Origin of the sequence: Advenella sp. RU8, assembly GCF_048381675.1 — a bacterium.
Lineage (GTDB): Bacteria > Pseudomonadota > Gammaproteobacteria > Burkholderiales > Burkholderiaceae_B > Advenella.
In genome coordinates, this window is record NZ_JBLWIS010000002.1 from 285352 (window position 1) to 400694 (window position 115343).

At 46.3% G+C, this 115343-nt stretch carries 109 protein-coding genes (2 of these 109 only partly in view); 43 read left to right on the forward strand and 66 right to left on the reverse strand.

The features are described from left to right. Nucleotides 1-294 carry the beginning of an alpha-ketoglutarate dehydrogenase gene (gene mdeB, locus ACM5Q9_RS03880; protein WP_418143412.1) on the reverse strand. Its footprint begins 2370 nt before the window's first position, so 294 of the gene's 2664 nt are visible here — the first part of the coding sequence; the start codon lies at nt 292-294; its stop codon lies off the left edge, out of view. A gap of 148 nt (nt 295-442) precedes the next feature. Between mdeB and ACM5Q9_RS03885 the strand changes: the two genes are divergently transcribed. Then, nucleotides 443-925: an Lrp/AsnC family transcriptional regulator gene (locus ACM5Q9_RS03885; protein ID WP_418143413.1), complete on the forward strand. Its 483-nt coding sequence runs from the start codon at nt 443-445 to the stop codon at nt 923-925. A gap of 19 nt (nt 926-944) precedes the next feature. Here the strand turns inward: ACM5Q9_RS03885 and ACM5Q9_RS03890 are convergent, their stop codons facing one another. From ACM5Q9_RS03890 to ACM5Q9_RS03900, 3 genes are read right to left on the reverse strand one after another with little or no spacing between them, the layout of a single operon-like run. Then, a complete protein-coding gene (locus ACM5Q9_RS03890; RefSeq protein ID WP_418143414.1) occupies nt 945-2432 on the reverse strand; it encodes a tripartite tricarboxylate transporter permease in 1488 nt (495 codons plus the stop codon). 38 nt (nt 2433-2470) lie between these two features. Continuing rightward, a complete protein-coding gene (locus ACM5Q9_RS03895; protein WP_418143415.1) occupies nt 2471-2986 on the reverse strand; it encodes a tripartite tricarboxylate transporter TctB family protein in 516 nt (171 codons plus the stop codon). Further along, on the reverse strand, nt 2976-3929 hold the full coding sequence (locus ACM5Q9_RS03900) for a Bug family tripartite tricarboxylate transporter substrate binding protein (protein ID WP_418143416.1): 954 nt from the start codon (nt 3927-3929) through the stop codon (nt 2976-2978). Before ACM5Q9_RS03900 ends, ACM5Q9_RS03895 begins: the two co-directional genes overlap by 11 nt. Nucleotides 3930-4096: 167 nt before the next feature. On the opposite strand from ACM5Q9_RS03900, the gene eco reads away from it, so the two are divergent. Beyond that, nucleotides 4097-4576 carry a serine protease inhibitor ecotin gene (eco, locus tag ACM5Q9_RS03905; protein ID WP_418143417.1) on the forward strand — a complete coding sequence of 160 codons (480 nt, stop codon included), beginning with the start codon at nt 4097-4099 and terminating at the stop codon, nt 4574-4576. Between the two features lie 160 nt (nt 4577-4736). On the opposite strand, the gene ACM5Q9_RS03910 is transcribed toward eco, so the two are convergent. Beyond that, on the reverse strand, nt 4737-5852 hold the full coding sequence (locus tag ACM5Q9_RS03910) for an AI-2E family transporter (RefSeq protein WP_418143418.1): 1116 nt from the start codon (nt 5850-5852) through the stop codon (nt 4737-4739). Nucleotides 5853-6057: 205 nt separating this feature from the next. Between ACM5Q9_RS03910 and ACM5Q9_RS03915 the strand changes: the two genes are divergently transcribed. From ACM5Q9_RS03915 to ACM5Q9_RS03930, 4 genes are all read left to right on the forward strand, one after another. Beyond that, nucleotides 6058-6654 (forward strand): hypothetical protein, encoded by a 597-nt coding sequence (locus tag ACM5Q9_RS03915; protein ID WP_418143419.1) that lies wholly within the window; start codon nt 6058-6060, stop codon nt 6652-6654. Nucleotides 6655-6855: 201 nt separating this feature from the next. Continuing rightward, complete coding sequence (locus tag ACM5Q9_RS03920) at nt 6856-7851, forward strand: TAXI family TRAP transporter solute-binding subunit (protein WP_418143420.1); 996 nt, start codon at nt 6856-6858, stop codon at nt 7849-7851. A gap of 90 nt (nt 7852-7941) precedes the next feature. Further along, complete coding sequence (locus ACM5Q9_RS03925; RefSeq protein WP_418143421.1) at nt 7942-10578, forward strand: TRAP transporter permease; 2637 nt, start codon at nt 7942-7944, stop codon at nt 10576-10578. Between the two features lie 187 nt (nt 10579-10765). Continuing rightward, nucleotides 10766-11797, forward strand: a complete 1032-nt coding sequence (locus ACM5Q9_RS03930) for an NADP-dependent oxidoreductase (RefSeq protein WP_418143422.1) — start codon at nt 10766-10768, stop codon at nt 11795-11797. A gap of 100 nt (nt 11798-11897) precedes the next feature. Here ACM5Q9_RS03930 and lexA read toward each other — a convergent pair whose 3' ends face one another. Together lexA and ACM5Q9_RS03940 are read right to left on the reverse strand one after the other, a co-directional pair. Then, nucleotides 11898-12551 carry a transcriptional repressor LexA gene (gene lexA, locus ACM5Q9_RS03935; RefSeq protein ID WP_418143423.1) on the reverse strand — a complete coding sequence of 218 codons (654 nt, stop codon included), beginning with the start codon at nt 12549-12551 and terminating at the stop codon, nt 11898-11900. An 80-nt stretch (nt 12552-12631) separates the two neighbouring features. Then, nucleotides 12632-13831: an amino acid aminotransferase gene (locus tag ACM5Q9_RS03940; RefSeq protein ID WP_418143424.1), complete on the reverse strand. Its 1200-nt coding sequence runs from the start codon at nt 13829-13831 to the stop codon at nt 12632-12634. A gap of 100 nt (nt 13832-13931) precedes the next feature. On the opposite strand from ACM5Q9_RS03940, the gene uvrB reads away from it, so the two are divergent. Further along, nucleotides 13932-15953 (forward strand): excinuclease ABC subunit UvrB, encoded by a 2022-nt coding sequence (gene uvrB / locus ACM5Q9_RS03945; RefSeq protein WP_418143425.1) that lies wholly within the window; start codon nt 13932-13934, stop codon nt 15951-15953. A gap of 84 nt (nt 15954-16037) precedes the next feature. Here uvrB and norR read toward each other — a convergent pair whose 3' ends face one another. Further along, nucleotides 16038-17579: a nitric oxide reductase transcriptional regulator NorR gene (norR, locus tag ACM5Q9_RS03950; RefSeq protein ID WP_418143426.1), complete on the reverse strand. Its 1542-nt coding sequence runs from the start codon at nt 17577-17579 to the stop codon at nt 16038-16040. A 153-nt stretch (nt 17580-17732) separates the two neighbouring features. Between norR and ACM5Q9_RS03955 the strand changes: the two genes are divergently transcribed. The 4 genes from ACM5Q9_RS03955 (at nt 17733) to ACM5Q9_RS03970 (ending at nt 22746) form a co-directional block, all read left to right on the forward strand. Beyond that, nucleotides 17733-18245: a hemerythrin domain-containing protein gene (locus ACM5Q9_RS03955; RefSeq protein WP_418143427.1), complete on the forward strand. Its 513-nt coding sequence runs from the start codon at nt 17733-17735 to the stop codon at nt 18243-18245. Between the two features lie 71 nt (nt 18246-18316). Next, nucleotides 18317-20590: a nitric-oxide reductase large subunit gene (locus tag ACM5Q9_RS03960; protein ID WP_418143429.1), complete on the forward strand. Its 2274-nt coding sequence runs from the start codon at nt 18317-18319 to the stop codon at nt 20588-20590. A gap of 219 nt (nt 20591-20809) precedes the next feature. After that, nucleotides 20810-21997, forward strand: coding sequence for a serine/threonine transporter SstT (sstT, locus tag ACM5Q9_RS03965; RefSeq protein ID WP_418143635.1), 1188 nt, complete (start codon nt 20810-20812; stop codon nt 21995-21997). A 251-nt stretch (nt 21998-22248) separates the two neighbouring features. Then, nucleotides 22249-22746, forward strand: coding sequence for a hypothetical protein (locus tag ACM5Q9_RS03970; RefSeq protein ID WP_418143430.1), 498 nt, complete (start codon nt 22249-22251; stop codon nt 22744-22746). A gap of 2 nt (nt 22747-22748) precedes the next feature. Here the strand turns inward: ACM5Q9_RS03970 and ACM5Q9_RS03975 are convergent, their stop codons facing one another. Continuing rightward, complete coding sequence (locus tag ACM5Q9_RS03975) at nt 22749-23657, reverse strand: recombination-associated protein RdgC (RefSeq protein WP_418143431.1); 909 nt, start codon at nt 23655-23657, stop codon at nt 22749-22751. Between the two features lie 347 nt (nt 23658-24004). Between ACM5Q9_RS03975 and recA the strand changes: the two genes are divergently transcribed. Continuing rightward, nucleotides 24005-25066, forward strand: coding sequence for a recombinase RecA (recA, locus tag ACM5Q9_RS03980; RefSeq protein WP_418143432.1), 1062 nt, complete (start codon nt 24005-24007; stop codon nt 25064-25066). Between the two features lie 30 nt (nt 25067-25096). Beyond that, nucleotides 25097-25714, forward strand: a complete 618-nt coding sequence (gene recX / locus ACM5Q9_RS03985) for a recombination regulator RecX (protein WP_418143433.1) — start codon at nt 25097-25099, stop codon at nt 25712-25714. Between the two features lie 234 nt (nt 25715-25948). Here recX and argH read toward each other — a convergent pair whose 3' ends face one another. Further along, entirely contained in the window at nt 25949-27364 is a 1416-nt protein-coding gene (gene argH, locus ACM5Q9_RS03990) for an argininosuccinate lyase (protein ID WP_418143434.1), read from the reverse strand. Nucleotides 27365-27495: 131 nt separating this feature from the next. Here argH and ACM5Q9_RS03995 point away from each other — a divergent pair, with 131 nt between their 5' ends. Then, a complete protein-coding gene (locus tag ACM5Q9_RS03995) occupies nt 27496-29172 on the forward strand; it encodes an NAD+ synthase (RefSeq protein WP_418143435.1) in 1677 nt (558 codons plus the stop codon). 67 nt (nt 29173-29239) lie between these two features. Continuing rightward, the gene (locus ACM5Q9_RS04000; protein WP_418143436.1) at nt 29240-29578 is read left to right on the forward strand and encodes a P-II family nitrogen regulator; all 339 of its coding nucleotides are present in this window, start codon (nt 29240-29242) and stop codon (nt 29576-29578) included. Between the two features lie 57 nt (nt 29579-29635). On the opposite strand, the gene ACM5Q9_RS04005 is transcribed toward ACM5Q9_RS04000, so the two are convergent. Further along, nucleotides 29636-30196, reverse strand: a complete 561-nt coding sequence (locus tag ACM5Q9_RS04005; protein ID WP_418143437.1) for a chorismate--pyruvate lyase family protein — start codon at nt 30194-30196, stop codon at nt 29636-29638. An 87-nt stretch (nt 30197-30283) separates the two neighbouring features. Here ACM5Q9_RS04005 and ACM5Q9_RS04010 point away from each other — a divergent pair, with 87 nt between their 5' ends. After that, a complete protein-coding gene (locus tag ACM5Q9_RS04010) occupies nt 30284-31009 on the forward strand; it encodes a pseudouridine synthase (RefSeq protein WP_418143438.1) in 726 nt (241 codons plus the stop codon). A 17-nt stretch (nt 31010-31026) separates the two neighbouring features. Beyond that, the gene (locus ACM5Q9_RS04015; protein WP_418143439.1) at nt 31027-31584 is read left to right on the forward strand and encodes a SecDF P1 head subdomain-containing protein; all 558 of its coding nucleotides are present in this window, start codon (nt 31027-31029) and stop codon (nt 31582-31584) included. A gap of 105 nt (nt 31585-31689) precedes the next feature. On the opposite strand, the gene xth is transcribed toward ACM5Q9_RS04015, so the two are convergent. Further along, nucleotides 31690-32463 (reverse strand): exodeoxyribonuclease III, encoded by a 774-nt coding sequence (xth, locus tag ACM5Q9_RS04020; RefSeq protein ID WP_418143440.1) that lies wholly within the window; start codon nt 32461-32463, stop codon nt 31690-31692. Nucleotides 32464-32566: 103 nt separating this feature from the next. Between xth and ACM5Q9_RS04025 the strand changes: the two genes are divergently transcribed. From ACM5Q9_RS04025 to ACM5Q9_RS04070, 10 genes are all read left to right on the forward strand, one after another. Beyond that, nucleotides 32567-33748, forward strand: coding sequence for an acetyl-CoA C-acyltransferase family protein (locus tag ACM5Q9_RS04025; RefSeq protein ID WP_418143441.1), 1182 nt, complete (start codon nt 32567-32569; stop codon nt 33746-33748). After that, entirely contained in the window at nt 33748-34527 is a 780-nt protein-coding gene (locus ACM5Q9_RS04030; protein WP_418143442.1) for a spermidine synthase, read from the forward strand. Before ACM5Q9_RS04025 ends, ACM5Q9_RS04030 begins: the two co-directional genes overlap by 1 nt. Nucleotides 34528-34619: 92 nt before the next feature. Then, nucleotides 34620-35591, forward strand: a complete 972-nt coding sequence (locus ACM5Q9_RS04035) for an ABC transporter substrate-binding protein (RefSeq protein ID WP_418143443.1) — start codon at nt 34620-34622, stop codon at nt 35589-35591. Nucleotides 35592-35707: 116 nt separating this feature from the next. Continuing rightward, the gene (locus ACM5Q9_RS04040; protein ID WP_418143444.1) at nt 35708-36595 is read left to right on the forward strand and encodes an ABC transporter permease; all 888 of its coding nucleotides are present in this window, start codon (nt 35708-35710) and stop codon (nt 36593-36595) included. Between the two features lie 4 nt (nt 36596-36599). Then, the gene (locus tag ACM5Q9_RS04045) at nt 36600-37394 is read left to right on the forward strand and encodes an ABC transporter ATP-binding protein (protein ID WP_418143445.1); all 795 of its coding nucleotides are present in this window, start codon (nt 36600-36602) and stop codon (nt 37392-37394) included. Between the two features lie 295 nt (nt 37395-37689). Beyond that, nucleotides 37690-38892 carry an efflux RND transporter periplasmic adaptor subunit gene (locus ACM5Q9_RS04050; RefSeq protein WP_418143446.1) on the forward strand — a complete coding sequence of 401 codons (1203 nt, stop codon included), beginning with the start codon at nt 37690-37692 and terminating at the stop codon, nt 38890-38892. Between the two features lie 8 nt (nt 38893-38900). After that, on the forward strand, nt 38901-42158 hold the full coding sequence (locus ACM5Q9_RS04055) for a multidrug efflux RND transporter permease subunit (protein ID WP_418143447.1): 3258 nt from the start codon (nt 38901-38903) through the stop codon (nt 42156-42158). Further along, nucleotides 42155-43603, forward strand: coding sequence for an efflux transporter outer membrane subunit (locus ACM5Q9_RS04060; RefSeq protein ID WP_418143448.1), 1449 nt, complete (start codon nt 42155-42157; stop codon nt 43601-43603). Before ACM5Q9_RS04055 ends, ACM5Q9_RS04060 begins: the two co-directional genes overlap by 4 nt. Nucleotides 43604-43623: 20 nt before the next feature. Continuing rightward, on the forward strand, nt 43624-44334 hold the full coding sequence (locus tag ACM5Q9_RS04065; RefSeq protein WP_418143449.1) for a pyridoxine 5'-phosphate synthase: 711 nt from the start codon (nt 43624-43626) through the stop codon (nt 44332-44334). A 31-nt stretch (nt 44335-44365) separates the two neighbouring features. After that, nucleotides 44366-44953, forward strand: a complete 588-nt coding sequence (locus ACM5Q9_RS04070) for a nitroreductase (RefSeq protein ID WP_418143450.1) — start codon at nt 44366-44368, stop codon at nt 44951-44953. A gap of 119 nt (nt 44954-45072) precedes the next feature. Here the strand turns inward: ACM5Q9_RS04070 and ACM5Q9_RS04075 are convergent, their stop codons facing one another. The 8 genes from ACM5Q9_RS04075 to ACM5Q9_RS04110 form a co-directional block, all read right to left on the reverse strand. After that, nucleotides 45073-47451: a DUF3772 domain-containing protein gene (locus ACM5Q9_RS04075; RefSeq protein WP_418143451.1), complete on the reverse strand. Its 2379-nt coding sequence runs from the start codon at nt 47449-47451 to the stop codon at nt 45073-45075. Between the two features lie 18 nt (nt 47452-47469). After that, complete coding sequence (gene mnhG, locus ACM5Q9_RS04080) at nt 47470-47784, reverse strand: monovalent cation/H(+) antiporter subunit G (protein ID WP_418143452.1); 315 nt, start codon at nt 47782-47784, stop codon at nt 47470-47472. Beyond that, complete coding sequence (locus ACM5Q9_RS04085; protein ID WP_418143453.1) at nt 47781-48062, reverse strand: K+/H+ antiporter subunit F; 282 nt, start codon at nt 48060-48062, stop codon at nt 47781-47783. Before ACM5Q9_RS04085 ends, mnhG begins: the two co-directional genes overlap by 4 nt. Further along, nucleotides 48059-48547: a Na+/H+ antiporter subunit E gene (locus tag ACM5Q9_RS04090; protein ID WP_418143454.1), complete on the reverse strand. Its 489-nt coding sequence runs from the start codon at nt 48545-48547 to the stop codon at nt 48059-48061. Before ACM5Q9_RS04090 ends, ACM5Q9_RS04085 begins: the two co-directional genes overlap by 4 nt. Next, nucleotides 48544-50184 carry a monovalent cation/H+ antiporter subunit D gene (locus tag ACM5Q9_RS04095; RefSeq protein WP_418143455.1) on the reverse strand — a complete coding sequence of 547 codons (1641 nt, stop codon included), beginning with the start codon at nt 50182-50184 and terminating at the stop codon, nt 48544-48546. Before ACM5Q9_RS04095 ends, ACM5Q9_RS04090 begins: the two co-directional genes overlap by 4 nt. Then, nucleotides 50181-50525 carry a Na+/H+ antiporter subunit C gene (locus ACM5Q9_RS04100; RefSeq protein WP_418143456.1) on the reverse strand — a complete coding sequence of 115 codons (345 nt, stop codon included), beginning with the start codon at nt 50523-50525 and terminating at the stop codon, nt 50181-50183. The genes ACM5Q9_RS04095 and ACM5Q9_RS04100 overlap by 4 nt, the downstream gene beginning before the upstream one ends. After that, a complete protein-coding gene (locus ACM5Q9_RS04105; RefSeq protein WP_418143457.1) occupies nt 50526-53453 on the reverse strand; it encodes a monovalent cation/H+ antiporter subunit A in 2928 nt (975 codons plus the stop codon). It lies immediately after the preceding gene. Nucleotides 53454-53668: 215 nt separating this feature from the next. Continuing rightward, entirely contained in the window at nt 53669-54985 is a 1317-nt protein-coding gene (locus tag ACM5Q9_RS04110; RefSeq protein ID WP_418143458.1) for an anti-sigma factor domain-containing protein, read from the reverse strand. A gap of 76 nt (nt 54986-55061) precedes the next feature. Here ACM5Q9_RS04110 and ACM5Q9_RS04115 point away from each other — a divergent pair, with 76 nt between their 5' ends. Next, nucleotides 55062-55853 carry an SDR family oxidoreductase gene (locus ACM5Q9_RS04115; RefSeq protein WP_418143459.1) on the forward strand — a complete coding sequence of 264 codons (792 nt, stop codon included), beginning with the start codon at nt 55062-55064 and terminating at the stop codon, nt 55851-55853. Here the strand turns inward: ACM5Q9_RS04115 and ACM5Q9_RS04120 are convergent. Genes ACM5Q9_RS04120 through ACM5Q9_RS04130 form a run of 3 tightly spaced genes read right to left on the reverse strand, consistent with a single transcriptional unit; the run spans nt 55839 to nt 57620 of the window. Continuing rightward, complete coding sequence (locus tag ACM5Q9_RS04120; protein WP_418143460.1) at nt 55839-56843, reverse strand: Bug family tripartite tricarboxylate transporter substrate binding protein; 1005 nt, start codon at nt 56841-56843, stop codon at nt 55839-55841. The two genes, ACM5Q9_RS04115 and ACM5Q9_RS04120, sit on opposite strands and share 15 nt — an antisense overlap. Nucleotides 56844-56877: 34 nt before the next feature. Beyond that, nucleotides 56878-57210: a hypothetical protein gene (locus ACM5Q9_RS04125; protein ID WP_418143461.1), complete on the reverse strand. Its 333-nt coding sequence runs from the start codon at nt 57208-57210 to the stop codon at nt 56878-56880. Then, nucleotides 57207-57620, reverse strand: coding sequence for a hypothetical protein (locus ACM5Q9_RS04130; protein WP_418143462.1), 414 nt, complete (start codon nt 57618-57620; stop codon nt 57207-57209). The genes ACM5Q9_RS04125 and ACM5Q9_RS04130 overlap by 4 nt, the downstream gene beginning before the upstream one ends. 134 nt (nt 57621-57754) lie before the next feature. On the opposite strand from ACM5Q9_RS04130, the gene ACM5Q9_RS04135 reads away from it, so the two are divergent. Continuing rightward, complete coding sequence (locus tag ACM5Q9_RS04135; RefSeq protein ID WP_418143463.1) at nt 57755-58387, forward strand: M23 family metallopeptidase; 633 nt, start codon at nt 57755-57757, stop codon at nt 58385-58387. Between the two features lie 10 nt (nt 58388-58397). Here the strand turns inward: ACM5Q9_RS04135 and ACM5Q9_RS04140 are convergent, their stop codons facing one another. The 3 genes from ACM5Q9_RS04140 to ACM5Q9_RS04150 all read right to left on the reverse strand — a co-directional run bounded on the left by ACM5Q9_RS04140 (nt 58398) and on the right by ACM5Q9_RS04150 (nt 60241). Next, on the reverse strand, nt 58398-58595 hold the full coding sequence (locus ACM5Q9_RS04140) for a DUF2892 domain-containing protein (protein ID WP_418143464.1): 198 nt from the start codon (nt 58593-58595) through the stop codon (nt 58398-58400). An 82-nt stretch (nt 58596-58677) separates the two neighbouring features. Continuing rightward, a complete protein-coding gene (locus tag ACM5Q9_RS04145; RefSeq protein WP_418143465.1) occupies nt 58678-59007 on the reverse strand; it encodes a metalloregulator ArsR/SmtB family transcription factor in 330 nt (109 codons plus the stop codon). A gap of 145 nt (nt 59008-59152) precedes the next feature. Further along, complete coding sequence (locus tag ACM5Q9_RS04150; protein ID WP_418143466.1) at nt 59153-60241, reverse strand: site-specific integrase; 1089 nt, start codon at nt 60239-60241, stop codon at nt 59153-59155. A 143-nt stretch (nt 60242-60384) separates the two neighbouring features. Here ACM5Q9_RS04150 and ACM5Q9_RS04155 point away from each other — a divergent pair, with 143 nt between their 5' ends. From ACM5Q9_RS04155 to ACM5Q9_RS04165, 3 genes are all read left to right on the forward strand, one after another. Then, entirely contained in the window at nt 60385-61467 is a 1083-nt protein-coding gene (locus ACM5Q9_RS04155; RefSeq protein WP_418143467.1) for a DNA-binding protein, read from the forward strand. Between the two features lie 52 nt (nt 61468-61519). Continuing rightward, complete coding sequence (locus ACM5Q9_RS04160; RefSeq protein WP_418143468.1) at nt 61520-62923, forward strand: MBL fold metallo-hydrolase RNA specificity domain-containing protein; 1404 nt, start codon at nt 61520-61522, stop codon at nt 62921-62923. Nucleotides 62924-63094: 171 nt separating this feature from the next. Continuing rightward, the gene (locus ACM5Q9_RS04165) at nt 63095-63943 is read left to right on the forward strand and encodes an LOG family protein (protein ID WP_418143469.1); all 849 of its coding nucleotides are present in this window, start codon (nt 63095-63097) and stop codon (nt 63941-63943) included. A gap of 98 nt (nt 63944-64041) precedes the next feature. Here ACM5Q9_RS04165 and ACM5Q9_RS04170 read toward each other — a convergent pair whose 3' ends face one another. Both ACM5Q9_RS04170 and ACM5Q9_RS04175 read right to left on the reverse strand, forming a co-directional pair. Then, on the reverse strand, nt 64042-64470 hold the full coding sequence (locus ACM5Q9_RS04170; protein ID WP_418143470.1) for a hypothetical protein: 429 nt from the start codon (nt 64468-64470) through the stop codon (nt 64042-64044). 427 nt (nt 64471-64897) lie between these two features. Continuing rightward, nucleotides 64898-65317 carry a DUF411 domain-containing protein gene (locus tag ACM5Q9_RS04175; RefSeq protein WP_418143471.1) on the reverse strand — a complete coding sequence of 140 codons (420 nt, stop codon included), beginning with the start codon at nt 65315-65317 and terminating at the stop codon, nt 64898-64900. 347 nt (nt 65318-65664) lie between these two features. Between ACM5Q9_RS04175 and ACM5Q9_RS04180 the strand changes: the two genes are divergently transcribed. The 4 genes from ACM5Q9_RS04180 to ACM5Q9_RS04195 all read left to right on the forward strand — a co-directional run bounded on the left by ACM5Q9_RS04180 (nt 65665) and on the right by ACM5Q9_RS04195 (nt 69007). Further along, the gene (locus ACM5Q9_RS04180; protein WP_418143472.1) at nt 65665-66645 is read left to right on the forward strand and encodes a tripartite tricarboxylate transporter substrate binding protein BugE; all 981 of its coding nucleotides are present in this window, start codon (nt 65665-65667) and stop codon (nt 66643-66645) included. A 294-nt stretch (nt 66646-66939) separates the two neighbouring features. Continuing rightward, nucleotides 66940-67833, forward strand: a complete 894-nt coding sequence (locus ACM5Q9_RS04185) for an EamA family transporter (protein ID WP_418143473.1) — start codon at nt 66940-66942, stop codon at nt 67831-67833. After that, nucleotides 67830-68312, forward strand: coding sequence for a glutathione peroxidase (locus ACM5Q9_RS04190; protein WP_418143474.1), 483 nt, complete (start codon nt 67830-67832; stop codon nt 68310-68312). Before ACM5Q9_RS04185 ends, ACM5Q9_RS04190 begins: the two co-directional genes overlap by 4 nt. Continuing rightward, nucleotides 68309-69007 (forward strand): glutathione S-transferase N-terminal domain-containing protein, encoded by a 699-nt coding sequence (locus tag ACM5Q9_RS04195; protein WP_418143475.1) that lies wholly within the window; start codon nt 68309-68311, stop codon nt 69005-69007. The genes ACM5Q9_RS04190 and ACM5Q9_RS04195 overlap by 4 nt, the downstream gene beginning before the upstream one ends. Nucleotides 69008-69107: 100 nt before the next feature. Here the strand turns inward: ACM5Q9_RS04195 and ACM5Q9_RS04200 are convergent, their stop codons facing one another. The 7 genes from ACM5Q9_RS04200 to mltG form a co-directional block, all read right to left on the reverse strand. Continuing rightward, nucleotides 69108-70403 (reverse strand): Glu/Leu/Phe/Val family dehydrogenase, encoded by a 1296-nt coding sequence (locus ACM5Q9_RS04200; RefSeq protein ID WP_418143476.1) that lies wholly within the window; start codon nt 70401-70403, stop codon nt 69108-69110. A gap of 125 nt (nt 70404-70528) precedes the next feature. Continuing rightward, nucleotides 70529-71308: a hypothetical protein gene (locus tag ACM5Q9_RS04205; protein ID WP_418143477.1), complete on the reverse strand. Its 780-nt coding sequence runs from the start codon at nt 71306-71308 to the stop codon at nt 70529-70531. Between the two features lie 12 nt (nt 71309-71320). Beyond that, entirely contained in the window at nt 71321-71950 is a 630-nt protein-coding gene (locus tag ACM5Q9_RS04210; RefSeq protein WP_418143478.1) for an ankyrin repeat domain-containing protein, read from the reverse strand. A gap of 103 nt (nt 71951-72053) precedes the next feature. Continuing rightward, nucleotides 72054-72824, reverse strand: coding sequence for a TatD family hydrolase (locus ACM5Q9_RS04215; RefSeq protein ID WP_418143479.1), 771 nt, complete (start codon nt 72822-72824; stop codon nt 72054-72056). A 24-nt stretch (nt 72825-72848) separates the two neighbouring features. Beyond that, nucleotides 72849-73892: a DNA polymerase III subunit delta' gene (gene holB / locus ACM5Q9_RS04220; RefSeq protein WP_418143480.1), complete on the reverse strand. Its 1044-nt coding sequence runs from the start codon at nt 73890-73892 to the stop codon at nt 72849-72851. Continuing rightward, on the reverse strand, nt 73879-74514 hold the full coding sequence (tmk, locus tag ACM5Q9_RS04225) for a dTMP kinase (protein ID WP_418143481.1): 636 nt from the start codon (nt 74512-74514) through the stop codon (nt 73879-73881). Before tmk ends, holB begins: the two co-directional genes overlap by 14 nt. Further along, complete coding sequence (gene mltG / locus ACM5Q9_RS04230) at nt 74514-75524, reverse strand: endolytic transglycosylase MltG (protein ID WP_418143482.1); 1011 nt, start codon at nt 75522-75524, stop codon at nt 74514-74516. Before mltG ends, tmk begins: the two co-directional genes overlap by 1 nt. 223 nt (nt 75525-75747) lie before the next feature. Here mltG and ACM5Q9_RS04235 point away from each other — a divergent pair, with 223 nt between their 5' ends. After that, the gene (locus ACM5Q9_RS04235; RefSeq protein ID WP_418143483.1) at nt 75748-76746 is read left to right on the forward strand and encodes a YgfZ/GcvT domain-containing protein; all 999 of its coding nucleotides are present in this window, start codon (nt 75748-75750) and stop codon (nt 76744-76746) included. Nucleotides 76747-76773: 27 nt separating this feature from the next. On the opposite strand, the gene ACM5Q9_RS04240 is transcribed toward ACM5Q9_RS04235, so the two are convergent. The 3 genes from ACM5Q9_RS04240 to ACM5Q9_RS04250 are packed head-to-tail and all read right to left on the reverse strand — an operon-like array spanning nt 76774 to nt 78727. Then, nucleotides 76774-77907 (reverse strand): enoyl-CoA hydratase/isomerase family protein, encoded by a 1134-nt coding sequence (locus ACM5Q9_RS04240; RefSeq protein ID WP_418143484.1) that lies wholly within the window; start codon nt 77905-77907, stop codon nt 76774-76776. Between the two features lie 27 nt (nt 77908-77934). Beyond that, complete coding sequence (locus ACM5Q9_RS04245) at nt 77935-78303, reverse strand: RnfH family protein (RefSeq protein WP_418143485.1); 369 nt, start codon at nt 78301-78303, stop codon at nt 77935-77937. Beyond that, nucleotides 78290-78727 carry a type II toxin-antitoxin system RatA family toxin gene (locus ACM5Q9_RS04250; RefSeq protein ID WP_418143486.1) on the reverse strand — a complete coding sequence of 146 codons (438 nt, stop codon included), beginning with the start codon at nt 78725-78727 and terminating at the stop codon, nt 78290-78292. The genes ACM5Q9_RS04245 and ACM5Q9_RS04250 overlap by 14 nt, the downstream gene beginning before the upstream one ends. A gap of 187 nt (nt 78728-78914) precedes the next feature. Between ACM5Q9_RS04250 and smpB the strand changes: the two genes are divergently transcribed. Continuing rightward, nucleotides 78915-79370: an SsrA-binding protein SmpB gene (smpB, locus tag ACM5Q9_RS04255; protein WP_418143487.1), complete on the forward strand. Its 456-nt coding sequence runs from the start codon at nt 78915-78917 to the stop codon at nt 79368-79370. A gap of 125 nt (nt 79371-79495) precedes the next feature. Here the strand turns inward: smpB and ACM5Q9_RS04260 are convergent, their stop codons facing one another. The 4 genes from ACM5Q9_RS04260 to ppsA all read right to left on the reverse strand — a co-directional run bounded on the left by ACM5Q9_RS04260 (nt 79496) and on the right by ppsA (nt 83827). Then, entirely contained in the window at nt 79496-80440 is a 945-nt protein-coding gene (locus tag ACM5Q9_RS04260; RefSeq protein WP_418143488.1) for an SPFH domain-containing protein, read from the reverse strand. A gap of 28 nt (nt 80441-80468) precedes the next feature. After that, nucleotides 80469-80909, reverse strand: coding sequence for an NfeD family protein (locus ACM5Q9_RS04265; protein WP_418143489.1), 441 nt, complete (start codon nt 80907-80909; stop codon nt 80469-80471). Between the two features lie 32 nt (nt 80910-80941). Continuing rightward, nucleotides 80942-81271 (reverse strand): FKBP-type peptidyl-prolyl cis-trans isomerase, encoded by a 330-nt coding sequence (locus tag ACM5Q9_RS04270; RefSeq protein ID WP_418143490.1) that lies wholly within the window; start codon nt 81269-81271, stop codon nt 80942-80944. A gap of 183 nt (nt 81272-81454) precedes the next feature. Further along, complete coding sequence (ppsA, locus tag ACM5Q9_RS04275; RefSeq protein WP_418143491.1) at nt 81455-83827, reverse strand: phosphoenolpyruvate synthase; 2373 nt, start codon at nt 83825-83827, stop codon at nt 81455-81457. 166 nt (nt 83828-83993) lie between these two features. Here ppsA and ACM5Q9_RS04280 point away from each other — a divergent pair, with 166 nt between their 5' ends. Then, nucleotides 83994-84824 (forward strand): pyruvate, water dikinase regulatory protein, encoded by an 831-nt coding sequence (locus ACM5Q9_RS04280; RefSeq protein WP_418143492.1) that lies wholly within the window; start codon nt 83994-83996, stop codon nt 84822-84824. A gap of 95 nt (nt 84825-84919) precedes the next feature. Here the strand turns inward: ACM5Q9_RS04280 and ACM5Q9_RS04285 are convergent, their stop codons facing one another. From ACM5Q9_RS04285 to rpsB, 17 genes are all read right to left on the reverse strand, one after another. Beyond that, a complete protein-coding gene (locus ACM5Q9_RS04285; protein WP_418143493.1) occupies nt 84920-85786 on the reverse strand; it encodes a TrmH family RNA methyltransferase in 867 nt (288 codons plus the stop codon). Between the two features lie 65 nt (nt 85787-85851). Continuing rightward, complete coding sequence (locus ACM5Q9_RS04290; protein ID WP_418143494.1) at nt 85852-86925, reverse strand: fatty acid desaturase; 1074 nt, start codon at nt 86923-86925, stop codon at nt 85852-85854. Between the two features lie 137 nt (nt 86926-87062). After that, entirely contained in the window at nt 87063-87668 is a 606-nt protein-coding gene (gene rnhB / locus ACM5Q9_RS04295; protein ID WP_418143495.1) for a ribonuclease HII, read from the reverse strand. A 4-nt stretch (nt 87669-87672) separates the two neighbouring features. Further along, the gene (gene lpxB / locus ACM5Q9_RS04300) at nt 87673-88848 is read right to left on the reverse strand and encodes a lipid-A-disaccharide synthase (protein WP_418143496.1); all 1176 of its coding nucleotides are present in this window, start codon (nt 88846-88848) and stop codon (nt 87673-87675) included. Continuing rightward, nucleotides 88848-89639 (reverse strand): acyl-ACP--UDP-N-acetylglucosamine O-acyltransferase, encoded by a 792-nt coding sequence (lpxA, locus tag ACM5Q9_RS04305; RefSeq protein ID WP_418143497.1) that lies wholly within the window; start codon nt 89637-89639, stop codon nt 88848-88850. The genes lpxB and lpxA overlap by 1 nt, the downstream gene beginning before the upstream one ends. 2 nt (nt 89640-89641) lie before the next feature. Next, entirely contained in the window at nt 89642-90091 is a 450-nt protein-coding gene (fabZ, locus tag ACM5Q9_RS04310; protein WP_189383867.1) for a 3-hydroxyacyl-ACP dehydratase FabZ, read from the reverse strand. Between the two features lie 79 nt (nt 90092-90170). Then, nucleotides 90171-91256, reverse strand: a complete 1086-nt coding sequence (gene lpxD / locus ACM5Q9_RS04315; RefSeq protein WP_418143498.1) for a UDP-3-O-(3-hydroxymyristoyl)glucosamine N-acyltransferase — start codon at nt 91254-91256, stop codon at nt 90171-90173. 2 nt (nt 91257-91258) lie between these two features. Then, complete coding sequence (locus ACM5Q9_RS04320; RefSeq protein ID WP_418143499.1) at nt 91259-91864, reverse strand: OmpH family outer membrane protein; 606 nt, start codon at nt 91862-91864, stop codon at nt 91259-91261. 105 nt (nt 91865-91969) lie between these two features. Beyond that, on the reverse strand, nt 91970-94339 hold the full coding sequence (gene bamA, locus ACM5Q9_RS04325) for an outer membrane protein assembly factor BamA (RefSeq protein WP_418143500.1): 2370 nt from the start codon (nt 94337-94339) through the stop codon (nt 91970-91972). Between the two features lie 104 nt (nt 94340-94443). Next, nucleotides 94444-95775 (reverse strand): RIP metalloprotease RseP, encoded by a 1332-nt coding sequence (rseP, locus tag ACM5Q9_RS04330; RefSeq protein WP_418143501.1) that lies wholly within the window; start codon nt 95773-95775, stop codon nt 94444-94446. A gap of 16 nt (nt 95776-95791) precedes the next feature. Further along, nucleotides 95792-96967: a 1-deoxy-D-xylulose-5-phosphate reductoisomerase gene (locus ACM5Q9_RS04335; RefSeq protein WP_418143502.1), complete on the reverse strand. Its 1176-nt coding sequence runs from the start codon at nt 96965-96967 to the stop codon at nt 95792-95794. Between the two features lie 6 nt (nt 96968-96973). Next, the gene (locus tag ACM5Q9_RS04340) at nt 96974-97846 is read right to left on the reverse strand and encodes a phosphatidate cytidylyltransferase (RefSeq protein WP_418143503.1); all 873 of its coding nucleotides are present in this window, start codon (nt 97844-97846) and stop codon (nt 96974-96976) included. Nucleotides 97847-97862: 16 nt separating this feature from the next. Then, a complete protein-coding gene (uppS, locus tag ACM5Q9_RS04345; RefSeq protein WP_418143504.1) occupies nt 97863-98618 on the reverse strand; it encodes a polyprenyl diphosphate synthase in 756 nt (251 codons plus the stop codon). Between the two features lie 39 nt (nt 98619-98657). Continuing rightward, nucleotides 98658-99218 (reverse strand): ribosome recycling factor, encoded by a 561-nt coding sequence (gene frr, locus ACM5Q9_RS04350; protein WP_418143505.1) that lies wholly within the window; start codon nt 99216-99218, stop codon nt 98658-98660. Between the two features lie 10 nt (nt 99219-99228). Continuing rightward, the gene (gene pyrH, locus ACM5Q9_RS04355; protein ID WP_169294417.1) at nt 99229-99945 is read right to left on the reverse strand and encodes a UMP kinase; all 717 of its coding nucleotides are present in this window, start codon (nt 99943-99945) and stop codon (nt 99229-99231) included. A gap of 120 nt (nt 99946-100065) precedes the next feature. Then, a complete protein-coding gene (tsf, locus tag ACM5Q9_RS04360) occupies nt 100066-100938 on the reverse strand; it encodes a translation elongation factor Ts (RefSeq protein ID WP_418143506.1) in 873 nt (290 codons plus the stop codon). A 140-nt stretch (nt 100939-101078) separates the two neighbouring features. Continuing rightward, entirely contained in the window at nt 101079-101834 is a 756-nt protein-coding gene (gene rpsB / locus ACM5Q9_RS04365; protein ID WP_418143507.1) for a 30S ribosomal protein S2, read from the reverse strand. A gap of 211 nt (nt 101835-102045) precedes the next feature. On the opposite strand from rpsB, the gene map reads away from it, so the two are divergent. Genes map through ACM5Q9_RS04385 form a run of 4 tightly spaced genes read left to right on the forward strand, consistent with a single transcriptional unit; the run spans nt 102046 to nt 106663 of the window. Beyond that, nucleotides 102046-102846 (forward strand): type I methionyl aminopeptidase, encoded by an 801-nt coding sequence (map, locus tag ACM5Q9_RS04370; protein WP_418143508.1) that lies wholly within the window; start codon nt 102046-102048, stop codon nt 102844-102846. 4 nt (nt 102847-102850) lie between these two features. Continuing rightward, nucleotides 102851-105472 carry a [protein-PII] uridylyltransferase gene (locus ACM5Q9_RS04375; protein ID WP_418143509.1) on the forward strand — a complete coding sequence of 874 codons (2622 nt, stop codon included), beginning with the start codon at nt 102851-102853 and terminating at the stop codon, nt 105470-105472. After that, nucleotides 105469-106167: a MarC family protein gene (locus ACM5Q9_RS04380; protein WP_418143510.1), complete on the forward strand. Its 699-nt coding sequence runs from the start codon at nt 105469-105471 to the stop codon at nt 106165-106167. The genes ACM5Q9_RS04375 and ACM5Q9_RS04380 overlap by 4 nt, the downstream gene beginning before the upstream one ends. Before the next feature lie 13 nt (nt 106168-106180). Further along, nucleotides 106181-106663: a disulfide bond formation protein B gene (locus ACM5Q9_RS04385; RefSeq protein WP_418143511.1), complete on the forward strand. Its 483-nt coding sequence runs from the start codon at nt 106181-106183 to the stop codon at nt 106661-106663. 7 nt (nt 106664-106670) lie between these two features. Here the strand turns inward: ACM5Q9_RS04385 and purF are convergent, their stop codons facing one another. From purF to aceE, 7 genes are all read right to left on the reverse strand, one after another. Continuing rightward, nucleotides 106671-108203, reverse strand: coding sequence for an amidophosphoribosyltransferase (gene purF, locus ACM5Q9_RS04390; protein WP_418143512.1), 1533 nt, complete (start codon nt 108201-108203; stop codon nt 106671-106673). 30 nt (nt 108204-108233) lie between these two features. Further along, nucleotides 108234-108725: a CvpA family protein gene (locus ACM5Q9_RS04395; protein WP_418143513.1), complete on the reverse strand. Its 492-nt coding sequence runs from the start codon at nt 108723-108725 to the stop codon at nt 108234-108236. Between the two features lie 6 nt (nt 108726-108731). Further along, entirely contained in the window at nt 108732-109595 is an 864-nt protein-coding gene (locus tag ACM5Q9_RS04400) for an SPOR domain-containing protein (protein WP_418143514.1), read from the reverse strand. Nucleotides 109596-109687: 92 nt separating this feature from the next. Then, a complete protein-coding gene (gene folC / locus ACM5Q9_RS04405; RefSeq protein ID WP_418143515.1) occupies nt 109688-110983 on the reverse strand; it encodes a bifunctional tetrahydrofolate synthase/dihydrofolate synthase in 1296 nt (431 codons plus the stop codon). A 121-nt stretch (nt 110984-111104) separates the two neighbouring features. Next, a complete protein-coding gene (gene lpdA / locus ACM5Q9_RS04410; RefSeq protein WP_418143517.1) occupies nt 111105-112859 on the reverse strand; it encodes a dihydrolipoyl dehydrogenase in 1755 nt (584 codons plus the stop codon). Between the two features lie 15 nt (nt 112860-112874). Beyond that, nucleotides 112875-114560 carry a dihydrolipoyllysine-residue acetyltransferase gene (gene aceF, locus ACM5Q9_RS04415; RefSeq protein WP_418143518.1) on the reverse strand — a complete coding sequence of 562 codons (1686 nt, stop codon included), beginning with the start codon at nt 114558-114560 and terminating at the stop codon, nt 112875-112877. A gap of 11 nt (nt 114561-114571) precedes the next feature. Continuing rightward, nucleotides 114572-115343 carry the 3' end of a pyruvate dehydrogenase (acetyl-transferring), homodimeric type gene (gene aceE, locus ACM5Q9_RS04420; protein ID WP_418143519.1) on the reverse strand. Its footprint extends 1937 nt past the window's final position, so 772 of the gene's 2709 nt are visible here — the last part of the coding sequence; the start codon falls outside the window, past its right edge; its stop codon occupies nt 114572-114574.

Here is a 115343-nt window from a genome sequence, read left to right on the forward strand (position 1 = left end):
TGCAGCAATCTTTTCTTCTATCTTGATATTGCCAGGATAGGCAGGCTGCTCTTCAACTGAAATTGTGTTTATATATGCGTAATGGTTGGATGGTGCTTGCTGCTTCCAGCTGATTTTCAGCTTTTGGGCCAAAACAGACAGTTCATCTAAAATAAATGCAGCCCGCTCATGCCCATGAGTGGCAACCAATGAATGAAGCGAATCTTTCCATTCTTCGGTTTCTTCAGGATCAATATCAGTATGCAAAACACGATTCATCATTGTCTCAATATTTTTGGGTAATGGGGCATTCATACGATTCCCTCCTTTTTTGTAGGTCATTTATTTGGAATATCTGTCGTCATATTCTAAATAAAAAGCCCAAAAATGAGATGCTGAATTTCTTGAAAAATTAATGATATTCAGCATAAAATATTGAAAATATTAATTTTTACGGAATTTTATGAAACTGGACCTGGTTGACCTGAGAATTCTGGATGAACTGCAAAAAGACAGTTCCTTAAGTAATGTAGCGTTGTCAAAGCGTGTGCATCTGTCGCCTTCTCCTTGCCTGTCGCGCGTCAAGGCGCTGGAAGAAAATGGGATTATTTCGCGCTATGTCGCCTTGGCCAATCCTTCTGCGCTGGGACTGGATTTGAATGTCTTTATCTCTATCAGTCTTAAGTCACAAGACAAGCAGGCACTGGCCGATTTTGAGCAACGGATATCCGAGCACGATGAAGTTATGGAGTGTTATTTAATGACCGGAGACTCTGATTACCTGATCAGGGTGGCGGTTGCCAATATTGGGGCACTGGAAAGGTTTATCCTTGAACAGTTAACCCCGATACCGGGTATTGACAAGATTCGGTCCAGTTTTGCGCTAAAGCAGGTTCTATACAAAACAGCCTTGCCGCTCACCCGAATACAAAATAAAGCCGCTTGAGTCGGGGAGCGGGTTATGCTTAGGCAACGGCGCGCAACCGTCTGATCAGGAATGGGACAAACAGGAATAGAAAGGAAATGGTCAGGAAAATGATCGACATCGGGCTTTCCACTAAAACGGCCGGATTTCCCTGTCCAGCGGCCAATGCGGTGCGAAGCTGGTTTTCAGCCATGGGGCCAAGAATCAAGCCAATCAGCAAGGGTGGAATAGGGAAGTCATAGACCCGCATCACATATCCCATTAAACCAATCAAGGCCATGCATGCCAGGTCAAAAACAGAACCTGATACACCCCAGATACCTATCATGGCAAAAACCAGAATACCGGCATATAACTGTGGTTTTGGAATCAGTAAAAGCTTAACCCAAATCCCGATAAGGGGCAGGTTAAGAACCAATAGCATGGCGTTGCCTATATATAAAGAGGCAATCAGGCCCCAGACAAGTTCTGGGTTGCTGGTAAAAAGAAATGGCCCGGGTTGCAAGCCGAAATTCTGAAAAGCGGCCAGCAATATGGCCGCCGTTGCTGAAGTGGGCAATCCCAGCGTTAACAAAGGAACCAGAATGCCCGCAGCCGCTGCGTTATTGGCTGCTTCGGGGCCCGCCACCCCTTCAATGGCGCCTTTGCCAAACTCTTCTTTGTGTTTGCTCAGGTTTTTTTCAAGCGTATAAGAAAGCATGGTCGGGATTTCAGAACCACCACCAGGCAGGGCACCCATTGGAAAACCAATCGCAGTACCACGAATCCATGGCATGAAAGATCGCTTCCAGTCTGATTTGCTCATCAGGATTCCGCCTTTGACCGAAACAATTTCATCTTTCTGGTTTCTATAACGGCTGGCTACATAAATTATCTCACCCACTGCAAATAGTGAAACCAGTACAACGGTTAGCTCCATGCCATCAAGCAAATCTGCGAACCCGAAAGTCATGCGGGGTTGTCCGGTCATGGTATCAATACCCATGACGCCAAAGGCCAGACCAATAAACAAGGCAATAAAACCACGGACCCGCGAGCTTCCCATAACCACGGCAACCGAGGTAAAGGCAAGGATGGTGAGGGCAAAATAATCAGCTGGTTTGAAATAAAACGCCAGTTCAGCAATATAAGGCGCAGCAAATGTGAGCGCCAAGGTTGCCAGGGTACCTGCTACGAAAGAGCCAATCGCTGCAGTTGCCAAGGCGGCCGCACCACGACCGGCACGGGCCATTTTATTGCCCTCAAGGGCAGTCATCATGGAACCCGCTTCGCCGGGGGTGTTGATTAAAATAGAGGTGGTGGAGCCGCCATACATGGCGCCATACAATACACCTGCAAACATGATGAAGGCGGAAACGGGGCCTACTGAAACCGTAACGGGTAAAAGCAGGGCAATGGTCAGGGCTGGCCCGATACCAGGCAAAATACCAATGGCGGTACCTAGCGTAGAGCCAACCAGTGCCCAAAAAAGATTGGTAGGAGTAAGGGCAACCTCAAACCCTTGTAGCAGCAAACCCAGTGTTTCCATATTTATTTTGAGTTATTTATATTTATCTAAAGCGACAATCAAAATCCCAGCAAGGGAATAAATTCGCCCAATTGAAGCCCAAGCAAGCCAAACAAATACCAACTGGTAGAGCCAAGAATGAACCCAATAATCAGGTTCATGACAATGTTTTTTGAACCGAAGGCCAACGTAATCAGGGTAAATGCCACCATTGCTGTAATTGGAAGACCCAGGGAATTAATAATAAGCACCGGCACAAAAGCCGCTGCCAGGGCGATGAAAAATGCCCGTTTATCCATGGGGGTATCACCCGCGGCATTCTCGGTATCCTGGGGTTGGAATTTTTCACCACGAGCAATTTGGATGAGCAATAACAAGCCCAATATAACCAGTCCGATGCCTGTTGCAGTAACAAACAGGCCGGGACCAATGGCAGAATACCTGGCGGTATTGGCCAATTCATTGGCTGAATACAGGCATATCGCACCCATCAGCACAACTACAACACCCAGCCACCAGGGTTTGGTGGCTGGCTTGGATTCCGTGTTGGTATAGGTAGTCACTTTATTGGGCAAGGCCAGCATCCTTCAGGATAGTATTAATACGCTCGCTTTCCTTTTCCATGAAAGTGCCAAATTCAGGTCCGGCCAGGAAGAATTGGTCCCAACCCTGGGTTTCAAGGACTTGTTTCCACTCTTTGCTGTTATTAAGTTGGGTGAAGCGATCTACCCAGAGCTTGTAATTGTCTTCGGGCATTTCAGGTGCGCCCAGAATGCCACGCCAGTTAGCAATTTCAACATCAAAACCGGCTTCTTTAAAGGTAGGGGCATCCAGTCCTTCCATGCGTTGTGCCGAAGTAATGCCCAGGATTTTTACCCGATTGGATTTGGCAAATTGCTGGAATTCTGAAATGCCGGAAATACCCGCCTTGAGGGTACCATTGACAATACCGGTTACGGTATCGGCGCCACCCGCCTGGGGAATGTAGTTCAGGTCTTTAACCGGTACGTTACCAGCCTGGGCCAACAAAGCCAGGGCGATGTGGTCAACCCCACCGGCAGAACCGCCACCAACCGGTGTGCCTCCTGGGTTTTCTTTTAAGGCTTTTACAAAATCACCCAGATTTTGATAGGGTGAGTCAGGGCGTACGGCAATAACCAGGTATTCGGCGGTTAAGCGGGCCACGGGTTTGAATTTGCTTAAATCTATAGGAGATTTATTTAGCGTGATGGCTCCAACGGTAATGGCGCCAAAAACAGCCAAGGCATTTGGTTTACCAGTTTGTGTATTCTGGAACTCTGCCAGGCCAATTGTGCCACCTGCACCGCCTTTATTGGTGAAATTGACCGGACCAGTGTAAATGCCTGCCTTGTTCATGGCATTGAATGCCTGGCGACCGGTTCCATCCCATCCGCCACCGGGGTTGGCTGGCAACATTACACTTACCTGTGCATAGGCGGCGCTACTGAACATGATTGCAGCGGCAAATAGGGAACGCAAAAAATTGTTTCGTTTCATGTCTACTCCAGTAATTGTGAATTATTGTTTGTTACGCTTTTCGGGCTAGAATAGGTTGAAGCGGTTTTTTTGTCAATAAGGGTAAGGCAGCTTGCCCTGATGATTGTATTTTTAAGACATCCATTTATTTTGTGATTGAATTATTTACTAACAAGCGAATCTATAGTATGCGTAAACTTAAACTGTTTAATTTGTTATTTTGTATGGGTGCAGTGGCCTTTAATGTGAATGCGGCCAGCCTAGATCCCAAAGTGCCATATCCGGCTGCCAAGCCAGACCAGGCACGGCAAGTCATTCATTTGCCAGAAGTTCCCCAGGAAGAAAACCTGAAAGTGCAATTAATGGTAGGAAAGACCATGAAGGTTGATTGCAACAAGCATGCGTTCGGAGGAGAGCTGGTGGAACACAATCTTGAAGGCTGGGGATATCCTTATTACAGCATTGAAAAATTAAATGGCCCCATGGCAACGTTAATGGCTTGCCCGAATCAGGAACAGACAGAAGAGTTTGTTCAATTAAGGGGGCCGGATTTCTTTCTGGACTACAACAGCCGCTTGCCTATCGTGGTTTATACACCAGCTGATGCTGAAGTGAAATACCGTATATGGCAAGCCGGTTATAGAGTAGAGGATGCGGTTAAAGAATAATTGGCCAGCCACTTTTTCTTTTTGATTGAATCGAGGGCAGGTCTTAATAATCTGTCATAACAAAACCCGCTTGAACAAGTGCCTGATACAGGGCGTATTTGTTCAACCGGTTTTTTTTGTTTTACTTTGTTTGCATGGTGCAAACAGTTAATGTGACTATTTATTCATTTTGTTGTTTTGATGTTGTTTCACTGTCTGATTCATAGGGTTCTTCTGGAAGCTGGAGTGAGGAAGGGAACAAATCCCAGCAGGAGATAAACAGGGCGGAAAGCAGGGGGCCAATCACGAAACCATTAGGGCCGAAAACCGTCAGGCCTCCGATAGTGGAAATCAGGATGACATAATCGGGTAGTTTTGTATCTTTGCCAACCAGTAAAGGCCTGAGAACATTATCGGTAAGGCCGATAACCAGGACACCGAACATGATCAGGACTACACCGTGCCAAAATGCGCCCGTGACAAGAAAATAAATGGCAACAGGAAGCCAGATGATTGCTGCGCCAATCGCTGGCAATAAGGACAGGAAACCCATAATGGTTCCCCATAACAAAGGACCTTGAATGCCCAACACACTGAAAATTAGGCCCCCTAGTGCTCCTTGGGTAGCGGCAACCAGGATATTGCCCTTGACTGTAGCCTTGACAACAGTTGCAAATTTACTAAGCAAGTGCTGTTTTTGTTCATAGTCAAGGGGGATCATCGATTTGATTTTATGGACCAGATAACCGCCATCCCTGAGCAGGAAAAACAGCAGATAAAGCATGATGCCAAAAGTGATCAGGAACTGAAAGGTGTCCTGGCCAATACTCAGTGCCTGATTTGCCAGGAATTTACTGGCCTGGGATGCTGCTTCGGTTAATTTTTCACGCAGGCCGAAAAGGCTATGTATTTCATAACGATCAAGGATGTCTTTAAAAAAGGGCGGAAGGTTCTGGATGATCTGTTCAAAGTAGAGTCCAAGATTCAGCTCCCCGCTTTGAACCCTTTGATATAGCAAAGAAATTTCTTTAATTATGGATGTCGTAATGGCGATGAGCGGAATAATGACCAATAACAATGCAATAATAAGCGTTACCAAGGCTGCGGTATTAGGCGCTTTGGGCATTTTCTTAAGAAACCATAAATTTAGTGGCCTGAATAGTACACTGAAAATAACTGCCCAGAAAATAGCACTGTAATAAGGTAATAGCAGCCAGATGAAGCCAATTGAAACGGCAGTCAGCAAAACAAGAAAAAAGTGGTATTGGGTGCTGTTTTTATTTTGATTTGGCAACATTGTGTTTCCGTACGTTAACGGGTTGATAAGTATTCAAAGCGACAAGCATTGTTCAAAATCTGGAAAAATATCAGTATAGTTGATTTTTTAGTGAGCTGGTAAGCCTGCTAATACTGGTTATAAACCGGTAATGAACATGGCCAGCATAGATCTATTGTTTTACAATAATCATAATTTATGCATATTAGTTGCGTCACAGGAAAATATGGATACCACAAGGTGCTTAACAAAAACCGGCATATCGTTATTGTTTATATTGCTGACATCGGCATGCAGTACCACACCGCCAGCCAACCCTGAAAACATCTGTGAAATTTTCCAGGAAAAACCTTCATGGCACGAAGCGGCGCTTGAGGCAAAAGAAAAGTGGGGAGTACCTGTTCATGTACCCATGGCCATGATGTACCAGGAATCCACTTTCCGTCACGATGCCAAGCCTCCCAAGAATTATCTGCTTGGGATTATCCCATGGGGCAGGAAAAGCTCGGCGTTTGGCTATGCTCAGGCAAAAGACGAAGTATGGAGCGATTATCGAGAAGAAAGCAACCGTTGGAGCCCTGATCGTGACGATTTTTCAGACGCGCTTGATTTTATGGGCTGGTATATGAGCAAGGCCCAAAAGATAAACGGCGTTTCCAAGTGGGATGCCTATGCCCAATACCTTAATTATCATGAGGGTTGGACGGGTTACCGCAATGGTACATACCAAAATAAAAGATGGCTAATTAATACGGCACAAAAAGTCAAGGATAGGGCATCCAGATATAGCGCCCAATATGCATCGTGCTCAAATAATTTATAAGTTCAATTACTTTTCTTTGCTCATTGCTTAAATAGTTTGAATTTGATTAAATTGGTCTTTTTCACCTAAATATATATTATTTTGTAAGATCTACAAGGATTTATTAGTGTTTCCCTGAGTGTTTATGGATGCATATTCGTGTACTATCAGGCAAATGGTTAATATTTGGCCATTGTATTTTATGTATAGCAGGGAGAATTCATGAGTAAACTGTTGAAAAAATCACTAGCCAAACGTTTTGCCTTGTCAGCAAGTGCACTAACTTTATTTTCCGTCATTGCCGCACCGGGTGCTGCAGTTGCCCAACAAAAATTTGTCAGTATCGGTACGGGCGGTGTTACCGGTGTGTACTACGCCGCAGGCGGTGCTATTTGCCGTTTGGTCAATAAAGACCGTGCAGACCATGGCTTGCGTTGTTCGGTTGAATCAACCGGTGGTTCCGTCTTTAACGCAAACACCATTAAAGCCGGTGAACTGGATCTTGGGGTAGTGCAGTCTGACGTTGGTTATAACGCTTATAAAGGTGAAGGCCAGTTCAAGGAACCTTTCGAAAAACTGCGTTCAGTATTTTCCATTCATCCAGAACCGTTTACCATTCTTGCCCGCAAGGAAGCCAACATTAAGTCGTTTGATGACCTTAAGGGTAAACGCTTCAACGTCGGCAATCCGGGTTCAGGTACACGTGCCTCCATGGAGCAGTTGTTGAAGGCCAAAGGCCTGGATATGACGTTCTTTTCGCTTGCTTCAGAGTTGCGTCCGGATGAGCATGGCTCAGCACTGTGTGATGGCAAAATCGACGGTTTCCTTTATGGCGTAGGCCACCCTTCAGCCAACATCCAGGATCCCACCACTACTTGCGGTGCAAAACTGGTACCTATTACCGGACCTGAAGTGGATAAACTGGTTGAAGAAAACCCGTACTATGCAAAAGTATCCATCCCGGGTGGCCTTTATCAAAACAATCCTGACCCGACTGAAACCTACGGTGTGTTAGCCACTTTCGTAACCTCTTCGGATGTTCCGGAAGCGTCTGTTTATAACGTCGTCAAAGCTGTATTTGATAACTTTGAAGATTTCAAAAAACTGCATCCTGCATTAGCGCATCTGAAAAAAGAAGATATGGTTAAAAACGGTTTGTCTGCCCCATTGCATCCAGGTGCTGAAAAATACTTTAAGGAAAAAGGTTTAATCAAGTAATAATATTGTTTTTGAAGGTCACTGGTCTGGAATTCGCCTTTTGAATGTTCCAACGGTGACCTTTTTGTTGTAAATCCAGGAAGGAAAATTATGAGTACGGATCTAGACGCAAATAAAAATGCTGCGCTCGAACAGATGGTTGCCGATGTTGACAGGGGAGGGCGACATGTTGGCGGGGTTGCAGGCGCTGTTTTGGCCATTGGCGCACTAATCTGGACATTTTTTCAGTTATGGTACTCTTCGCCATTGCCGTTCACGTTTAATTTTGGCATTTTCAACGATACCGAAGCGCGTTCAATCCACTTGGGTATTGCTATCTTCCTGGGTTATTTGGCCTACCCATTCAGTAAAAAAGCCTCCAATTATATGCCTTGGTATGACTGGATTTTTGCCATCATGGGCGGCTTTTGTGGTGCTTATCTTTATTTATTCTACAACCAGTTGGCTTTACGTCCCGGTTTGCCAACCACGGTTGATGTCGTATCGGCCAGTATCGGCCTTATATTATTGCTGGAAGTTACGCGTCGTGCATTAGGCGCGCCCATGACCATACTTGGTGCGGTATTCCTGCTGTATGTTTTTTTAGGCCCATACCTGCCTGATGTCTTGGCCCACAGGGGCGCATCGGTAGAGCGCTTGATGTCTCATATGTGGCTAACCACCGAGGGTGTTTTTGGTGTGGCGCTGGGGGTTTCGGTTTCTTATATCTTTATTTTCGTGTTGCTGGGTTCCTTGCTGGATCGATGTGGCGCGGGTAACTATATGATGCAGGTGTCTTTTGCCTTGCTGGGACATTTACGTGGTGGCCCGGCAAAGGTGGCGGTGGTTTCTTCCGCAGTAAACGGCATCGTATCCGCTTCATCGGTTGCCAATGTGGTAACCGGGGGGATTTTTACCATTCCACTCATGAAAAAGTCTGGCTATGGTGGAATCCGGGCAGGAGCCATTGAAACCGCCTCTTCCGTTAACGGGCAAATTATGCCGCCAGTAATGGGGGCCGCTGCTTTCCTGATGATTGAATATGTTGGTATTCCTTATACCGATATCATCAAACATGCGCTTTTACCAGCCAGTATATCCTACATTGCCCTGTTTTATATCGTTCACCTTGAAGCCCTGAAACTGGGCATTGAACCGATGATGAGTGCGGGCAAGCCTAAAACCGTCACGCAAAAACTGGCAGGATGGGGTTTTGGCATTTCGGGTACCTTGATCGTAATGGGTCTGGTGTATTGGATAGGCGTGGGCGTTCAACAAGTTGCCGGTGATGCGGCCATCTGGATTTTGCTTGGTCTATTGGTTGTACTGTATGTGTGGTTATTGCGTATTACGGCAGCCCATCCCGATTTGCCAACAGAGATTGATATTACCAATCCGGTCAGGCCGGAAGCCTGGCCAACTGTACGGGCCGGCTTGTATTTTCTTATTCCTATCGGTATCCTGGTTTGGTGTCTTGGTGTAGAACAGCTTTCTGCGGGCCTGTCCGCTTTTTACGCAAGTATGTCAATGATTTTCCAGATGTTGACACAGCGTCCGTTGATTGCTTATTTCCGCAAGCAACACATGGCTTCCGCCGCCAAACAAGGCGTTTCTGAAACCCTGACCGGTCTTGAGGAAGGTGCCCGCAACATGATTAGTATTGCGATTGCCTGTGGTACGGCGGGGCTTATCGTGGGGGCAATTACTTTAACCGGCCTGGGCCTGCGGATGACGGCTTTTGTAGAGCTGGTTTCCATGGGTAACGTGCTGGTTATGCTGTTCTTTACCGCAGCGGTTTGCCTCGTATTGGGATTGGGCATGCCAACCACTGCCAACTATATCTTGATGGCAACCCTGATGGCACCGGTTGTGGTAGAGCTGGGAGCACAAAATGGCATTATCATCCCGTTAATTGCCGTCCATATGTTTGTTTTTTATTTCGGCATCATGGCAGATATTACGCCGCCGGTTGGTTTGGCAACATTTGCCGCAGCGGCAATTTCAGGGGAAGATCCTCTTAAAACCGGCATCATGGGGGTAACCTATGCAATGCGAACTGTTATTTTGCCATTTATCTTCATTTTCAATCCATTGATCCTGCTGATTGGCATTGGAAGCACGTGGGAGCTGATCTTGGTGGTCTTTGGTGCCACGTTGGCATCCCTTACTTTTGCGGCAGCAACCATGGCCTGGTTCAGGATTAAATGCAACTGGATCGAAGTGATCCTGCTGTTGCTGGTCACCTTCTTGCTTTTCAGGCCAGACTGGTTCATGAATAAGCTGGCTGACAAGTATGTATCACGACCCGTGACAGAAATTTATACGGTAGCTGCAGACTTGCCTGAGTCAACCCGTTTTGTTGCTGTGCTGCAGGGGTTTAATATTGAGGGTGATGAAATTGTCAAAACTGTTGCGGTAAATCTGCCAGTTCTGACCGAAAGTGAGGATTTGTCTAATAAAGAAACAATGGGCAGAAAACGCCTGAGTGCCGCAGGGCTTAATTTTATGGCTTTGGGAGATCAGGTTCAGTTAGCTAGCGTTCGTTTTGGTAGTAGCGCCCAAAAATCGGGATGGGAAGCAGGGTGGGACGTCCTTGAGGTTAAGGTTCCAAACCCTGATCGTCCTTCAGAGTTGTGGTTCTTTGTACCTGCGCTTGTATTACTTGTCCTGATTTGGCTTGCGCAGGGCAAAAGGATGAAAAATATGCCTGGCCATGGTAATAGCAGGGCACGAGCCAGTCTGGGCTAGACGTTAATCAACCGTTATAAAGTACTAGATAAAACACCATATTCTGTTATTCATAATCAGGGTATGGTGTTTTTAATTTCCTTCATGCTTTAAGCCTGACTGGAAAGCAGGTATCATGCCGGACAGGCAAGCAATAATCATTCCCATGGGGAATGGCTTTATAACTCATTGAATAAAGGAAGTAACTATGTCCGGATTTCCCTATATGAACAAGCAGTATCTGTTTGATCAATATCCAAGTGCAGTGGTAACCACTGATTGCTTCAGGTTGCATGATGAAGTTATTAACCAAATTGATGAGGGTGAAGTCCTGGTTCGTAATCATTATTTGTCCCTTGATCCGTATATGCGGGGAAGAATGAGTAAAGCCAAAAACTATGCCGCGGCGCAAGAACTGAATACGGTTATGCAGGGCGGAACCGTTGGCGAAGTGGTGGAGTCTCGGCATGCCGATTTTAAAGTAGGTGATACGGTACTGTGTACGGGCGGTTGGCAATTGTATTTCCTTGCCAATCCATCTAATGACGGCAATCATATACGTAAAATTGATGTTTCAAGTATTCCCATGAGCGTTTACCTGGGTGCTGCAGGCATGCCTGGCATTACGGCGTGGTATGGGCTTAATAAAGTCCTCAAGCCAAAGGCAGGTGAAACCCTTGTGGTTAGTGCGGCATCAGGCGCGGTAGGTAGCGTGGTAGGACAGTTGGCCAAGCAAAAAGGTTGTCGTGTTATTGGTATTGCCGGTGGACCAGAAAAATGTGATTATGTGGTTGAAATCCTTGGGTTTGATGATTGCATTGATTACAAAGCCTACCCCGATACTGAAACACTGTCACATGAACTTAGGCAACTGGCGCCTAATGGTGTGGATGCCTATTACGAAAATGTGGGTGGCTACATTATGGATGCCGTACTTGAAAACCTTAACCCGTTTGCAAGGGTGGCGATCTGTGGCTTGATTGCCGGCTATGATGGACGCTCTATTCCCATTAGCAATCCACGGGCAATTTTGGTTTCGCGGGCTAGCGTTACCGGTTTTATTATTTCAGACCATCTTGATATTTGGCCACAAGCATTGGCTGAATTGGCTGAAGCTGTCGCTGATGGTGTGCTTATTTTCAAGGAATCGATAAGCAATGGCCTGGAAACTGCACCTGAGGCATTTTTAGGATTGCTGCAGGGTCATAATTTTGGCAAGCAATTGGTTAAGCTGGTTTGATCAATAATTATTATTCCAATTGACTTTAGATTAAATACAAAAATGGCATTGTTCTTTAAATTTCAAGAACAATGCCAAGATGATTTTCTTAAGCGTTAAATTAACTCAGGTTCTGGGTTCTGATCAGGCCTACGGCTATACCTTCTATGCTGAATTCCTGATTGGATCGTACGATTATTGGCGCAAAATCAGGATTTTCGGGTAATAGTTCTATGTGTGAGGCTCTCTTGATGAATCGCTTTACCGTCACTTCATTTTCTATCCGAGCCACAATTACCTGACCGTTTCGGGCTTCTGGGTATTTTTTTACCGCTAGCAAATCGCCATCAAGGATACCGATATCTTTCATGCTTTGGCCTTTTACCTTAAGCAGGAAATCGGGCTGTTGCGTGAAGAGGGAAGGGTCTACGTTAATTTCACGATCAATGTGTTCTGCTGCAAGAATGGGGTTGCCGGCTGCCACATGCCCTACTACAGGCAATAGCACTTGTGAAACTTTATCAAGGAAAGATTCTTCTTGGTGGCTTGGGCCAGGATTGCTTGTTGCCAGGCGGATGCCGCGGGAAGCACCTGCGGTTAAAACAATAGCCCCTTTTTTGGCTAATGCCTTAAGATGGTCTTCGGCAGCGTTAGGTGATTTAAAGCCTAGTGTTTTGGCGATTTCAGCACGCGTAGGTGGGAAACCTGTTTTTATAATATTTTGCTGGATTAAATCCAGAACCTGCTGCTGTCTTGCGGTTAGTTTAATAGTCATGCTGTAAATGCCATAAAATCGGACTGTATATTCATACAGCCCGATTTTGCTTCATTTACAGCTAAAATGCAAGTACTTGTTTACAATACTTGTGCAATTGCCTTGGCTACGTAATCAATATTACGGCTGTTCAGGGCGGCAACGCAAATGCGGCCACTTGAAACCGCATAAACACCGTGTTCGTTACGCAGGCGATCCACCTGTTCAGCAGTTAGGCCTGAATAAGAAAACATGCCGCGCTGTGCCAGCACAAAATCAAAGTTTTGTGTAACGCCGTGCTCTTTAAGCTTGGCAACCAGTTGCTGGCGCATGTCACGAATACGATTGCGCATGCCTGCCAGTTCTTCTTCCCACAAGGCAAACAGTTCTGGAGAGTTCAGGACACTGCTTACGATGGTGCCGCCATGGGTTGGCGGGTTGGAGTAATTGGTGCGAATAACACGCTTGACTTGGCTTAAAACGCGGGTGGATTCATCTGCACTGCTAGTGATCAGGGTTAATGCACCAACACGCTCGCCATACAGGGAGAATGATTTGGAGAAAGAAGAGCTGATGAACATGGAAATGCCTTCATCCGCAAACAGGCGAACCACTTGAGCGTCTTCTTCAAGACCATCACCAAAGCCTTGGTAAGCAATGTCCAAGAAAGGAATAAGGTCTTTTTCCTGAATAACCTGAACGATTTGTTTCCACTGGTCAAGGGTAGGGTCTACACCGGTTGGGTTATGGCAGCATGCATGCAGGACCACGATAGACTTGGCTGGCATGTTTTTGAAAGAGGCCAGCATGCCTTCGAAATTGAGTCCGTGGGTTTGTGCATCGTAGTAGGTGTAGGTATCTACGGTGAAACCGGCACGCTCAAAAAGGGCGCGGTGGTTTTCCCAGCTTGGGTTGCTGATGAATACTTTTGAATCTGGGGTGATTTGCTTGAGGAAGTCTGCACCGATTTTAAGGGCACCTGTTCCACCCAGGGCCTGGAATGTCAGGGTGCGTCCTTCATTGGCCAATGGGGAATTTTTGCCCAGTAGCAGTTCTTGTGCGCCTTTGTTATAGTTCTTGATGCCTTCGATAGGAAGATAACCACGCGCAGCCGCTGCTTCAATGCGATCCACCTCTGCTTTCTGTACGGCTTTCAAAAGTGGAATTCGTCCTTCATCGTCATAATAAACGCCTACGCCCAAATTCACTTTGGAGGAACGGGTGTCAGCGTTGTATTGTTCATTCAGGCCAAGAATAGGGTCGCGAGGAGCCAGCTCGACAGATTCAAAAAGTGTGGTCATCTTCATGATATGTGGCAGATTTGCCGAAGTTGTTAAATAAAGAGGATAATGTATGATTGCGTGTTTATATTCAATCAGATCATTAAAGTAAAAGTCTAGCATGAGTGAACCAGGTTTCGTAGAATATCCGGGCAGTCCTTTTAAGCTGTATCAGCCATATCCACCCGCTGGGGATCAGCCCAAGGCTATAGCGTCCTTGACGGAGGGAATACGTGACGGCCTGATGTTTCAAACTTTGCTGGGCGTAACTGGTTCGGGTAAAACTTACACAATGGCCAATACGATTGCTCAACTTGGCAGACCGGCATTGGTCCTGGCGCCCAATAAAACTCTTGCAGCACAATTATACGCTGAAATGCGTGAATTTTTTCCGCATAATGCAGTGGAATATTTTGTTTCTTATTACGATTATTACCAGCCCGAGGCTTATGTCCCTACGCGCGATCTGTTCATAGAAAAAGATTCTTCAATTAACGAACATATCGAGCAGATGCGTCTTTCCGCTACAAAAAGCCTGCTCGAAAGGCGGGATACCGTTATTGTTGGAACGGTATCGTGTATTTACGGTATTGGTAATCCTGCCGATTACCATGCCATGGTGCTTATTTTGCGTGCCGGAGACCGGATTCCCCGGCAAGAGCTTTTAGGCAGGCTGGTTGCGATGCAATACGAGCGCAATGATGTTGATTTTGATCGGGGTGCGTTCAGGGTTCGTGGTGAGGTCATTGATATTTTCCCTGCGGAAAGTGCCGAGCTGGCGTTAAGGCTCACGCTTTTTGATGATGAAATTGAAACCCTTGAGCTTTTTGATCCGCTTACCGGTAAGGTCAGGCAAAAAGTACCACGCTTTACGGTATATCCCAGTTCGCACTATGTAACACCACGCGACACGGTGTTACGGGCCATTGAAACCATCAAGTCAGAATTACGCGATCGGGTTCAGTTTTTTATCAATAACAATCAATTGGTTGAGGCGCAAAGAATAGAGCAACGTACCCGCTTCGATATTGAGATGCTGCAGGAGTTAGGTTTTTGCAAAGGCATCGAGAACTACTCGCGACATTTGTCCGGTGCGGCACCGGGGGACCCTCCGCCTACCCTGATTGACTACCTGCCCGAAGATGCGCTCATGTTTTTCGATGAAAGTCACGTCATGATGGGGCAATTGCGGGCCATGTACCGGGGCGACCGGTCACGTAAGGAAACGTTGGTGCAATTTGGTTTCAGGCTTCCTTCTGCGCTAGATAACCGGCCCCTCAAGATGGAGGAGTTCGAGCAGCGCATGCGGCAAAGTGTGTTTGTGTCTGCGACACCCGCCGATTATGAAAAAGAGCATTCAGACAATATTGTAGAGCAGGTGGTGCGTCCTACCGGCCTTATCGATCCTGTGGTTGAAGTTCGTCCTGCAGCTACGCAAGTTGATGACTTGCTGGGAGAGGCAAAATTGCGTATTGCCCAGGGTGAGCGGGTCTTGGTAACGACCCTAACCAAGCGCATGGCTGAAGACTTGACTGATTACCTGACCGAAAACGGGCTTAAAGTACGTTATTTGCATTCGGATATTGATACGGTTGAACGGGTTGAAATCATTCGCGACCTGAGGTTGGGTCATTTTGATGTGCTGGTGGGGATTAACTTGTTGCGTGAAGGGCTGGATATTCCCGAGGTGTCTTTGGTGGCTATTCTGGATGCGGATAAAGAAGGATTTTTACGTTCAGAGCGTAGTTTGATTCAAACCATTGGACGGGCGGCGCGTAACTTGAATGGTAGAGCTGTTTTGTACGCAGACCGTATCACTGATTCGATGCATAAAGCGATTAGTGAAACGGAGCGGCGCCGTACCAAGCAGATGAAGCACAATGAAGAGCATGGCATTACGCCCAAAGGCGTTCGCAAAGCCGTCAAGGAAATGATTGATGGCGTGATTTCCAATGCCGCGCAAGAAAGCCTGAATCATGAAATGGAATTCATGGATGTTATTGGCGATGAAAAATCACTGTCACGTGAAATCAAGCGGCTGGAAAAACAAATGCATGAACATGCCCGCAACCTTGAGTTTGAGCAAGCCGCTGCCGTACGGGATACCTTGACCCGCCTTAAGCAAAAAGCGCTTTTGAGTTAAGCGGGCAACCAGTGCAGGCCCGAATTTGCATAACTAAAAAGGGTGACATGACTGCTCTACAGCTTGATTCATAAAGCTGTTGGATTATTTAAGGCCCAGTCGTTTGGCCAGTTTATGAAGGTTACTGGCATCCATTTCCAGTAGTCGTGCGGCATTGGCCCAATTTTGCCCGCTTTGTTCAAGGGCGGCCGCGATAAGGTCGTGTTGGAATGTCTTGAGTGCTTCATTCATCGGCTGTATGGCTGGCTTTATGGGTTCGTGTGCCAGCGATGGGGTGTCCGTCTGTGTTTCGTCCTGACTGTAAATGGCCGGATGATTGTTGAGGATGTCCAGATACCGGGGTTCTATACTTAATATATTATTGCGTGATGCGCCACCGCTTAGCATTTTAATGGCAGCCCTGCTGATAATGTGCTCAAGTTCCCTGACGTTACCTGGCCAGTCATAAGCCATTAAAGCCTGTTCAGCTTCTTTGGTAAGGCGTATGCCACGCAAGCCAAGCCGGGCCCGGTTGAATTCCAGAAAATAACCGGCAAGCATCAGTATGTCTTTGCCGCGTTCACGCAATGGCGGAATATGAATGGGATAAACCGAGAGCCGGTGATACAGGTCTATCCTGAAACTGCCGTCCAGGGTGCTGGCCTTAAGATCACGGTTGGTGGCGGCAATAATCCTTACATCCACTTTTTTGGATTTATCGGCGCCCAGGCGTTGTATCTCGCCATTTTGTAAGGTACGCAGCAGCTTTGCCTGAATGTTAAGCGACAACTCACCCACTTCATCCAGGAAAATCGTACCCCCATTTGCAGCCTCAAAGCGACCGGGACGCTCTGTTTCCGCACCCGAAAAAGCCCCTTTTATATGACCAAACAACTCGCTTTCCGCCAGGTTTTCAGGCAGGGCGGCGCAGTTAACATGAATCATGGGTTTATGGCTGCGTTTTGAGTGGCGGTGAATATGTTGGGCAAACAGGTCCTTGCCTACACCGGTTTCACCCAATAGCAAAACGGGCAGGTTAGCATCGGCAATCACGTCCAGCTCTCGCATCAACTTCCTGATGGGTTCACTTTGCCCGATAATTTCCTGCTCTGTTTTGATGGCGGTACTCTGGCCGGAAGCAATACTGAGCTGTCGCAGGCTTTTATTATCCTTTTCCAGTTGCGTTATTCTGATGCAGGTCTGGATTAGCAAGGCATAGCGGGCAAGAATATCAATGGACTCTTCGGTAAAGGTATCTTCAATGGCATCCAGGGTAATGGCTCCCCATAGTTTGCCTTCTATATACAGGCTCATGCCCAGGCAGTCATGTACCAGCAGAGGCTCACCGGCCCTGCCATCAAGCAGGCCATCGTAAGGATCTGGCAGGGGAGTACGTGGTTCGAACAGAACGGGTTCTCGACTAGCCAGTATGGCGGCAAAGCGAGGATGCTCTTTGATCTTGAAGCGGCGTCCGAGGGATTCATGAACCAGTCCTTTGGCGGAAACCAGTTTGAGGGCATCATCATCTATGGCCAATAGACCAACCGCACCACAGTTGAATTGGGTTTGAATGGTTTGAACCAGCCGTTGCAATCTTAATGCACCCGGTAGTTCATCGTTCATATCGGCAAGAATGCTGTATAGCATGGTATTTTTTACCCTTTTTATGGTTAATTTTACCCTCATTGATTAGGGTATTATATACCATTAAAAATATAAGTCATTGATAATTAGATTAAAAAAATATTGGCACGAACATTGCTTATTGTTCTCTGAGTATTAACTACAGGAGTTCGCACAATGAGCGTTCTATTAAATAAGCAAATGGAATCGGATCAAGTGCCTTCTATTATTCAGAAATTGAATCTTGGCAGTGAAAAGCCGGATGTACTCATACCGTACATTCAGGTGAATTTTCACGATAAGCACCGGGCACAATTACCGGCCCTGATTGAGCTGTCAAGAAAGATAGAAATGGTACATGAAGATGATCCTGATTGCCCGGCTGGATTGGCCGATGTTCTGACGAATATTTGGCAGGAATTGGACAGCCACATGATGAAAGAGGAAAAAGTGTTGTTTCCGATGCTTCTCAACGGCATGAGAGAGATGGCACGAACACCGATTTCGGTCATGTTGCTTGAGCACGAACAGCATGAAGAGGGAGTTGACAGTCTGCTGAAGGTAACCAGAAACCTGTTTTTGCCTGATAGCGCCTGTGGTTCATGGGAAAAATTATATTCTGGAATAGGGGAGTTTGTTGAAGATCTGCGATTACATCTAGAACTTGAAAATGAAGTCTTGTTTAAATAAAAGTAAATTTCTGGCTGATGCTGGTTATTAATGAAACATAACGCCAACACAGTTAAATTAAGGAATTCAAAATGGGTAGTTATAAAAAATTATGGTGGACGCTAATCGCGATTCTTGCGGTCACGTTTAGTATTCTGGGGTATTTCGGGGTTGAGGTCTATCGCAACGCACCGCCTATTCCCGGTAAGATTGTTACGGCTTCCGGTGACGTTTTATTCACTAAGGAAGATATTCTTGATGGTCAAAATGCATGGCAAAATGCCGGTGGCATGCAGGTTGGTTCCATTTTTGGCCACGGTGCTTTGCAAGCACCGGACTGGACTTCAGACTGGCTGCATCGTGAATTAATTGCGTGGCTGAATCTGGCTTCCCAGGACGAGTTCGGTATTCCTTACGAGCAAACTTCAGAAGAGCAAAAAGCCGTTCTGAAAGTGAAGCTGAAAGAAGAGTATCGCACCAACACTTATGATCTTGAAAAAGATGAAGTGCTGGTATCTGATCGTCGTCTTGCTGCAATGAAAGATACCGCCAACTATTATGTTGCCCTGTTTGGTGATGATCCTGCCTTGAATGGTTCTCGTGAAAGCTTTGCGATGAAAACCAATACGCTTCCTGATGAGCAAGACCGTTTTGATATGGCCAAGTTCTTCTTCTGGACAGCCTGGACCGCATCAACAGAGCGTCCTGATTACAATAACGCCACTTATACTAACAACTGGCCACATGAGCCCTTGATCGATAACGTTCCTACACCTGAGAACATTATGTGGTCAATTATTAGTGTGGTTGTGCTGATTGCAGGTGTTGGTTTTCTGGTATGGGGCTGGGCTTTCCTGCGCAAGGAAGATCATGAAGAGGTTAAGGTTCCTGCCCGTGATCCGATTACAACATTCGTGTTGACTCCTTCACAAAAAGCACTGGGCAAGTACTGTGTTTTGGTAGTGGCGCTGTTCGTTTTCCAGGTATTCATGGGTGGTGCCGTAGCGCACTATACGGTAGAGGGCCAAACTTTTTACGGCATTGAGCTGTCAAAATGGTTTCCATATTCATTGCTAAGAACCTGGCACTTGCAAAGCGCGCTATTCTGGATTGCAACTGGATTCCTGGCTGCCGGTCTTTTCCTTGCGCCAATCATCAACGGTGGCAAAGATCCGAAATTCCAGAAACTGGGTGTTAACATTCTTTTCTGGGCTCTGGTTGTTTTGGTCGTGGGCTCTTATATTGGTAACTATTTGGCTATTGCCAACATCATGCCTCGTGAACTGAACTTCTGGTTTGGTCACCAGGGATATGAATATCTTGAGTTGGGCCGTTTCTGGCAAATTATCAAATTTGTTGGCGTTGCCTTCTGGCTGGTGCTAATGATGAATGGTGTGGTTAGTGCCCTTAGACAAAAAGGCGACAAACATCTATTGATCCTGTTTACGGCTTCATGTATTTGTATTGGCCTGTTCTACGGTGCCGGCCTGTTCTATGGTGAGCGTTCCCACCTTACTGTAATGGAATACTGGCGCTGGTGGGTGGTTCACCTGTGGGTTGAAGGCTTCTTCGAAGTATTCGCCACAACAGCCCTTGCATTTATTTTCTCTTCAATGGGCCTTGTTTCAAAACGCATGGCAACCGCAGCCAGCCTGGCATCTGCTTCCTTGTTTATGCTTGGTGGCGTTCCAGGTACATTCCACCATATGTACTTTGCGGGTACCACCACACCTGTCATGGCAGTTGGCGCTTCTTTCAGTGCGCTTGAAGTTGTACCTCTGGTTGTGCTGGGTTATGAAGCCTGGGAAAACTGGAGACTAAAAACCCTGGCCCCATGGATGGAAAACCTTCATTGGCCCCTGGTGTTCTTCATTGCCGTAGCCTTCTGGAACATGTTGGGTGCCGGTGTATTTGGTTTCATGGTTAATCCTCCTGTTGCCCTGTACTACATCCAAGGCCTGAATACAACTGCTGTTCACTCTCATGCAGCCCTGTTTGGTGTGTACGGCTTCCTGGCCCTTGGTTTCGTGCTGTTGGTCTTGCGTTACATCCGTCCAAATATGGTATTTAGTGCCGGACTGATGAAAACCGCTTTCTGGTGCCTGAACCTGGGTGTTGTTGGCATGATCGTAACCAGTTTGCTGCCAATCGGTCTTATCCAGTTCCATGCAAGTCTTAGCGAAGGTATGTGGTACGCACGTAGTGAAGCTTTCTTGCAGCAAGATATTCTGGAAACTTTACGCTGGGTTCGTACCATCAGTGATGTTGTCTTTATCATCGGTGCCCTGGCCATAGCATGGCAGGTATTTATCGGTGTAACCGGTAAAGCCGAACAAGCTGAAGGCAAAAAAGCTTACGCAGCTTAAGTCAATGTTTAACTTGGTTTGATGAATGGCCCGATCCTTACCGATTGGGCCATTTTGTTGGACAATCACAGATGGGTTTTCCAAAAAGGCATGAAAATATGGTAGATTTACGCACTTTTACGATTGTTTTATTTTGAATGCAGTCGTTTATATTATTAATTTAATTTTTGTGGGTACTGAATCATGGACCTTACGGGTCAGCCAACGGGTAATCCCGTGATGAATTTTATTAAAAACGGTAGTCTGGTGCTTCAAATCGCTATTGGCCTGGTTGCCGGTGTCCTGTTGGCCATTATCTGGCCTTCGGCCGTTCCTTCAATAAGCATATTGGGAACCCTGTTTATCAATGCACTGAAGTCTATTGCTCCCGTGCTGGTTTTTATCCTGGTCATGGCCGCCATTTCCGGTCATCAGAGAGGCAATCAAACCCAAATTAAACCGGTGCTGCTGTTATATCTGGCAGGCACTTTTTTTTCAGCAATGGTTGCCGTTATTGCCAGCCTGATGTTTCCATCCGAGCTGAACCTGCAAATCGAGTCGGCTCAATTAAACCCGCCCGGTAATGTGGTGGAAGTGCTCAGGAATTTGGTGCTTAGCATTACTACCAATCCTGTGCGGGCTTTGCTGGAAGCAAACTATATAGGCATTTTGGCTTGGTCTATTGCATTTGGGATTGTGTTGCGTAATGCGAATGACAGCACTAAAATTTTTATCTCCGATTTTTCGGTTGCGGTAACCGCTATAGTCAGGATCATTATTCGCCTGGCGCCACTGGGTATTTTTGGTATTGTTGCAACCACGATTGTTGAATCTGGGGCAGGTGAATTGCTGCGTTACATACATTTGTTAGCGGTTCTACTCGGTTCTATGCTGTTTGTTGCCCTGGTTGTTAATCCCCTGATCGTTTTTCTGAAGCTCAAGCGTAATCCTTACCCGCTGGTGTTCCAGTGCCTGCGTGAAAGTGGCCTTACTGCTTTCTTTACTCGCAGTTCTGCCGCTAATATTCCGGTTAACCTGGCTTTGTGCGAAAAACTGGGTCTGGACAAGGAAACTTATTCGGTTTCCATTCCTTTAGGGGCAACTATCAATATGGCCGGAGCAGCCATTACCATTACCGTGCTAACACTTGCGGCTGTTAATACCTTGAACATTAATGTTGATTTTGCGACTATTGTATTGCTTAGCATCATATCCACCATTGCCGCTTGTGGTGCCTCTGGTGTGGCAGGCGGTTCCCTGTTACTGATCCCCATGGCTTGCAGCCTGTTTGGTATTTCCAATGATATTGCGATTCAGGTAGTGGGTGTGGGTTTTGTGATTGGCGTATTGCAAGACTCGGCAGAAACGGCCTTGAACTCTTCAACTGACGTACTTTTTACAGCCGCCGCCTCGTTGCCTAAAGCCTAGTTTTTTGCTGGTTTTTAAATGAAATTGACTGGTTTTTGGAGTGAAGTTGTCTGTCAGTGGCGGGCAACCTAAAAGAACCAGTCGATTTTTTTATCTATGACCGGAAGAGGCTGCCTGGCAACAGCGATAACAGAGGGATAAAGATGATTTTCAATCTGCAGAACTGTTCAGATACGATATATTGATGTAGACTTTTGCCCTTGCCACCCAAAAAGTGGCGCATTCCGTTTGTACACTTCAAAAGCACTGATATGCATTTTTCACAGGCCTCTAAAGTTCTCGTTGGTATTATTCTTGTTTTTACGGTTGCTTCGGTTGTTATCGTAGGCAAGCTGGAAACGCACTACGCTTCAGAAGCGGTAAGAATCAAGCAGGATACCGAAAAACACAACGAGGCCATCATCAATTCCTTGACCAATATGACCCAGAATGTCAGTTTTTCGCCAGAAGAACCTGCCATGATTTATACCGGTTACATTATGGGAGCAGGGTATTCGGCTTATCAATTTCGTGCCACGCAAGACCAGGTCTTAAGGGTCAACCTGAAAGGGGATGATTTCCTGGATATGGTTTTATTCGGACCCGAAACCAAAATCCTCGAGCGGGATACTGATTTCATTATTCCGGTAGATGGCCTTTATGAACTTCGGGTCATGTTCAAGGAAAACATGGAAGTACAGCAGGAAAAGGCTGCGCTTGACAATGCAGCGCAGGCTATTCCTTATACCATTACCTTAAATTTGAAATAACATTATTGCGGGCCGGTTTTCTTTTCGCCACCCAGTGCGCCAACCAGATCATCCAGCAAATTGGCTAGTTCGGCGCACATCAGGGTCATATCTGCATCAAAGCGTTCGGTGTCATCCATATTTGAAAAATCACTGCCTTCAGTAAGGATATCCAGAGGAGCAATCCGTTTGATATCCAGTGATTCATTCAGGATAAACGAAACCCTGTCAGCCCAGGTTAGTGCCAGTCGAGTGCATTGTTTTCCTGCCTCAATATGTTTGGTCACATCTTCTTTTTCGGGTGTTTGACGTACATACCGGACAGTTGCGCGGTTTTCGGCACTGGAGCGCAACTCGACATCCTGGTCAATGCTAAAGTTTCCTGGAGCCTCATCCTGAAGCAGCCACTCGGTCATGGCGGCAGAGGGAGATTGTTCGGTAAACAGGCTTTGGACCGGTAAAGGGTCAAGCACCTTTGCCAGCATGCCAATGACTTCATCGGATTTGGCTGCAGCGGCGGCATCGATAATCAACCAGTGGTTTTTGGTGTCAATCCACACTTGGGTGTCACGAAAAATACTAAACGCTTTGGGTAATAATTCTTCGGTAACCTGTTCCTTGATTTCTTTTAGTTGCTTGCGGCCCGGCCTGTAGCCTTGCTGCTCTTCAATTTCCAGTGCTTTTGCCTTGGTAAACTGGTTAATGACGGTGGCGGGCAGCAGTTTTTTTTCAACACGCAGTGCCAGCAGATATTGGCCATTTAGTGCATGAACCAAAGCACCATTATTGCAAGGGGAGACCCAGCCCATGTTTTGCATATCAGACCGGTTGCCGGGCTGAAAAAGCTGTTTCTCAAGCTTGGCCTCGAGATCCTGGACAGAAAGTTGCCAAGTGGGCGATAGACGAAAGACTTTCAGGTTTTTAAACCACATATTTTTCTGCCAAAAGTATCGATTTTAACGTATGGAGATAAAAAAAACCTGCCAGGGTTGCTGGCAGGTAAATACGGGGTACGCATGCAACGCAAAAGTTGCGGGGCGTTGCATAGCGATGAGAAACAACAATCGCCAATATGAAAATTGGCAGGACAATTTGTTCCCATTCAGTAACTATAGGGATAACATCTGACAATGTCCTGAATTGGGAAGACAAACAGGTTATTATTTATTGTTTTGTGGAATTATGAAAATAATATCACTACTGTCTATATGTACAGTATAATTTAATGCGATAATATCGAATTGAGTTTATTTTGAAGTCACCCAATTAAGGACCCTCCATGGACGACAAACAATCCAAAACAGCATCAGCAGAACGCGCAAAGGCCTTGGCGGCCGCCTTGTCTCAAATAGAAAAACAGTTTGGCAAAGGCTCTGTCATGCGCTATGGCGATAACGAAGTAGCGCACGATATACAGGTCGTTTCCACTGGCTCCCTGGGGCTCGACATTGCACTGGGCGTTGGTGGTTTGCCACGCGGTAGGGTTATCGAGATTTATGGCCCCGAATCTTCAGGTAAAACAACACTTACCTTGCAAGTCATTGCCGAAATGCAAAAAATTGGTGGTACCTGCGCGTTTGTCGATGCCGAGCATGCCCTGGATGTCCAGTATGCCGCCAAATTGGGGGTCAATTTAAGCGATTTGCTTATCTCCCAGCCAGATACCGGCGAACAAGCCCTTGAAATCACCGATGCACTGGTTCGTTCCGGTTCGGTAGATCTAATCGTTATCGACTCGGTCGCTGCCCTCACACCCCGTGCCGAAATTGAAGGTGATATGGGCGATAGCCTACCGGGCCTGCAAGCCCGTTTAATGAGCCAGGCCTTACGAAAATTAACCGCCTCTATCAAGCGCACTAACTGCATGGTTATTTTCATTAACCAGATCCGCATGAAAATCGGTGTTATGTTTGGTAGCCCTGAAACCACAACTGGTGGTAATGCGCTTAAGTTTTATGCATCAGTCCGCCTTGATATCCGTCGTATCGGCTCCATCAAGAAAGGGGACGAAATCATTGGCAATGAAACCCGGGTTAAAGTGGTTAAAAACAAGGTTTCTCCGCCCTTCAAGCAAGCTGAGTTCGACATCATGTATGGTGCCGGTATTTCCCGTCAGGGCGAAATCATCGATCTCGGCGTTCAGGCAGGCATTGTAGACAAAGCCGGTGCCTGGTATAGCTACAATGGCAACAAGATAGGTCAGGGCAAAGACAATGTACGTGAATATCTTAAAGATAATCCCGATATTGCCTTTGAAATTGAAAACAAGATCCGTGACAACATGGGTATCATTGCCCAGGCACAATCCGTGGCGCCGACTGCGGACGATGTCGAGGAATGATGGTAAGTTTCTAAGCCATCATTTAAAGTGATGAGTCGTTTCGATTCTGGTAACCGTTTCGATGATGACGATGGTTTTGAAACAGTACGGGTTTCAAAACCATCGCAAAACCTTGCGCAAAAAGAAAGCAAAGAAGCGTTTAGCCGCACCTCTGAACTTAAAAAGCCAATAGAAAAACAAGCGCAAACGGGTAAAAAGCCAACCATTTCCTTGCTGGCAAGAGCGGTTAACCTGCTTTCCCGTCGTGAACACTCCGAGCTTGAGCTAAGCCGAAAACTGCTGCCTCATGCTGAGTCACCCGAAGAAGTCGAGCAGGTGCTGGCGCGCCTGAAAAAAGAGAACTGGCAATCCAACCAGCGTTTCACGCATGCTTTTGCGCAACAAAAATCCTCGAAATGGGGGACGGCTAAAATTCTGCAGGAATTAAAACAGCATAAGCTAAATGCAGAAGATATTTCCGACCTTAAAGAACAGCTTGAGCAATCTGAGTTTGAAAGGGCTTACGAGGTCTGGCATAAAAAATTCCGTGGTGTGGCCTATTCAACGCCACAGGAATACGCAAAGCAAACCCGCTTTTTATTGTCACGCGGATTTAATGCGGATGTCGTCAGAAAGATTATTGGCGGCCAATATCCGGATGATTTTTGAATTATTTGGCAGGCTGTTCATCCACCTTCAGTGCCATTAACAAGCATTAAACTCAAAAAAGCGTCTCTTGGTTTCTTATTAAGTTGGCTTGATCTTTTGGTTGTTGCAAATTTGGCTATTCTGAAAAAAATAAACTCCCTGCTCAAAAAACAGGGAGTTTATTTGCATTCTGAAGCCTTATTTGAAATAAGGCCTTTTTCATAAACACTTCTGGTGTAAACGGGACTGCGAGAATCAGCCCTTGGTTTCTTCAAGAATGCGCAAGGCTTCTTCTTTCACGCGAGCCGGTGCTGTACCACCAATGTGATTGCGGGAAGAAACCGATCCTTCGAGCGTTAGTACCGCAAAGACGTCTTCCTGAATGCCTGGATTGAATTCCTGTAGCTGTTCCAGCGTGAGGTCAGCCAGGTCGCAGCCGCTTTCTTCGCACTTCCTGACAGCAAGCGCAACCGTTTCATGGGCATCCCTGAAAGGCAGGCCTTTTTTAACCAGATAATCGGCCAGGTCAGTAGCGGTTGAAAAGCCTTGTAGGGCAGCTGCACGCATGTTTTCGGGTTTAACCTTGATGCCACCAACCATATCAGCAAAAATGGTCAGGGTGTCACGCAATGTGTCTGCTGAGTCAAACAGGCCTTCCTTGTCTTCCTGATTGTCTTTGTTGTAAGCCAGTGGCTGGCCTTTCATTAGAGTGAGCAAGGCAATCAGGTTGCCATTTACCCTGCCTGTTTTGCCTCGGGCCAGTTCAGGTACGTCAGGGTTTTTCTTTTGCGGCATGATAGAGCTACCAGTGCAAAAACGATCAGCTAGCTCAATAAAGCCAATTCGTGGACTCATCCACAGGATCAATTCTTCTGACAAACGTGAAATATGCGTCATCACCAAAGAAACAGCGGCACAGAACTCGATGGCAAAATCACGGTCTGATACTGCATCTAGTGAGTTGCGGCAAACACCGTCAAACTGCAGGGTTTTTGCCACTCGTTCGCGATCAATCGGGTATGAGGTACCCGCCAGCGCTGCAGCGCCCAGGGGTAATTGGTTTACGCGTTTACGGCAGTCTTGCAGGCGTTGGGCATCACGAGCAAACATCTCGGCGTAGGCCAGCAAATGATGGCCAAAAGTAACGGGCTGGGCAACCTGCAAATGGGTAAATCCTGGCATGATGGTGTCGTGGTGATCAAGTGCTACGGTTGCCAGTGCCTGGCGCAACTGAATCAGCAATTGGCTGGAGACATCAATTTCTTCACGTAGCCACAGGCGGATGTCGGTAGCCACCTGGTCGTTGCGTGAGCGACCCGTGTGCAGGCGTTTGCCGGCATCTCCGATAAGCTCTACCAGGCGTTTTTCAATATTCAGGTGTACGTCTTCAAGATCCAGCAGCCATTCAAACTGGCCTTGCTCTATTTCAGCCAGGATTTGCTGCATGCCTTTTTGAATGTCGGCAAGGTCTTGTGCAGAAATTACCCCAACATGAGCCAGCATATCAGCGTGAGCCAAAGAACCTTGAATATCAAAGCGGGCCAGCCGTTTGTCAAAATCAACCGAAGCGGTATAGCGCTTGACCAGATCTGAAACCGGTTCGCTGAAACGGGCAGACCAGGCCTGTGCCTTATTGTTAAATTGATTTTGCGAAGATGTATTGTTGGTCATAATTATGCAGGAGTATGATAAAAAGTAAAAAATTGGGATTGGAAATTTATACTAATTATAAGTATTTTATTCGTTGATAAAGCGCAACTGTGTTTTAATTGAAAGTTTAATGGATATTTGATTTTTCTATCATGGAAGCACCTATTTTAATCGGTTTGGCGCAAATTAATGCAACGGTAGGTCGTTTTACCGACAATGCGGCGCTTATCTTGCAGGCGGCACAAAAGGCCCACGAGCAGGGTGTGGATATTCTGGTCTTACCTGAACTTGCACTGGTTGGCTACCAACCTGAAGATTTGGTGTTGCGGCCCGAGTTTATTAAGCAACAGGCTTCCGAGTTTGAAAAATTATGTGCCAGTTTGGCAACGTTAACCGATTTGCATGTGTTAATCGGCCATATTGTCAAAACTGCCGCCGGCATTCACAATTGCGCCTCATTGGTGGTAAATGGGAGGGTTGAAGGGGTTTATTTCAAGCAGGAATTGCCCAATTATTCCGTCTTCGATGAAAAGCGTTATTTTACGCCAGGCAATGAGCCCTTTGTTTTTAACCTGAAAGGCCATTGTTTTGGTGTTGCGGTTTGTGAAGATACCTGGCTGCCACGCGTGCCAGAACAAGCTGCCCAAGCTGGGGCGCAAACATTGCTTGTGCTAAATGCCTCGCCTTACACCATGAATAAAGACGACCAACGTATCAAGGTGATGCAGGAAAACATTTGCAAACAAGAGATGGCTGTTGTTTATTGCAATATGGTGGGTGGCCAGGATGAACTGGTTTTTGATGGCAATTCTTTTGTGCTTAACCGGCAAGGTCAGCTGGTTCAGGAACTGAATACTTTTGTTCAGGCCCTGGGAATTGTGCAAGTGCAAGGGCATGCCGTCACAGCAAGACAGGCCTTGCCCCTGATGCCGGCACGCACAACTAATGCATTGCCTTATAATGAGTTGCATAAAAACAATGACGAGCCGTTAGAGTCTGAAATCTGGCGTGCCCTGGTATTGGCCACGCAAGACTACCTTGGCAAGAACTTTTTCAAAAAAGCCTTATTAGGCTTGTCAGGTGGCATAGATTCTGCGGTGGTTCTTGTTGTAGCGGTCGATGCCATTGGTGCTGAAAATGTACAGGCGGTCATGATGCCATCAGAGTACACTGCGGATATTTCGGTAACCGACTCACAGGATATGGCTCAGCGATTAGGCATCAGTTACCATGAGGTGGCCATCGCCAACATGTTTGAGGCTTATCTGGGTGCTTTGTCACCCATTTTCCAGGATTTGCCGGTTGATACGACTGAAGAAAACCTGCAGGCTCGTATCCGTGGCACTTTATTAATGGCTATGTCCAACAAGTTTGGTGCGGTTGTATTAACAACCGGCAACAAGTCCGAACTGGCAACCGGTTACTGTACCTTGTATGGGGACATGGTAGGTGGATTTGCCATGCTCAAGGATCTGCCAAAGACCTGGGTTTACCGGCTTGCCCGATGGCGCAACAGCATTACCCCGGTTATTCCGGAAAGAATAATCACCCGTCCTCCTTCAGCTGAACTAAGGCCCGATCAAACCGATCAGGACAGTTTGCCGGAATATGATATTCTGGACGGGATTATCGAGCGCATGATGGAACAGGATCAATCATCAGCAGAAATCATGGCTGCCGGCTATAGTCGTCATGACGTTGAGAAAGTGGCTCGCCTGTTGAAAATCAATGAATACAAACGCCGTCAGGGAGCACCTGGTCCCAAGTTGACACGCAGGGCGTTTGGCCGAGATTGGCGCTACCCAATTACCAATGGATATCATTTCTAGCCTTATTAAATGGCAAGTGCAGGTTAAAATCCCAAACAATGAACAGAATAAATGAAGGACAGGCAAGGTGAAATTAGTAACTGCAATTATTAAACCTTTCAAACTTGATGAGGTCCGCGAGGCGCTAGCAGAACTTGGTGTCAGTGGTTTGACGGTTACCGAAGTCAAGGGTTTTGGCCGCCAAAAAGGGCATACCGAACTTTACCGGGGTGCTGAATATGTCGTGGATTTCTTGCCGAAGGTAAGAATCGAGTTGGCCATACCCGATAACCAGGTAGATTCCGCGCTTGAGGCGATTGTAAAAGCGGCACGGACAGGAAAAATTGGTGATGGCAAAATCTTTGTAACGCATATCGAAAAAGCGGTTCGAATCCGTACGGGTGAGCAAGATGACCAGGCACTCTAGAAAATAATGCCATATGGCATGCAAGTGCCTGTATTTTTATGCTACATTCTTTTAGTTTTAACTTGCAGCAGGAATAATTTCATTCCAGAATGCAGGTAAAAAACACTCGGTTACCAATAGGGGTTGCCCGTCTTTCCAGAATGTTGAGCGTCTGGCAAGCGTTGGCCTGTACGGAACAGGATGTAAGACCTGGGCTAGCGTGTTGTAAATAGGCATGGTTCTTTTAACAAGTCCACATTCAAAGTTGGAACGTGTAATGGCACGATCATTATAAAGAATATCGGCCAAAGGACGGGTTCTTAGTTTTCTGATGCCTTGCCATACGCCATGTGATGCTTTTAATGGGGTCAGGCTACGTGCGGCAACCGCCGGTGTGCCATTGATAGACATTAAAATCTCACGGACCCAGACGGGACTGGATGTATATTGCCTGCAAGTGTATGCCTCATCAAGAGGCAGGCTTTGTTTGCATTCTTTCAATATCTTTATTTCAACCATGCCCAGTTGTCGCAAACCACTTGTTAGTGCGCCAGGACGAAATAACCACTGCTTTTGTAAGCCTTCAAGTTTTGGAGGGGGTGCAAGCAGCCAGTTTGGATTATCTGTATAAGTGTTCATTACAACAAATGTTCATTTTTTTATAGATTGAATATATCAATAATTCACTCAGTATTGAGTTGAAACGCTAAAAAACTTGAGAAATAAATGGAAAAAGCAAGAATTTCTAAACTCATGTCCGAAAAAGGGATGTGTTCACGCCGTGAGGCGGATGCCTACATTGAACGTGGGTGGGTAAAAGTTGATGGAAGGGTGGTTGGCTTGGGTGACAAGGCCTATCCCAACCAGACGATCACACTTGATAAGATGGCGCAGGCAAGGCAAACGGCCCGAGTAACCATTATCCTGAATAAACCCGTCGGATATGTCTCCGGACAGGCGGAAAGCGGATATCGTCCGGCAGCCAGCCTAATTACCCCCGAACGTCAGTTTGACAAGGGTCGACAGCGCTTTGAGGCGGGGCATTTACGTGGCCTTGCGCCGGCCGGAAGACTGGATATTGATTCACAAGGCCTGTTGGTGCTTACCCAGGACGGTCGCATTGCCAAACAACTCATTGGAGAAGACTCTGAAGTTGAAAAAGAATATCTGGTGAGGGTAGAGGGTAGAATCATCGGTAATGGTCTAAGCCTGCTTAACCACGGCCTGACACTCGACGGGCAGGCTTTGCGGCCGGCAGAAGTTTCATGGTTGAATGATGATCAGTTAAAATTCATACTGCACGAGGGTAAAAAACGACAAATCCGTCGCATGTGTGAATTGGTGGGCCTTAAAGTGGTTGGACTTAAGCGGGTTCGCATGGGTAATGTTACATTAGCAGACTTGCCAGTGGGGCAATGGCGCTATTTAAAAGGTCATGAGCGCTTCCTTTAATATTGATTGGGAATAGTATGAGTATAAAAAAATTTGTAAATTTCACTATACTTGGGGCAACTTTTTTTCTTGCCGGTTGTGAGACCGTAGAGTTATTTCCCGATGGTCGTAAAGGGGGGACTTTGCTAAGCGATGTCCCTGTCTTGCCCGTTGAGCCGGTTATTAACACTCAGCCTACTATGCCTCAACAACCAGCGGGAGTCGCTTCTTCCCTGGTCATTTATGTTTCTTCAATGACACCGGTGCCAGGATATATTCCGGTACAGCAAAGTGGACAGCTGGTTTACGTGGATCCAAGCCAAACGCTAACCCGCAATGATTTGCAAAATGCGGTTGCCAAGCAAGACAGTTCTGGCAATGTTTTTGTAGATCTGCATTTTTCCAGCCAGGGAAGCGCAAAACTGGCCGGCTTCACTAGTCGTAATATCGGTAAAAACCTAACGGTGACAATGAATAATAAGCTGGTCTCAATTCTCGCCATCGGTGAGGGCATTAATACGGGCCATTTGTTCGTTCCCATGAGTACAGCTGCCCAAGCCAGTGATCTTGAGCAGCGAATCCAGGACGGTGAATAAGTATTACCGGTTTTATGTGCAGGTTCAATTTACGGCATAAACCGGTTTTGGAATGAAGAAAAAGGCCTGCTTTGGGTATTGCACCCGAAGCAGGCCTTTTAATTATTAAATCTCAAGTGTCGCAACCACCGGCGTATGATCTGACGGCTGTTCATTCCTGCGTGGTTGTTTGTCTATTACACATCCGGTGCATAGATCACGCAACGGTTTTGAAAGAAGAATGTGATCAATTCGCAAACCTGCGTTGCGCCTGAAACCCATCATGCGGTAATCCCACCAGCTGAATGATTTTTCTTCCTGTTCAAACAGGCGGAATGCGTCGCTTAATCCTAAATTAATCAAGCGTTGAAAAGCTTCGCGCTCAGAAGGGGAGACCAGAATGTCACCACTGTATTTATCGTGGGCATCACGGTCTTCAGGGGCCACATTGTAGTCGCCTAAAATAGCCAGATTGGGATATTTTTCAAGCTGTTGTTGCAGATACTGGTGCAAAGCCTTAAACCATTCAAGCTTGTAAGCATATTTATCACTGTCCAGTGAACTGCCGTTAGGGCAATAAGCACAAATAAGACGAATATCTCCCAAGGATGAAGGGACGGTAATGCTGACCAACCTTTGTTGCTCATCAGTGAAAAACGGATTATTCAGTGTAATATCAACGGGTTCTTGCCTGGAAATAATGGCCACGCCGTTATATGTTTTCTGTCCGGTCCAGGCACAGTGGTAGCCCATTTCCTTGAAGGCATCAAGCGGAAATTTATCGGTTTCCTGTTTAAGTTCCTGAAGGCACAGGGCATCAACGGGGTTTTCCTGTAGCCAGGCAATCACTTGCGGCAATCTGACCTTTAGTGAGTTGACGTTCCAGGTTGCTATTTTCATGTATTAATAAATCCTTTGAGATAGAAGGCGATCTAGGTTAAATTTAAAGTCTATTTTAGTTCAAAATAATATTTACGGTTTTTATACCAAAAGGAGTTAAGAGATGGGCGAGATTTACGTGGTTTCAGGTGTCAGGACAGCTATTGGCGATTTTGGTGCTTCCCTCAAAGACATCCCTCCGTGTGAGTTAGGTAGTACGGTAATCAAAGAGGCACTTTCCCGTGCCAGCCTTGATGGGGCCGATGTGGGGCATGTTGTCGTAGGTCATGTGGCCAATACCGAACCTCGTGACATGTATGTTTCCCGCGTTGCCTCCGTTAATGCCGGTGTTTCCATTGAAACGCCAGCGTTTAATGTGAACCGCCTTTGTGGTTCTGGCTTACAGGCGATTGTATCGGCCGCCCAATCCATCATGCTTGGAGATGCTTCGGTTGCCGTGGCCGCTGGCGTTGAAAACATGAGCCGGGCTCCTTATATATTGCCCGCCCATCGTTTTGGGGCCCGCATGGGTGATAGCGTTGCCATGGATATGATGACTGGTGCACTGTCCGATCCTTTTGAAAAAATACATATGGGCGTCACCGCCGAAAATGTCGCCAAAAAATTCAATATCAGTCGCCAAGAGCAGGATGAACTGGCTATCGAATCGCATCGTCGGGCTATTCATGCGATTGAAAATGGCTACTTTAAGGAGCAAATTGTTCCAATCGTACAAAAAACCCGTAAAGGTGATGTAATATTCGATACCGATGAGCACGCCCGCCGTGATATAACCCTTGAAAGCCTGTCAATGCTAAAACCGGTTTTTGTTCGTGAAAACGGTACGGTAACTGCCGGAAATGCCTCGGGCATTAACGATGGTGCGGCTGCCGTAGTATTGATGAATGGCAAGGAAGTCACGCAGCGTGGCCTTAAGCCGATGGCTCGCCTGGTTGCTTATGCGCATGCAGGTGTCGAGCCTGGACTCATGGGCATTGGACCTGTGCCTGCAACGCAGAAGGCATTGGCCAAGGCCGGCCTTACCATTAATGATATTGATGTTATTGAGGCGAACGAGGCCTTTGCGGCACAGGCTTGCGCCGTTAGCAAAGCGCTTGGTTTTGACCCGGCAAAGGTCAATCCTAATGGCAGTGGCATCAGCCTGGGGCATCCTATTGGTGCAACGGGTACGATTATTACAGTAAAAGCTTTGTACGAGCTGCAACGTATTCAAGGCAAATATGCACTGGTGACCATGTGTATTGGTGGTGGCCAGGGTATTGCAGCAATTTTTGAGCAAGTTTAATGGCAAGCAGAAAGTTGGAACCCCATCCTGAGCATGACGCACCCGCAATGTCGGAGCAGGATGGCATAAGATATTTACATTTCGACAGTATTTGGATGCAAGGTGCAATGCAGGTTTCCAAGCCCTCACATCTTGTTTTTGAGTATACCGAGCAAATGATGGCCTGGCTGTTATTCCTGTCCCCCCCTAAAGATAAAAACATAGGTATTTTGGGGTTGGGAGCAGGTGCCTTGACACGGTTTTGCCTCAGGCATACACAAAGCCAAATTGTTACCGTAGAGTGGAACCCAATGGTAACGGCAATATGCCGGTCTTATTTTCGTCTGGGTGATCACAAAAGACATTGCATGATCCATGATGATGCCCATGAGTGGGTCACAGATCCAGTCAATCATGACAGCTGTTCTGTGCTTATGGTTGATTTATACGACTATACGGCTCAAGGGCCTGTGTGTAATTCCTTGGTGTTTTATCAGGGGTGTCGACGTGTATTGGGCGATCTGGGCATCGCCGTGATCAATTTGTTTGGACATCATCCCAGTTTTCATTCCAATATCAGGAATATCAACAAGGCCTTTGCAAATCGTGTCATCATGTTTCCTGAAACCGAAGACGGCAACCGAATCGTTCTGGCTTTTACCGGACCGTCCCTTGAAATTGAAAAAGAAGTTTTGGCGGCTCGGGCTGCCGATGTTGAGCGCCGGTATGGCTTGCCTGCCACAAAGTGGTTAAAGGCCCTGTCTGCTGAGGATAAAATGAATGACTTGTTGAAGTTTTAACAAGGTTGACGTTGCACATGCTGGTTTTTACCAGTATTGCTGGTAAAGGGCATGTGTGAGAATTCAGAATTATTGTTTAGTCTGGAGTTGTAATGTTGGCAAATAAATTTAAATTAGGCCTGGGAGCTGCTTTATTGGCAGCAACGTTGGCGTCTAATATGGCTTTTGCAGAAGAAAAATTCGTGGCGATTACCGCCATTGTTGAACATCCTGCGCTAGATTCGGTTCGTGATGGTGTCATAGAGGCACTTGAAAAAAACGGCTACACCGATGGTAAAAACCTGGAGCTTAAATATCAAAGCGCCCAAGGTAATACGGGTACCGCAGCACAAATCGCACGTCAGTTTATTGGTGACAAACCCGATGCCATCGTTGCTATAGCCACACCTTCAGCTCAGGCTGTAGTTGCCGCTACCAAACAGATTCCGGTTGTATATTCTGCGGTTACCGACCCGGTTGCCGCGCAACTGGTTTCAACCGTAGAGGCTGCTGGTGGCAATGTTACCGGTGTGTCCGACGTGCTTGAACTTGAAAAGCAGGTAGACCTGATCAAACGCGTCGTGCCAAATGCCAAGAAAGTGGGAATGGTATATAACCCCGGTGAGGCCAATTCTGCGGTTGTCGTCAAACGGTTGCAAGAATTGCTGCCCAAGGAAGGCATGGAACTGATAGAAGCCTCTGCGCCACGTTCTGTGGATGTAGGCGCAGCCGCCAGAAGCTTGATTGGCAAGGTTGATGTGATTTATACCAATACCGACAATAATGTGGTTTCAGCCTACGAGGCACTCGTCAAGGTGGGCAATGAGGCAGACATTCCCCTGATTGCCTCTGATACAGACAGCGTCAAGCGGGGTGCGATTGCTGCCTTGGGTATCAATTACAAAGACCTGGGCATCCAGACAGGTGAGATTGTTGTCCGTATCCTGAAAGGTGAAAATCCTGGCACTATTCCATCACAAACCAGCTCTAAACTTGAGCTGTATGTGAACCCGGCCGCAGCAAAAAACCAAGGTATCGAGTTACCCGAAGATCTCTTGAAGTCAGCAGCTGTAATAGTAGAATAAACGCTGTATTATCACAAATCCTGTATTATAAGGATTTGTGATTCATCAGGAAACATGACGGCATATAATTGTGCATGTATGTCCTTGCCTTATCCGATCAATAAATACCAATTAACATGTCTTTATTTTCATCTCTTGGTGCGCTAGAACTGGGTTTTATCTACAGTCTTGTTGCGCTTGGTGTCTTCATTTCCTTTCGGATCCTGCGATTTCCAGACCTGACTGTTGATGGTACATTTGCCACAGGTGGTGCTATTGCCGCCCTTGTCATCAGCATGGGTGGAAGCCCTTTCCTGGCAACGGCTTTAGCCATGCTGGTTTGTGCATTTGCCGGTATGATAACCGGTTGGCTTAACGTAAAATTGGGCATTATGGATTTACTGGCCAGTATTCTCATGATGACCGCCCTGTATTCCATCAATCTCAGAATCATGGATGGGCCCAACATCCCTCTAATTACCAACGATACGGTATTTTCAGTCCTGCAACCAGCATTCATTGATGACTATATCTGGCGTCCCGTACTGTTACTCTTGGTTGTGATAATAGCCAAATTTTTGCTAGACCGCTACTTTGCCACGCAATCAGGACTGGCAATGCGTTCAACCGGTTCAAATTTAAGAATGGCCAGGGCCCAAGGCATCTCTACCGATCGAATGGTAATGCTGGGCATGGCTATTTCAAACGCCTTGGTAGGTCTTGGTGGCGCAATGTTTGCCCAGTCACAAGGTGGCTCAGACATCTCAATGGGAATAGGCACCATTGTGATTGGCCTGGCGGCGGTTATTGTGGGTCAAAGCATTATTCCTGCCCGCAAATTTGTTTATGTAACCCTGGCTGTTATTATTGGTGCCGTCATTTACCGCTTTTTTATTGCTTTGGCTTTAAACAGCGATTTTATCGGCCTTGAAGCACAAGATCTTAACCTGGTTACGGCCTTGTTAGTTACTTTTGCCCTTATTCTACCCAAACTTAACAAAATGCTGAAAGCGAGAAAAGGTTAACGCTATGCTGAAAGCAGAGAATTTACGTATTACTTTCAATCCGGGCACGCCCATTGAAACCCGTGCCCTGCAGGGCATGTCATTAACTATCCCGGAAGGGCAGTTTGTTACAGTTATCGGTTCGAATGGTGCTGGAAAGTCAACTTTTTTAAATGCCATTGCTGGCGAAATCATGGTGGATTCAGGTCGCATTCTGCTGAATGATGCTGATGTTACCCGTATGCCGGGCTGGCAACGTGCCAATAATGTGGCACGTGTATTCCAGGATCCAATGGCAGGTACCTGTGAAGACCTGACGATTGAGGAAAATTTGTCTCTGGCCTATAACCGTGGACATCCAAGAGGATTAAGGCCGGCTATTAAGCCGTTTATGAAAGAGCTCTTCAGGGAACGCTTGGCCATTCTTGGACTGGGGCTTGAAAACCGTCTTGCTGACCGCATAGGTTTGCTTTCAGGCGGGCAGCGTCAGGCAGTTAGTTTGCTCATGGCTGCGTTGCAGCCAAGCAAGATTTTATTGCTTGATGAACACACTGCGGCGCTAGATCCAAGGACTGCGAATTTTGTCCTTGAGTTAACGCAAAAGCTGGTGGCCGAGCAAAAATTAACCACCATGATGGTTACGCACAGCATGAAGCAGGCACTTGAAATCGGTGAAAGAACGGTCATGCTGCATCAAGGGCAGGTTGTACTTGATGTTAGTGGTGAAAAACGCAAGGGAATGCGTGTTTCCGATCTGCTTGAGCAGTTTGAAAAAGTCAGGGGTGAGCAGGTTTCTGATGATGCGCTATTATTAGGTTAGTCAAAATTATTTCATTATATCTGCCTAAATATAGGTGATTATTGTGTAATTAAAACGTTTCTTGTTACTGTGATAGTGCTATTTTGCCAGTAGCTGCAATGTATATATTTTTATATTTAAATATTACCCAAGAAATCGTTATGTGATTCAAATGTTGCTTAGGCAAGTATTTTGTCCTCACAGGATTAAATGTTGCTTAGGCAAGTATTTTTCCACTATAATTTAGAGCATCTTTTAATTGAATCAACATTTTCAATAAAAATATCCTTAATGGGTATTTTCGGGTCACAGTCAAATGAGAATAAAATCAACCTTTGCCAGTCAAAAAATTGCGGCATTGCTTGCATGTTCAGTACTTGTATTAAGCGGTTGCGGAAAAGAAGATGCGGCAAATCCTGCCGCAGCCGGAGGACCTCCTGTATTTCCTGTTTCTACAATTAAAGTAGAGCCTGCTGAAGCTCGTATCTACACGACTTTGTCAGGCCGGGTGGCGGCAATTAAAGATGCCGAGGTCCGCGCTCGTGTTACCGGGATTATCCAAAGCGTAGCATTCGAACAGGGCAGTGTCGTAAAAGAAGGGCAGTTACTGTTTAAAATAGACCCGGCCACTTATCAGGCTGCTGTCAATCAGGCAGAGGCTGCGCTGGAACAGGCTGAGGCAAATGCCCAAAGTGCCCGCTTATTGGCAAAAAGATACTCAACCTTGGTCAAATCGGCAGCAGTAAGTCGCCAGGAATATGATAACGCCGTAGCGCAGGCAGCCCAGGCAGAAGCGGCCATCAGCCAGGCCAAGGCAGCGCTTGATGCGGCCCGTATCAATCTTGGATATACCGATGTGGTTTCGCCCATCGATGGCATTATTGGCGAAGCCTTCGTGACAGAGGGTGCGCTAGTCAGTGCTGCCAGTGCGACACACCTGGCTACTGTACAACAGATTGACCAGGTTTATGTGGACTTCTCACAAACAACCGGTGAACTAAGCGATTTGCGTAAGGCACTGGCAGATGGACTGCTTCAACAAACGGAAACCGGTGCAGCTGCCGTCCAGCTTGAAATGCCTGATGGCTCCTTGTATGCAGAAATTGGTAAGCTGCTTTTTACTGGCGTTAGTGTAAATCCAACAACAGGTCAGGTTACCTTGCGTTCCATTTTCCCTAACCCTCAGCATATATTGTTGCCTGGCATGTTTGCCCAAGTGAGGCTAGAGCAGGGTATAAACCCACAAGCATTAATGGTACCCAACCAGGCTTTGCAGCGTACTCCCGACGGTTTGGTAAAATTGTTGCTGGTTAAAGATGATAAGGTGGTTTCAGTGGCCGTGGATGCGGGTAATTCCGTAGATGGCAACACTATTATCAATAAGGGCTTGAATCCCAATGACGAAGTCATTGTTGAAGGATTCCAGAAAGCTCAACCAGGCGGCATGGTCAAACCAATTCCTTGGAAAAAAACTTCAGCGCAAGAAAATGCCGGTTCCAATAAACCCGCGGAAAACTGAGAAGATATATGTCAAACTTCTTTATTAATCGCCCGATTTTCGCCTGGGTTATTGCCATCATCGTTTTCTTTGCGGGTGTAATTGCAATCCCGTTCATGCCGGTGGCGCAATACCCGGAAGTAGCACCACCAACCATTAACATCAGCGCCACTTACCCTGGTGCTACTGCTGAAGATGTGGCCCAGCAAGTTACCAGTGTCATAGAAAATGAACTTAACGGGGCGGAAAACCTTCTTTATTACTCATCAACCAGTGATGCTTATGGCCGCTCGGATATTGACGTCATTTTCAAACCTGGTACTGATCCAAATATGGCGCAGGTTGAGGTTCAGAACAAAGTGGCCAACATATCGTCCAAATTGCCCCAGGCAGTTATGGATCAAGGCCTCAGGTTTAGCAAGAGTTCGGCCGGCTTCTTATTGATTGTTGCACTCAGTTCAACCGACGGCTCCACTTCGGCAGCCGAATTGGGTGACTATATTACCCGGAATATTCAGAACTCGATTTCACGTATTGAAGGGGTGGGTACGTTTCAGTTGTTTGCCGCACCTCGGGCCATGCGTATCTGGACTGACCCTGCCAAGCTAACCAGCTATGGTATGACAATGACTGATGTCAGTGCCGCACTGGCTGCGCAAAACCGGGCAATCTCAGCCGGTACGCTGGGTTCTCCTCCTACACCAGCTGACCAGGCAACCAGTGCGATTGTTTCCACAAACGGCCAACTGGAAACGGAAGAAGAATTTGCCAATATCGTTTTGCGTGCAAATCCTGATGGCTCCGTGGTACGGGTCAAGGATGTAGCCAGAGTTGAAATCGGCTCAGATTCTTATCAGTTTAGCTCTCGCCTGAATGGTTCTCCATCCGCTTCTTTCGCCATTTCACTGGCCCCTAATGCCAATGCGCTGTCAACAGCAAATTTGATCAGGGATGAAATGGAAAATCTTTCTCGTTATTTTCCCGAGAACGTGACCTACAGTATTCCTTATGATACGTCACCTTACGTTGAGGCCTCCATTACGCAAGTGATAAATACGCTGGTGGAAGCGATGATCCTGGTGTTTATCGTGATGTTCGTATTCCTTCAAAATATCAGGTATACGGTCATTCCAGCCGTCGTAGTGCCTATTGCGTTAATGGGTACGGTGGTTACCTTGCTGTTTATGGGTTACTCCATTAACACGCTGACCATGTTTGCCATGGTTCTGGCGATTGGTATTCTGGTGGATGATGCGATTGTTGTGGTTGAAAACGTTGAGCGTATCATGTCCGAAGAAGGACTCTCACCCAAGGATGCTACGCTTAAGGCCATGCCCCAGATTGGGGGTGCCATTGTAGGTATTACCCTGGTCCTGATGACTGTGTTTCTTCCCTTGGTATTCATGAGCGGTTCTGCGGGTGTAATTTATCGCCAGTTTGCCGTATCCATGATTGTCTCAATCGGCTTTTCGGCTTTCTTTGCCTTAACCTTTACGCCTGCTCTGTGTGCAACTATTTTAAAACCCGTTGCAAAGGGGCACCATGAAGACAAAAAAGGTTTTTTTGGCTGGTTTAACCGTTTCTTCAATAAAATAACTGCCGGCTACTCAGGTTGGGTTGGTGCTTTTATCAGAAAAGGTGGACGCATGATGCTGATCTATCTGATTCTATCAGTGGGTATGGCGTATATGTTTTTACGCTTGCCTAGTTCGTTCCTGCCCGATGAAGACCAGGGCTTCATGATTGCCAATATTGAATTGCCATCCGGTGTTTCTGCTAACCGTACCCTTGAAGTCATTGACGAGGTAGAAAGTTATTTTTCCAAACTGCCTGAAATGAAAAACATCATAACGGTCCAGGGCTTTAGCTTCAGTGGTACAGGGCTTAACTCTGCAATTGCCTTCGTGCCTTTAAAGGATTTTACGGAACGGCAGGGGCCAGGGCAATCCGCCCAGGCTCTTTCAGCCAAAGCAACCGGCAGCTTGCTGTTTGGAATACCCGACGCCATGGTTTTTGCGGTTATTCCACCTGCCATTCCCTCTTTGGGAACAGCAACCGGTTTTGACTTAAGGCTGCAAGACCGTGGTTCACTGGGTCAAATGGCGTTACGTAATGCGGCTAACCAATTGTTAGGATTGGCTCAAACAAGCGAAATCCTGACCCAAGTCCGTATCTCGGGCCTTGGTCCCGGACCACAACTTAACGTCAACATTGATCGCGAGAAAGCAGCTATTCTCGGCGTCAACATGACTGAAGTTGCCAATGTACTGGGTAGCGCCATCGGTTCGGGTTATTTGGGTAAATTCCCCAATACCGGATGGATGCAAAACGTTTGGGTTCAGTCAGACGCCCAGTACCGCATGACACCCGAAGATATTCTTAAGCTCAAGGTTCATAATGCTTCCGGTGAACTGGTGGATATGTCATCTTTCGTCAAGCTTGATTGGACCCAAGGCCCAACCCAGGTCAGCCGCTTTAACAGCTTTGACTCCATTTCCATTAGCGGACAAGCTAAACCCGGTTTTTCCAACGGTGAAGCTATGGCAGAAATAGAGCGATTGATCGGCCAATTGCCCACAGGTATCGGTTATGAGTGGGCAGGCCTGTCATTCCAGGAAATCCAGGCAGGAAATCAGGCACCCATTACCATGGCGCTATCCCTGATCGTGGTTTTCCTGGTACTCGCTGCCTTGTATGAAAGCTGGACAATACCAGTATCAGCCATGTTGATCGTTCCGCTTGGTATGCTGGGTACGATTGGCTTGGTTACCTTTTCAGGGATGTCCAATGATATTTACTTCCAGGTAGGTATGATTACCGTGATTGGCTTGTCTGCCAAAAATGCCATTCTGATTGTGGAGTTTGCCAAAGATGCCTATGCATCGGGTAGGGATTTGATCGAGTCCACCATGGAAGCTGCACGCTTGCGTTTCAGGCCCATTGTCATGACATCTTTCGCTTTTATTCTTGGTGTGCTACCTTTGGTAATGGCTGACGGTGCTGGTGCCGCCGGTCAACGTGCAGTGGGGGTTGCGGTGCTTGGTGGCATGCTGGCTGCCACTCCTTTCTCTGTACTCTTTGTTCCCGTGTTTTTTGTTGTCGTCATGAAGATTTTCAAAACCCGGCCACGTTTGTTGGGTGAACAGGCCGAGTTTTTTGAAACTCAAAAAGAAGAGTATGCTTACCGGCACGAAATCTATAAAGATGTTGCCGAAATAGAAGCGCTTGATCAGTCAAATGCAGGCAGCAGTAAAACTCAACCAAATGAGAGTAAACCTGAAAAATGAATATTGTAAAAAAATTCTCTCCAAAGCTGTCTGTCATTTTGTTGTCTACCGTGTTGGCTGGGTGTTCCTTAAGTCCGAAATACGAACGCCCAGGTATGCCCGTACCCGATCAGTTCCCTGGGCAAGAAGGGACATCGGCTTCTGCTGATGCCGTCCAGCATACGGCTGACCTGGGTTGGGAAACTTTTTTCAAGGATGAACGGCTGAAAGCCCTTATTCCCATTGCCCTTGAAAATAACCGTGACATGCGGATAGCGATCCAGCGGGTCGAAGAAGCTCGTGCCCTGTATGGTATACAACGCAGTGATCGCTTCCCGCAAATTGGCGTAAATGCACAGCAAACTGCACAACGCATGCCGGAAGACATGCGGGCGGGTGGGGCATTATCACCCTCTGTTTCCCGCAGTAATATTGCCGGCATTGGCATGACCAATTTTGAGCTTGATTTTTTTGGTCGCCAAAAAAGCCTGTCTGAAGCAGCCTTTGAGCAATTTCTGGCAACACAGCAAGCACGCACGACGGTTCAAATTAACCTGATCGGCCAACTTGCTTCCACTTATTTTACCCTCAGGAATCTTGAGGCTCAAAAAGAGCTCATAAACAAAACCATCAAGTCACGTCAAGGAACCCTTAATCTGGTTCAAAGTCGCTATAGCGGTGGTGTGGCCTCAATACTGGATGTCAATCAGGCAAAAACCACCCTTGAAGCAGCTAAAGCCTCCCTGTCAGAAATCACTCGTAGTGAAATGCGAGCCAGGAATGCTTTGCAATTAATTCTTGGTCAGCCAATTCCAACTAATCTACCACCAGCAGCACCGTTTGGCAGTGATGTGGTAATGGCAAAATTGCCCACCGGATTGCCCTCTGACTTGTTAACCCGCCGGCCTGATATTCTTGCCGCCGAAAATAGCTTGAAAGCGGCTAATGCCAACATTGGAGCTGCCCGTGCGGCATTCTTCCCGTCCATTTCTTTAACGGGATTATTAGGATTTGCCAGCCCCGACCTGGGCTCCCTGTTTGGGGGAGGTAATGGCATGTGGTCATTCAATCCTGTCATTAATATCCCGATATTCACTGCAGGTAAATTAAGAAACAACCTTAACCTGGCTGAAGTACGTAGCGATATTGCCGTCGCTGAATATGAAAAATCCATACAGAGTGCATTCAGCGAAGTCGCTGATGCTTTGGCAGGTGAATCCACTTACCAGTCACAGCTGGATGCATTGCGGGCGCAACAGGCTGCCGCTTATGAAACACTTAAAATTGCCAATCTACGTTATTCAAACGGTATAGACAGTTTCCTGCAGGTACAATCTGCAGAAGTTGCTTTATTTGCAGTGCAGCAAGGCTTTTTGCAAACCGGATTCGATTCAATCCAGAATCGCATCGAACTTTATAAAGCCCTGGGTGGTGGTTGGACACAAACCTCCGTTATTTCAAAATAATTTTTTGCATTCGGTATTTTATGATTGATTTAGGTGTAAATATTGATCACGTAGCCACTATCCGCCAACAGCGCCATAGTGTCTATCCCGACCCTATCAAAGCTGCCTTGTTGGCGGAGCAGGCTGGTGCCGATGTCATCACCTTGCATCTGCGAGAAGATCGCCGGCATATTCAGGACAAAGATGTTTATGACATTCTTCCCCTGCTTACCACCCGCATGAATCTTGAATGTGCAATTACCAATGAAATGCTGGATATTGCCTGTAATGTCAAGCCACATGATATCTGTCTGGTGCCTGAACGTCGTCAGGAATTAACCACGGAAGGCGGACTTAATGTCATTGATTCATTTGAACAGGTTAAATCGGCAGTCTCCAGGTTGCACGATGCCGGTTCAAGGGTTTCTTTATTTATAGACCCCAATATTGATCAAATTCATGCGGCCGCCGAGGCAGGTGCTACGGTTATCGAATTGCATACAGGTGCTTATTCAGAGGCACCTGCAGATACAATTGAGTCAGAATTGGCGCGCTTGCGCTTAGCCATTGCCGAAGGGCTCAGGGCTGGCCTGAAAGTGCATGCTGGTCATGGCCTGCATTACCAGAATGTCCAGGCCATTGTTGCATTGGGTGGAATTTCAGAGCTTAATATTGGTCATGCTATCGTTGCACAGGCAATTTTCGATGGTTGGGAAAAAGCAGTCCGGGACATGAAAGCGCTGCTGCGTTAATCTTTCGACTAATATTTATACAGGTATTGCCATGAATGAAGCAATTAACTATCTTCTGAATCGTAATTCCATGAAAATGGTTACTTCTCCAGCTCCTTCAGATGAAGAGTTGGCTCTTATATTGCAGACGGCCATCTCGGCTCCCGATCATGGAGCATTACGACCATGGCGCTTCAAAATTATTCGTGGCGAAGCAATCAAAAAATTTGCCGATATTTCTATTGGTTTAAGGCAAGCCAGTGCTGAACCTTTTAATCCCGACAAGGAAGCGGCAACCCGCCAATGGCTTTCTGAAGTTCCGTTGATTATTGCGGTTGCGTGCTATATTGATTATAGCAATACAAAAATCAGTGAATCCGAGCGTATGCTGGCAACAGGAGCTGCGGTGACTAATATACTGAATGCCACACACATGCTAGGTTATGGTGCATTCTGGAGCACCGGTATTGCTACTTATATAGACGAGTTTCAAACCGCTTTAGGGTTTGATGCCCTGGATTATCGCTTCATGGGCTTTTTGGCGATTGGTACCCCCAAAATGCCCATCCCTCAGAAAGAGCGTTTAAGCTACGAGTTGTTCACCGATGAGTGGACGGGCCCGGCTGTTAATAAAGGCTGATGAAGTGGCAACACCAGATTTTTAAATATATCTTGTGTTGTTTTGTTTGGGCAGTTGCACAAAAAGTCATGAGCCATACGTAAGCGCAGACAATGTTATAGTCTGCGCTTACGCGTTAATTAATTATTGCTGGACACAGAGTTTATTTGTTCAATTTGCAAAGGCATGCTGAGCAGGATATTTTCCTGGTGAAGTCTATTGATTATTTCAAATAACAGTTCGCTTTTAATACGTCCTGCCAGGCGGGGGCTAATCACGAAGCACGTTGCTATCATGATCAGGTTGCCTCCATCAATTCCATCTAGGCGAATATAGGGTTCCAAGCCCTGATCGTCAAGAACATCTTCATTATTATCAAAAATTGACAAGATAATATCCCTGACATGAGCAGGATTGACCGAGAGCGGGAGGGGAAGACGGATTTGCACACGACCTTCAGTTTTACTAAGTGTCATGTTCCGTACTGATTTGGTAATGAATTCGGAATTTGGAACAATCAAGGTAGAGCGGTCGCCAAGCTGGATTTCTGTAGCCCTGACGTTAATACGCCGTATATCGCCTTCTTGTGTACCAATTACAACCCAGTCACCAACCTTGACGGGTCTTTCAACCAACATGATCAAGCCAGAGATAAAGTTCTGAACAATTGCCTGAAGACCAAAACCGATACCAACAGAAAGAGCACTGGCAATCCAGGTCAGTTTTTCAAGGCTGATTCCAAAGGTAGATAGCGCGAGACTTACAGTGATAATGGCAACCAGATAGCCCACTACGGTTACTATGCTTGTGCGTACGCCAGAATCAATATTGGTATTGGGAAAATATTTGCTAACAAGCCAGTTTTTAAGCAGGCGGCCAATAACCACACCGCCAAGAATAATCATGATTGCACTTATCAGCATGCCTGGCGTGATAAAGTTTTGCCAGGTTTTTAAAAACTCATCCAACTTTCCATCCCGGTTGAACAAACCGGTTAGTCTGGTGCCAAAAGGTACCAGCAAGATCATAACCAACAAATAAAACAGCATCAGCTTTGTAAGCGCTGATAAAATGGTTGACAGCTGATTCAGGAAATTGGGTGTGATTTCATATTGTTCTACCAGACGTTTTCCAATAAAACCTTGTGATGCAATACTGGCCTGAAACAAGTCCTCACTTAATTTGAATAATATGTAAAAGGTTGCCAGGATAATCACTATCCAGAGTAACTGGGTAATAAGAAAGGAACCGAGGGCAACAAATCCAATCAGTGTGAAAACCAGTGTTCCAGTTACAATGATCCAGCACAGGATTCGAAGCACGACTGGCCATACCGTTGCAGGTACCTGACTATTAACATCTTGATCATTTAGTGGAGTGACACGGTAATAGCGGGAAATTTTACCTAGAATCAAAAAGCCCAATACCACCATGGTGAGGTTTGAAATTACCCTAAGTCCAACCTCTGTGCCCAAGGTAATGCCAACCTTGGAACTGCTAATGATGATTGATTGGTGTACCACAATTAGTGTGGCAATCAAGCATGGATAAGGCTTGAGAGCCTTCACCAGGGAGTCGCTGAGTGGCGGCAAACGCCAGGATTCGTGACGGACCGAGAATAATGCATTACCTAGGCCTGTAATTAGTGAAGCAAAAGTAATCGTATAAATCAGTGAAGTCAGATACTCCTGTAGATCAGGGCTGACAATATTGTTCCAGTTTAATCCAGCATATAAAAAGTAGGCGGATAAACCAGTAATGATTACATTGTTAAGGATAATGCCAACTGCCACCAGGGAACGACGGGCCCGTCCTGTTGGAATCTTTTCTACTGCAACCAGTCGTATCAGATTTTGCAAAAGCCGGTTAAGCACAAAGATGGTAAATAATGCAAGAAAAATACCGGTATAAAAGAAATTTTTGTTTTCAGGTTCTAGCGCTTGTTTGAAAACGGATAAAACAGACTCGGTAAATTGCTGTACTCTGGGGAAATCAGAAGACCATGAACGTGATAAATCTTGCCAGAAAGATGGCTTGAGCGGAGAGCGTACCCTTTCAAATAATTCGGCTTGGAACTGTGCCCGGCTCTCTGCCATCATCTTCAGGCTACGCTGGTCTCCTTCACTAATCAATAACTTGGCTAATTTGATATTGGCATCAAGGCGTTCCCGTTCTTTCTGCAAAGCGGTGCGTTGCGCTTCTATGTCTCGTGCCTCAGGCGTGACAGGACCTTGCTTTTCATCAGGCTTTGGAGCGTCAATCAGGTTACTTAACTTTGCATCAATATCGGCCAACTCCTGGGTTTTGACACTAATGATTTGCTGTGCAGCGTCCTGGATCGTTTTTAACTTATCCAGAATTTTTTGTATATCGTTATTGTTTTCTATTGTTTTAGGCAGTTCATCAATACTGGCCTGAATATCTTCAAGAAGTGGCAGTTTTTGCCCGTTTTCCGCGTAAACATTTGTGCTGAATGTCAGGAAAATAATAATGATAGACAGGATAAATCTAGGCAGCATAACGTTTGAATATAAGAGTTATTTTCCGATACGCTCAAGCCGCAAAATATAAGAGCGCATTAACAACATGGTAGTGACTGGCGAAGTAAGAAATAAAAAAACCATAATAATTATTTCATGGAAGAATACGCGGTCGGACAAATGAAAGGACAACAGTATAGACGCCAACAAGGTAAACATGGTACCGAATGTGTTACCCAATGTTGGCGCATGAATGCGGCTTTTGAAGTCTTCAAACCGGATTAATCCAACAGATCCAATGAGCGTAACAAGCCCGCCGGCCACCAGAAAAATGGCCGCAGGAATAGCAATCCAGGCAGGAATGTCATTCATGGTTCGATTACCTCGCCACGTAGCAGAAATTTAGAGAGCGCAGAAGAAGAAACAAAGCCCAACAGACTGATTAATAAGGCAATATCAAAGTACCAGGAAGTTCTGTAAAGCATGCCCAGCACTATAATTAATAACATGCCATTGATATACATGATGTCAAGACCCAAAACCCTGTCTTGAGGGGTTGGGCCATTGACCAGCCTGATAAAGGCACAAAAAAGGGCTAGTGAAAAGCAGCAAATGGCAAAATAACATGCCCAGGTAAGGATCAGGTTCATTCGAATATCTCCATCAAATTTGCTTCATAACGATCCTTGATGGTGTGAATCCATTCAGATTCTTCTTTCAGGTTAAGAACATGAAGACGCAGAATAAAATCATCTTCAGTAAGACCGGACCATACAGTACCTGGTGTGTAAGTAATAATGCACGATAAGATGGCCAGTCCATGAGGGTCGCGTATATCAAGGGGGATATTGATGAAGCCTGGAGTACGATGAGCACTTTTACCTTGTAAGATTAATATCCCTACAATCCAGTTGGAATAGGCAATATCAGCAATAACCATGAAAAATAATTTCAGGATGGTTAAGGTTTTTTTGGGGTGGCCAAGCAAAGGACGCAAGCGCTGCGAACCTAAAACAAGGCCTAATGACAATATTGATCCTAGTATAAACTGGCCGATGCTAAGCGCATTGGCCAGCAACATCCAGATAAGTAAAAGAAAGACGGTCATGGGGAACCAGAAAAAAAGTTTTCTCATTGTAGTCCCCCTGAAACGGGTTTATTGGATGCTTGCGTAATGACAGCATTAATATATTGATTCGGGTCATCCAGTGAACTTGCGGTCTCGGCCAGAAAGTCCATGACAGGGCCGGCAAAAATTGAAAGTACAATACAGCTAAGCAATAAAACACTGACCGGTATGGCTTCACGAATACTAAGCTTGGGTGTTTGCAAGGTATCCGAATTCCAAAATAGCCGTACGCCTGATCGTCCCAAGGCAATGACAGTTGCAAGGCCGGAAGTCAGCATGGCTATCACGAGCAACCAAGCGCTAATGGAAGGCCCGGTTAAATTGTTGTCGGTTAGCTCAAGGGCTGAAGATAGCAAGGCAAATTTTGCCACGAAACCGGAAAAAGGTGGCATGCAGGCAATCAGAATGGCGCAGGTAAAGAAGGAAAGGCCAAGAAAAGCCAGCGCTGCTGGAATAGCGACACCAACGACGTCACCGGAATAATCGGATGTTTTGTCTTCATCAAGACCAAACGCTTCAAAACTGACAGAAAGCACATTGGAGCCGAAAGATTCCGTACGTTTGATTAACTCTACCAGCATGAAGAAAGCCCCTGTAGTGAGCACGGAGCTGATGAGGTAGAAAAGGGAAGGGCCCGTTAAGGTAACACCCGGCATACCCAGTGCTGTAAGCAGGGTTCCAGAAGACAGAATAATGCTGTAGCCAACCAATCGCCCTGTATTTTTTTCTGCCAGAATACCAAATGTGCCAAATAAAAGGGTGCCAAGGCCAATGGCGTACATCCATTCACCACCAAAGGCGGCAGGTGCGCCAGTGGGTAAAAGCAGGGATCCCATTCTGACCAAAGCATAAATTCCCACCTTGGTCATGATGGCAAACAGGGCAGCAACCGGAGCACAAGCGGCCGCATACGCGTTGGGTAACCAGAAATTAAGTGGCCAGGCGGCTGCCTTGACTAAAAAGGCAATACCCAAAATGGCGCAGGCAGTCTCAAACAGTTTGCGGTTTTCTGCATCCAACATGCCTGCTTTGATACCAAGATCGGCCATGTTCAGCGTACCGGTAACCCCATAAATAAGAGAGATACTGATAAGCAGTAATGATGCACCGATCAGATTGACGGTAATGTAATGCAAGCCTGAAGAAACTCTTCGTGACCCAGAGCCATGCAGAAGTAAACCATATGATGCAGCCAGGAAAATCTCGAAGAAGACAAAGAGATTGAATAAATCACCGGTTAAAAACGCACCATTTAGACCCATTAGAATGAACTGGAAAAGGGGGTGAAAATGAATGCCGACCCGATCCCAGAAAGCAGTTGAATAGATAAGCGCAGAAATACCCAGTACAATGGTAAGAACCAGCATGACCGCTGAAAGCTTGTCGACGACGAAGACAATGCCAAAGGGTGCTATCCAGTTACCCAGCAAATACACACCAATCTGATTGTTCCAGTCATTGGATATAATACCAGCCGTCATTAAAAGCAAGGTCACGGCAACAACAAGCTGTATGGTGACAGACACAAAAGCCAGCCCGGTCAGGGCTTTACGCCGTGAGTCTTTCAGAAGTAGCATGAGGGCGCCTGCCATCATGGGCACAGCAACAGGCAAAATGGGTAAATGATCCAGCCAACCCATCATGAATTGTACTCCGTGCCATCTACGTGATCAGTATTCGACAAGCCACGCAAGGCCAGTAACACCACCAGATAGAGGGCGGTTGTCGCAAAGCCGATAACAATGGCTGTTAGTACCAGTGCCTGAGGAACGGGGTCAGCATAAGTGGAAACATCAACAACTGTACCTGCCTCGATAATTGGAGGGGCGCCAACAGAGAGTCGACCCATGCCAAAAATAAACAGGTTCACGGCGTATGAAACCAGCGTAAGTCCCATAATAACCTGAAAGGTTCGTGGCCTTAGTAAAAGCCATATACCCGATCCGGCCAATACTCCTATGGCTAATGAATAGATGATTTCCATTTAATTGACTCGATCTGAAAAATTGAATTTAGCACTGGTTCCTGTATCGCTTTCGATTTCAGCGGGTGGTGTTTTACGATAGAAGCGCAGGGATTGGTGGGCAAGGGCAACCAACATGAAAGTAGTTGCACCCACGACCAGCGCGTAAACGCCAATATCAAAAAGGATGACACTGGAAAGATGCAATTTGCCAATGACAGGCAAATAAACATCCCAGCTAATGGCTGACAGGAAAGGTTGGCCTACCCACCATGCAAGCATGGATGAACCGCCTGCAATTAACAAACCAATGGAAATCCAGTATTGCGGCCTGACTCTTGAGCGGCTTTCCACCCAGTGAATGCCGCTAAGCATATACTGAAGAATAATCCCCGTGGCAAAGATAAGCCCACCAACAAACCCGCCACCAGGCAGATTATGACCACGTAATAAGAAATAAAAGGAAACAAGGGTGATCACCGGCAGCATTAATCTTCCGAGCACATTCGGGACCAGCAAAATGCCTTTGGGCAAGCTGTGCTCATTGGTTAGTCCATCGGCATCGATGGTTTGAATTTCATGGCGGTTTTCAAGCGCATGAATGCTTTCTTGTGGCGGACGGAACCGGCGCAACAGAGCATAAACGGTTATGGCCACAATACCCAAAACACTAATTTCACCATAAGTATCAAAACCACGGAAATCAACCAGAATAACGTTAACCACGTTATTACCGCCGCCTTCGGGCAAGGCTTTTTCCAGGAAGAAGGAAGACAGGCCATCAGGTTTGTCCCGGGTAAGCATGATATACACTAGCGCGGACAAGCCTAAGCCGCAGCTTATGGCAATCGCCAAATCCCGAAACCTGCGAATAAACGCCTGCAAAGGAGTCACCTGGGATTCTTCTATGACACGACGAGGCAGCCAGCGCAACCCCAGCAGAATGAGAACCACAGTAACGGTTTCAACCACCAGTTGTGTCAGTGCAAGGTCGGGGGCCGATAACCATGCAAAAGTTATGCAGGTTATAAGGCCGGCTCCCCCTGAAAGCGCCAGGGCACGGAAACGGTTGTACTTGGCTAGATAAGCCGCACCGATGGCACAGGCGCCGCCGACAACCCAAAGAAGGGCAAAGGCCGGATCAAAAGAAAAGGGTTGCTTAAAATGTAACCAGTCACCGCCCAGCAGTGGCAACATGCCTACCACCAGGGTAATAATTACAATCCACATAATCTGTGGCTGTAGGCGTTTGCTGGAAAACCATTCAAGCAAGATATAGGCAATGTTATCAATCCCGTTCATGACTGCATCAAACGATTTTCTGCCATCAAAACGGTATAACACCGGTGTTTGTCCCGGATAAGAACGGAATAGGGGTTTAAGCACGTACAGTAATGAAATACCACCGATCAAGGCAAGAATACTCATTGTTAGCGGTAGGTTGAAACCGTGCCAAATTGCCAGGCTATAAGCGGGTAGTTGATCGCCCAGGATAGCTGTTGCAGCTACCTTGAGGATCGAGCCGATAACCTGTGCAGGGAAAATACCGATGAGTATGCAAAGCAAAACCAGGACAGCACTGGGAAAAAGCATCCAGTGTGGGGGGTCATGTGGCTTGCGGGGTAAATTGGTAGCCGGTTTGCCAAAAAACACCTGGGTAATGAAGCGCAGGGAATAAGCAACGCTGAAAGCACTGGCCAAAACAGCCAGGCTTGGCAGCAGGTAACTTGAGTAAGATGTCTGGTTCACGAACAGCGTTTCGGAAAAGAACATCTCTTTGGACAAGAAACCATTAAGCAAAGGAACGCCTGCCATGGCAGCAGCAGCAACAATAGCCAGAGTAGCCGTGATAGGCATGGCCTTTCGCAGGCCTGATAAAATCCCCATGTCACGCGTCCCGGTTTCATGGTCTACAATGCCGGTAGCCATAAATAGGGATGCCTTAAAAGTGGCATGGTTGATCATATGAAAAATGGCTGCAATAAGCGCGAGTTCGCTGTTCAAGCCCAAAAGCAGGGTGATGAGGCCCAGATGGCTGATCGTGGAGTAGGCAAGTACGCCTTTCATGTCCTGCTGGAAAGTGGCGGCAAAAGCACCAATCAGCAACGAACACATTCCAGCACCGCCAATAATCCAGAACCATTGGTCGGTACTGGCAAGTATGGGCCAGAAACGGGCCAGGATAAAAACACCCGCCTTGACCATGGTAGCCGAGTGCAAATAGGCGGATACCGGTGTAGGCGCCGCCATGGCATTGGGCAGCCAGAAATGGAATGGGAACTGGGCGCTTTTGGTTAGTGCACCCAAAGAAACCAATACCAGGATGGGGATATACCAGGGATGGTTTCGGATCATATTGCCCGAAGCAAGAATTTCACTCAGTTCGTAACTGCCTACGATATGGCCGATCATCAGCATGCCGGCAAGCAGGCAAAATCCACCTGCAGCAGTGATGGTAAGTGCCATGCGTGCACCACGGCGGGCATCCTGGCGGTGATGCCAATACGCAATTAGCATGAAGGAGGAAAGGCTGGTAAGTTCCCAGAAAATAACCAGCTGAATAACGTTGCCAGATAGAACCACACCTAGCATGGACCCCATGAATGCCAGGAAAAATGAGAAAAACCTAGGTACCGGATCGGCCGGATCCATGTAGTAACGGGCATATAAAACAACCAATGCCCCCATGACGGTAACCAGAACTGCGAATAGCCAGGCAAAACCATCCATTCTGAACGTCATGTTGACGCCCAGTGAAGGAAGCCAGTCTATATTATGTACCAGTACCTCTCCGTTGAAGATGGCAGGTGCCGTAGAAATAACCAGTCCTGCACACACAACCGCAATAATGCCAGCCAGCCAGGATTCCTGGTTTCGGGCATTAGGGGGCAAAATGGCAGCTAAAATACTGCCAAGGAAAGGGAGTACGACAATTAAAACAAGGGGCATTTGACAGGGGATCAAAAATTGAATTGTTACAACCTTGATAATACGATATTTTTATATGTTACTTGTCTCAGATTTGCCCATAATTCAAAATATTTTTCGCATAAATCACTTTTCCGGTTTAGATGCAGATATTTATAGAGATTTTCACGTTATTTAGTGAAGATTGTGATGATTTCATGAATGTCTAATTAATCTTCATATTTTGATGCAATGAATCAATTGCTTAAATCAATTAAACTGCCCTGATATAAAATCGAACCGGTTGGTTTGTTGGCATTGGATCCACCTACCGGCTCCAGGCTAATCTGGAAAAGTTGCCCTGCAGTAACCTGCCCCAGTATTTCAGGGCTAATGGTGAAAGGATTGCTTGACTTAAAGGTTCCAAGGGAACGGTAATCATTGCTTGATGCCGCTGATTGCGTCCAGATTTCCATTTCAAGATTTTCATCAATATTTTGCTGAACCAATGGCTTGAGCCGGGCAGTACCGTCTTCAGTTACCTTAAGTACCCATGCGGCCTGATGGTTCTGACCGAGTGACGACAAAACAGCAATCATTTTGGCCATATTCGACGATGATGGGAAAATGCTGATAAGCAAAACTGAAACAATCGCCAGTACCAGACTTGTTATTTGCCATAACTTCAGATTATTGCTAAGCTTTTTGCCTGTTTCGCGAATGCGTGCCAGCAAACCGGACAATCCTGGCTTACCCGGTTCCTGAATAGTGTCCAGGATACCGCTGACCTCTTCGGTATTTTGCATGTTGTGCTTGATGCTGCTCCATAAACGCGGGTGCAACGGCTGTTCGGGCAGTTGATCCAGGTAATGGGTGAAATGCTCTTCCCATATCAGCGCTATGCTGGCTGCTGTGCTGTCCTGGTTGAAAAGCCGTAGGACATGACGCTCTTCTTCGCCACTCAATCCTCCTAATACATATTCACCGATTTTTTCATTCTCGGCGTGATAAGGAAAATTATCCAGTTTTTTAGATAGATGACGCAGGCCCAATAAAATATTTTCCTTGAAACGGCCCAATGGCATATTCAGCAAGGTAGCCGTTCCTGCCTGCTCACCCGAGCTGAAATACATATTGATCAGGCAGCTTTGGGGCTCAAGGGGAAGCTCTTCTAAAAAGGCATGAAATCCGGTATGTGGCGCATGACTTGCGTGTATTCCAGCCTGCAAATGACCAAGGGGTTCTACAAGTGCTGAATCCCGGTTTTGCTGGGCGGACTGCAGATCGTCGTAGTGCTGTTTATACACGACACCAATATGGTAGCGAAGGATGCTGTAAATCCATCCTTTTGCCGGACCAGCTTCTTCGTTATAGGTATGGGCATTTTTCCAGATGGTAACAAACGCACGCTGAACCGCCTGTTCCGCATAACTCAAATTGCCAAAAATGCGAAATGCCAGGGCCAGCATCTGAGGGGCATCGTGTTTATATAAACTCTGTATAGCGCTTTTTTGGCCTTTTCCGCAGGCTTTTAGCGTCTTTTCATATTGAAAAGAAGTAGACTTGTTAAACATTTTCTTTTCCCAGTCTTTATATTTACATTACCAAAATATTTTTTTTCGAGTTTAACCTTAAAAACAATTTTATTGTATGTCTTTCAATACTGATACCCATTCATATCTAAAACAATTCAATCTGGATGACAGGGTTGCATTCCTGACCGGATCGACAAGAGGCTTGGGTTTGGAAATTGCCAAAGCTATGGCGCAAAGTGGTGCCACCGTAATTATCAACGGCAGGACGCAGGAAAATTTGGACCAATGCATAAAGAATCTTGGCGATGAAGGCATAACCGTCCACGGGATTTGCGCAGACACTTCAGAATTTTCGCAAATAGATGCCGTCTTTGAAAAAATCAAACAGGAATTCGGACGTTGCGATATCCTGGTCAACAATATGGGCATACGTATCCGCAAATCACTGGCTGAAAGCACTTTGCATGATATTCAGACCCTGATTCAGGCTAATCTTACAGCGGCTGTATATACCTCAAAGAAGGCGGCAGAGCTTATGGTTGCAAACGGCTTTGGGCGGATTATTTCCATGACCTCAATTGCCGGTGAGTTGGCGCGTTTTGGTGATGCCGTGTATCCGGTAACGAAGATGGGATTAACTGGCATGATGAGGGCCTTGGCGGTTGAGTATGCCAGGCATGGGATTACCAGCAATGCTATTGCACCCGGTCCTTTTGCAACTGAAACCAACAAAACGCTGTCGGAAGACAAGGAAAAAGGGCCGGCCTTTGTGGCCCGGGTGCCCATGCAGCGCTGGGGCAAGCCTGAGGAAATTGCCGGTGCGGCAGTATTCCTGGCTTCCGGGCTTGCTTCTTACATCAATGGCCAGGTTATTACCATTGATGGCGGTATGTCAGTTAATTTTTAAATCCAGTTTTTCAATCAGGGGTTGCCAGCGAGCTTTTTCCTGTTGCATGTACTTCCCGAATTGTTCTGGTGTGCCAGGAATAGGGTCCATGTACTGGGTTTGCAGTTTCTCTTTTACTGCCGGATGGTTCAGGGCCTCAACTAAGGCTTTGGCCAGCTTGTCCTGAATGGCCGGTTCTACTTTGGACGAAATAACAAAACCTGACCACGCCGACCCTTCAATGCCGGGGACACCGGCTTCAGAAACCGTGGGGATGTCGGGCAGGGCACTTACGCGTTCAGCGGTGGTTTGTGCGAGGGCTGTTAAGCGGCCATCTTTCACTAAAGGCAGAATAGCAATGGGCGCCAGGGCAGTAAACTGAGTATCACCGGCCAGTAGCGAATTCATCGCATTAGGTGAGGATGCATACGGAACAGCGGTTGCGATACCATTAGCGGCTTGCAACATTAGCTCCATGGATAAATGAGAACCTGTACCCGTTCCTGCTGTCGCATAATTGAATTTATCCGGATTTTCTTTGATTTTGTTAATCAATTCTTGCAAAGTTTTAATGCCGGAGTCGCTTCTTACCGCAATAATATTAGGTTGCGTAACGGCCATGGTAAGTGGAGCTAGATCTTTTTCCGGATCATAGCTTAAATTATTATAAATAAACTGGTTATTTACCAAGGGCCCTGTAATGGAAATCCCAAACGTGTAGCCATCGGGTTTGGCATGCGCGACAGCCGCGGTTCCAATGTTGCCACCTGCACCAGGTTTGTTATCAATAACGATTACCTGGCCCAGGCTGCTTGATGCCTGTTCTGCCACAATCCTTGCTATTTGGTCCGGCGTTGATCCGGCACCAAAAGGGACAATAAGCTTTAGTTCGTGCTCTGGCCAGTTGCCTGCATTGGCAAGGGCGGCTGTAGGGCTGGAAAATGCTATTGCGGATAAGGCAAGCAGTTGCGCACTTTTCTTAATCGACTGAACAAAACCGTGGTTTAACAATGTAAATCTCCTTGTGACTACAATTAGGGGTAGATTATTGGTTGCCCATGAGGATGCTGTAATATTTTTCCAGCAATTCGGCACTTTGCTTATCCTTGTAAAGCATGTAACCTTTATCGCGTACCGCTTTATAGGTATTGTAGGGAATAGTGGCCTGCAACTTGGCAAAACGTGATTCACACTTGGGGAACAAGTCTTCTTCAGCAGGTTCTTCCTGATGTTGCAATACGTATTCACGCGTCATGCAGAAAATAATGGCTTTTTCCTTTTCATACTGGGGATAGGCTTTTTCTTGTGCGTGACTGGCTGTTACTATGGAACAAACGCCAAGAAGCACATACGCAAATTGCTGTTTAAACGTTCTCATTGTTCCGGTTCTCCGGTTTCCAGCCCAAGCATGATCTTGGATGTCAGGGCAAAAGTTTCCTTATCTTTGGGAGACAGACTATTGTAAACATCCTCAAGAACGTATTTCTGGCGATAGGCGCGTTGAAAGCTTTCATAAAGATGGGTTTGCTGCGCTAAATAGTCGGCAAGCGGAACTTTCTTGATAAACTCTGCATACCGGAATTCGCATAATTTCAGGGATTCAGAGGCATCAAGTGCTTTTTCTTCTCCGGTTCGCACGTTGGTTTGCCCTGACAATATGCCTTCCATGCACAGGGAAATCAGGTCAGTCCTGACTTCTGGCGGGTAAGGTTCGGCACTGCATCCTGATAACACTGCAGTACCAAAGAGCAGGGCAATAAAAGGCTTTACGGTTTTTATCAATTTCACGGTTGGCTTTACCCGAAATGTCTACTAATATAAGTTAATGACTGCGATTATATAGCGAGTAACTGTGATGCAAAGTTCATTTTTACTTATCCCGGCTTTATTGTTTCTTTAATCATCCTGCCCGAACCTTTCCCTTGAATAAATATCTGCTGTTTTTCTTGCTGTGCCTGCCACTTTCCGCATCCGCCCAAAACAATATCGACATTGATCTGAGTGATATACCTGAACTGGATAGCGATGTTATTGTTATGGGGAAGTGTGAAGAGTGCGGCAATACTGTAACATTGCAGGACCTGATGATTGTGCCTTTACCGGGTGCGCGATTCTCATCCGCATACGGTTGGCGCATGCATCCGGTTTTTCAGGAAATGAGATTGCATACCGGTGCCGATTTTGCTGCAGCAGCGGGTACACCAGTTAAAGCCACGCAAGCGGCCAAAGTTGTTTACATCGCCAATCGTGGCGGATATGGCAAAACAGTCGTGTTAAAGCACGATAATACTTACAGCACACTTTATGCGCATCTTGAGGGTTTCGCCTCTGGGCTTAAATACGGTGACTATGTTAAAAAAGGGGATTTGCTTGGCTTTGTAGGATCAACCGGAAACTCGACGGGTCCACACTTGCATTATGAAATCAGGAAAAATGGTCAGCCTGTAAACCCGGTAAGCGGAAAAGTGATGCAGTTGCCTGCGGTAATAAAAGTAAAAGGACCGGGCATAAGCGTTAAGCAGAAAAATGCCCGTATCCGAACCATACTGAAATAAGCAGGTTTAATTATTTTTTATCAAGAGGGCAAGCTGTTTTGACCCCGATAATTGCGTAAAGCGGGCAAAAGTTTAACAAACCGGTTGCCAGGGGAATGATACCCAGGTAACCCCACCAGCCGATAGTTCCTGTAATGGCCAGCACAATCAACACAACACCCAGGATAATACGAAGAAGTTTATCGATACCGCCAACATTTTTATTCATGAGAAAGCCCTTTTAAGTGGATAAAAAAACAACTGCCAAGTTTGAATTTATGTTGAACACATGGATTGATACTAAATGTGCGCTAGCAAGAAGCCGTATCACTGCAGTATAAACGATGCAAGGTTTCGAGCATAGCCATGGCTTTAGGGTCGGCCAGTGAATAGTAAACATTCCTGCCTTCCTTGCGTGTCTGGACAACGCCATTTTTTCTAAGTACCGTCAAGTGCTGGGAAAGATTCGGCTGATGGATGTCCAGCAATTCTTCGATCTCTCCAACCGTTTTTTCACCTTCGAGCAAATGGCATATCATCATCAAACGGTCTTCATTAACCATTACCTTAAGCAACTTTATGGCTTCAGTAGCGCCTTGCCGCATAGCGATAGATAAATCTGTAGTAAGTGTCGTGTTCATAATTTCAATCTAGGATAGCTTTTATTATATATGCAAATATTATATAAATAAATATAATATTTGCATATATTATTTGATTTTTCTCAATTAATTTGAGAGTAAACAGTGCGTTTCTTTCGTATCAGATGCTGCCATTCCTGAAACTTTATTCGGTAAAGTTATCCAGCAATTTGGCAGCCTTACTTTCCAAAACATTTGCCTCACGATAATACCCCATTAAGGTATTAATGTTTTGATGGCCGGTCATTAACATGGTTTCTGCAATCGGAATGTTTTGCTTTGCCGCTTCGGTTACAAAGCCGGAACGTAAAGAGTGCGCCGTAAATTCATCACTTAATCCGGCCAGTTTGCAACGGGATTTGATAATATTATTTACTGAAACCGGACTTAGTTTTTCACCAATAACCCCGCCTTTATTGATTTGCCTGAAAATATAGCCACTGTTCAGCTGGCTGGCAGCAATCCAGTCGGCCAGTGCCTGCGCAGCCAGTCCTGATATGGGCTTATAGGCGCTGGCCGAAGCCTGTCCGGTTTGATTGGTTTTTGAGTATAGAAGCAAATACAAGTATTCCCCCATGTCTGGCTTATGAATAAGCCTGTCAAAGTGTGCGTCTGACACTTCGGAGCGCCGTCTGCCGCCACTGGCCCATGCAAATAATATTAATGCCTTATCACGCAAGCCTTTCAGGGATTGATCGCAGGTATTAATGATCTGAACCAGTGGCTCTTTGGTCAGTGCGGGCCGCTTAATGGCATACATGCCTTTTTTTGCATAGGCTTTTTGGGTTTTGCCAATCAGTTCTTGGACGCGGGGGTCTTTGCAGGGGTTTGGATTTGCAAATGCAACCTTATGTGCCTTGGACAACACGGCCAGGCGATGCAAAAGGGTGGCTATTGAAAAATGACCTTTTTTGGCCTTGAACTTGTTTTCAACCAGAAAGATGTCCAGCTCAGCTGGCAGGCCAATTGTTTCACCGGAAGCGGTATAGCGCAAGGCATGATCCACAATAAATTGCAGTACCACCGGCGCTTGCAAAGGCAAGGCAAAGTCCTGGTTGTAACGCATCCTGTACCAGACTGCCCAATATTTCATGGCGCTTTTATAGCTGTTACGCGTGTTTCGGGATTCCCCTTCAGAGACGATCTCGGCGATCGCCTTTTGGGTGGATTCATGCAGGGATGCGGGATCCAGCATGGGCAAGTGATTAAGCAATTTAAGGCTTTGTGCGGTCATTCAGGCTGGTTTTTATTAAAAAAAGTTGTATGAATCTATTCTTGTAATATATAATATGTATTACGTATGATATATTACAAAAAAACAGAATAGCTTATGGTAATTTTTACTTATCGAAACCTATATTCTAAAGCGTATTCAAAATGATGCAATTAAAAAGTTCAGGGCGCGGTATTCAGCAGGAAGATGTTTGGCAAGCAGCAGATGAATTGCTGCTGGAAGGGCAGCGGCCGACCATAGAACGCATCCGCCTGAAAATAGGGCGGGGCTCCCCCAATACAATTAGCCCCATGCTGGAAAACTGGTTTGCCGTGCTGGGCCAGCGCATTAACGGTACCGCTATCAAGCAAGAAGCCGCAGTAGCTGCCCCAGAGCCCGTAGAGCAAGCCATTCGCCATGCTTGGGAACTGGCGCTTGAACAGGCTTCAATTATTGCCAGGCAGGCTATCAAGAACCAGCAAGAAGAAAATGAACGCATCAGTAAGGCACTGGATGCTGAAAAACAAGAATTTGAACAAGCTAAACGCCTGCACCAGGCGGCCTTATTAGAGCAGGAAAAGTTGCTGGCCAACGTGACGGCGCAACTCAATGATGTAAGGGGTCTTCTGGCACAAAGAAATAACGAATTTGAAAACCTTCATAGGGAAGCAGGGCAGTTAAAAATACAAATTGCGGATTTGCTTACCGAGAAAAAAGCCCTGCAAGTGGCCAACCAGCAAGCCCTGGACAATCTAAATCGGCAACACGCCAAAGAAAGGGAAGGGCTTGAAGCCCGCTTCCGCTCATTAGAGTTGCGTTCGGTTAGTGAAATTGATCGCGCTCGCCAGGAAACCAAGCAGCTTCAAAAGAAACACGAACAAGCCAGCAAGCTTCATGAAGACAAGGAAAAATCACTTAAAGCCCAGCTTGATGAGGCGTATGAAAAACACCAGCAACAAAAACAACAGCTGGAAACAGACCGCATAAACCTGCAGGCGTTAGAGGAGGACAACCGCTTGCTTTCCTTGCAGCTTAAACAGCGAGAATCACAAAGCGAGCGGGTTCAAGAACAGCATCAACAACAAATCCTGCAATTGAAAAAAGAAAATGAAACACTTTCTGCCGCACTTGAACGGCAACAACAAAATGAGGCGCTACAACAGGAAATGGCGCAGCTCCTTGAAAAACTCAGGGCCATTTCTTTAACCAACGTTGCCAATTCAGAAAAAAGCAGCTTGAATAAGTAAACTTGCAAGACTATGATCGATAACTTGGCATTTATACAAAAAGGTTTAAGGTATGAAAATTAAGTTCCTGGGTGCTGCCGGAGAGGTAACCGGCTCGTGTTTTCTGGTGCAAACCGGAAACATTCAGTTTTTGGTTGACTGTGGTATGTTGCAAGGCGGGCGCGAAGCCCCAATCCGTAACCGTCAACCTTTTGACTTTGAGCCTGCGGAATTGGATTTTGTCCTGCTCACCCACGCACATATCGATCATAGTGGCATGCTTCCCAAACTGGTCAAGGCCGGATATTCAGGCTATATATATGCCACCAAGGCAACTGCAGATTTGCTGGATGTGCTGTTACCCGATAGCGCACATATTCAAGAAATTGATGCAGAGCGAGCAAGCCACAAACCACGCTCACAACAAGGCAGACATTATGGGCTTACAACGCCGGTATACTACATGGCGGATGCACTACAAACGCTTAAGCATATAAAAGAAGTGCAATACGAACACATGATAGAACTGGCACCAGGCATCAAGTGCCGTTATCAGGATGCCGGTCATATCCTTGGATCCGCCATAATCGAAATTTGGATTACCGAAGGTGAAACTACCCGTAAAATTGTTTTTAGCGGTGATCTTGGCCAGCCCGGTAGACCTATTTTGCGAGATCCGACTTTAATAGACGAAGCCGACATTCTTATAATGGAATCCACTTATGGTGACAGGCCGCACCGCACGAGCAACTCGACGGAAGAGGAGATTGTTGATATTTTTAACCGGACCTTGCCCAAAGGAAACATTATTATTCCCGCTTTTGCGGTAGGGCGCACACAAGAAGTCATTTACGGTTTATTGCACTTGGCTCGGCATGACAAAATAAATAACAATCTTAAGGTTTTTGTCGATTCCCCCATGGCCACTAAAGCAACGGCCATTACCATGCAACACATTGAGCTGTTTGATGAAGAAGCCAAAAAAATGCTTAGCTGGAAGAAAATAGGTACAGAGCTACCTAATTTATATTTCACCGAAAGCGTTGAGGAATCACAAATGCTGAATAAAATCCGTTCCGGAGCCATTATTATATCGGCAAGCGGCATGTGTGATGCAGGTCGTATCAAGCACCATTTGCGTCATAATCTGGGCAGGGAAGAGTGCGCCATCATGATAACCGGCTTTCAGGCCATGGGATCATTAGGGCGCCGTCTGGTCGATGGCGTCAAAAAAGTGCGTATTTTTGGAGAAGAAATCAATGTCCGGGCCTCTATTCATACGATTGGTGGTTTGTCAGCGCACGCAGACCAACCCGCGCTGATAAACTGGGCAAAAGGCTTCAAAAAACCACCAAAACATACTTATCTGGTTCATGGTGAGGCCAATCCATCCGAGGTTCTGGCCAGCAGGCTTGAAAATGAGCTGAACTGGAATGTCTATATACCCAAAAGGCACGAAAGCATTAATTTTAATTAAGATTATAATCAACGATCATGTTCAAGATAGGGTAGGCATTAGCTGCAATAGTTGTCATGTTTCATCTTGCACTGAATGCTACCCACATAACCTGTATGTGGAGGTGCTTGGCATGCACCTGGCATAAACCCATATTAGACAATTACTCATCACAAGAGACGTTAAGTAACAATGATTGATTATGAAAAGCGCAAGACGCTTCAAAAAAACATAAAAGAAGGCGCCACTTACCGGCTGGCACAAGAAGATACTGACTTTCTAGGTAGTGACAGCTTGCGTGCCCAGCGTCTTATGCTTGAATACCTCAAGACAGATAAAATCCTGCATGAAAAATGTATCCAGTCTACTGTTGTGGTGTTTGGCAGTGCACGCATCCTCTCACCAGAAGAAGCGAACAGCAAAATGGAGCAGATTCAGAAGATGCTGGATGCCTCTCCCGATGATGAGGTAATGCAAAAAGCTTACAAAAGGGCAGAGCGCAATCTAAGGAACTCGCATTATTATGCGCAGGCTATCGAGTTTTCAAAAATGATTTCAGAGCACTATCAGAAAGAGGGCGTGTGTGATTATGTCATTATGACCGGTGGTGGCCCAGGTATTATGGAAGCGGCCAATCTGGGGGCTTTTGAAATCAACACACAGACAATAGGCTTGAATATAACCCTGCCTTATGAGCAAACACCCAATGCCTTCATTAGCCCTGATTTAGCCTTTCGGTTCCATTATTTTGCTATCAGGAAAATGCATTTTCTGGTTAGGGCAAAAGCGCTGGTTGTTTTTCCAGGTGGATACGGTACGATGGATGAGTTGTTTGAAGTACTCACTTTAGTTCAAACAAAAAAAATGAATCCGATTCCTATCATTCTTTTCGGTTCCGAATTCTGGAAACGTGCCATTGATTTTGATTTCTTGGTAGAAGAGGGCATGATTAACGACAACGACCTTAAGTTATTCAGGATTGTTGATTCAATTGATGAAGCCTTTACCATGCTGCAGCGGTTTCACGCCGAGCACCTGTAATTGTTTACAACCATCTAATAAAAAGCAGCCAAATGCTCACTGATTTTGGCTGCTTTTTATTAAGCTTCACGGTTGACTTGATATTGGCTTTATATTCTTCAGGATTTGCATTCTATATCGCCATCAACCCGATTATTGCCGCCTTTCAGGCGACTGCCATTTCCACAGACAATATTCCCATCAACTAATGTATTGTTAACCGACAATGAGGTCGTATAAGTTTTGGCTTCAATATTTCCATCAACGCGGCTATCACTGATTTGAATTTTTCGGGCGCTTTTTGAAATCACGTTGCCGTCAACCTTGGCATTTTTAAGTACCAGAGTCGCATTACCAAATACTTCAATATTCCCGTCAATACGGGTGCCATTCAGTGTACATTTTGCACCATTGGGTACTTTAATATTATTATTTATTTTTTTATTCCCTATAGACCCCTGGCAAGAGAAATCATCGGCCAAGGCAGGTTGCACATAAGCCGTCAAAGCGGCACAGGACATCAAGATCACTTTCAAGTGTGAGGTCATGGGTACTCCTATAAATTGTTTGGATTAGTCGTGATTAAATGCTTTTTTTTCTTAAGCCATTAGCGATAAACAGGCGCTTAAAGCAATCACAAGCATTATAAGAAAGAAAACCCACGATATGATGAAGTGGAACGCATTGAAATTGAATCTGCCCATTTCAGTAACCCTGGCAATCCATATGAGCAGGGAGGCAACTTTTAGCCCATGTTTGCAATAGCATATATACCCATATTATTTACTTTACATAATATACATTATGCGAATAATGATATAGTGCGTGTTAGAGCAAAAATAACAAGCCTAATCCGTCCCTCCATCAATCCTTTTATTGCCTATTCATGCACTGCAAGACTGTAGACCGGCCCTGGAAGCAAAATAATCACTCAAGTATGAGTAAATCATTTTCAGGTACCGGTTTTATTAAAGATTAATCTTTCGAAAACGGTTGCCCGTTAAAATCAACCGTAATCAGGTTGCCATCCATCTGACCCATGCCCGGTGAATTTGCAGGCATGCCAGGAGCCGCCACGCCTTTGATGGATGCATTTGTCAGCATTTTATGTACCGCAGTTGATGGTACGTGCCCTTCTATAATCTGCCCGGTGCCTTCAACAATAGCTGTATGACAGGAAGCAAGGTTTAACGGTACACCCAGTTTTTCTTTGACGGCAGTCATATTGCTGGTTTTAATGGATTTAACCTTGAAACCGGCATCACGCATGTGCTGGTTCCAGCCATCACAGCAGCCACAATTGGGGTCCTGGAAAACGGTGATTTCGTTATTGCTTGCATAAGCAAAAGATGATATGACCAATACAGCAGCAGCAGATAATAACCATTTTTTCATTATTAAAAACCTTTTTAAAAAGAATAAATAGATTATCAGCCCATTCTAGCATTTACCGCTGTTGTGATAATGTAATTTGTTTTTGCATTTTCAATACATTGGCCGGCCAACTGCTTTTAATGTAAGCCAAAGTCGCAATAACTTCATCATTGGTCAAAATACAGGTATAAGCGGGCATGTCACATAATTAATTAAAGTCCTTTGGTAATAAAAAGAAAAAGAACGTAAGTGCCACTTGATCATGGGAAAGTCCAATGCCGCATAATACCCCTATTAAATATAGTGTTAATACCCATATGGGAGTTTTTTGTTTTTATCTACACTATGGCCTGAATTAGGAGGATTTAATGAAATTAAAACAAGCATTTATATTGGCAACTACCCTTGGCAGTATAACATTCAGCGGCATTACCCATGCCGCAACCAATTATCCGACACAGCCAATCAGGGTTATCGTACCCTTTGCCCCCGGCGGTTCAACCGATATTGTCGCCCGAATCGTGGTACAGGAAATGTCCAAAATCCTGGGGCAATCAATGGTTATAGAAAACAAAGCCGGTGCTGGTGGCGCCATTGGTGCGGCAGAAGCCGCACGGGCCAAACCCGATGGCTATACCCTGTCTCTTGCCACGGTTTCCACTATGGCAGTTAACCCGGCATGCCGCCCTAATGATTTGCCCTATGATGCTCAAAAAGATTTTGCACCCGTAAGCAATTTTGTTAATACGCCTAACGTTATTGTTGTCAATCCCGCTGTTCCAGCCAATAATTTCAAGGAATTTGTCCAGGTCGTTAAAGACAACCCGGGAAAATATACTTATGCCTCTCCTGGTATTTGCAGTATTGGCAACCTCAATGGCGAGGCCTTCAAGCAAGCCACTGGTGTAGATCTGGTGCATGTCCCTTATAAAGGCTCTGGCCCCGCCGTCGCCGATACACTGGGTGGCCAGGTTAATAGCCTCTTTGACAACCTTCCCTCCTCCATGCCCCATATTCAATCTGGCAAGCTTAAAGCCATGGCCATTGCCTGGCCTGAGCGCATGAAAGATATTCCTGATGTTCCTACCTATGCGGAAATGGGTTACCCGCAATTAAACAATGGTGTTTTCTACGGTTTGCTGGCTCCAGCAGGAACCCCTGCCGATATTATTGAAAAACTTAACAAGGCAACCCAAGAGGCGCTTAAAGAACCCAGGATTATTGCAGCCCTTGAGAAACAAGGCGCTTTTCCGGCCGGCAATACACCCGAAGAGTTTGCCAAGCAAATTAAAGACAATTATGATCTGGCAAAATCAGTGGTTGAAAAAAGCCAATTAGAAATGAAATAAAAAAATCTATTTCAGTGACACTGATTACCCTAGCGTTATTCCATGCCTTTTTAGCAATGCTGAAAAGGCATTTTTAATTTAAGGGGTACTTATATGAATGTGCCGGTTTTGATCATTAGCCTACCCGGAGAATAATCCATACCCTTAAATTCAAGCCATTCAAAAACAGGTATTCAGATGAAAAGCAACAGTTAACGCCCCGGAACCCTTAATAGCCAATACCAGTCAACAATTAAATTTTCAATCCGATAGAATGGGTTATTTACTTCCTATTACACGCAATATTACCTATTCATGTCAACGCCCTCCTCACCTACCTATTCCCAAACATTAGGGGTTATTGCATTAATTGGCTCCATGGCTTCATTATGTATTGGCACTTCATTTGCCAAGTCCCTGTTTTCTGAAGTAGGAGCGCAAGGCACAACCACTTACCGACTGGCTTTTTCTGCCTTGATATTATGCTGTATCTGGCGGCCCTGGCGTTTTAAACTGAATCGCAAGGATGCCTTAAGCATACTCTTGTATGGCTTATCTTTGGCCTCTATCAATTTCCTGTTTTACATGTCGCTTCGCACCATTCCCTTGGGAATTGCGATTGCCATCGAATTCATAGGTCCTCTTTCACTGGCCATTTATTCTTCACGCAAAAAAATTGATTTCCTTTGGATAGCCATGGTAGCGGCGGGATTATACATGCTTATTCCTGAACAGGATTCATTGACAGCCCTTGACCCCGTGGGTGTCGCTTATGCAGCGATTGCCGGTGTAGGCTGGGCCCTGTATATTATCTTTGGTCAAAGAACGCGTAATATTCACCCCGGACAAGCATCCTCATTGGGGATTACGGTTTCTGCGCTGGTAGTTTTACCCTTTGGTATCGGCCATGCAGGAACAGACCTGTTAAATCCGTCCCTGATGCTGCTAGGAATTGGCGTGGCCATTTTATCCAGCGCCATACCCTACTCGCTAGAAATGATTTCCTTGCGTGCCCTGCCTCGCAAAACCATGAGTATTCTACTTAGCCTTGAGCCTGCCATGGGGGCTGTGGCGGGTGTGATTCTTTTGCATGAATTCCTTAGCTTTGCGCAATGGCTGGCCATTGCCTTTATTGTTAGCGCATCCATTGGTTGCGCAATGACTTCGCGCAGTCCGATGCGTGATGAAATGGAGAAAAATCCTGCATGAATAACCTGTATTCTTTTTCGCCCACTAAGGCAGATGGATCCAAACTTGATCTTTCCAGCTTTAAAGACAAGGTGGTGCTTATTGTAAACGTAGCATCCAATTGTGGTTTTACCCCCCAGTATAATGGTCTTGAAAAGCTCTATCGTGCTTACAAAAACCGCGGATTCGAGATTATCGCTTTTCCATGCAACCAGTTTGGCCATCAAGAACCTGGTACCAATGAAGAGATCATGTCTTTTTGCCAATTAAATTACGATGTAAGCTTTACCCTCATGAGCAAGATAGATGTCAATGGTAGCAACGAGGATGCATTGTATACTTGGTTAAAAAAGGAAAAACGCGGTATTTTGGGTAGCCAGAATATCAAATGGAATTTTACCAAGTTTTTGATTAACCGCCAGGGTCAGGTTATCAAGCGTTACGCCCCGGTAACCAAACCCGAACAACTAGAAACTGATATCGAGGAAGCCTTATCATGATTGATCTTTATTACTGGACAACCCCTAACGGTCATAAAATTACCATGTTTCTGGAAGAGACAGGCCTTGAATATAAAATTATTCCTATTAATATTTCCAAGGGCGAGCAATTCTCCCCTGAGTTCCTGAAAATAGCCCCCAATAATCGCATACCCGCTATCGTTGATCACGACCCAATTGATAAGGGTGAGCCCATTTCCATTTTTGAATCCGGGGCAATTTTGCAATATTTGGCTAACAAAACCGGAAAATTCCTGTCTTCTGATTTACGCCTCAGGACAGAAACACTGCAATGGCTATATTGGCAAATGGCAGGCCTGGGTCCCATGGCAGGTCAAAACCACCATTTTTCACAATATGCGACTGAAAAAATACCTTATGCCATTGAACGCTATCGGAATGAAACCAATCGCTTGTATGGTGTTTTGAATAAACATCTGGAAGACAGGGTTTTTATTGCCGGTCATTATTCAATTGCCGACATGGCTTGTTATCCATGGATTGTTTCCCATGAAAAACAAGGCCAAAACCTTGCGGACTTTCCGCACCTGCAACGCTGGTATGAATTGATAAAAGCACGACCGGCAACGATACGTGCTTATGAGATTGCCCGTGAAATCAATCCTTCACCCGCCGTACATGATGAAGAATCCAGGAAGGTACTGTTTGGGCAAACAGCAAAATCCCTGAAATAAAACTGACATTTGCAGCAAAAAAAAACCCCGGTTTTAACGGATTCCTCTGGTGGACCCGTTAAAACCAGGGTTTAACACCGCAAACTTTTACAAATAAACTTTAAGGATAAAGGCCGCGTACTTCCCGTGCCTCGAGAATACGGGTACAGGCTACAATAAATGCAGCGGTACGCAAACTGACGCCATGATGTTTTGCTACATCTGAGACGGCGCGGTAGGCATCGCGCATGAGACGCTCTAGGCGCTGATTGATTTCATCTTCACTCCAGAAGAAACTGGAGAAATCCTGTACCCATTCAAAATAACTAACCGTTACCCCACCCGCGTTTGAAATAACATCAGGAACGATATATACCCCTTTTTGGGTAAGAATATCGTCTGCTTCAGGAGTGGTTGGCCCATTGGCACCCTCTACGAGGATTTTCGTCTTGATCTGGTCAGCATTTTTAATTGTGATTTGGTTCTCAAGGGCCGCAGGAATAAGGAAGTCGGTTGAAACACCCCAGAAGTCCTCATTTGAAATTGCTGTTGCCTCTGAAAAACCCATGACACCCGCATGATTTTCTACATGATTTAACAAATCGAGGATATTGATACCGTTTTCATTGAAAATAGTCCCGGTATGATCTTGAATGGCGATAACTTTGGCGCCCGCTTCGTGAAACAGGCGGGCTGCAGTGCCCCCCACATTTCCAAAACCCTGCACCACCACTTTGGATCCGGAAACACCAAGCCCCAAATCTTTTGCCGCTTCACAGGCCGCAACAAATACGCCCCGCCCGGTAGCCTCTATGCGTCCAAGACTACCGCCAAGCGCAATAGGCTTGCCAGTAACCACGCCAGTTGCGGTGGACCCCTCGTTCATGGAATAAGTATCCATCATCCAGGCCATGGTTTGCGAATTGGTGTTTACATCAGGCGCAGGAATATCTTTGGTTGGGCCGATGATAATGCCGATTTCGCTGGTATAACGGCGCGTAACCCGTTCAAGTTCTTTTTTGGAATACTTGCGTGCATCAATCCGAATTCCACCTTTGGCACCGCCAAAAGGCAAATTTACGGCAGCATTCTTGATAGACATCCAGGCTGCCAGTGCCATTACTTCTGAAAGGCAAACATCCTGGTGAAAACGTACGCCACCCTTGCCCGGACCACGTGATGTGTTGTGTTGTACACGGTAACCCTCAAAGTGGGCGATGGTACCGTTATCCAGTTCAACGGGAACGTCAACAATCAACGAGCGCTTTGGTCTTTTCAGTGTTTCTACCCAACGGCCAAGGGAACCCAAATAAGGGGTCACCCGATCAATTTGTTGAAGGTAGATGCCCCATGCGCCCAGGTCATTTGGATTCAAATATGAAGGGACCGTGTGCGAAGGTGCAATTTCTGAAGTCATTAAAGCTCTCCCGTGAAATAAACTGTCTTATTCACTTTTGGAGATTGTACTTGTTCTATTTCTAATTATTAATACGTCCCCATTAAATTAAGAATTTTTTTAAATAGGGACGGATTGGATGTTGTTTAATTGATATTTGTTACTGCGACGGTATAAGTCGAATTGCCGCTTTTTATATCCATCTTCATGGTCAGGCCCTTTGCGGGGCAATACCACTCGGTAACTGTTATTGGTTTATTACGTGCAGACTTGCCAGAGGAAATAAGGCTTGATTGAATTTGGCCACTGGAAATGGTGCCGTCATAGGTAATTGGCTGGCAGCTCATGAGGCCCATATGGGTATGAAGCTGCTGTGCTTTACCGATCTTTCGTTGGGTGGACTGCAAAAAGGCATTTTCGACATTGACCTGGCTAATGGGTACCGAGGAAGGTAAAGACATTGAAGCCTGGGCATCCGCCCGGTAGGTTTGGGCAGGCAAAGAACCCGTTTGCTCATTGATGATATTGGCCGGCTTTAGAAAATAACCATTAACCCGGCTGGTAATGACCGACCGCATTACGGTGCCCAACATGCCCGCCGAGTCAAATGAGCCACTCAATACTGAACCTCCACTGTTAACCATGAGACGAAAATTGCCTGAACCGTTGATCTGCTGCCCGGCAATCGGGGCATTCGCCTGGATATGCAAATCGGCATGACAATCATTGCCAGCCGCTTTGCTGACCTGTTTTATCCTGATTGTAAAATGTCCCTTTCCGCCATTGATATTGCCTTCAATTTTACCGTTCGGCTTTAGCCAGGGACTTTGGCAATAAACCTGTTCGGCGTGAGCATTGGTTCCGGCACCCAACAAAAGCAGGAAACACAGGACATTAAGACGAGTAATGGGGGAATAGGCTTTCATGGTGAGGTCCGTTTATCTAAGCATGATTTCAACAAGAGCGGGCAATTTCAACTCTTTGGCCAGGTCTATGGCACTTTTACCCAACTGGTTTACTGCTTTAGGATCAGCGCCTGCAGCCATCAAGGCCTTGACTACCTCGGAGTTTTTTGAGGTTACCGCCATATAAATGGGTGAACTTCCTTCTGCCGCCGGCGCATTCGGAAATGCGCCATTGGCCAGCAGCATCTTGACCATGTCAACATGGCCCATTGAAGCCGCATAATGCAGGGGCGACCAGCCCAAGCGGTTAACTTCGGCCCCCTTGAAGATCAGTCCTTCAGCACGGCGCACATCACCAATAATTGCCAAGTACATTAAAGGTGTTTCACCATTAATGTTTTCAATATTCAGATTAACATTGGGGTCTCTGGCCAGGACATCAAACACACCCATGGATTTGTCACGAATAGCCTGCATGATGGGCGGTTGCCCTCCCTGGTTAAGCGCATTAACGTCTTGACCTTTTTGGATGGCCTTCTGGACCGAAGACGCCCGATTATTCTTAATATCATTCCACCAGGCACCCGATGTATTAGCGAGTGCCGACACGGAAAAAACCATCGCACCCACCAACAAAGCAGACTTGAGTTTAATATTGCGCATTACAGACCTTTTCAATTAATTGGATCATTTTAAGCATAGAAACATTTAGTATACAAAATGTTAATACACCCAAGGCAAATAAAACCAGCATCTTTACCCTGATTTACGGTTTTGCTTTTTGGAATAACCGGAAAAAATTGTCTGTACTGGCTTGCTCGATCTCCTTTAATGTCACTCCCCTGAGATCGGCAATTTTCTCGGCAACATGAATGACTTTGGAAGGATCATTTAATTTCCCCCTGAATGGGACCGGCGCCAGATAAGGAGAATCGGTTTCAATCAGCAGACGTTCCAACGGTAATTTTTGCGCAACCTCATGCAATTGGTGCGCATTCTTGAATGTAACAATACCGGACAGCGAAATATAAAAGTCCTGCTCAAGGGCTGCCTGGGCCACTTCCCAAGTTTCAGTAAAACAATGCATGACACCGCCACATCGGTTCGCACCCTCTTCTTTCATGATTTGAATCGTGTCTTCGGCTGAAGATCGGGTATGAATGATCAGGGGCAATCCACTTTGAACCGCTGCCTTGATATGCACCCGAAAACGTGCTCTTTGCCAGTCAAGCGGCTCACTAAGACGATAATAATCAAGTCCGGTTTCGCCAATCGCCACTATTTTGGGGTGGCGCGCGTGCTCACACAACATATCAACGGTTGGTTCTGGCGTATCCTCATAGTCAGGATGAACACCAACCGAACCAAGCAGATGGGGGTATTTTTCGATCAGCCCAATGATCCTGGGCCAATCGGGCAAATTGACACTGACACACAAGGCGCGTCCAACATTATTCTGTTTCATTTTATCCAGAATATTATCCAGGTCCTGGCTTAATTCAGGAAAATCCAAATGACAGTGTGAATCAACAAACATGATTTATTACTTATGAAAAATTAATTACGATTTAGAAATACAATTCAAGGCCACACGCTGTAATGTAGACATAATAAACAAGCGGGCATTTAGCGGATGATCGGCAATACGCTGCTGTTCTGTCAGCCATTTAAGCAACTGGACAATTTTATCCGCCGCCATGTTACCAGCAATGATTGACGCATTTTTGCCCAGGGTCGGAAAGTAACGTGATGCCTGTCCGTAACGGTTAAGGCTTACATCAAAAACAAATCGCTGAAGACTGTCCAACCACTGTTTAGCGGGAATTTTTTCCAATAATTCCGCCAGTTTATCAAGATTGGGCATTTCTCGATGTGCCAGTTTGTCACCAAACGCCGACAGCCAGTATTTGACAGGCTCATAATCAGATTGGCTAAAAGCAAGAGCACTGAGCGGTGCCCCACCGGTAGACGCCAACCACACCAGGCCATCCTCAAGCCCGTTTTTCTGTAGCCAGGATAACGCCATTGCCGTTTCAGGAACCGGCAGCGCCAAACGGCGGCAACGCGATAGCAAGGTAGGCAATAAACGCTGGATTGAATGTGTGACCAAAAGAAAAATGGTATTTTCCGGTGGCTCTTCGAGTACTTTAAGCAAAGCATTCGAAGAAGCGGCATTCAGGCTTTCTGCCGGATACAGCACAACGACACGGTAACCGCCCCGATGAGTGGAAACCGTAAACAATTTTTCAAGCTGGCGAACCTGTTCTATCCTGATATCCTGGGACAGGTTTTTTTTGGCGCCACTTTCTTCATCTGCTTCAGGTGCCGTAACAAACCCTTCTTTAACCGCAATGGCATCGGGCAATACCATTCTTAAATCAGGGTGATTTCCTGATTTGATCCAACCACAAGATTCACAGTGCCCGCAGGCTATCCCGTTATGGGATGACTCGCACAATAAACCGGCAGCGGCCGCATGGGCAAATCTGAGCTTGCCTATACCTGGGATACCGTGAATGATCCAGGCATGTGAAAATCGCTCTTTATTGCCCAACCATTGACTGGCAATATCCGTTTGCCATGGCAGAAACTCAGGTATGTGCATTGATTCTCTGCCTGATAAACTTCAGCAAGCCAGCTTCTACAAATTCCTTGACCTGGTCAAAAGGCTGGGTGGAATCGACTACCATGAAGCGCGCTGGGTCGTTGGCTGCACGCTGCAGATAAGCATTGCGAACAGCCTCGAAAAACGTATCGTTTTCCTGCTCAAACCGGTCAAGGCTAGCACCGTGTCGGCCCAAACGCTCACGTGAAACGGCAAGGGGCACATCAAACAGCAGCGTCAAGTCAGGATTCAGCCCCGCTTGTACCCAGTTTTCCAGTGCAGCAATCTTGCCAGTATCAAAATGACGACCACCTCCCTGATAGGCATAGGTGCTGTCGGTAAAACGGTCACAAAGTAACAGCTTGCCTGCCGCCAGTGCTGGCTTGATCACGCGGTTAAGGTTTTCCTGACGCGAGGCAAACATCAACAAGGCCTCGGTTTCCTGACTCATGGATTCATGCAACAGGATTTCACGCAACTTCTCACCTACCGGTGTGCCACCTGGCTCCCGGGTCATCACCACTTCCAACCCCTGCTGCGCGAAAAAATCAGGCAACCATTGCATATGGCTGCTCTTGCCGGCGCCATCAACGCCTTCCAGTGTAATAAAAAGCCCAGACATTACTGATCCCTTTTCAAGATATATTTTTGTACGTTTTGATTATGTTTTCTTAGGTTTTCGGCAAACTCACTGGTTCCGTCACCACGGGCAACAAAATAATAATACCCATGCTTTTCAGGATGCAGGGCTGCCTGGATGGACAATGCGCCTGGAATAGCGATGGGCGTAGGCGGCAATCCCTGTCGGGTATAGGTATTCCAGGGCGTATCGGTTTGCAAATCTTTCTTTGTAATTTTGCCTTTGTAATTGTCACCCATGCCATATATTACCGTGGGGTCGGTTTGCAAAAGCATATTTGCCTTGAGTCGATTGGCAAAAACCCCAGCCACACGATCACGGTCCTCTCCATGGCCTGTTTCTTTCTCTACAATCGAAGCTAAAATCAAGGCCTCGTAGGGGGTTTTCAATGGACTGTCGGGGTCACGGTTTTCCCAGGCCTGCAATAATCGTTTCTGCCCTTCATCATAGGCACGTTTTAAAATCTGGAAATCAGAGTCTCCCGGCACAAACACATAGGTTTCGGGAAAAAAAAGGCCCTCAGGGTGCGTATGGACTGCGCCCAGTTTTTTTAACAATTCCTCGTCAGTAACATCATCCAGTGTTTGCTTGATATCCTTATTGGCCTTCAATGCCTGACGAATTTGTTTGTAAGTCCAGCCCTCGATCAGGGCAATTTGCCGCTTGATCATGTCGCCACTGGAAAGCTTGTTCAGAACGTCTACGGGTGTCATTCCTTGGGTAACTTCATAAGCACCTGCCTTCAACTGGACATCCTGCCCGGTATAGCGTGCATATAGAATAAAAAGTTGCGGCTCGATATCCAATCCGGCTTTGGCTAGGGTTTCTGCCACCGTGCGTATGTTACTGCCTTTGGGAACATTGAATTCCACTGCCGGGGAAGACATGGGAATGGGGCTGGTAGACCAGTGCCAGACTTTACCGCCCAAGCCGATTGCCAGCAACAGGGTGCAAATAACAAAAGCCAGGACAAGGGACTTGAATAGTTTCATGCGTACAAGCGTAGTGGAGTAATTTAACAAGGCTCAATTGTATCAGGCAACAAGGCAATAACCATGCATTCAAAGGCGCCAGCCAAAAGGCCGGCATGGCTGCGTTAAAACGGCATGCCATTTACAATTAACCTTCACCGGGATCGGGAAATATGGCTGATCCGGCTAATATGGCGTACTATTAAAACATTCAAGTTTGTATTAGTAAGACAGGATAATATCCATGATTTCAGCCCCTCAAGAACCTATCGCAGATACTTTATTTCAAAGTGACCTTCCTCATTTTACCGTTTTCTCTGTCACCGGAGCCGATGCAAGCAATTTTCTGCAGGGACAGTTAACCCAGGATATGACACTGGCCTCTGAAAATCACGCCGTGCTTTCCGCCTATTGTTCACCCAAAGGACGTGTACTGGGCAGTTTCCTGATCTGGAAAACCGCAACAACCGATAACGAACCGGCTTTCAAATTCCTGGTTCGCACTGACATTGCCGAAATGCTGATCAAGCGCTTGCGCATGTATGTCATGCGATCAAAAGTAGTCTTTACCCCTGAAACCCTTGTCATCAAGGGCATATGGTCACCCTCAATCAATGAATTGGGTAAGCGGCTTGAGCTGGATCTGGAAAAAACACCGGCATGGAATGTGGTAACCAAGAACGAATGCACCTGGATTGCCCTGCCTGATGTAGCCGGCAATAAACGCTTCTTCTGCATGTATGACCCTCAGGCCGGTAGTCAAGCGTGCTTCTGTTCCTTGTTAAACCATAAGGACACCGCGCAATGGGATGCCATGGAAATATTAAGTGGTACGCCGTGGATCGAAAAGAACAACCAGGAACTGTTCATCGCACAAAGCATCAATTTTGATGTAATTCATGGCATTAGTTTTACCAAGGGATGCTACCCGGGCCAAGAGGTGGTTGCCCGCAGTCACTACCGCGGCACCTTAAAGCGTCGTATGGCCATTGGCATTGTCAGTAATGCCACCGACCCCGAAACCTGGATGCCTGGCAAAGACGTATTCGATGCCCAGGATACCAATGAGCCGTGTGGCCAAATCGTCAACAGTACCGCTTGCGATGGCAAGGTATATCTTCTGTTTGAAACCAAATTGACCGCGCTTGAACATAAGCAGCTCCACCTTGGCAACCCCGAGGGGCCCCAAGTGGAATTGGTTGAAATCCCCTATTCGCTTGAAAAGCCTGAGATCCGGAAATAATTCAATCGAACCATTTCCGGTTCGCCCTTAAGCCAGATCAGACAAGGGATGCTTGTCTGATGCTGGCCAGGGAGCTGCAAGATAAGACGCCAGCAATGCTTCACTGACATCATCAATACCAGAAGGTGTCCATTGGGGATTCTTGTCCTTGTCCACCAGCAGGGCACGTATTCCTTCCTGCAACTGGCCATCGGCACAACAATGCAGCGCCACAATATATTCCATACGAAAAACATCAGCCAATGACAGGTGCAAAGCCTTACGTTGCAAGACTATGCCCAAGGCCATGGATAAGGGGGCACCTTTTAACATCGTGGCAGCGGCACGGGATAGCCAGGCATCTTCACTGTCTTTCAGCAAGGCGATATTGCGATAAATGGCCTTGATATCAGCCGGTGCGCAAATTTCATTGATCAAGCCATAGTGCTGCTGCAATGGCCCAGCTTCAGCCGGTTTTCCTTTGTGGGCAGATAAAACGGCATGGACAATATCATCATTAAATGTACGATGCTGCGGTGCTTGCCAGTCTGAAGCCTGCAGCGCATTAACGACAGACGTCCAGCTTGCATGATCTACCTGATAATTGGCAAGTCCGGAAAAAAGGGCATCAGATGTATTCAGAATGGCACCGGTACTGGCCAGGAACGCACCTGTTTTACCAGGCAGGTGATTGAGTACCCAGCTACCGCCCACATCGGGAAAAAGACCAATACTGACTTCTGGCATGGCCAGTCGCGAGCTTTCGCTTACCACCCGGTGACTGGCACCAATCATCAGGCCAATGCCGCCACCCATTACAATGCCATGACCCCAGCAAATAATCGGTTTGACACTGGTATGTATTTGATAGTCCAGTTTATATTCAACCTCAAAGAATTCGCGTGAATATGTATTTGCCCACGCGTCCTGCCCCTGATGGATTTGCATGCTTTGGTACAAGCCGTGCAAATCACCACCGGCACAAAATGCCTTATCACCGGCCCCTTGCATGATAACCAACACCACGTCAGGATCAGCCTCCCACTGGGCAAGCCGTTCACTTAGCAGGCGGCACATTTCAAGCGAAAGCCCGTTCAGTACCTTTGGCTGGTTAAGCGTGGCAACACCAATACGGTAGCCATTATGGGTGTTAAGTTCAGTAAATAAAACAGGTGACGACATTGTTCCTCCTTGAGTCGCATGAATTTATTATGTGTTATCCCGATGTTCGGTATAGTTGTTGATACGTGATTTTTTTTGCCTGAGATGCTTCTTGGTTAATATGCCGGCCTTGCGGTGTTCTGCCCGGCGTCTTCTGGACTCTTTGGGGTCAAACACAAGCTTGCGATACAGTTCAATCCGGTCACCATCTTGCACCATTTGCCGTGATGAGCATTTGATTCCATAAATACCTTTGCCAAGACTGACAAGATCCAGTGACGGAAAAGCATCCGCAACACCGCTTAGGGCAATGGCATCCGCAACCGTACTTCCGGCGGGCACACAAAATATTTTGTGCCAGATATGGCTGGCCGTAGCCGGAAAACTAAGGGAAACATGAAGATCAGCGGTCGCCATAAATCACCTGCGCCCGTTTGGTAAAGGAATCGATAAAACTGTTGGCGATGCGATTGAAGACCGGACCCACCAGCATTTCAAGCGTTTTACTGTTGAAAGCATAATCAAGGGTGAAAACTACCTTACAGGCTTCCTCATCAAGTTCAATGAACTCCCAAGTGCCATTTAATGCCGAAAACGGACCATCCACCAGTTCGAGCTCTATTTTGCCAGGGTAAGCATGTTTGTTGCGGGTAGTAAATGTTTGCCTGATTTTAGCAAGACTGATAGTAACCGATGCAACCACACCATCTTCGAGCTGTTCCTTGATGGCTGAACCGCCGCACCAAGGCATGAATTCGGGGTATTTTTCAACATCGGAAACCAGGTCAAACATCTGGCTGGCCTTATAAGGAAGAAGTACGGATCTTTGGACAGTATGCATTAAATATCTTTTACAGGGTTAAATCAATTAGCCAATGGCAAATGTAGACGTTTAAAGGCAATCTTGCCATAAATTTCATTTTCATGTGGTGTATTCATTTACAATAACGACTTAAGCCGACAATCATAAAAATACAGTTCATAAAAGGTCCTATTTTAACGGCTGTAGCATTTTTATAATATAAATCATGAGCATTGTAGAAAATCGAAAAGCCCGCCACGACTATTTTATTGAAGAGAACTTTGAAGCAGGCATCGTGCTTGAGGGCTGGGAAGTCAAAGCCATACGGGCTGGCAGGGTTCAATTAGGTGAAAGCTACGTTATTGTACGTGATGGCGAACTCTGGTTGCTGAACATGCACGTTAGTCCGCTAGCCACCGCTTCCACCCACATACATCCAAATGCAACACGCACACGCAAGTTGCTAATGAATAAAAATGAAATCAACAAGTTAATTGGCAAGGTTGAAATCCGGGGCTATACCTTGGTACCCCTTAACCTGCATTTTAAAAATGGTCGGATCAAGCTTGACTTTGGCCTGGGCAAAGGCAAGAAGCTTCATGATAAACGTGACACCGCCCGCGACAAAGACTGGCAGCGTGAAAAGGAACGGATCATGAAGCACGACACACGTCGCCAGTAAATGACGTAACTGTCATTAATAAATTAATTTGGCCGCTTATCAGATAAATTTCTGCAAGCGACCATAAAAAAAGGAGACGCTAGGTCTCCTTTTTTATTGATATCAGAAAGTACTACCCGGCATTTTCACGATGCCTCTTTGGGTTTTTCAGTGGTGTTTTTAATAATGGTCATGGCCGAAGCTACCAGGCCACCCATATCAGACAAATTGCCAGGCAGAATAAGGGTATTGCCCTGCTTGGCCAGATTGCCGAATGCTGCCACATAGTTTTCTGCCACTTGCAAATTAACCGCCTCAAGACCACCAGGCTGCTGAATGGCATGTGCAACCATACCGATGGCCTCAGCGGTTGCCGAAGCAATCGTGGTAACCGCCTTGGCCTCACCTTCAGCGTTATTGATTTGCGCTTGTTTTTCACCTTCGGAGCGGGCAATGGCAGCCTCACGCTCACCGGTTGCAATATTGATCTGTTCCTGGCGACGACCTTCGGAGGCGGCAATCAAGGCCCGTTTTTCACGTTCTGCGGTGATCTGTGCCTGCATGGCGCGTAAAATTTCACTGGGCGGGGTAAGGTCTTTGATTTCATACCGCAATACTTTTACACCCCAGTTTGTGGCAGCCTCATCAAGAGAAGACACGATCGTACTGTTGATGGCATCCCGCTCTTCAAAAGTCCGGTCCAGTTCCATTCGACCAATCACTGAACGCAAAGTGGTTTGTGCAAGCTGCGTGATGGCAACAATATAGTTTGAAGAACCGTATGAGGCCCGCATTGGATCGGTAACCTGAAAGAAAATAACCCCATCAACCTGTAATTGGGTGTTGTCCCGGGTAATACAAACCTGACTGGGAACATCAAGGGGTATTTCTTTTAAAGAATGCTTGTAGGCAATTTTTTCAATGAAGGGAATGACAAACTTTGCCCCCGGTGACAGTGTCCTGTCAAATTTACCAAGCCGCTCTACCACCCAGGCATGTTGCTGTGGAACAATGGCAATAGTCTTGATGAAGATAATCAGGGCTAATACAAAGACAATTAACCAAAAAATAATTGAAGTATCAAATTCCACAGTAATGCTCCTATGGTTTGGCTGGAAATCAGGACGATTTAAGTACCGGTTTTAAAATAAGGGTAACGCTTTGGATATCGACAATGACATATTGTCCGGGCGAAGGTGTTTCTGAAACCGATGGATCAAGTTTTACCTGCCACTGGGCTCCTCTGTAATAAACAGTCGCCGTACGTTGGCCTGTCCATGATTTCACTTCCACCAGCTGTCCAATATCAAGATTGACATTGCTATCACTGGTTGCCTTGAGATGTCCTTTTTTTAAAAGCACCCCTGTTTTTTTAAGAATTAGCAAGCCGGCAATACCAATGATGCTGCAAGTAGCCACCTGTACTGCCAGACTAAAACCAAAATAGGCAACAATACCCGAAGCGGCTAGTCCAAGCGCTACAAGCAGCATGTAAAATGTGCCTGAAAGCAGTTCGGCAATCAGGGCCACAACCGCAAGACCAAACCAGACCCATCCCATATTGTCACCTATTAAAAAACATTAACCGTATATTAAGACAGCTCTAGCAACTCAACCTCAAATACCAGGGTTGCATTAGGTGGAATCACGCCACCGGCACCCCTGCTGCCATAACCCAAAGAGGCTGGAATGGTTAATTTGCGTTTTCCGCCAATTTTCATGCCTGCCACGCCCTGATCCCATCCTTTAATAACATGACCAGCACCCAGCGGGAAAGAAAATGGTTGGTTGCGATCTTTGCTGGAATCAAATTTCTTGCCATTATCCAGCAACCAGCCAGTATAGTGAACGGTTACATGCTGACCGCTTTTTGCTTCCTCGCCAGTCCCTGCTTCAATATCTTCAATAATCAATTCACTCATTATCATATCCTTAAATTCAAATGTTTGTTGAGTAAGTGTAACTTAATTCATCCGGCGTTTTAGTAAAAAAACAAGATGTTCATCGTTATAAAAAATAAAGCATGAGTCATTTGCATTTTTTCACTGAAGCCGGATAAAAAAACAGGCCCTTTGAAGAGCCTGTTTTAATTACAGCATTACCAGTTACTGGGCTGCAGCCAGTTTTTGCCATGTATCAACCACAGTATCGGGGTTAAGAGACATTGACAAAATACCCTGCTCTTTCAGCCAAACTGCCAGATCTGGGTGGTCGCTAGGGCCTTGGCCGCAAATGCCAACATACTTGCCTGCTTTAAGGCAAGCCTGGATTGCACGTGAAAGCATGAATTGAACAGCCTCATCACGCTCATCGAAATCAGCAGCCAAAAGTTCCATGCCAGAGTCACGGTCAAGACCCAGGGTTAACTGAGTCATGTCATTTGAGCCGATAGAGAAACCATCAAAATGCTCAAGGAATTTTTCCGCAAGAATGGCGTTGGAAGGCACTTCACACATCATGACCACACGAAGACCATTCTCACCACGCTTCAGGCCGTTTTCAGCCAGCAAGCCAATAACGCGCTCGGCCTGATTGAGGGTACGCACGAATGGAATCATGATTTCAACGTTAGTCAGACCCATTTCTTCACGTACAAAGCGCAATGCCTCGCATTCCATGCGAAAACATTCTGCGAAGTCGTCAGCAATATAACGTGCTGCACCACGGAAGCCCAACATTGGGTTCTCTTCCTCGGGCTCATAGCGGGAGCCACCAACCAGCTTACGGTATTCGTTGGACTTAAAGTCTGACATACGAACGATAACGGGTTTTGGATAGAACGCAGCTGCAATAGTAGCAACACCTTCAGCCAGCTTTTCAACAAAGAAAGCACGTGGGCTTGCATAGCCACGGGCAGCGGACTCTACCGCTTTTTTCAGGCCAGCATCAACATTCGGATAATCAAGTACTGCTTTAGGGTGAATGTTGATATTGTTGTTGATAATGAACTCAAGACGCGCCAGACCAACACCACCGTTGGGGATTTGTGAGAAATCAAAAGCCAATTGGGGATTACCAACGTTCATCATGATCTTCACATCAATTTCAGGCATTTCACCGCGACGGATTTCTTCAATTTCGGTTTCCAGCAGGCCTTCATAAATACGGCCTTCATCACCTTCCGCGCAAGAAACGGTTACTTCCGTGCCGTCGGTCAATACTTCAGTGGCTTCACCACATCCAACAACAGCAGGAATACCCAGTTCACGGGCAATAATCGCGGCGTGGCAAGTCCTTCCACCACGATTGGTCACAATGGCCGATGCACGCTTCATGACGGGTTCCCAGTTAGGGTCGGTCATGTCGGTTACCAAAATATCACCGGTTTCAACCTGATCCATTTGGGCAATATCGTTAATGATGCGAACTTTACCTGAACCAATTTTTTGACCGATAGCACGGCCGGTAATCAGGACTTGTCCAGTTGCCTTCAATTTGTAGCGTTGCTGTACGTCGTGTGCACCTTGCTGTGACTTGACAGTTTCAGGGCGGGCTTGCAGGATATACAACTTGCCATCGATACCGTCACGACCCCATTCGATATCCATGGGGCGCTGATAGTGTTTTTCGATAATAACTGCGTAACGAGCCAGCTCGATAACTTCATCATCGGTCAGGGAGTAACGGTTTCGTTCTGAAACAGGAACATCCAGCGTCAGTACGGCGTTCTCGCCGGGACGACGTTCTGGGTTAAATTCCATTTTGATCAGTTTGGAACCAATACGACGGCTAACAATGGGGTATTTGCCAGACGCCAGTGTAGGCTTGAATACATAGAATTCGTCAGGGTTAACAGCACCCTGCACAACGGTCTCACCCAGGCCGTATGAAGAGGTGATGAATACGACATCATCAAAACCGGATTCGGTATCCAGGGTGAACATGACACCGGCACTGCCTTTGTCTGAACGAACCATGCGCTGAATACCGGCAGACAAGGCCACTTCAGCGTGGGCATAGCCTTTATGGACGCGGTAGGAAATGGCGCGGTCATTGTACAAAGAAGCAAAAACGTGACGGATTTTATCAAGCACGTCATCAATGCCAGCTACGTTCAGGAAAGTTTCCTGTTGACCAGCAAATGATGCATCGGGCAAGTCTTCTGCGGTTGCTGAAGAACGGACGGCAAAAGAACCATTGCCATCGGCATCCAGTTTTGCATAAGCTTGGCGGATCTCATTTTCAAACTCGGCAGAAAATGGCTCGTCAATAATCCATTGACGGATTTCGGCACCGGCCTCGGCCAAGGCGCGAACATCCTCAGGATTCAGTGTGCTAAGGCGATTGGCAATACGGTCATCAAGACCGGAAATTTTCAGAAAATCCCGGAAGGCTTCTGCTGTGGTAGCAAAACCACCAGGTACACGAACACCAGCTGTAGACAGTTGGCTAATCATTTCACCCAGTGAGGCATTTTTACCACCTACCGAGTCAACATCCGTCATGCGGAGATTTTCAAATGGAACGACATACGACATTAAAGTCACCCTTAGAATAAAAAAAATGAAAGCTTATTTGTTTGAAAAACAACTAAATTCTTCAAACAAATAGGCCTTTACATGACAAGTTGATGATGTCGTTTACAATCATGGACTGAATTGTACCGTTTTACGGTTTTTTTTGGGTGTTTTTTAGGCAATTACAATGCAACTTAATCAAAGAACTGTATTTATTGTATCGGACAGTACCGGTATTACTGCAGAAACCTTCAGTCACTCAGTACTTTCCCAGTTCAATAAGTCTTTTGAATTCCAGCAAATACGCGAACCTTTTATCACCACCGAGGAAAAAGCCAAAGCTGTCGCAAAAAAAATCAATGAAATTGCCGAACGAGAGCAAAACCCGCCCATCGTCTTCAGTACATTGGTTACGCAAAATATTCTTACCCATGTCAAAGAAGCCAATTGTATATTTCTGGACATCTTTGGCACTTGTGTAAGTCAACTTGAATCAGCCTTGGGAACCAAATCAGAACCCACCATTGGCATGTCGCATTTAAGTGCCAGCTCTGAAGCTTATCGCAACCGCATAGAAGCCATCAACTTCAGCCTGGCCCATGATGATGGTCAATTCATTCATGGCCTCAAAGAGGCTGACGTCATTCTGGTAGGTGTTTCCCGCTGTGGCAAAACGCCAACCAGTCTTTACCTTGCCATGCAATATGCCATCAAGGCCGCCAATTTCCCCTTGATCCCCGAGGACTTTGAGCGAGGCAGCCTGCCTAAAACACTTCAGCCTTTCCGCAATAAACTGTTTGGCCTGTCAATCCAGCCAGATCGCTTAAGTGAAGTACGTAACGAACGTCGCCCCAACAGCCGTTATGCAACGCTTGAGCAATGTTTATATGAAGTGGCTGAAGCCGAAAGACTAATGCGACGGGAAGGAATCGAGTGGCTATCAACCACCACAAAATCCATTGAGGAAATTTCCACTACTGTTTTGCATATACTTGGATTGGACAAATCCAGCTACTAAGAAACGTTTATTAAGTTATTTACCAATACCTGCCCGTGATGATTCATATTTGCGGACAGGTATTTTTTTATTCAAATACTCGTATTTATACAATTTCAGGCGTTATAAAGTCGCTGGCGCCGGTGTTCAAACAAAACGATGCCTGCAGCAACCCCTACATTCAGCGACTCAACCAGATCTGTTTGAGGTATAAACACCTGATGAGTAGCCCGGGCCAATAAATCGGGGTGTACGCCCTGCCCTTCATGCCCCATTAGCCAGATGCATTGTTCAGGCAAGCGGATCTCATACAGGTTTTGCGCTTTTTCCGACAGCGCCGTCGCCAAGACAGGCACAGAAGCCTGATTGATTAACGCTGACAAATCCTGCTGCTCATATATGTTCAAGGCAAAATGAGCACCTTGTGCACTGCGTAACACTTTGGACGACCAGGCTGAAACACTGCCTTTGGAAAGGTAAACATGGCGAATCCCGGCAGCCGCAGCTGAACGCAGGATCGTTCCGGCATTACCCGGATCTTGCAATCTGTCCAGAAAAAGCGAGTTTTCGTTAATGGCAGGGGGGGCTTTACATACAGGAATGCTTACCAGAAAAAGCACCCCCTGCGGTGCATCAACATGTGTCAAAGCACGAAATAGCTTATCCGGCACCACAATGCGGTTGGCAGTATCCAATAAACTGAATAACTCTCCGACTTCATTACTTGATGACTGCAGCAATGGCTCGCTTTGCTGTGCCCGTATATTTGCCGCATAAGCATCTGCATCGTGTTCAGTAAAACCGGTCTGCGCGCGGTCAAGTACTGCAGCGTTAAAAACCGCCATTAACGGGGCGGAAAAATGCGCCAGCCATGAATGACACAGATGAACGCCTTCAATAAGGACATGTCCCTTGATTTTGCCAAGATGTGTTTTCAGTAACTGCTTATAAAGGGGATTATCTTTAGAGGTAATGGTTTTCATATAAAAAAATTATCCCGCATAAGCGGGATAATATCAAAGCCTAATAATTGCTCATGCCGGACAGATTACAACACCTGTAAGGTAGGTTTGCCGTTGAAATCAAGCCATTGCTTGTTTTCATAATCATACAGTTTGGTTGCCTTGGCTGTTTTGAAATACCATCTCCAGCTGAATTTCTGCACCACGATTCGCTCTGGCAGCATTTCTTCCAGACGTGCCTGGGCGGCTTTCAGCTTGTAAAGCGGGATACTCATGTCAACATGGTGGGCAGTATGCTCAAGAATATGATGCATCAACGCGCCAAAATGAAAGTTAAAGGTCAGGTGCACGGTTGTAGACACAAACGGCTGAGCCTTTGCCCATTCAACTTTGTTGTCATGCCAAACCACTTTAGTATGCGTATGCTGGACATACACCACCCATCCGATCATGTAAAACCAGAAAAGCAGTGGCACAAACCAGGCAAAAAACAACAAGCCAAGAATTGACTGGTTGGTTTGGATTGCGGAAACAATAACAATTAGTGCCCATGAAATGCCAAATACACTCACCAGCAAACCGTCCCAGAAAAACACCTTGCGTTGCGTACCCATGTAAGCTTTAGTCGGGAACATCATGCGGTTCCACCAGATCTCAACTAGATAATAGATACCTGCGCCCCATCCGCTACGATAAAAACGCTCCATCAGCTGGCGTCCTTTGGACATTGCCGCATACTCTTCTTGTGTATGGGGGCACCAGACAAAATCCATGCCTTTCAGGTTGGTATAGCCATGATGTACTACATTATGGCCAACATCCCACAGGCTGTAAGGTGATACAGAGGGTAAAAAGGCAATTCGACCCAGCCATTTATTCAATTTTCTGTGAGGCGTCAGGCTTTGGTGGCAGGCGTCATGCCCGATAATGAACAGGCGACCAATGACAAAACCGCAAACCAGCGCGCAAATTAATTTTGCCCACCATGGTTCAAAAATAATTGCTCCTGCGATAAGTGCAAAAAACAGGGCAATATCAATAGTCATCAAAACAATCGCACGAAGCGTGTTTTTTTCTGATAAAGGTGTTAACCAGCTCCGAATAACTTTACGATGGGGCAGTTCATTACTCGGTGGAATTGGCGATAAAGGTGTGGTCATAAATAATATCTATCTAATAACAAAAGGCTGTAATTCTTTACAATGAAAGCAAGTCATTGTACTTTCTTTTCAATACAAATCAATTTCAAAACTTAAAAATAGCTTAATTAATAAAAAAATAATGAATCCTCTTACTTTTAAGCCAGTGTTTTTCTTACCGGAGCAAAACTGCGCCTATGCGCCGGGCATGCTCCATGCAAACGCAAACGTTCAAGATGCAGAGCAGTACCATATCCTTTGTGCTGATCAAAGCCGTATTCAGGATATTGCTCATGGAGCTCTTTCAAAGAGGCATCCCGTGCAGTTTTTGCAAGAATAGAAGCCGCGGAAATACAAGGCTCAAGGGCATCCCCTTTGATTATTGCCCTGCATGCAACCGACATATCAGCAGGAACACGGTTACCGTCAATAAGTACCAAACCTGGTGTTATGGATAAGCCCAAAAACGCTCTTTTCATGGCCAGCATGGTTGCCTGCAATATGTTAATGCTATCAATTTCTTCCACATTAGCACAAGCAATTGACCAAGACAGCGCGTTTTCCCTGATTTCAAGGGCAAGTTGATCTCGTTTTTTTTCGGATAGTTTTTTTGAGTCCATCAAACCGCCAATGGGTTTTAACGGATCAAGTATGACGGCAGCCGCATAGACAGAACCTGCTAACGGCCCTCTGCCCGCCTCATCTATACCCGCGACCAGCAAACCGCTGTGAGGGCTTTCAAATAAATCAAGATTATCGTTCATGGCCTTATGCGGGTGACTGTGCCGCATTTAAAATGGCTTCCGCAGCCAGTCCGGCCGTATCTTGGCATAAGGACTCGTGAAGCAGCAGGAATTTTTTTTGTATATCCTGGATATATTCAGTATTTTCCAGGGCATTGATACAGGCAGCCGCTAGGTTTTCAGGGGTTGCCTCATCTTGCAGGATTTCAGGCACGGCAAACTCTTGTAAAAGTATATTTGGCAATCCTACCCAGGGAACATAAGGTTTAAGTTGCCCAGACTTCCACTCCATCAGTTTTTTCATCAAAGGAGAAATCACATATGAAATAACCATGGGTTTTTTAAACAACGCAGTTTCAAGTGAAGCAGTACCACTAGCCACCAAGGCTGCATCACAAGCCTCCATGACATCCCAGGCAATGGGACGCCCGGTATCCGTCGCAGAAAAAGTTTTCAGGTTATTAACCGGAATACCGGCAAAAATTTCATTAAAATCTTTCTGACGTTTTTCATTGACGATCGGAACAATAAACTGCAAAATCGGATCGTGCTTTAATAACCGTTGTGCCGTTTGCAAGAACCGCGGAGCCAGCAGTTTAACTTCAGAGGCCCGGCTACCTGGCAAGACAGCCAGGATTCGACTGTCAGGATCCAGACCCAAACGCAGCCTTGCTGCCAACTTGTCAGGATTAAAAGGAATCTGGCTAGCCAAAGGATGACCCACAAAAGTCACGGGAATACCTTCTTTACGATAGATATCCACTTCGAAAGGAAACAAGACCAGCATGTGGGAAACTGCTTTTTTGATGGTGTGAATACGCTCATAACGCCAAGCCCAAATTGAAGGACCTACAAAATGAACCGTGGGAATACTCTTTTCACGCAGTTTCTGCTCAAGACGCAAATTAAAATCTGGCGCATCAACCCCCACAAAGACATCCGGTTTGTGGGTTAACAAATTATTTTTAAGACTGGTATAAGTCCTGATTAAAGAAGGAAGCTGCTTAAGGGCATCGGCATAACCAAAAACGCTTAATTTGTCCATGGGATGCTGGATATGCATACCCCTTGACTGCATATTTGGCCCACCGATTCCCGTAAAACGAACGTCAGGCTGTACCAGTTTGATACCATCAATAATTCGCGAAGCCAAAAGGTCACCGGAAGGCTCACCGGCAACCATTGCAATATCCAGGCCCATTAACGGCCAATCCCTCGAGAGTGATTTTGGAAAAAATCAACAAACGGTTGAAGTACTGCGCGCGTATCAGGATACTGATCCTGATATAGTTTGATTTCCTCAAGCGCTTGCTCGATAGACAGCCCGCGCATATAAATCATCTTGTATGCTTCTTTAATGGCAGATATTTGCTCAGGCGAATATCCACGGCGCTTGAGGCCTTCAGAGTTGATGCCTGCCGGGCGATAAGGCTGGCCTGCACCCAATACATAGGGGGGGACGTCCTGGCGAATAGCGCTCATACCACCTGTCATGGAATGTTCACCAATACGGATGAACTGATGCGCAGCAGTACCGCCACCCACAATAGCCCAGTCTCCAATATGTATATGCCCGGCCAATTGCACCGAGTTAGCTATAATGGTGTGGTTGCCAATTTGGCAATCGTGAGCAATATGCACATAAGCCATGATCCAGTTGTCATCGCCTATGCGGGTTGTTCCTACATCTTGTACGGTACCTGTATTGATGGTGACATACTCACGGATGGTATTGTTGTCGCCAATCTCAAGCCTGGTGGGCTCTCCACCATATTTTTTGTCTTGGGGCATGCCACCAATCGAGGCAAAGCGATAGAAATTATTATTCTTGCCAATCGTGGTACATCCATCAATAATACAATGGGCACCCACCGTTGTTCCCTCATCAATACGAACATCCTTATGGATAATCGCGTAAGGACCAACAATAACGCTGGGATGGAGCTCTGCCCCATCATAAATAATTGCTGTTGGATGGATGTTATTTGACATTATTAGCCTAAATCCCTAATTGCGCACATAATTTTTGCTTCAGCGACAACTTCGCCATCGACAGTAGCCTTGGCTTTATATTTGCAGATAACCTTGCTAATACGCTCTGCTTCGGCGTGCAACATTAGTTGATCACCAGGTACGACAGGTTTGCGAAAACGCGCGCCATCCACGCCTACCAGGTAGTAAGCCGTTTTTGAGCTGTCCAGCATAGTGCCATCTTCATTTGAAAATGAAAATATTGCCGCAGCCTGGGCTAATGCTTCAATAATAAGCACCCCTGGCATAACGGGCAAATGTGGAAAATGACCTTGAAAAAAGGGTTCATTAATAGTTACGTTTTTGACAGCAACAATACTTTTTCCTGGAACCATTTCAAGGACACGATCTACCAGCAGCATTGGATAACGATGAGGGATGCGATCCATAATGCCTTGAATATCGATTACCATAAATCTTCCTGTTATTAATATTAAAAACTTGCAAACCAAAACGGGCTTGCATTGAACCCGCCCATTTGGTTCATTTGAATTATTTTTTTTCCAATTGCTGGATACGCCTTCTTAGCTGGGCCAGTTGCTGAAGAACAGCGGCGTTTTTTTGCCAGACGCTGTGGGAGGCAATTGGAAAGACCCCCGTATAACGACCCGGCACAAGAATATCCGAAGTAACAGCCGATCCGCCAGAAATGTGGACATCATCACCAATGGTAATATGACCTGAAACCATTCCTGCTCCGGCAATCGTGCAACGGGTCCCTATTTGTGTGGAGCCTGCTACACCTACGCACGCAGCCATGGCAGTATGATCACCAACCTTAACGTTATGACCAATCATGATCTGGTTGTCGAGTTTGACACCATTGCCAATAACCGTATCTTCAATGGCCCCTCTGTCTACTGTTGTGCATGCACCAATTTCAACATCATTACCAAGAATGACACGCCCAAGTTGGGAGATCTTGCACCACGCGCCTTTTTCTTGCGTGTTATCGGGTGCGAAACCGAAACCGTCTGCACCAATCACTGCACCACTATGTAAAATACAGCGCTCACCAATAATCACATCATGATAGAGGATTACATTAGCGTACAAAATACTGTTTTTGCCAATGACCGAATTTTTGCCAACAACACAGGAAGCACCGATAATGCTTCCTGATGCAATTTTAACATTGGATTCTATAACGGCCAGTGGCCCAATAGATACCCCTTCTTCAATAATGGCATCAGGAGCCACTATGGCCGACGGATGAATCTGTTTGGGTATGGCATTTAGCCTGAAGCTGTCAAACCATTGAGCAATGCGGGCGTACATCAGATAGGGGTTTTCACACACCACTATCGCAAATGAAACTGAATCCGGCAGATGATCAACTGCTTTTTGGGGAAGAATAACAGCCGCAGCATCAGTTTTTAACAAATGCGGAAAAAATTTTGCATTTGAAAGAAAACTGATTTCAGACTGCCCGGCATTACTTAAGGAACCCAAACCCCGAATAAACGGAAAGGTTTGATTGGAACTGTTTTTTAACTGCCAATCCAGACCTTGCGTATCAACCTGATCAAGCAGTTTGTCAAGCGTAACTGCCTGATCCGGATTTAATACAATTGCCATGCTTATTTTTTATCCAATTCTTTAATAACAGTATCGGTAATGTCAATTCGTGTACTTACCGTTACTGCATCCTGAACGATAAGGTCATAGTCTTCTTTTTCAGCAATTTCACGAATCGCAGCATTGGCTTTGTCTACAATTCCTGAAAAGGCCTCATTGCGACGACGATTGAAGTCTTCTTGAAACTCACGGCGTTTACGCTGAAGATCGGTATCAAGATCAGCCAGTTCACGCTGGGCCTTGGCACGATCAGCATCTGTCATTACTGGTGCGTCTTTATCAAATTTTTCGGCTTTGGTACGCAAGGTATTAGCCAATTTTTGCAGCTCTTCGTCCCTTTTCTTGAATTCGGTTTCAATTTTTTCCTGGGCTTCTTTAGCTGGCGCAGAATCACGAAGGATTTTCTCGGTGTTTACAAACCCGATTTTCAATGGGCTGTTGCTGGAAGTTTCTGCAGCAGCTTCAGTCTTTTTTTCAGATCCTTCAGCGGCTTTTTTTGCTTGCGCAAATACGGTTGGTGCAGTCAATGAAAGACCAATTACTGATGCTACAAGCAACGTGCCAACTTTACGTTTGCCGAAAGTATTTTTTGCCAAACTTGAACTCATGAAAATAACCTTATAATAAAAAAGGAATTATATAAAAATTCGTTAGTCAGGACAGTTTCATGACACGCCTGACACGTAAACACCCGTTAAAGTTCGTGTACAACCTTAGAATGCAGTACCAATCTGGAACTGGAAGGATTCTTTGTTGTCTCCTGGTTTTGCACTAATTGGGCGGGCATATGAAATTTGCAATGGACCCAAAGGTGACTGCCATGACAAACCAACACCAGCAGAATAACGCCAGCCACATGGTTTATCAACCAGGCCACCGTTATCTATATTACCGTTAGTACATGCAGTTTTTCCTGAAACACTAACCTTGCCGGCATCGGCAAATACAAACCAGCGTAAAGTACGGTCATTTTGTGTGCCAGGGAATGGGAGAAATAGTTGCAAATTGGCAATAACCCGGGTTGAACCACCCAAGTAGTCGCCAGAAAGCCGGTCGCGCGGGCCTAAAGAAGCACCCTCATAACCACGAACGGAACCAATACCACCGGCATAAAGGTTTTTAATGACGGGGAAAGGTTTCTTGCTGTCAAGGCTTTTGCCATAATCGGCACTTAGATTCATCGCAAGAGTGTAATCCTTGCCCAATGGCAAATAATATTGTTGCTGGGCACTAAGCATGTAGTACTTCAGGTCGCCCACCCCTACCGATGCATTAAGTGAAGTGTAGTAACCTTTGGAGGGTGCCAGAGCACTATCACGGGTATCTTTTGCCCAACCAAGGTTGAACATGAATAGATTGGTTGACTCACCATAAACATCCACAAAATTACGATAGGCCCAAGGCACAATATAACCCGAGCTTTCACTTGGCAATTCGATCTTGTTGTTCTCATAGGTCAAGCCCATGAAAATACGATCATTTTCTGAAATTGGCACGCCAAAGTTCATGCCAAAACCGATAGAACGCGTACGGTAGTTATCTTCGTCCTGGTCTACGTTTGAGTTATATGGGCGGTCAATACGATAATACAGGGAAGTGCTACGACTTATACCGCTTGATGTCCAGTATGGATCAGTGTGGGTAATCACAGCCGCACGGTTTCGCTTGCTGGTGTTTACCTGCAGGCTCAGATCGGTACCGCTACCAAAAATATTTTCCTGGCTGATGCCACCGGTAAATGATAATTTATCGGTAGAGCCATAGCCAACACCAAGGTTGATCATACCTGTGGGCTTTTCCTTGACATCAACAACGATATCTACCTGATCATCGGTTCCGGACACAGGGGCCTGGTTAACCTGCACTTCATTAAAATATCCCAAGCGGTCAATACGCTCTTGAGAAGTGGCCAATTGCCCCGCATCATACCAGGCAGATTCTTGCTGGCGCATTTCGCGGCGAATAACCTGGTCACGCGTCCGGACGTTGCCGCCAATCTCAATACGTCGAACATAAACACGTTTACCGGGATCGACAAAGAAAGTAAGGTCAGCCTCGGTTGTGCCTGGCACAGTTACCGGATTTGGTGTGACGGTTGCAAAGGCATAACCCAACTCACCCAGACGGGTTTTAATGGCAGATACCGTATCACGTGCTTTTGAAGCATTGAACACCTCACCGGACTGAGGAATAACCAATGACTCAAGCTCGGTATTCAAGTCGAGCAAATCACCGGCAAGCTGAACTTTACGAAGAGTGTAAGGTTCGCCCTCACTGACGGTCATGTTAATGGAAATATCTTCCCGGTTAGGGGATATGGTAACTTGCGGAGGTTCCATGGTGAAATCCAGGTAACCACGATCAAGATAGAAGCCTTTAATAGCCTCTGTATCTTGCTCAAGCTTTTCACGTGAATACTTGTGGGTGCCGGTATACCAAGTCATGAAACCAGGGGTAGTCAGACTTAATTCATCAAGCAAGTCATCTTCTGAAAATGCTTTATTACCAACGATATTGATATCTTTAATACGGGAGGAAACACCCTCATCGACCGTAAAACTGATACCAACCCGGTTATTTGGTAAGGGTGTCAGGGTCGTGCTGACATCGACACCATAATGTCCCTTGACGACATATTGCTGCCGTATTTCTGTGGTGGCGCGATCCAGCAAAGCAGGATCAAGTGCCCTGCCCGTGCCAAAACCAACGTTTGCCAATGCAGTGGTAATCGCTTTATTGTCGAAAGCACGCATTCCTTCAAAGGTAATGGAAGTAATAAGCGGGCGCTCTACGACGTTAATCTGGACAATATTGTTGGCCGTATTGATTTTTACATCATTGAACAGACCGGTTGCATACAGGCGACGAATGACATCTGAGGCCTGCTCTTCGGTGAATGTGTTACCAACCTGTACCGGCATGTAACTGAATACCATTGAAGGCTCTGTACTTTCCAGGCCAGTAACCTGGATATCCTTGATGACAAAGGGAGAGAAAGCAAATACAGCTTGCGGTATCAACAGTGAAGCGATCAGACTTGGAATCGCTTTTTTTCTTATATATGTCATCGGACGAAAAGACATTCGGACTATCCTTGATTAATATTCAGTTAGAACATAACATGCGATTGTAAGGCAGAAATCTCATATTTGCCAGCAAAAACCCGCGCTTTGGCACATCAAAATACTTATAAAACACGGGCAATATCATTTACAAAGGCAAATATCATTAAAAAAAGCAACAATGAATATCCGACCATCAGGCTTTTTTCCTGAATGGTTTCGGACAAAGCTTTTTTACGAACCATTTCAATGAGGCAAAAAACCATTTGCCCACCATCAAGCCCTGGGATGGGAATTAAATTTAACACACCAATACTAACGGTAATAAGTGCAATAAATTCTATGAATTTATCCATCCCCACTTGGGCGGATTGACCCGCATAATCGGCAATGGCAATCGGACCGCTGATATTCTTCCATGAAAGTTGCCCCATGACCATTTTGCCAAGCATTTTCAGGGAAAACCAGGCTGTATCAAAAGTTTGCACGGTTGCCAGATAGATACTTTCGAAAATACCATAACGCACCGTAACTGTAGGATATTGGCCAGTAAAAGCAACACCGATTTTACCTACTGTTTTATCATTCGCATCAATTTCAGCCCGTGGCGTAATATTTACCGACAACTCTGTATTATCCCTTGCGATTAGCAAGGGAATGGTTTGGGAGGGATTATCCTGTATAAGCTTGATCAGGCCGGTAATGGTTACATCATCCTGGGTTCCCGCACGCAAAACGAGGTCTCCTTTTTTAAGACCAGCCTGTTCGCCCGCACCATCTTCCAGGACATTTGCCACAACAGGCTGTGGTGCCATTAACGCCAGACCTGCCTGTCCCATTAAATCAACGCCTTCAAGCGTACCCGTCACCTTGGGAAAATGCATGGTTATATTGCGAGTCGCACCATTTACACCCTGAAGCACTAATGTAGATTCAGCACCGGTAGCAAGCGGTTCAAGCAAGGCTAAACGAACCTCTGCCCACCCCTGGACTTCATTCCCATCAACTGCCAGCACTTTATCCCCACCCTCGATTCCTACCGTATAGGCAAGAGTATTTGCTGCTGGCTGGGACAAGTACGGCACGGGCTCAGTCGTCCCGCTTATTTTCATGCCTGAATAGATAATAATGGCCAGCAAAAAACTAAAGAAAGGACCGGCGGCAAATATCACAAACCGTTGCCACGCCGTTTTCTGGCTGATGGCCCTGGCGGCCTCTTTGATGCTGGCGCCAGCAGGAGGCTCGGCAAGCGGCTTGACGTATCCACCCAATGGCAAGGCTGAAAGAACCCATTCAGTACCATGCTTATCGGTTTTTCTAAACAGCACCTTTCCAAAGCCAAGCGAAAAACGCTCTACCCTTACATTGTAAAAACGAGCGGCCAGATAATGGCCCAGCTCATGGAAGACAACCACAACACTAATGGTAATGACAAAGAAAAGCAGATTAAAAAGCATCAAGGCCCCTAGGAGGTCAATGGGTATTATTTAACAGTTCACTGGTGTGGCTTCTGGCCATCGCATCAAGCTCGAAGACATCATCTATATGATTCAATGAACCCTTGACAGTTCCAGCAAATCCATTAAGCATTTTTTCGATTGTAACCGCGATATCAGTAAATTTAATTTTGTTTTTCAGGAAATAATCAACTGCCACCTCATTGGAGGCATTAAGCACTACACAGTCGGATTGACTGGATTTTAAGGCATCAAAGGCAAGCTTTAAACAAGGGAATCGTTTGAAGTCGGGCAACTCGAAATTCAGCTGCAACAAACGAGACAGGTCAAAATTTTCAGTATTGCTTTCAATTCTTTCAGGGTAACCAAGCGCATATGAAATCGGAATACGCATATCCGGATTGCCCAATTGCGCCAAAAATGACCCGTCTATATATTCAACCATGGAATGAATCGTGCTTTCAGGATGAACCAGCACATCAATTTTTGAAGCATCCACCTCAAACATCCATTTAGCCTCTATAACCTCTAGCCCTTTATTAAGCATGGTTGCCGAATCAATTGAAATCTTCCTTCCCATCGACCAATTGGGATGCTTGCACGCCTGTTCGGGCGTTACTGCCGACAGCTGTGAGGGATCAATGGTACGGAAAGGCCCACCCGAAGCGGTCAGCACAAGGCGCCTTACCTGTGAATTGCACTTGCCGCCTGGCAGGCATTGAAAAATCGCATTATGCTCACTATCAAGGGGCAATAAAGTAGCCTTGTTTTTTTTAACGGTTTCCATAAACAGGGAGCCCGCAGCAACCAGCGCCTCTTTGTTGGCCAACAATATTCGCTTTCCTGCCTGCGCAGCGGCAAAGGCCGATGGCAATCCGGCGGTTCCTACGATAGCAGCCACCACTGTATCAGCCTTTGGATCACAAGCAGTATCACACAAGCCTTTTGACCCTACCCGGATTTCAGGCATGGTTATTTCTGCAGGCCACAGTTGTTTGAATGTTTGCCCGGATGCCTGATCGGGAACAATAACCACCTTCGGACGATGAGTCAGGGAAAGTTCAAGCAGTTTACGTATGCGGGTATGCGCACTAAGTGCATACACTGAAAAACGGTCTGCATGTTTGCGAATAACATCCAGCGTACTATCACCGATCGAACCGGTGGCACCAAATATCGCTATGTTTTGCATAATAAGTTAATGAATAAGTAAATACCAGATCAGCATGGCAATCGGGCTAACCGATAATACTGAATCCAGTCGATCCCAGGCACCACCATGGCCAGGCAATAAGTTACTGGAATCTTTGAAACCCGCACGGCGCTTCATGAGCGACTCGTAGAGGTCTCCAAAAATGGAATAGATGGCAAGCAGCAAACCCACTAACGGAACCAATAAAATGGAAGACTGCTGCATGATGAAATAAGAAAAACTGTTCTCGATGAAAGCACTGGCCACCAACCAGATAATTGAGGCAAGAATTCCGCACAAGGCACCGGAACGGGTTTTACCCGGACTGATTTTAGGCGCCAATTTCGCACCACCAAAATATTTACCGCCAAAATAGGCGAAAATATCGGCACACCAGATCAAAATCAGATAAGAGAAAACAAACCAGGCACCATGAATCGTGTACAGGGTAATAATGGCATACCATGTTGCCACAATGGTCATAAAACCAAATAAGGCATGCAAGAAATTATTTCTATCTGGCTCCAGGCGTGCACGATAAAGCACAATGGGTATGATCAACAGCCAGACTAAAGCACTAATAGCAATAAAAAAAAGGCCTACTTCATTAAAGCGAGCGAAGTACTTTGTGCCGGCTGACATTTTTTCGGGAAGCAAAATGGACCCCGTCAAAAACAGCCCAAAAAGAATAATGGCACCTACATACGCAACGCCTTTACCACGGTATTCTTTAGGCAATGCAAGTCGCAACCACTCCCAAAACGCAGCGGCAGCAGCCAGACTGACAAAACAGTTGAAATATACCGGGTTTGGTATTGAAATAGCGACGATCAAAACCGCCAAGAGTATGATGGCAGTCGTGACTCTTTGACCGAGCATGCTGTTTGCCCCCTTGTTATTTTGTTTTAAGCTGGGCACTAGTCCGCCCAAAACGACGTTCTCGGCCTCGGTACCACTCAAAGGCCAACTCCAATTCCTTTTCCTTGAAGTCTGGCCAGTAGGTATTGGTAAAATAAAGCTCAGTATAAGCCAGCTGCCAAATCAGGAAATTTGAAATGCGGCTTTCCCCACCTGTCCTGATGAACAAGTCTGGTTCAGGCGCCCAGGACATGGCCAAGTAGCTATTAAGCAATTGCTCATTGATTAATTCTGGTATTTCTACAGCCTGAGGGTTTTCGGCCACCAGACGCTTGATTGCCTGCAAGATATCCCATCGGCCACCATAATTGGCGGCAATCGTCAGGGTCATTTTGGCATTGGCACTGGTTTTTTCTTGTGACTGAAGAATGAGTTTTTGTAATTTTGGCTCAAACCGAGACAAATTACCCACAATTTTCAGGCGTATTCCATTTTCATTGAGGCGCTTGACTTCCCGCTCTAGCGTACGAATAAAAAGCCGCATAAGCAAGGAAACCTCATCTTCAGGGCGACGCCAGTTTTCTGAACTAAAGGCAAACAAAGTCAGGTAGCTGACGCCGCTTCTGGCACAGTGCTCAACGACTTTACGTACAGCTTGCACACCACGGATATGCCCTGCTGTTCGCGGCATTCTCCGCTCGGTGGCCCATCGACCATTACCATCCATGATAATGGCAATATGTTTTGGGACATCGTGTGTTTCTGGTATATCAAGTGTCGAGCTTTCGATCATTGGCAAATTTCAATAAATGTAAAAGGAATAAGCCAATGCTTAAACCTTCATGATTTCAGCTTCTTTTTGAGAAACCAGGGCGTCAATTTCAGAAACAAATTTATCCGTCATTTTCTGGATATCGTCCTGACCACGACGCTCATCATCTTCGGAAATCTCTTTGTCCTTGACCATTTTTTTGAATGTGTCATTGGCATCCCGGCGCAAATTACGTATAGCAATTTTAGCATCTTCACCTTCATTTTTGACCACTTTGGTCAAATCACGGCGACGCTCTTCAGTTAAGGCCGGCATAGGCACACGGATACTTTCACCCAAAGCAACTGGATTCAGGCCAAGATCCGATTCACGAATGGCTTTTTCCAAAGGTGCAGCCATTTGCTTTTCCCAGGGTTGTACACTCAGCGTGCGGGCATCAATCACATTAACCGCAGCAACCTGGCTGACAGGAACCATGGAACCGTAGTAATCAACCAGAACGTGGTCAAGCAAGCCAGCCGAAGCACGCCCGGTGCGAATTTTTGACAAATTGTTTTTAAGCGTTTCAATGGATTTGTTCATCCTGGTTTCAGCTGATTTTTTTACTTCTGAAATACTCATTGCTTATCCTTTATACGTGAACTAAGGTGCCTTCGTCTTCACCGCAGACCGCTCTTTTCAGGGCACCCGGCTTGTTAATTGAAAAAACCATGATTGGAAGTTTCTGGTCACGGCACAAGGCAAATGCCGTTGCATCCATGACCTCAAGTCGACGTGTGATTGCCTCATCAAAACTGATGCGTGAATATTTTGTGGCAGTGGGATCTTTATTTGGGTCAGCAGAATAAATGCCATCCACTTTGGTGGCTTTCATGACAATTTCAACGCCCATTTCAGCACCACGCAAGGCAGCAGCCGTATCGGTAGTAAAGAATGGATTACCTGTACCTGCCGCAAAGATAACCACTTTTTTCTCTTCCAGGTAACGCAATGCCTTGGGTCGGATATAAGGCTCAACCACCTGATCGATATTCAAGGCAGACTGCACCCGTGCAACCACACCGTGATTTTTAAGCGCGTCTTGTAGAGCCAAGGCATTCATTACCGTGGCCATCATGCCCATATAGTCAGCTGTTGCCCTGTCCATGCCTTGTGCGCCTGGTGCCACACCACGGAAAATATTACCGCCACCAATAACGATGGAGAGTTCTATACCCAATTTTGCAACTTCAGCAATTTCTTCGGTCATGCGTATAATCGTTGCTCGATTAATACCGTACGCATCATCTCCCATTAAGGCTTCACCAGAAAGCTTTAAAAGAACGCGTTTAAATTTATTGCCACTCATGCCAAGGCATCCTTAAAAAAAATAACATGCTATTGTAACAAGTCCGGAACAAGACTTTTGCCGTTTTCAAAAATAATCCCCTTAAAAGGGGATTATTTTCATTAGGCGAAAATGCTTGAATTAGTTACCGGTTGCGGCAGCAACCTCAGCAGCAAAATCAGTTACTTGTTTCTCAATGCCTTCACCAACCACAAACATCGCAAAGCTAGAGATAGAAGCTTTTTTCTCTTTCAGCATTTGCTCAACGGTTTGCTTGTCATTTTTAACAAATGGCTGGGTCAACAAGGTAACTTCCTTGAGGAACTTGGCAACAGAACCTTCGACCATTTTGGTAACGATATCAGCAGGCTTGCCAGATTCTGATGCTTTTTGCTCGGCCACTGAACGCTCTTTCTCAATTTCCTCAGCAGGCACACCAGATGCATCAATAGCCTTAGGCTTGGTAGCAGCAATATGCATGGCCAAGTCTTTACCAACTTCCTGGTCGCCAGAGAACTCAACTAGCACACCAATACGTCCACCATGAACATAACTGGACAGCAAGTTTTCGGTTGCAATGCGCTGGAAGCGGCGAATCGACATGTTCTCACCGATTTTGCCAATCAGGGCTGAACGTGTAGATTCGACGGTACCTTCAGCAAATGGCAATGCAGACAATGCTTCGACGTCGGCTGGGTTTTGTTTGGCAATAAGCTCAGCCATTTGATTGACGAAGTTGATAAAGTCGTCATTTTTCGCAACGAAGTCGGTTTCGCAGTTGATCTCAACCACGGCGCCGGTTTTGCCATCTTCAGCAATGTACAAACCAACCAGGCCTTCAGCAGTAACGCGTGAAGCAGCCTTGCTGGCTTTGCTACCCAATTTGACACGCAAAATTTCTTCAGCGCGAGCCATGTCACCATCGGCTTCTGTCAGCGCTTTTTTGCACTCCATCATGGGCGCATCTGTTTTTTCGCGCAGTTCCTTTACCATCGCAGCAGTAATCGCAGCCATTTTTACTCCAGTATTTTTAAAGTCGCCCCGACTGGGCGGGGCGAATTGAATTTACAAATATGATTGATCAGCCTTGCGGGATCAATCGACAACATACCCGGTTTTCATGACAAATGAATATCGGGCAAGATGCTGTCATATTAGTTGTTGTCGTCTTCCTGAACTTCTTCAACAAACTCTTCTTCGCCTTCGACGATGGTTTCAACAAGACCATTCAGGTTTTGTTCGCGACCTTCAAGAACGGCATCAGCTACGCCTTTTGCATACAGGGCGATTGCTTTTGCAGAGTCATCGTTACCAGGAATAACGTAGTCGATGCCATCAGGTGAGTGATTGGTATCAACAATAGCAACAACAGGGATACCCAATGTACGGGCTTCCTGAATGGCAATTTTGTGGTAGCCAACGTCAATAATGAACAATACATCAGGAAGTGTATTCATATCCTTGATACCACCGATGGATTTGTTCAGTTTTTCCAGTTCGCGTTCGAACATCAGGGCTTCTTTCTTGCTCATGCGTTCTGTGCTGCCATCAGCAACAGCGGCTTCCATTTCTTTCAGACGCTTGATAGAACTTTTGACAGTTTTGAAGTTGGTCATCATGCCGCCCAACCAACGACTGTCTACATAAGGCATGCCTGCGCGTGTAGCTTCTGCTGCAATGGTTTCACGAGCAGCACGTTTTGTACCAACAAACAGGACTTTACCGCCACGGGCTGTAGTCTGGCGAATGAACTTCATTGCTTCCAGGTAATTGCCAACGGTTTTTTCCAGGTTGATGATGTGAATTTTGTTACGGCTACCAAAAATGTACTGAGACATTTTAGGATTCCAGTAACGGGTTTGGTGACCAAAGTGTACACCGGCTTCCAGCATTTCACGCATTAATGACATGATATAAAAACTCCAAAGGGTTAGTTCCTGTGTATTTTCAGCATTGATTTGTCTTTTAAAATCAACACCCTAGGAAAAAATACACGCGATTTACTGCTTAATCTAAAATGAAAATAAATGGTACAATCTGTACTTTTATTGCTTCCCTACTTAAGTAATTTCAAGTAAGCCAGCTATTCTACTATTTTTTTTATAACTTACTCAAGCAGTTATGCCAATTTTAACAAATCAAAATGACATCGACCAAATGAGGGACGCCTGCCAAACAGCCGCCTCTGTTCTGGATTATATTGCACCTTTCATCAAGCCAGGTGTAACCACCGGTGAAATCGACCGCCTATGCCTGGCCTACATGACTGATGTCCTCAAGGTTAAATCAGCCACCATTGGCTACGCACCACCAGGACACCCGCCCTACCCTGGAAGTGTCTGCGTTTCGGTCAATCATGTCATTTGTCATGGAATTCCTGGCGACAAAAAACTCAAAAATGGCGACATCCTTAATATTGATGTCACGACCATTAAAAACGGCTGGTTTGGCGATACCAGCCGCATGTTTTATGTAGGCTCTCCCACCATTTTGGCCAAACGCCTGGTAGAAAATGCCTATGAATGCCTGTGGCTGGGCATCCAGCAAGTCAAACCTGGCGCAACATTGGGCGATATCGGACATGCCATTCAAAAACATGCCGAATCCAACGTATTTTCTGTGGTGCGCGAATATTGCGGTCACGGTGTAGGCCGTAACTTTCATGAAGAACCCCAAGTATTGCATTTTGGCAAGCCAGGCGAAGGCCAAAAACTTGAAAAAGGGATGGTTTTTACCATAGAACCCATGATTAATGCGGGCCGCAAAGAATCACGGATTCTAGCCGATCAATGGACGGTGGTTACCCGAGACCATAGTCTATCCGCCCAATGGGAACACACCATCATCGTAACCGAGACCGGTTATGAAGTCCTTACCACCTCTCCGGGCATGCCTGCGCCACCCGCGTTTATCAAGCAGTAAAAACATGAATATTGCCAGCAAAGCATTACTAGTCAAACAACAGTTGAACGAACAGCAAAAACATTTGTTCAATTTATACAGGCAACAAAAAATAAGACCAGACACTTTGCTGGTATCACTTCGTAAAATTATTGACCAAGCCCTCAAAAGCCTGGTCGAATTCCATCCGCTCCCCCAAAATGCCGCATTTTGTGCGGTTGGCGGATACGGGCGCGGTGAACTCTACCCCTTTTCCGATATTGATATCCTTATCCTCCTCAAACAGGAGCCCTCGCGAGAAGAGCAAATCCGTCTTGAATCCTTTATTGCCATGCTATGGGATCTTGGTCTTGAAATTGGCCATAGCGTGCGAACGATTGATCAATGCCTTCAAGTTTCCAAAACAGACATAACCATAGAAACCTCGCTTCTTGAGTTGCGGTTTGTGCTGGGCAACCGAAAACTGGCACATGAACTGGAAAAGCAGTTCCGTGAAACCCTCAACCCGCGTGAGTTTTTCCTGGCAAAAAAACTGGAACTGCAGCAGCGCCATGCCCGTTTCAGTGATACCCCCTACTCACTTGAGCCTAACTGCAAGGAATCCCCCGGAGGCCACAGGGATCTACAACAAATCCATTGGCTGGCAAAGACGGCAGGCATGGGAACAAGCTGGCGCAACCTGGTCATGGCCGGCCTCATGACCGGCGATGAATCCAGCAAACTCAAAAAAGCGGAACAAGAATTCAAGCGCCTGCGAATCGAGCTTCATCTGCTGGCCAACAAACGGGAAGATCGCCTGCTGTTTCACATGCAACCCACATTGGCAGAAACTTACAAGATCAAACCCCAAGGTAGCAAGCGCCCAAGCGAGGTGCTGATGCAGCGATATTACAACTCGGCGCGTGTTGTTTATCAGCTTACCCAGTTTATGATGCAAAATTTTCAGGATTATTTTTTTCCTGTCACCAACGCCATGAAAATGGATATTGATGAAGATTTTTGCAGCATTCAACAAAGGCTGGACATCAAGGCGGATGACGCTTTTGAACGCAAACCACAGTTACTGTTAAAGTCATTTCTGGTGCTGCAACAGCACCCTGAACTAACAGATATGACTGTGCGCACACAGCGGGCCATTTGGAGCTCACGCTTCAGGATTGACGCTCAATTCAGGCGCAACCCGGTCAACCGTCGCCTGTTTTTGCAAATACTGCAGTACCCTACAGGCATTGTTCATAATCTGCGACGGATGACCATGCTGAACGTGCTTCCCATGTACATTCCCGCTTTTAAAAACGTTGTCGGGCAGATGCAACATGATTTATTTCACGTCTACACCGTAGACCAGCACACTTTAATGGTCATTCGCAACCTGCGACGCTTTACCATGCCTGAACATGCACGCGAATACCCCCTGGCCAGCCACCTGATTGCTTACTTTGAAAACCACTGGTTACTGTATGTGGCCGCCCTGTTTCACGATATAGCCAAAGGACGTGGAGGAGATCATTCAGAACTGGGCGCTATTGAAGTAAGAAAATTCGCTAAAGAACACAAGCTTCAGCAGGAAGATGCCAGCCTGGTTGAGTTTCTGGTTGAAAACCACCTTGTCATGTCCCAGGTTGCTCAAAAACAGGACTTATCAGACCCGCAAGTTATCCGTAACTTTATCGACCTGGTCAAAACAGAACGCAACCTGAGCGCCCTTTACCTGCTAACCGTTGCAGATATCCGGGGCACCAGCCCTAAAGTCTGGAGTGCCTGGAAAGGCAAGCTGCTGGAAGATTTATACAATCATGCACTGGCTGCCCTGGGTGGCGCACAACTGGATCGAAGCAGCATTTTGGCCCAACGCAAGAATGAAGCCATGGCATTAATCAGCCTTGCCGGCCTGGATGATGAAGACCGGGAGGCCTTCTGGTCAAAAATGGATGTAGCTTACTTCCTGCGTCATGAACCACAGGAAATTGCCTGGCACACCCGGCAATTGTACAAAACCGTATCAACTGAACAAACCGTTGTCAAAGCCCGTCCAACCGATAAAAACGAAGGTATTCAGTTGCTGGTATATACCAGGGACAAGGAAAACCTGTTCGAACTGATCTGTTCCTATTTCTACGAAAACCAGATTAATATTCTTGATGCACGCATCCATACCAGTAATGATGGTTACGCGCTTGATAGTTTTATCATTGAAAGCCTGGCATTCGGTGATGACACCCGTTCTTATGCAACCATTATTGAACATGGCCTTGTAAACAAAATCAAAAAAAAACAGCTGGAAGACTTTCAGTGCGTACTGAACCGAAGAAGCCGATTCAGCATGACGCCCGGTGTACGGCGATCACGCACTTTTCCAATTGTTCCCAGTATAGAATTGCAGCCAGACGAGCAAAGCAAATCCTGGCGACTTTCAATTACAGCCACCGATACGCCAGGTATACTTTATAGTCTTGCCGCCACTTTCAGCAGGCATAAAATCAACCTTCAAATGGCTAAAGTCATGACCTTGGGAGAACGTGTGGAAGATGTTTTTATAGTAGACGGCATTACCCTCGAAAACCCCCGCACGCAACTCCAATTTGAGCGCGACCTGCTTGAAACCCTGAAAACCCTTACCTTTCCTGATACCGGCATAAAGCAATGATTAACGAATACCTTTATTTTGCAGGACGCAGTTTCCTGTTTGTTGTGGGCACTCTGTTGCCCATCGTGAATCCACCTGCGGTCACTCCCATCTTTTGGACCATGACCAGCGGAGCCAGCACTGCCACCCGTACCCTTCTGGCCAAAAGAATTGCCATCAACGTGCTTATTATGCTTGCTTTTGCCACCGTGGCAGGCAATGTCATCCTGAGTTTTTTTGGTATTTCTTTGCCTATTGTGCGGGTAGCGGGCGGGATTCTGGTGGTAGCCAGTGCATGGCAATTGCTGAATGCCAAAGATAATGACACCGTTCACGCAGAGAAACTGGCAGAAAAATTCACAATGGAAAAAGTCAAGGCACATGCTTTTTTTCCATTGACCTTTCCCATTACTTGTGGGCCCGGCAGCATTTCCGCCGCAATCACGATTGGCGCCACCCTGCAAAGCGCCAGTCCAACTTACAGCCTGCTCAATTTAACGGGCACCATGGCTGGTATTTTTGTTGTGGCAATTATTGTATACCTTTGCCTTCGCTATGCCGCCCAACTCCTTTACAGGCTTGGATCAACCGGAACAGCCGTGTTCATGCGCCTTTCAGCTTTTATCCTGCTTTGCATCGGCGTGCAAATTGTCTGGAATGGTGCTTACGAGCTTATAATGTCCCTTTCGGGCGATATTGCCAAACTTCATTCCTGAAATAAAAACCCATATGACACAAAAAATACTTAATCTCATTGCATTTCTCTGTCTGGCTGCAGTTGGTATCGCCCTGTTTTCGCAACATGTCCTTGATATGGCTCCTTGTGCCTGGTGTGTGTTGCAGCGTCTTATATTCTTGTGCATTGCAGCGGTTTGCCTGCTGGCTAATTTTTTCAGTTCCGCCGTCGCCAAGAAAATACTTGCCCTTGCCAGTGCCGGACTTGGCGTAAGCGGCGTACTGGCTGCCTGGTATCAATATAGCGTCGCCGCCGAGATGTTTTCCTGTGACATGACTTTTGCCGACCGCTTTATCGCACGAACAACCGGGCTGGATGCTGCAGTGCCATGGCTATTTGGGATATATGCCTCTTGCATGGATGCCCGTGTTATATTCTTTGGCGTTGAATACGCCATCTGGAGCCTGATTTTGTTTGTGGTAATTATAATGATGTCTTTGGCAGTGTTATTCACAAAAAACAACACCGCCAAATAAAGCAGGATTAGTAGTTAGTGCCGTTATTGGCCGCATAACCCATATTGAATTGCAAGCCACCCTGTGGCTCTGATCTGCTGCCTTCCTGATAACGGCTGTCATGAAGGCGCTTCAGATAGGCTTCATCAATATCACCCGTGACATATTTTCCGTCAAAGCAAGAAGCCTCGTACTGGTTAATATTCGGGTTCAGGTCATGAATTGCCCGTTTAAGATCCTCCAGATCCTGATAAACCAAACCGTCAGCACCTATTTCCTTGGCCACTTCTTCAGGCGTTCTGCCGGTTGCAATCAAATCTTGCTGTGAAGGCATATCAATACCATACACGTTAGGATAGCGCACCGCAGGCGCAGCAGAGGCAAAATATACTTTATTCGCACCCGCTGCCTTGGCCATGTCGACAATCTCACGACTTGTCGTGCCACGCACAATAGAATCATCAACCAATAAAATATTCTTGCCCTTGAACTCCATGCTCATGGCATTCAGTTTTTGGCGCACGGATTTTTTACGGACGGCTTGGCCAGGCATAATAAACGTACGGCCAACATAGCGGTTTTTGATAAATCCTTCGCGGTATTCCAGTTTCAGATGGGATGCCAATTCCATTGCAGCGGGCCGGGATGAGTCAGGAATAGGCATGACCACGTCAATATCACTTAAACGCAGTTGCTTGGCTACCTTGTTGGCCAAATATTCACCCATTTTAAGACGGGCGTTGTAAACGTTTATCCCATCGATCGTAGAGTCTGGACGGGCAAAATAAACATACTCAAACAAACAGGGCGTTAACACGGGATTGTCCGCACATTGTTGCGAGGCAACATTACCGTCCAGATCGATAAACACCGCCTCACCAGGCTGAATGTCACGCAGAAAATCGAATCCGATACCTTCTATAGCAACAGATTCGGAGGCAACAATCCATTCAGTTCCCTGCTCTGTTTCAGAGCGACCCAGGCACAAAGGACGAATACCAAACGGATCACGGAATGCCAGCATGCCATAACCCGAAATATGGGCAATGACGGTATAAGCACCCTTAACCCGCTTATGGACTGCAGCCACTGCCTTGAAAATAGTAGCCGTATCCAGTGAAATGCCTTGTGCCGCATTTTGCAACTCGTTGGCAAGCACGTTTAGCAGGACTTCAGAGTCGGAATTAGTATTGATATGACGGCGGTCCACCTTGAACAACGATTCGCGCAATTCACGCCAGTTAGTCAGGTTGCCATTATGGGCAAAAGTAATGCCAAATGGTGCATTTACATAAAACGGCTGCGCTTCTTCAAGGCTGTCACTGGAGCCTGCCGTAGGGTAACGAACTTGTCCGATGCCCGAATTACCCGGCAATGAACGCATGTTACGCGTTCTGAATACGTCCCTGACCAGACCATGCGCCTTGAACATATTAAAGTTGTTGCCATTTGCCGTTGCGATGCCCGCAGCATCCTGGCCGCGATGCTGCAACAAAAGCAGGCTGTCATATATCAATTGATTAACAGGAGAGCGACCGACGATCCCGACTATTCCACACATATTGTGTATACCTATTTTTAACGATGAAAACTACTGATAAGGCAGGTAAGATCCCACATTTTCGGGCAAAAACAACGTAACCTGTTTAATCAGGTTGACTGCAGGCTCTGAAAAATGCGCATTTACCCACCATTGTTCCTGAGGAAATGGAGTGTATCCCGCAATAACAACAAGCACAAGAACAATAAGAACGCCCCGTGCCAAACCAAATAAAATACCAAGACCCTGATCTGCCGGCCCAAGGCCGGTTTTATCTATCAGCGTTCCCAGTGTTAGGTTAAGCAAACCCACCACCAGCAAAACACCGATAAAAGTCAAGGCATAACCTATTCCCATACTCAATAGGGAATTATCAATAAATTCCTGGAACCAGGGATAAACATGTGGTCCCCACCATGCAGCACCAACAAATGCAACAACATAAGCAATTAATGAGAAGAACTCCTTCAGGAATCCTCTCATTAGTCCCAGCAAGCCGGACACGGCAATAATGCCCAACGCGACATAATCAAATTCGGTCACAATGGCCTAGTTGGATGAAATGAATCCGTTGTCATAACCCAAGGTGCGCAAACGTGTCTGAGCTGCCTGAGCCGCTTCACGTGAGTTGAAGGGGCCTACCCGAAGGCGGTATTGCTGTTTGCCATTAACCATGGCACTTTGCACATAGGTGTTGGAAACACCTGATGCGATTAATTTTTCACGCCGCTCCTGGGCATCTTTGGATGAGGAATAAGAGGCAATCTGCAAAGAGTAATTTCCACTGGTTACTTTGGTTGAGCTTTTAGGCTTGACAGAAGGACTACGCCCTTCAAGCAAGGCCAAGGCGCGTGAACCATCATCGGTACGCTCTGCCTCTTTAATCGTAATTCGATTGTCAGGCCTTTTGATTTCAACCGGTTTTGAACGCTCCGTCTCCTGCTTTTTGATTGCATCTTTGGATTCAGATGTTTGAGCCTGTGTTTGGGCTTCTTGTCCAGCCAGGCTTGGGTTTTGGCTACCAGGTACTGTTGCCGTACCAGAGGCGACAGACTCAACCGGCATTTCCTGGGTTTGCTCGGGAATAATCGCTGTGTCGGATGCAACAGAACCGGTTACCTGAACGTCACCGGAAACGGTACCGTCTGTATTGACAAGCTGGGAAGTTGAAACACCGCCATTGGACTCAACACCGGGGGCAGTTGTTACCGATAACGTGCCTGCCACATTGGCATCATTATTTCTGCCAGCCACCAATGGGGCCATGGGTGGCTGCTGCTGGATAATGGGGGCATCATCATTGTTATCAAGAATAACAGGCACCACGATAATTGCCAAAAGAATCAATACAATTGCACCAATCAAGCGATTTCGGGCCTTGGCCTTGAGCGCCTGCTGCTCGGACTCACTCATTCTGGTCCGCGACCGATGATATTGATTCTGGTTATTTTGTGAATTGAACAATCCCATAAAAATCCTTGTTGAGCGTTAACGTTAGCGCTAACTTACCCTTTATTTAGCTTTTGCATAACGGCTGCCACCGTTACAAATGAACCAAAAACCACAATTCTATCATTGTCAGCCATTTTTTCCCGTGCGGCCTCATATGCGCTTACAGGTGTATCATAGACCGCAACAGTTGGCAATCCATCTTTGTCGGCAGGAAAAAGTGCCGTGATTTTATCGGCAATATCCTGGCCCGAACGAGCACGGTCGCCAGGCAAGCTTGCACAATACCAATGATCTATACGCCTGCCCATTTTTTTCAGGACTTCATCACAATCCTTGTCATTCAGCATGCCAATAACACCATGGGTATATGGAAAATAAGCCATGCCATCAAGATTGTGCGCCAGTACCGCAGCAGCGTGTGGATTATGGGCTACATCAAGAATAACGGTAGGCTGACCGGGCAAAATCTGGAAACGGCCTGGCAATGAAGCCTGCAACAACCCTTCACGAATGGCCTGAATGGGTACCGCCAGACGGCCACGAAGCGCTTCTATGGCAGCCAATGCCGCAGAAGCATTTAACAACTGGTTGGCGCCACGCAAGGCAGGATAAGCCAAGGCATTGCGGCGCTGGGTGCGTCCGGCAAAAGCCCATTGCTGTTTGTCGCCAGAATAATTGAAATCTTTACCGAACAGCCACAGGTCTGCACCAATACTGTTGGCATAATCAAGCAGCGATTGAGGCGGCTCAGGGTCACTGCAAATCGCGGGCTTCCCTGCCCTGAATATATGCGCCTTTTCAAAGCCGATTTCTTCGCGCGTATTGCCCAGCCACTGGGTATGATCAATATTGACGCTGGTTACAATAGAGCAATCTGCATCAACAATATTGACTGCATCAAGCCGGCCACCAAGCCCTACTTCAAGTACGGCCACATCAACATTATGCTGCTTGAACAACAGCAAGGCTGCCAGCGTTGTATATTCGAAGTAAGTAAGGGAAATTTCACCGCGGGCTTTCTCTATCAGGACAAGTTGCGCGACAATATCCGCGTCCTGAATAATGCTGCCATCCAACCTGATACGCTCATTGAAATGAATCAAATGCGGTGATGTGTACATGCCAACAGAATATCCGGCAGCCAGGTAGATGGATTCCAGCATGGCACAGGTAGAGCCCTTGCCATTGGTGCCACCTACGATGATTTTGACACCAGACCAATTGATATCCATGCGTCTGGCAACTTCTCTAACGCGATCCAGGCCCATATCAATGGAAGTTGAATGAATGGATTCAAGATAAGCCAGCCATTCATCCAGAGAATGCTGTTCAGTAGGTACGGCAGTCATTTCAATATATTTAAATACTTAACGGTTAATCGACTATTTTAAGCGACACCAAGAAAAAACTCTCTTGATTTTCCGGAAAACCGGAAAATAAGAGAGTTTTAATCCTGAAACAAAAACGCTATTATTTGCGTCTGCTTGGGGGTAAATCGGTGCAACTGCCATGGGCAGCTTCTGCCGCCATGCCAATCGACTCACCTAATGTTGGATGCGGATGGATGGTTTTGCCTATATCCACCATGTCAGCCCCCATTTCAATAGCCAGAGCCACTTCACTGATCAAGTCGCCAGCGTGCGTTCCCACAATACCGCCACCTAAAATACGATGGGTTTCCGCATCAAAAATCAGCTTGGTGAAACCTTCATCACGACCATTGGCAATAGCTCTACCAGAAGCTGCCCAAGGGAAAAGACCTTTTTCAATCTTGATACCCTCTTTTTTGGCCTGTTCTTCGGTAAGCCCAACCCATGCCACCTCAGGATCCGTATAAGCCACGGAAGGGATAACCCTGGCATCAAAGAAGCTTTTCTGGCCGGCAATCACTTCGGCTGCCACATGGGCCTCATGAACCGCCTTATGCGCCAACATGGGTTGCCCCACCAGATCCCCGATAGCAAAAATATGGGGAACGTTAGTACGCATTTGTTGGTCAACCGCAATAAAGCCGCGCTCACTAACCTGTACACCCGCCTTTTCCGCACCGATTTTTTTGCCATTGGGGGAACGACCTACAGCCTGCAGTACCAAATCGTAGCGTTGCGGTTCTTTGGGCGCGCCTTCACCTTCAAAAGTCACCCAAATACCATCCTCTTTCGCTTCGGCAGCAACCGTTTTCGTGTTTAACATGATATTGTCAAAGCGAGGCGCATTCATTTTTTGCCAAACCTTGACCAAATCACGATCAGCACCTTGCATCAGGCCGTCTTGCATTTCAACCACATCAAGACGGGCACCCAAAGCAGAATAGACGGTTCCCATTTCCAGTCCGATAATGCCTCCACCAACAATCAGCATCTTTTTGGGAATGGACTTAAGCGCCAAGGCACCGGTTGAGTCAACAATGCGATCATCCTCGGGCAAAAACGGTAATTTTACCGACTGGCTTCCTGCCGCAATAATGGCATTTTTGAAGGCCAGTGTTTCAGTCGTGCCATCAGCTTTGGCAACGGCTAGATGATGACTGTCTGTAAACTCGCCAACACCTGTTACCACCATAACCTTGCGGGCCTTGGCCATGCCAGCCAGGCCACCGGTAAGCTTGCCAATAACACTGTCTTTGTAACCGCGCAACTTATCCAAATCTATAACGGGTTCACCAAACACAATCCCATTAGCGGCCAGATGCTTGGCTTCTTCCAGAACCGCCACATTGTGCAGCAGGGCCTTAGATGGAATGCATCCGACATTAAGGCAAACACCGCCAAGGGTAGCGTAACGCTCAACCAGCACTACCTTCAGGCCAAGATCGGCAGCACGGAAGGCAGCCGAGTATCCGCCCGGACCGGCACCAAGCACCAGCACATCATAGGCATTTTCTGAAATACCTGCTGAGGCAACTGGCGTAGATACAGTAGGGGTTGCTGCAACTACCTGCCCAACAGGCGGAGTGGTAGCAGCCGGTGTCACTTTGGGATCGGCCTGGTTGCTATCCAGCGTTAAAATCACGCTGCCTTGAGCTACCTTATCACCCAGCTTGATGTTAAGCGACACCACTTTTCCGGCAGCAGATGAAGGAATTTCCATGGAGGCCTTGTCAGACTCCACGGTAATCAGGCTTTGCTCCTCGGCAACCACATCACCAGGTGATACCAGGATTTCAATAACCTCAACGCTATCAAAATCACCAATATCAGGTACTTTAACTTCGATTTGACTCATTTTTGACCTCTGCCCTTAGATTAATACCCGGCGGAAGTCCGCCAGCAATGAACCCAAATAGGCATTGAAACGCGCAGCAAGCGCACCATCAATAACCCTGTGATCATAGGACAATGACAGAGGTATGGTCAGGCGTGGCTCAAAAGCCTGGCCATTCCAAACCGGTTTATAAGAAGAACGGCAAACACCCAGGATTGCCACTTCAGGCGCATTGATAATGGGCGTAAATGAAGTACCGCCAATCCCGCCTAATGAAGAAATGGTAAAACAGCCGCCCTGCATTTGTGATGGAGAAAGTTTTCCATCACGGGCCAGCTTGGCCAGTTCAGCCGTTTCTTTGGCAATGTCGGTAATCGACTTTTTGTCCGCATCTTTAAGCACTGGCACAACCAACCCATTTGGCGTATCAGCGGCAAAACCAATGTGAAAATATTTTTTCAAGACCAATTGGTCGCCATCGAGCGATGCATTGAATTCAGGGAATTTTTTCAGGGCAGCAACCACTGCCTTGATAATGAAAGCCAACATGGTGAACTTGATACCGGCTTTCTCATTCTCTTTGTTCAGTTTTACCCGAAGTGCTTCCAAATCGGTAATATCCGCCTCATCATTATTGGTAACATGAGGAATCATGACCCAGTTACGATGCAGGTTGGCACCTGAAATTTTCTTGATACGCGACAAGGGTTTGGCTTCGATCGGGCCAAACTTGGCAAAATCAATTTTTGGCCAATCAAGTACCGACAAACCGCCAGCCCCAACACTAGTGCTGGTGGTAGTGGAATGTGCGCTCATGGCAGCAGTGAGGGTTGCCTTCACATATTTGCGCACATCATCCTGTGTAATCCGGTTCTTTTCACCAGTCCCTTTCACTTGGGCAAGATCCACACCCAGTTCACGTGCAAACTTGCGCACAGAAGGAGAGGCATGCGGCAAGTTACGACTTGGCAATGCAGTAGGTGCAAAAGAAGCGGTAGGCGAAACCCTGAACTCAGAAGGAACCGTGGCCGTTTCATCAATGCGGTCGGAACTAGGCAGCTTCACCATGGTTTGCGTAGCTTGCGCCGCCTGCTGAGGTTGTGCTGGTACTGGCGCAGCGCTGGCATTAGCACCGTTAGTGCTAAGCTCCAACACCAAAGATCCCTTGGCGACCTTATCTCCAACCTTTACTGCTATTGCGGTCACTGTCCCTGCATGGGATGATGGAATTTCCATGGAGGCCTTATCAGACTCCACGGTTATCAGGCTAGACTCTGCCTCTACGGTATCGCCAACCGCCACCAAGAGTTCAATTACCTCAACCTCACTAAAGTCGCCGATATCAGGTACAACAACGCTTACCGTCCCACCCGCGACCGCTGGTGCTGGCTGCACAGCCGCTGGCGCTTCTGCAGCCGCTTGGCTAACAGCAACCGCGGTCTCCTCAGCCGCTGCAGGAGCAGCCTGCACGCTGGCCTCACCAGCGGCCTCCAGCTCAAGAATCACGCTGCCTTCTTTAACCTTGTCACCCAATTTCACTTTCAGGCTTTTCACAACGCCGGCTTCTGAAGACGGGATTTCCATAGAGGCCTTATCAGACTCAACGGTAATCAGACTTTGTTCCGCCTTAACATGATCTCCAACAGCAACCAGTAATTCGATGACCTCAACCTCACTGAAATCTCCGATATCCGGCACTTTAATTTCTAACAATTTACTCATATCGAAAGACCTTATGCGTGATGTGGGTTGGATTTAGCTGGATTTACATCATATTTTTTAATGGCTTCGGCAAGCTTGGCGGCAGGAATCTTGCCTTCATCAGCAAGCGCCTTCAAGGCTGCCAACACCACAAAGTGACGGTCAACTTCAAAGTGCTCCCTTAACTTGAAGCGGAAGTCGGAACGCCCAAAACCATCAGTACCCAAAACTTTGTATTCACGACCAGCAGGAATAAATTCACGAATCTGGTCAGCAAAAAGCTTCATATAGTCAGTAGAGGCAATAATCGGACCTTCTGACTCCTGCAGTTTGCTGGTGACATAAGGAACTTTTTGTTTTTTCGCGGTAGGGTTCAGCAAGTTGTAGCGGTTGCAGTCAAGGCCATCACGACGAAGTTCCGTGAAACTGGTCACACTCCAGACATCAGAAGCAATACCCCAATCCTGTTCAAGCAGTTTCTGCGCCTCAAGCACTTCAAGCAAAATCGTGCCAGAACCCAACAATTGAACGCGAAGGTCGCCCTTGTCAGTAGAACGGAATTTGTAAATCCCCTTGATAATGCCCTCTTCATCACCCGCTTTCAGTCCCGGTTGAGCATAGTTCTCGTTCATGACTGTCAGGTAGTAATAAACGTTTTCCTGGTTCTCTACCATGCGCTTCAGGCCGTCCTGCATGATCACAACCAGTTCGTGTGCAAAAGCCGGATCATAAGAAACGCAATTAGGGATGGTGGAAGCCATGATATGGCTATGGCCGTCTTCGTGTTGCAAACCCTCACCATTC

Coding starts and splice junctions, on each gene's coding strand:
- ACM5Q9_RS03920 (WP_418143420.1), top strand. CDS start 6,856: ATGAGTAAACTGTTGAAAAAATCACTAGCCAAACGTTTTGCCTTGTCA.
- ACM5Q9_RS04280 (WP_418143492.1), top strand. CDS start 83,994: ATGCAACTTAATCAAAGAACTGTATTTATTGTATCGGACAGTACCGGT.
- ACM5Q9_RS04035 (WP_418143443.1), top strand. CDS start 34,620: ATGTTGGCAAATAAATTTAAATTAGGCCTGGGAGCTGCTTTATTGGCA.
- ACM5Q9_RS03930 (WP_418143422.1), top strand. CDS start 10,766: ATGTCCGGATTTCCCTATATGAACAAGCAGTATCTGTTTGATCAATAT.
- ACM5Q9_RS04150 (WP_418143466.1), bottom strand. CDS start 60,241: ATGACCGCACAAAGCCTTAAATTGCTTAATCACTTGCCCATGCTGGAT.
- recX (WP_418143433.1), top strand. CDS start 25,097: ATGAGTCGTTTCGATTCTGGTAACCGTTTCGATGATGACGATGGTTTT.
- ACM5Q9_RS04025 (WP_418143441.1), top strand. CDS start 32,567: ATGGGCGAGATTTACGTGGTTTCAGGTGTCAGGACAGCTATTGGCGAT.
- ACM5Q9_RS03940 (WP_418143424.1), bottom strand. CDS start 13,831: ATGACCACACTTTTTGAATCTGTCGAGCTGGCTCCTCGCGACCCTATT.
- ACM5Q9_RS04015 (WP_418143439.1), top strand. CDS start 31,027: ATGAGTATAAAAAAATTTGTAAATTTCACTATACTTGGGGCAACTTTT.
- ACM5Q9_RS04195 (WP_418143475.1), top strand. CDS start 68,309: ATGATTGATCTTTATTACTGGACAACCCCTAACGGTCATAAAATTACC.
- pyrH (WP_169294417.1), bottom strand. CDS start 99,945: ATGAGTGGCAATAAATTTAAACGCGTTCTTTTAAAGCTTTCTGGTGAA.
- ACM5Q9_RS04050 (WP_418143446.1), top strand. CDS start 37,690: ATGAGAATAAAATCAACCTTTGCCAGTCAAAAAATTGCGGCATTGCTT.
- ACM5Q9_RS04290 (WP_418143494.1), bottom strand. CDS start 86,925: ATGACCACACCTTTATCGCCAATTCCACCGAGTAATGAACTGCCCCAT.
- recA (WP_418143432.1), top strand. CDS start 24,005: ATGGACGACAAACAATCCAAAACAGCATCAGCAGAACGCGCAAAGGCC.
- ACM5Q9_RS04085 (WP_418143453.1), bottom strand. CDS start 48,062: ATGAACCTGATCCTTACCTGGGCATGTTATTTTGCCATTTGCTGCTTT.
- ACM5Q9_RS04070 (WP_418143450.1), top strand. CDS start 44,366: ATGAATGAAGCAATTAACTATCTTCTGAATCGTAATTCCATGAAAATG.
- ACM5Q9_RS04385 (WP_418143511.1), top strand. CDS start 106,181: ATGACACAAAAAATACTTAATCTCATTGCATTTCTCTGTCTGGCTGCA.
- fabZ (WP_189383867.1), bottom strand. CDS start 90,091: ATGGTAATCGATATTCAAGGCATTATGGATCGCATCCCTCATCGTTAT.
- ACM5Q9_RS04065 (WP_418143449.1), top strand. CDS start 43,624: ATGATTGATTTAGGTGTAAATATTGATCACGTAGCCACTATCCGCCAA.
- ACM5Q9_RS03960 (WP_418143429.1), top strand. CDS start 18,317: ATGGGTAGTTATAAAAAATTATGGTGGACGCTAATCGCGATTCTTGCG.
- ppsA (WP_418143491.1), bottom strand. CDS start 83,827: ATGTCGTATGTCGTTCCATTTGAAAATCTCCGCATGACGGATGTTGAC.
- smpB (WP_418143487.1), top strand. CDS start 78,915: ATGAGCATTGTAGAAAATCGAAAAGCCCGCCACGACTATTTTATTGAA.
- ACM5Q9_RS04180 (WP_418143472.1), top strand. CDS start 65,665: ATGAAATTAAAACAAGCATTTATATTGGCAACTACCCTTGGCAGTATA.
- ACM5Q9_RS03915 (WP_418143419.1), top strand. CDS start 6,058: ATGGATACCACAAGGTGCTTAACAAAAACCGGCATATCGTTATTGTTT.
- ACM5Q9_RS04185 (WP_418143473.1), top strand. CDS start 66,940: ATGTCAACGCCCTCCTCACCTACCTATTCCCAAACATTAGGGGTTATT.
- ACM5Q9_RS04095 (WP_418143455.1), bottom strand. CDS start 50,184: ATGATGGGTTGGCTGGATCATTTACCCATTTTGCCTGTTGCTGTGCCC.
- ACM5Q9_RS04045 (WP_418143445.1), top strand. CDS start 36,600: ATGCTGAAAGCAGAGAATTTACGTATTACTTTCAATCCGGGCACGCCC.
- ACM5Q9_RS04140 (WP_418143464.1), bottom strand. CDS start 58,595: ATGAATAAAAATGTTGGCGGTATCGATAAACTTCTTCGTATTATCCTG.
- ACM5Q9_RS03890 (WP_418143414.1), bottom strand. CDS start 2,432: ATGGAAACACTGGGTTTGCTGCTACAAGGGTTTGAGGTTGCCCTTACT.
- ACM5Q9_RS04105 (WP_418143457.1), bottom strand. CDS start 53,453: ATGCCCCTTGTTTTAATTGTCGTACTCCCTTTCCTTGGCAGTATTTTA.
- ACM5Q9_RS04285 (WP_418143493.1), bottom strand. CDS start 85,786: ATGAAAACCATTACCTCTAAAGATAATCCCCTTTATAAGCAGTTACTG.
- ACM5Q9_RS04245 (WP_418143485.1), bottom strand. CDS start 78,303: ATGGCGACCGCTGATCTTCATGTTTCCCTTAGTTTTCCGGCTACGGCC.
- ACM5Q9_RS04335 (WP_418143502.1), bottom strand. CDS start 96,967: ATGCAAAACATAGCGATATTTGGTGCCACCGGTTCGATCGGTGATAGT.
- rseP (WP_418143501.1), bottom strand. CDS start 95,775: ATGCTTTTTAATCTGCTTTTCTTTGTCATTACCATTAGTGTTGTGGTT.
- ACM5Q9_RS04205 (WP_418143477.1), bottom strand. CDS start 71,308: ATGAAAGCCTATTCCCCCATTACTCGTCTTAATGTCCTGTGTTTCCTG.
- ACM5Q9_RS04265 (WP_418143489.1), bottom strand. CDS start 80,909: ATGGGATGGGTCTGGTTTGGTCTTGCGGTTGTGGCCCTGATTGCCGAA.
- ACM5Q9_RS03925 (WP_418143421.1), top strand. CDS start 7,942: ATGAGTACGGATCTAGACGCAAATAAAAATGCTGCGCTCGAACAGATG.
- ACM5Q9_RS04155 (WP_418143467.1), top strand. CDS start 60,385: ATGATGCAATTAAAAAGTTCAGGGCGCGGTATTCAGCAGGAAGATGTT.
- ACM5Q9_RS04090 (WP_418143454.1), bottom strand. CDS start 48,547: ATGAGAAAACTTTTTTTCTGGTTCCCCATGACCGTCTTTCTTTTACTT.
- ACM5Q9_RS04145 (WP_418143465.1), bottom strand. CDS start 59,007: ATGAACACGACACTTACTACAGATTTATCTATCGCTATGCGGCAAGGC.
- uvrB (WP_418143425.1), top strand. CDS start 13,932: ATGAGTGAACCAGGTTTCGTAGAATATCCGGGCAGTCCTTTTAAGCTG.
- lpxD (WP_418143498.1), bottom strand. CDS start 91,256: ATGGCAATTGTATTAAATCCGGATCAGGCAGTTACGCTTGACAAACTG.
- xth (WP_418143440.1), bottom strand. CDS start 32,463: ATGAAAATAGCAACCTGGAACGTCAACTCACTAAAGGTCAGATTGCCG.
- ACM5Q9_RS04400 (WP_418143514.1), bottom strand. CDS start 109,595: ATGAGTGAGTCCGAGCAGCAGGCGCTCAAGGCCAAGGCCCGAAATCGC.
- ACM5Q9_RS04115 (WP_418143459.1), top strand. CDS start 55,062: ATGTCTTTCAATACTGATACCCATTCATATCTAAAACAATTCAATCTG.
- mnhG (WP_418143452.1), bottom strand. CDS start 47,784: ATGAATGACATTCCTGCCTGGATTGCTATTCCTGCGGCCATTTTTCTG.
- ACM5Q9_RS03900 (WP_418143416.1), bottom strand. CDS start 3,929: ATGAAACGAAACAATTTTTTGCGTTCCCTATTTGCCGCTGCAATCATG.
- ACM5Q9_RS04005 (WP_418143437.1), bottom strand. CDS start 30,196: ATGAACACTTATACAGATAATCCAAACTGGCTGCTTGCACCCCCTCCA.
- ACM5Q9_RS04110 (WP_418143458.1), bottom strand. CDS start 54,985: ATGTTTAACAAGTCTACTTCTTTTCAATATGAAAAGACGCTAAAAGCC.
- ACM5Q9_RS04160 (WP_418143468.1), top strand. CDS start 61,520: ATGAAAATTAAGTTCCTGGGTGCTGCCGGAGAGGTAACCGGCTCGTGT.
- ACM5Q9_RS03970 (WP_418143430.1), top strand. CDS start 22,249: ATGCATTTTTCACAGGCCTCTAAAGTTCTCGTTGGTATTATTCTTGTT.
- norR (WP_418143426.1), bottom strand. CDS start 17,579: ATGCTATACAGCATTCTTGCCGATATGAACGATGAACTACCGGGTGCA.
- rpsB (WP_418143507.1), bottom strand. CDS start 101,834: ATGTCATTAATGCGTGAAATGCTGGAAGCCGGTGTACACTTTGGTCAC.
- ACM5Q9_RS04240 (WP_418143484.1), bottom strand. CDS start 77,907: ATGTCGTCACCTGTTTTATTTACTGAACTTAACACCCATAATGGCTAC.
- ACM5Q9_RS04320 (WP_418143499.1), bottom strand. CDS start 91,864: ATGAGTTCAAGTTTGGCAAAAAATACTTTCGGCAAACGTAAAGTTGGC.
- lpdA (WP_418143517.1), bottom strand. CDS start 112,859: ATGAGTCAAATCGAAGTTAAAGTACCTGATATTGGTGATTTTGATAGC.
- tsf (WP_418143506.1), bottom strand. CDS start 100,938: ATGGCTGCGATTACTGCTGCGATGGTAAAGGAACTGCGCGAAAAAACA.
- bamA (WP_418143500.1), bottom strand. CDS start 94,339: ATGTCTTTTCGTCCGATGACATATATAAGAAAAAAAGCGATTCCAAGT.
- lpxA (WP_418143497.1), bottom strand. CDS start 89,639: ATGTCAAATAACATCCATCCAACAGCAATTATTTATGATGGGGCAGAG.
- ACM5Q9_RS04235 (WP_418143483.1), top strand. CDS start 75,748: ATGATTTCAGCCCCTCAAGAACCTATCGCAGATACTTTATTTCAAAGT.
- lpxB (WP_418143496.1), bottom strand. CDS start 88,848: ATGGGCCTGGATATTGCAATGGTTGCCGGTGAGCCTTCCGGTGACCTT.
- ACM5Q9_RS04165 (WP_418143469.1), top strand. CDS start 63,095: ATGATTGATTATGAAAAGCGCAAGACGCTTCAAAAAAACATAAAAGAA.
- eco (WP_418143417.1), top strand. CDS start 4,097: ATGCGTAAACTTAAACTGTTTAATTTGTTATTTTGTATGGGTGCAGTG.
- ACM5Q9_RS04010 (WP_418143438.1), top strand. CDS start 30,284: ATGGAAAAAGCAAGAATTTCTAAACTCATGTCCGAAAAAGGGATGTGT.
- ACM5Q9_RS04100 (WP_418143456.1), bottom strand. CDS start 50,525: ATGGAAATCATCTATTCATTAGCCATAGGAGTATTGGCCGGATCGGGT.
- ACM5Q9_RS04190 (WP_418143474.1), top strand. CDS start 67,830: ATGAATAACCTGTATTCTTTTTCGCCCACTAAGGCAGATGGATCCAAA.
- folC (WP_418143515.1), bottom strand. CDS start 110,983: ATGACTGCCGTACCTACTGAACAGCATTCTCTGGATGAATGGCTGGCT.
- ACM5Q9_RS04250 (WP_418143486.1), bottom strand. CDS start 78,727: ATGCATACTGTCCAAAGATCCGTACTTCTTCCTTATAAGGCCAGCCAG.
- ACM5Q9_RS03885 (WP_418143413.1), top strand. CDS start 443: ATGAAACTGGACCTGGTTGACCTGAGAATTCTGGATGAACTGCAAAAA.
- ACM5Q9_RS04030 (WP_418143442.1), top strand. CDS start 33,748: ATGGCAAGCAGAAAGTTGGAACCCCATCCTGAGCATGACGCACCCGCA.
- lexA (WP_418143423.1), bottom strand. CDS start 12,551: ATGACTATTAAACTAACCGCAAGACAGCAGCAGGTTCTGGATTTAATC.
- ACM5Q9_RS04040 (WP_418143444.1), top strand. CDS start 35,708: ATGTCTTTATTTTCATCTCTTGGTGCGCTAGAACTGGGTTTTATCTAC.
- ACM5Q9_RS04075 (WP_418143451.1), bottom strand. CDS start 47,451: ATGCTGCCTAGATTTATCCTGTCTATCATTATTATTTTCCTGACATTC.
- argH (WP_418143434.1), bottom strand. CDS start 27,364: ATGACCAACAATACATCTTCGCAAAATCAATTTAACAATAAGGCACAG.
- ACM5Q9_RS04210 (WP_418143478.1), bottom strand. CDS start 71,950: ATGCGCAATATTAAACTCAAGTCTGCTTTGTTGGTGGGTGCGATGGTT.
- ACM5Q9_RS04270 (WP_418143490.1), bottom strand. CDS start 81,271: ATGAGTGAATTGATTATTGAAGATATTGAAGCAGGGACTGGCGAGGAA.
- ACM5Q9_RS04215 (WP_418143479.1), bottom strand. CDS start 72,824: ATGTTTGTTGATTCACACTGTCATTTGGATTTTCCTGAATTAAGCCAG.
- sstT (WP_418143635.1), top strand. CDS start 20,810: ATGAATTTTATTAAAAACGGTAGTCTGGTGCTTCAAATCGCTATTGGC.
- tmk (WP_418143481.1), bottom strand. CDS start 74,514: ATGTCTGGGCTTTTTATTACACTGGAAGGCGTTGATGGCGCCGGCAAG.
- mltG (WP_418143482.1), bottom strand. CDS start 75,524: ATGAAACTATTCAAGTCCCTTGTCCTGGCTTTTGTTATTTGCACCCTG.
- ACM5Q9_RS03955 (WP_418143427.1), top strand. CDS start 17,733: ATGAGCGTTCTATTAAATAAGCAAATGGAATCGGATCAAGTGCCTTCT.
- ACM5Q9_RS03910 (WP_418143418.1), bottom strand. CDS start 5,852: ATGTTGCCAAATCAAAATAAAAACAGCACCCAATACCACTTTTTTCTT.
- purF (WP_418143512.1), bottom strand. CDS start 108,203: ATGTGTGGAATAGTCGGGATCGTCGGTCGCTCTCCTGTTAATCAATTG.
- ACM5Q9_RS04175 (WP_418143471.1), bottom strand. CDS start 65,317: ATGAAAAAATGGTTATTATCTGCTGCTGCTGTATTGGTCATATCATCT.
- ACM5Q9_RS04055 (WP_418143447.1), top strand. CDS start 38,901: ATGTCAAACTTCTTTATTAATCGCCCGATTTTCGCCTGGGTTATTGCC.
- map (WP_418143508.1), top strand. CDS start 102,046: ATGCCAATTTTAACAAATCAAAATGACATCGACCAAATGAGGGACGCC.
- ACM5Q9_RS04170 (WP_418143470.1), bottom strand. CDS start 64,470: ATGACCTCACACTTGAAAGTGATCTTGATGTCCTGTGCCGCTTTGACG.
- ACM5Q9_RS04060 (WP_418143448.1), top strand. CDS start 42,155: ATGAATATTGTAAAAAAATTCTCTCCAAAGCTGTCTGTCATTTTGTTG.
- ACM5Q9_RS03995 (WP_418143435.1), top strand. CDS start 27,496: ATGGAAGCACCTATTTTAATCGGTTTGGCGCAAATTAATGCAACGGTA.
- ACM5Q9_RS04125 (WP_418143461.1), bottom strand. CDS start 57,210: ATGAGAACGTTTAAACAGCAATTTGCGTATGTGCTTCTTGGCGTTTGT.
- ACM5Q9_RS03975 (WP_418143431.1), bottom strand. CDS start 23,657: ATGTGGTTTAAAAACCTGAAAGTCTTTCGTCTATCGCCCACTTGGCAA.
- holB (WP_418143480.1), bottom strand. CDS start 73,892: ATGCACATACCTGAGTTTCTGCCATGGCAAACGGATATTGCCAGTCAA.
- rnhB (WP_418143495.1), bottom strand. CDS start 87,668: ATGAACGATAATCTTGATTTATTTGAAAGCCCTCACAGCGGTTTGCTG.
- uppS (WP_418143504.1), bottom strand. CDS start 98,618: ATGATCGAAAGCTCGACACTTGATATACCAGAAACACACGATGTCCCA.
- ACM5Q9_RS04375 (WP_418143509.1), top strand. CDS start 102,851: ATGAATATTGCCAGCAAAGCATTACTAGTCAAACAACAGTTGAACGAA.
- frr (WP_418143505.1), bottom strand. CDS start 99,218: ATGAGTATTTCAGAAGTAAAAAAATCAGCTGAAACCAGGATGAACAAA.
- ACM5Q9_RS04340 (WP_418143503.1), bottom strand. CDS start 97,846: ATGCTCGGTCAAAGAGTCACGACTGCCATCATACTCTTGGCGGTTTTG.
- ACM5Q9_RS04200 (WP_418143476.1), bottom strand. CDS start 70,403: ATGACTTCAGAAATTGCACCTTCGCACACGGTCCCTTCATATTTGAAT.
- ACM5Q9_RS04380 (WP_418143510.1), top strand. CDS start 105,469: ATGATTAACGAATACCTTTATTTTGCAGGACGCAGTTTCCTGTTTGTT.
- aceF (WP_418143518.1), bottom strand. CDS start 114,560: ATGAGTAAATTGTTAGAAATTAAAGTGCCGGATATCGGAGATTTCAGT.